At 66.4% G+C, this 112,179-nt stretch carries 113 protein-coding genes, 6 tRNA genes and 1 other RNA gene (2 of these 120 cut by a window edge); 42 read left to right on the forward strand and 78 right to left on the reverse strand.

Translation table 11 applies throughout. The features are described 5' to 3' along the window. Window positions 1-762 carry the 5' portion of a type I methionyl aminopeptidase gene (gene map, locus DM992_RS15830; protein ID WP_111017508.1) on the reverse strand. 45 nt of this gene lie to the left of the window's left edge, so only the first 762 of its 807 coding nucleotides appear in the window; it begins with the start codon at window positions 760-762; its stop codon lies off the left edge, out of view. Next, window positions 762-998, reverse strand: coding sequence for a ParD-like family protein (locus tag DM992_RS15835; RefSeq protein ID WP_111017509.1), 237 nt, complete (start codon window positions 996-998; stop codon window positions 762-764). The genes map and DM992_RS15835 overlap by 1 nt, the downstream gene beginning before the upstream one ends. Window positions 999-1,148: 150 nt before the next feature. Between DM992_RS15835 and DM992_RS15840 the strand changes: the two genes are divergently transcribed. Continuing rightward, window positions 1,149-1,769 (forward strand): helix-turn-helix domain-containing protein, encoded by a 621-nt coding sequence (locus DM992_RS15840; protein ID WP_111017510.1) that lies wholly within the window; start codon window positions 1,149-1,151, stop codon window positions 1,767-1,769. A 46-nt stretch (window positions 1,770-1,815) separates the two neighbouring features. Next, entirely contained in the window at window positions 1,816-2,364 is a 549-nt protein-coding gene (locus DM992_RS15845; protein ID WP_111017511.1) for a GNAT family N-acetyltransferase, read from the forward strand. Between the two features lie 93 nt (window positions 2,365-2,457). Here DM992_RS15845 and DM992_RS15850 read toward each other — a convergent pair whose 3' ends face one another. The 7 genes from DM992_RS15850 to uvrC form a co-directional block, all read right to left on the reverse strand. Continuing rightward, complete coding sequence (locus DM992_RS15850; RefSeq protein ID WP_111017512.1) at window positions 2,458-3,936, reverse strand: sensor domain-containing diguanylate cyclase; 1,479 nt, start codon at window positions 3,934-3,936, stop codon at window positions 2,458-2,460. 316 nt (window positions 3,937-4,252) lie between these two features. Continuing rightward, window positions 4,253-4,326, reverse strand: a tRNA-Cys gene (locus DM992_RS15855). Between the two features lie 100 nt (window positions 4,327-4,426). Next, window positions 4,427-4,502, reverse strand: a tRNA-Gly gene (locus DM992_RS15860). A gap of 51 nt (window positions 4,503-4,553) precedes the next feature. Next, window positions 4,554-4,629, reverse strand: a tRNA-Gly gene (locus tag DM992_RS15865). A 52-nt stretch (window positions 4,630-4,681) separates the two neighbouring features. Beyond that, a tRNA-Gly gene (locus DM992_RS15870) sits at window positions 4,682-4,757 on the reverse strand. Between the two features lie 143 nt (window positions 4,758-4,900). Then, window positions 4,901-5,488 (reverse strand): CDP-diacylglycerol--glycerol-3-phosphate 3-phosphatidyltransferase, encoded by a 588-nt coding sequence (gene pgsA, locus DM992_RS15875; protein ID WP_034183114.1) that lies wholly within the window; start codon window positions 5,486-5,488, stop codon window positions 4,901-4,903. A gap of 100 nt (window positions 5,489-5,588) precedes the next feature. Further along, window positions 5,589-7,640, reverse strand: a complete 2,052-nt coding sequence (uvrC, locus tag DM992_RS15880; protein ID WP_111017513.1) for an excinuclease ABC subunit UvrC — start codon at window positions 7,638-7,640, stop codon at window positions 5,589-5,591. A 76-nt stretch (window positions 7,641-7,716) separates the two neighbouring features. Here uvrC and earP point away from each other — a divergent pair, with 76 nt between their 5' ends. The 3 genes from earP to DM992_RS15895 all read left to right on the forward strand — a co-directional run bounded on the left by earP (window position 7,717) and on the right by DM992_RS15895 (window position 11,249). After that, entirely contained in the window at window positions 7,717-8,910 is a 1,194-nt protein-coding gene (gene earP / locus DM992_RS15885; RefSeq protein WP_111017514.1) for an elongation factor P maturation arginine rhamnosyltransferase EarP, read from the forward strand. A gap of 127 nt (window positions 8,911-9,037) precedes the next feature. Further along, the gene (gene efp / locus DM992_RS15890) at window positions 9,038-9,595 is read left to right on the forward strand and encodes an elongation factor P (protein ID WP_034183111.1); all 558 of its coding nucleotides are present in this window, start codon (window positions 9,038-9,040) and stop codon (window positions 9,593-9,595) included. Window positions 9,596-9,863: 268 nt separating this feature from the next. Continuing rightward, the gene (locus DM992_RS15895; protein ID WP_034183110.1) at window positions 9,864-11,249 is read left to right on the forward strand and encodes a sigma-54 dependent transcriptional regulator; all 1,386 of its coding nucleotides are present in this window, start codon (window positions 9,864-9,866) and stop codon (window positions 11,247-11,249) included. A gap of 189 nt (window positions 11,250-11,438) precedes the next feature. Here the strand turns inward: DM992_RS15895 and nagZ are convergent, their stop codons facing one another. From nagZ to DM992_RS16005, 22 genes are all read right to left on the reverse strand, one after another. Continuing rightward, window positions 11,439-12,467 (reverse strand): beta-N-acetylhexosaminidase, encoded by a 1,029-nt coding sequence (gene nagZ / locus DM992_RS15900; RefSeq protein WP_111017515.1) that lies wholly within the window; start codon window positions 12,465-12,467, stop codon window positions 11,439-11,441. A gap of 16 nt (window positions 12,468-12,483) precedes the next feature. Then, the gene (gene acpS, locus DM992_RS15905) at window positions 12,484-12,912 is read right to left on the reverse strand and encodes a holo-ACP synthase (protein WP_021159685.1); all 429 of its coding nucleotides are present in this window, start codon (window positions 12,910-12,912) and stop codon (window positions 12,484-12,486) included. 72 nt (window positions 12,913-12,984) lie between these two features. After that, the gene (pdxJ, locus tag DM992_RS15910; RefSeq protein ID WP_105390725.1) at window positions 12,985-13,761 is read right to left on the reverse strand and encodes a pyridoxine 5'-phosphate synthase; all 777 of its coding nucleotides are present in this window, start codon (window positions 13,759-13,761) and stop codon (window positions 12,985-12,987) included. Then, window positions 13,758-14,594 (reverse strand): DNA repair protein RecO, encoded by an 837-nt coding sequence (gene recO / locus DM992_RS15915; protein WP_105390724.1) that lies wholly within the window; start codon window positions 14,592-14,594, stop codon window positions 13,758-13,760. The genes pdxJ and recO overlap by 4 nt, the downstream gene beginning before the upstream one ends. Beyond that, window positions 14,581-15,480: a GTPase Era gene (era, locus tag DM992_RS15920; protein WP_111017516.1), complete on the reverse strand. Its 900-nt coding sequence runs from the start codon at window positions 15,478-15,480 to the stop codon at window positions 14,581-14,583. Before era ends, recO begins: the two co-directional genes overlap by 14 nt. A 60-nt stretch (window positions 15,481-15,540) precedes the next feature. Continuing rightward, on the reverse strand, window positions 15,541-16,767 hold the full coding sequence (gene rnc, locus DM992_RS15925) for a ribonuclease III (RefSeq protein WP_111017517.1): 1,227 nt from the start codon (window positions 16,765-16,767) through the stop codon (window positions 15,541-15,543). 153 nt (window positions 16,768-16,920) lie between these two features. Next, the gene (gene lepB / locus DM992_RS15930) at window positions 16,921-17,814 is read right to left on the reverse strand and encodes a signal peptidase I (RefSeq protein ID WP_072435995.1); all 894 of its coding nucleotides are present in this window, start codon (window positions 17,812-17,814) and stop codon (window positions 16,921-16,923) included. 16 nt (window positions 17,815-17,830) lie between these two features. Continuing rightward, complete coding sequence (gene lepA, locus DM992_RS15935) at window positions 17,831-19,624, reverse strand: translation elongation factor 4 (RefSeq protein WP_111017518.1); 1,794 nt, start codon at window positions 19,622-19,624, stop codon at window positions 17,831-17,833. A 198-nt stretch (window positions 19,625-19,822) separates the two neighbouring features. Then, window positions 19,823-20,059: a glutaredoxin family protein gene (locus DM992_RS15940; RefSeq protein WP_034183102.1), complete on the reverse strand. Its 237-nt coding sequence runs from the start codon at window positions 20,057-20,059 to the stop codon at window positions 19,823-19,825. Between the two features lie 7 nt (window positions 20,060-20,066). Continuing rightward, complete coding sequence (locus DM992_RS15945; protein ID WP_111017519.1) at window positions 20,067-21,563, reverse strand: DegQ family serine endoprotease; 1,497 nt, start codon at window positions 21,561-21,563, stop codon at window positions 20,067-20,069. Window positions 21,564-21,579: 16 nt separating this feature from the next. After that, window positions 21,580-22,632 (reverse strand): MucB/RseB C-terminal domain-containing protein, encoded by a 1,053-nt coding sequence (locus DM992_RS15950; protein WP_111017520.1) that lies wholly within the window; start codon window positions 22,630-22,632, stop codon window positions 21,580-21,582. Window positions 22,633-22,637: 5 nt separating this feature from the next. Beyond that, on the reverse strand, window positions 22,638-23,255 hold the full coding sequence (locus DM992_RS15955; RefSeq protein ID WP_111017521.1) for a sigma-E factor negative regulatory protein: 618 nt from the start codon (window positions 23,253-23,255) through the stop codon (window positions 22,638-22,640). An 86-nt stretch (window positions 23,256-23,341) separates the two neighbouring features. Continuing rightward, window positions 23,342-23,941, reverse strand: coding sequence for an RNA polymerase sigma factor RpoE (gene rpoE / locus DM992_RS15960; RefSeq protein WP_034183098.1), 600 nt, complete (start codon window positions 23,939-23,941; stop codon window positions 23,342-23,344). A gap of 91 nt (window positions 23,942-24,032) precedes the next feature. Further along, window positions 24,033-24,497, reverse strand: a complete 465-nt coding sequence (locus DM992_RS15965; RefSeq protein ID WP_111017522.1) for a hypothetical protein — start codon at window positions 24,495-24,497, stop codon at window positions 24,033-24,035. Between the two features lie 12 nt (window positions 24,498-24,509). Next, window positions 24,510-25,742, reverse strand: a complete 1,233-nt coding sequence (gene fabF / locus DM992_RS15970) for a beta-ketoacyl-ACP synthase II (protein ID WP_111017523.1) — start codon at window positions 25,740-25,742, stop codon at window positions 24,510-24,512. A gap of 164 nt (window positions 25,743-25,906) precedes the next feature. After that, complete coding sequence (acpP, locus tag DM992_RS15975; protein ID WP_004197638.1) at window positions 25,907-26,146, reverse strand: acyl carrier protein; 240 nt, start codon at window positions 26,144-26,146, stop codon at window positions 25,907-25,909. Between the two features lie 144 nt (window positions 26,147-26,290). After that, on the reverse strand, window positions 26,291-27,040 hold the full coding sequence (gene fabG, locus DM992_RS15980; protein WP_034183095.1) for a 3-oxoacyl-ACP reductase FabG: 750 nt from the start codon (window positions 27,038-27,040) through the stop codon (window positions 26,291-26,293). 36 nt (window positions 27,041-27,076) lie between these two features. Further along, window positions 27,077-28,009: an ACP S-malonyltransferase gene (fabD, locus tag DM992_RS15985; protein ID WP_111017524.1), complete on the reverse strand. Its 933-nt coding sequence runs from the start codon at window positions 28,007-28,009 to the stop codon at window positions 27,077-27,079. A gap of 83 nt (window positions 28,010-28,092) precedes the next feature. Continuing rightward, the gene (locus tag DM992_RS15990; RefSeq protein WP_111017525.1) at window positions 28,093-29,082 is read right to left on the reverse strand and encodes a beta-ketoacyl-ACP synthase III; all 990 of its coding nucleotides are present in this window, start codon (window positions 29,080-29,082) and stop codon (window positions 28,093-28,095) included. Beyond that, window positions 29,083-30,189: a phosphate acyltransferase PlsX gene (gene plsX / locus DM992_RS15995; protein ID WP_111017526.1), complete on the reverse strand. Its 1,107-nt coding sequence runs from the start codon at window positions 30,187-30,189 to the stop codon at window positions 29,083-29,085. 129 nt (window positions 30,190-30,318) lie between these two features. Further along, window positions 30,319-30,498 carry a 50S ribosomal protein L32 gene (gene rpmF / locus DM992_RS16000; RefSeq protein WP_006759765.1) on the reverse strand — a complete coding sequence of 60 codons (180 nt, stop codon included), beginning with the start codon at window positions 30,496-30,498 and terminating at the stop codon, window positions 30,319-30,321. A 98-nt stretch (window positions 30,499-30,596) separates the two neighbouring features. Beyond that, on the reverse strand, window positions 30,597-31,232 hold the full coding sequence (locus tag DM992_RS16005) for a DUF177 domain-containing protein (protein WP_111017527.1): 636 nt from the start codon (window positions 31,230-31,232) through the stop codon (window positions 30,597-30,599). 215 nt (window positions 31,233-31,447) lie between these two features. On the opposite strand from DM992_RS16005, the gene DM992_RS16010 reads away from it, so the two are divergent. Both DM992_RS16010 and DM992_RS16015 read left to right on the forward strand, forming a co-directional pair. After that, entirely contained in the window at window positions 31,448-32,080 is a 633-nt protein-coding gene (locus DM992_RS16010) for a Maf-like protein (RefSeq protein ID WP_111017528.1), read from the forward strand. Then, a complete protein-coding gene (locus tag DM992_RS16015) occupies window positions 32,077-32,799 on the forward strand; it encodes an SAM-dependent methyltransferase (protein ID WP_034183089.1) in 723 nt (240 codons plus the stop codon). Before DM992_RS16010 ends, DM992_RS16015 begins: the two co-directional genes overlap by 4 nt. Before the next feature lie 44 nt (window positions 32,800-32,843). Here DM992_RS16015 and DM992_RS16020 read toward each other — a convergent pair whose 3' ends face one another. From DM992_RS16020 to DM992_RS16035, 4 genes are read right to left on the reverse strand one after another with little or no spacing between them, the layout of a single operon-like run. After that, the gene (locus DM992_RS16020; RefSeq protein ID WP_111017529.1) at window positions 32,844-33,836 is read right to left on the reverse strand and encodes a S49 family peptidase; all 993 of its coding nucleotides are present in this window, start codon (window positions 33,834-33,836) and stop codon (window positions 32,844-32,846) included. A 12-nt stretch (window positions 33,837-33,848) separates the two neighbouring features. Then, window positions 33,849-34,250: a Rieske 2Fe-2S domain-containing protein gene (locus tag DM992_RS16025; protein WP_111017530.1), complete on the reverse strand. Its 402-nt coding sequence runs from the start codon at window positions 34,248-34,250 to the stop codon at window positions 33,849-33,851. Beyond that, complete coding sequence (locus DM992_RS16030) at window positions 34,247-34,906, reverse strand: HAD-IA family hydrolase (protein WP_047900168.1); 660 nt, start codon at window positions 34,904-34,906, stop codon at window positions 34,247-34,249. Before DM992_RS16030 ends, DM992_RS16025 begins: the two co-directional genes overlap by 4 nt. Window positions 34,907-34,911: 5 nt before the next feature. Then, the gene (locus DM992_RS16035; protein WP_111017531.1) at window positions 34,912-35,916 is read right to left on the reverse strand and encodes an RluA family pseudouridine synthase; all 1,005 of its coding nucleotides are present in this window, start codon (window positions 35,914-35,916) and stop codon (window positions 34,912-34,914) included. A 724-nt stretch (window positions 35,917-36,640) separates the two neighbouring features. Between DM992_RS16035 and DM992_RS16045 the strand changes: the two genes are divergently transcribed. The 6 genes from DM992_RS16045 to DM992_RS16070 all read left to right on the forward strand — a co-directional run bounded on the left by DM992_RS16045 (window position 36,641) and on the right by DM992_RS16070 (window position 43,876). Continuing rightward, the gene (locus DM992_RS16045; protein ID WP_111017532.1) at window positions 36,641-39,778 is read left to right on the forward strand and encodes an Rne/Rng family ribonuclease; all 3,138 of its coding nucleotides are present in this window, start codon (window positions 36,641-36,643) and stop codon (window positions 39,776-39,778) included. Between the two features lie 131 nt (window positions 39,779-39,909). Then, entirely contained in the window at window positions 39,910-41,022 is a 1,113-nt protein-coding gene (moaA, locus tag DM992_RS16050; protein ID WP_111017533.1) for a GTP 3',8-cyclase MoaA, read from the forward strand. A 28-nt stretch (window positions 41,023-41,050) separates the two neighbouring features. Then, the gene (gene mobA / locus DM992_RS16055; protein WP_111017534.1) at window positions 41,051-41,668 is read left to right on the forward strand and encodes a molybdenum cofactor guanylyltransferase MobA; all 618 of its coding nucleotides are present in this window, start codon (window positions 41,051-41,053) and stop codon (window positions 41,666-41,668) included. Between the two features lie 112 nt (window positions 41,669-41,780). After that, window positions 41,781-43,079, forward strand: a complete 1,299-nt coding sequence (gene glp, locus DM992_RS16060; protein ID WP_111017535.1) for a gephyrin-like molybdotransferase Glp — start codon at window positions 41,781-41,783, stop codon at window positions 43,077-43,079. A 39-nt stretch (window positions 43,080-43,118) separates the two neighbouring features. Then, a complete protein-coding gene (locus tag DM992_RS16065; RefSeq protein ID WP_006476519.1) occupies window positions 43,119-43,394 on the forward strand; it encodes a hypothetical protein in 276 nt (91 codons plus the stop codon). Continuing rightward, a complete protein-coding gene (locus tag DM992_RS16070) occupies window positions 43,391-43,876 on the forward strand; it encodes a GNAT family N-acetyltransferase (protein WP_111017536.1) in 486 nt (161 codons plus the stop codon). Before DM992_RS16065 ends, DM992_RS16070 begins: the two co-directional genes overlap by 4 nt. A gap of 104 nt (window positions 43,877-43,980) precedes the next feature. Here DM992_RS16070 and rmuC read toward each other — a convergent pair whose 3' ends face one another. The 5 genes from rmuC to pncB all read right to left on the reverse strand — a co-directional run bounded on the left by rmuC (window position 43,981) and on the right by pncB (window position 49,948). Further along, window positions 43,981-45,459 (reverse strand): DNA recombination protein RmuC, encoded by a 1,479-nt coding sequence (gene rmuC, locus DM992_RS16075; protein WP_111017537.1) that lies wholly within the window; start codon window positions 45,457-45,459, stop codon window positions 43,981-43,983. After that, window positions 45,456-46,445, reverse strand: coding sequence for a D-glycerate dehydrogenase (locus tag DM992_RS16080; protein WP_111017957.1), 990 nt, complete (start codon window positions 46,443-46,445; stop codon window positions 45,456-45,458). The genes rmuC and DM992_RS16080 overlap by 4 nt, the downstream gene beginning before the upstream one ends. Before the next feature lie 79 nt (window positions 46,446-46,524). Then, window positions 46,525-47,955 carry a sodium:proton antiporter gene (locus tag DM992_RS16085; RefSeq protein WP_111017538.1) on the reverse strand — a complete coding sequence of 477 codons (1,431 nt, stop codon included), beginning with the start codon at window positions 47,953-47,955 and terminating at the stop codon, window positions 46,525-46,527. A 43-nt stretch (window positions 47,956-47,998) separates the two neighbouring features. Further along, window positions 47,999-48,661 carry a lactate utilization protein C gene (locus DM992_RS16090; RefSeq protein WP_111017539.1) on the reverse strand — a complete coding sequence of 221 codons (663 nt, stop codon included), beginning with the start codon at window positions 48,659-48,661 and terminating at the stop codon, window positions 47,999-48,001. Window positions 48,662-48,748: 87 nt separating this feature from the next. Next, window positions 48,749-49,948, reverse strand: coding sequence for a nicotinate phosphoribosyltransferase (gene pncB, locus DM992_RS16095; RefSeq protein ID WP_034183077.1), 1,200 nt, complete (start codon window positions 49,946-49,948; stop codon window positions 48,749-48,751). 301 nt (window positions 49,949-50,249) lie between these two features. Between pncB and fdxA the strand changes: the two genes are divergently transcribed. From fdxA to DM992_RS16145, 8 genes are all read left to right on the forward strand, one after another. Next, the gene (gene fdxA / locus DM992_RS16110) at window positions 50,250-50,573 is read left to right on the forward strand and encodes a ferredoxin FdxA (RefSeq protein WP_034183076.1); all 324 of its coding nucleotides are present in this window, start codon (window positions 50,250-50,252) and stop codon (window positions 50,571-50,573) included. A gap of 96 nt (window positions 50,574-50,669) precedes the next feature. Beyond that, window positions 50,670-50,745: transfer RNA gene (locus DM992_RS16115), tRNA-Asn, on the forward strand. A gap of 71 nt (window positions 50,746-50,816) precedes the next feature. Next, window positions 50,817-50,892, forward strand: a tRNA-Asn gene (locus DM992_RS16120). A gap of 120 nt (window positions 50,893-51,012) precedes the next feature. Beyond that, a complete protein-coding gene (locus DM992_RS16125; protein ID WP_111017541.1) occupies window positions 51,013-51,498 on the forward strand; it encodes a CreA family protein in 486 nt (161 codons plus the stop codon). 62 nt (window positions 51,499-51,560) lie between these two features. Beyond that, window positions 51,561-52,490: an AraC family transcriptional regulator gene (locus tag DM992_RS16130; RefSeq protein ID WP_111017542.1), complete on the forward strand. Its 930-nt coding sequence runs from the start codon at window positions 51,561-51,563 to the stop codon at window positions 52,488-52,490. A gap of 124 nt (window positions 52,491-52,614) precedes the next feature. Further along, window positions 52,615-53,382, forward strand: a complete 768-nt coding sequence (locus DM992_RS16135; RefSeq protein ID WP_111017543.1) for an AzlC family ABC transporter permease — start codon at window positions 52,615-52,617, stop codon at window positions 53,380-53,382. Further along, window positions 53,379-53,717 (forward strand): AzlD domain-containing protein, encoded by a 339-nt coding sequence (locus tag DM992_RS16140; protein WP_034183072.1) that lies wholly within the window; start codon window positions 53,379-53,381, stop codon window positions 53,715-53,717. Before DM992_RS16135 ends, DM992_RS16140 begins: the two co-directional genes overlap by 4 nt. 161 nt (window positions 53,718-53,878) lie before the next feature. Beyond that, on the forward strand, window positions 53,879-54,655 hold the full coding sequence (locus DM992_RS16145) for a DUF4088 family protein (RefSeq protein WP_111017544.1): 777 nt from the start codon (window positions 53,879-53,881) through the stop codon (window positions 54,653-54,655). A 131-nt stretch (window positions 54,656-54,786) separates the two neighbouring features. On the opposite strand, the gene DM992_RS16150 is transcribed toward DM992_RS16145, so the two are convergent. Continuing rightward, window positions 54,787-55,188 carry a hypothetical protein gene (locus tag DM992_RS16150; RefSeq protein WP_111017545.1) on the reverse strand — a complete coding sequence of 134 codons (402 nt, stop codon included), beginning with the start codon at window positions 55,186-55,188 and terminating at the stop codon, window positions 54,787-54,789. 264 nt (window positions 55,189-55,452) lie between these two features. On the opposite strand from DM992_RS16150, the gene DM992_RS16155 reads away from it, so the two are divergent. The 3 genes from DM992_RS16155 to fumC all read left to right on the forward strand — a co-directional run bounded on the left by DM992_RS16155 (window position 55,453) and on the right by fumC (window position 58,737). Continuing rightward, complete coding sequence (locus DM992_RS16155; RefSeq protein WP_006486208.1) at window positions 55,453-55,671, forward strand: RNA-binding S4 domain-containing protein; 219 nt, start codon at window positions 55,453-55,455, stop codon at window positions 55,669-55,671. Between the two features lie 132 nt (window positions 55,672-55,803). Next, window positions 55,804-57,192 carry a multidrug efflux MATE transporter NorM gene (gene norM / locus DM992_RS16160; protein WP_111017546.1) on the forward strand — a complete coding sequence of 463 codons (1,389 nt, stop codon included), beginning with the start codon at window positions 55,804-55,806 and terminating at the stop codon, window positions 57,190-57,192. A 150-nt stretch (window positions 57,193-57,342) separates the two neighbouring features. Further along, window positions 57,343-58,737, forward strand: coding sequence for a class II fumarate hydratase (gene fumC / locus DM992_RS16165; protein ID WP_111017547.1), 1,395 nt, complete (start codon window positions 57,343-57,345; stop codon window positions 58,735-58,737). 46 nt (window positions 58,738-58,783) lie between these two features. Here the strand turns inward: fumC and DM992_RS16170 are convergent, their stop codons facing one another. Further along, window positions 58,784-59,296, reverse strand: a complete 513-nt coding sequence (locus DM992_RS16170) for an acyl-CoA thioesterase (protein ID WP_014897688.1) — start codon at window positions 59,294-59,296, stop codon at window positions 58,784-58,786. 130 nt (window positions 59,297-59,426) lie between these two features. Continuing rightward, complete coding sequence (locus DM992_RS42310) at window positions 59,427-59,567, reverse strand: hypothetical protein (protein WP_204356091.1); 141 nt, start codon at window positions 59,565-59,567, stop codon at window positions 59,427-59,429. A gap of 201 nt (window positions 59,568-59,768) precedes the next feature. Between DM992_RS42310 and DM992_RS16175 the strand changes: the two genes are divergently transcribed. Further along, complete coding sequence (locus tag DM992_RS16175; RefSeq protein WP_111017548.1) at window positions 59,769-60,476, forward strand: helix-turn-helix transcriptional regulator; 708 nt, start codon at window positions 59,769-59,771, stop codon at window positions 60,474-60,476. 162 nt (window positions 60,477-60,638) lie between these two features. Beyond that, window positions 60,639-63,188 carry a DUF6600 domain-containing protein gene (locus DM992_RS16180; protein WP_111017549.1) on the forward strand — a complete coding sequence of 850 codons (2,550 nt, stop codon included), beginning with the start codon at window positions 60,639-60,641 and terminating at the stop codon, window positions 63,186-63,188. A gap of 74 nt (window positions 63,189-63,262) precedes the next feature. Here DM992_RS16180 and DM992_RS16185 read toward each other — a convergent pair whose 3' ends face one another. Next, window positions 63,263-64,234 carry a thymidylate synthase gene (locus tag DM992_RS16185; protein WP_072436420.1) on the reverse strand — a complete coding sequence of 324 codons (972 nt, stop codon included), beginning with the start codon at window positions 64,232-64,234 and terminating at the stop codon, window positions 63,263-63,265. 41 nt (window positions 64,235-64,275) lie between these two features. After that, the gene (locus DM992_RS16190; RefSeq protein WP_111017550.1) at window positions 64,276-65,673 is read right to left on the reverse strand and encodes a sigma-54 dependent transcriptional regulator; all 1,398 of its coding nucleotides are present in this window, start codon (window positions 65,671-65,673) and stop codon (window positions 64,276-64,278) included. Window positions 65,674-66,172: 499 nt separating this feature from the next. Here DM992_RS16190 and DM992_RS16195 point away from each other — a divergent pair, with 499 nt between their 5' ends. After that, window positions 66,173-66,499, forward strand: coding sequence for a hypothetical protein (locus tag DM992_RS16195; RefSeq protein WP_111017551.1), 327 nt, complete (start codon window positions 66,173-66,175; stop codon window positions 66,497-66,499). 273 nt (window positions 66,500-66,772) lie between these two features. Then, complete coding sequence (locus DM992_RS16200) at window positions 66,773-67,273, forward strand: dihydrofolate reductase (protein ID WP_111017552.1); 501 nt, start codon at window positions 66,773-66,775, stop codon at window positions 67,271-67,273. A gap of 83 nt (window positions 67,274-67,356) precedes the next feature. On the opposite strand, the gene pmbA is transcribed toward DM992_RS16200, so the two are convergent. Then, window positions 67,357-68,727, reverse strand: a complete 1,371-nt coding sequence (pmbA, locus tag DM992_RS16205) for a metalloprotease PmbA (RefSeq protein ID WP_111017553.1) — start codon at window positions 68,725-68,727, stop codon at window positions 67,357-67,359. 127 nt (window positions 68,728-68,854) lie between these two features. Here pmbA and yjgA point away from each other — a divergent pair, with 127 nt between their 5' ends. Both yjgA and mog read left to right on the forward strand, forming a co-directional pair. After that, window positions 68,855-69,457, forward strand: a complete 603-nt coding sequence (gene yjgA / locus DM992_RS16210) for a ribosome biogenesis factor YjgA (RefSeq protein ID WP_275427571.1) — start codon at window positions 68,855-68,857, stop codon at window positions 69,455-69,457. After that, window positions 69,441-70,058, forward strand: a complete 618-nt coding sequence (gene mog / locus DM992_RS16215) for a molybdopterin adenylyltransferase (protein WP_111017555.1) — start codon at window positions 69,441-69,443, stop codon at window positions 70,056-70,058. Before yjgA ends, mog begins: the two co-directional genes overlap by 17 nt. Before the next feature lie 16 nt (window positions 70,059-70,074). Here the strand turns inward: mog and orn are convergent, their stop codons facing one another. Next, complete coding sequence (orn, locus tag DM992_RS16220; protein WP_111017556.1) at window positions 70,075-70,695, reverse strand: oligoribonuclease; 621 nt, start codon at window positions 70,693-70,695, stop codon at window positions 70,075-70,077. A gap of 117 nt (window positions 70,696-70,812) precedes the next feature. Between orn and DM992_RS16225 the strand changes: the two genes are divergently transcribed. The 3 genes from DM992_RS16225 to DM992_RS16235 all read left to right on the forward strand — a co-directional run bounded on the left by DM992_RS16225 (window position 70,813) and on the right by DM992_RS16235 (window position 73,390). Further along, window positions 70,813-72,072: a M48 family metallopeptidase gene (locus tag DM992_RS16225; RefSeq protein WP_111017557.1), complete on the forward strand. Its 1,260-nt coding sequence runs from the start codon at window positions 70,813-70,815 to the stop codon at window positions 72,070-72,072. Beyond that, window positions 72,069-73,010 carry a ribosome small subunit-dependent GTPase A gene (gene rsgA, locus DM992_RS16230; RefSeq protein WP_111017558.1) on the forward strand — a complete coding sequence of 314 codons (942 nt, stop codon included), beginning with the start codon at window positions 72,069-72,071 and terminating at the stop codon, window positions 73,008-73,010. The genes DM992_RS16225 and rsgA overlap by 4 nt, the downstream gene beginning before the upstream one ends. A gap of 62 nt (window positions 73,011-73,072) precedes the next feature. Next, complete coding sequence (locus DM992_RS16235) at window positions 73,073-73,390, forward strand: DUF2007 domain-containing protein (protein ID WP_111017559.1); 318 nt, start codon at window positions 73,073-73,075, stop codon at window positions 73,388-73,390. Window positions 73,391-73,453: 63 nt separating this feature from the next. On the opposite strand, the gene DM992_RS16240 is transcribed toward DM992_RS16235, so the two are convergent. From DM992_RS16240 to rpsP, 6 genes are all read right to left on the reverse strand, one after another. Continuing rightward, entirely contained in the window at window positions 73,454-74,392 is a 939-nt protein-coding gene (locus DM992_RS16240; RefSeq protein WP_111017560.1) for a CobD/CbiB family protein, read from the reverse strand. A 120-nt stretch (window positions 74,393-74,512) separates the two neighbouring features. After that, a complete protein-coding gene (locus DM992_RS16245; RefSeq protein ID WP_111017561.1) occupies window positions 74,513-75,199 on the reverse strand; it encodes a CoA pyrophosphatase in 687 nt (228 codons plus the stop codon). Between the two features lie 87 nt (window positions 75,200-75,286). Next, entirely contained in the window at window positions 75,287-75,679 is a 393-nt protein-coding gene (rplS, locus tag DM992_RS16250; RefSeq protein ID WP_011883860.1) for a 50S ribosomal protein L19, read from the reverse strand. A gap of 132 nt (window positions 75,680-75,811) precedes the next feature. Then, window positions 75,812-76,606, reverse strand: coding sequence for a tRNA (guanosine(37)-N1)-methyltransferase TrmD (gene trmD, locus DM992_RS16255; protein ID WP_034183054.1), 795 nt, complete (start codon window positions 76,604-76,606; stop codon window positions 75,812-75,814). 1 nt (window position 76,607) lies between these two features. Next, a complete protein-coding gene (rimM, locus tag DM992_RS16260) occupies window positions 76,608-77,285 on the reverse strand; it encodes a ribosome maturation factor RimM (protein WP_111017562.1) in 678 nt (225 codons plus the stop codon). Between the two features lie 42 nt (window positions 77,286-77,327). Next, the gene (gene rpsP / locus DM992_RS16265; RefSeq protein WP_006476550.1) at window positions 77,328-77,582 is read right to left on the reverse strand and encodes a 30S ribosomal protein S16; all 255 of its coding nucleotides are present in this window, start codon (window positions 77,580-77,582) and stop codon (window positions 77,328-77,330) included. A gap of 152 nt (window positions 77,583-77,734) precedes the next feature. Here rpsP and DM992_RS16270 point away from each other — a divergent pair, with 152 nt between their 5' ends. Together DM992_RS16270 and DM992_RS16275 are read left to right on the forward strand one after the other, a co-directional pair. Then, on the forward strand, window positions 77,735-78,874 hold the full coding sequence (locus tag DM992_RS16270; protein ID WP_111017563.1) for a PQQ-dependent sugar dehydrogenase: 1,140 nt from the start codon (window positions 77,735-77,737) through the stop codon (window positions 78,872-78,874). A gap of 109 nt (window positions 78,875-78,983) precedes the next feature. Continuing rightward, complete coding sequence (locus DM992_RS16275; RefSeq protein ID WP_111017958.1) at window positions 78,984-79,451, forward strand: TM2 domain-containing protein; 468 nt, start codon at window positions 78,984-78,986, stop codon at window positions 79,449-79,451. Window positions 79,452-79,502: 51 nt separating this feature from the next. Here DM992_RS16275 and DM992_RS16280 read toward each other — a convergent pair whose 3' ends face one another. Both DM992_RS16280 and DM992_RS16285 read right to left on the reverse strand, forming a co-directional pair. After that, window positions 79,503-80,669, reverse strand: a complete 1,167-nt coding sequence (locus DM992_RS16280) for a PA0069 family radical SAM protein (RefSeq protein ID WP_111017564.1) — start codon at window positions 80,667-80,669, stop codon at window positions 79,503-79,505. 90 nt (window positions 80,670-80,759) lie between these two features. Further along, the gene (locus DM992_RS16285; RefSeq protein WP_012492860.1) at window positions 80,760-81,248 is read right to left on the reverse strand and encodes an Lrp/AsnC ligand binding domain-containing protein; all 489 of its coding nucleotides are present in this window, start codon (window positions 81,246-81,248) and stop codon (window positions 80,760-80,762) included. Window positions 81,249-81,393: 145 nt separating this feature from the next. Between DM992_RS16285 and DM992_RS16290 the strand changes: the two genes are divergently transcribed. Beyond that, a complete protein-coding gene (locus tag DM992_RS16290) occupies window positions 81,394-82,680 on the forward strand; it encodes a D-amino acid dehydrogenase (RefSeq protein WP_065500480.1) in 1,287 nt (428 codons plus the stop codon). A 104-nt stretch (window positions 82,681-82,784) separates the two neighbouring features. Here DM992_RS16290 and DM992_RS16295 read toward each other — a convergent pair whose 3' ends face one another. From DM992_RS16295 to DM992_RS16315, 5 genes are all read right to left on the reverse strand, one after another. Further along, window positions 82,785-83,720 (reverse strand): FAD-binding protein, encoded by a 936-nt coding sequence (locus tag DM992_RS16295; protein ID WP_111017565.1) that lies wholly within the window; start codon window positions 83,718-83,720, stop codon window positions 82,785-82,787. Between the two features lie 16 nt (window positions 83,721-83,736). Then, on the reverse strand, window positions 83,737-84,486 hold the full coding sequence (locus tag DM992_RS16300) for an electron transfer flavoprotein subunit beta/FixA family protein (protein ID WP_047900131.1): 750 nt from the start codon (window positions 84,484-84,486) through the stop codon (window positions 83,737-83,739). A gap of 228 nt (window positions 84,487-84,714) precedes the next feature. Continuing rightward, window positions 84,715-85,509, reverse strand: coding sequence for a MetQ/NlpA family ABC transporter substrate-binding protein (locus DM992_RS16305; RefSeq protein ID WP_111017566.1), 795 nt, complete (start codon window positions 85,507-85,509; stop codon window positions 84,715-84,717). Window positions 85,510-85,538: 29 nt separating this feature from the next. Then, window positions 85,539-86,192 (reverse strand): methionine ABC transporter permease, encoded by a 654-nt coding sequence (locus tag DM992_RS16310; protein ID WP_006486982.1) that lies wholly within the window; start codon window positions 86,190-86,192, stop codon window positions 85,539-85,541. Further along, entirely contained in the window at window positions 86,182-87,216 is a 1,035-nt protein-coding gene (locus DM992_RS16315; RefSeq protein WP_034183046.1) for a methionine ABC transporter ATP-binding protein, read from the reverse strand. Before DM992_RS16315 ends, DM992_RS16310 begins: the two co-directional genes overlap by 11 nt. A gap of 218 nt (window positions 87,217-87,434) precedes the next feature. On the opposite strand from DM992_RS16315, the gene DM992_RS16320 reads away from it, so the two are divergent. Continuing rightward, entirely contained in the window at window positions 87,435-88,355 is a 921-nt protein-coding gene (locus DM992_RS16320) for an alpha/beta hydrolase (protein WP_111017959.1), read from the forward strand. A gap of 22 nt (window positions 88,356-88,377) precedes the next feature. On the opposite strand, the gene DM992_RS16325 is transcribed toward DM992_RS16320, so the two are convergent. Next, window positions 88,378-89,301, reverse strand: coding sequence for a histone deacetylase family protein (locus DM992_RS16325; RefSeq protein WP_111017567.1), 924 nt, complete (start codon window positions 89,299-89,301; stop codon window positions 88,378-88,380). A gap of 169 nt (window positions 89,302-89,470) precedes the next feature. Here DM992_RS16325 and mltB point away from each other — a divergent pair, with 169 nt between their 5' ends. Continuing rightward, window positions 89,471-90,688, forward strand: a complete 1,218-nt coding sequence (gene mltB, locus DM992_RS16330) for a lytic murein transglycosylase B (RefSeq protein ID WP_239511294.1) — start codon at window positions 89,471-89,473, stop codon at window positions 90,686-90,688. A gap of 74 nt (window positions 90,689-90,762) precedes the next feature. Here the strand turns inward: mltB and cysM are convergent, their stop codons facing one another. From cysM to gyrA, 16 genes are all read right to left on the reverse strand, one after another. Further along, a complete protein-coding gene (gene cysM / locus DM992_RS16335) occupies window positions 90,763-91,665 on the reverse strand; it encodes a cysteine synthase CysM (RefSeq protein ID WP_111017569.1) in 903 nt (300 codons plus the stop codon). A gap of 207 nt (window positions 91,666-91,872) precedes the next feature. Beyond that, window positions 91,873-92,220, reverse strand: coding sequence for a helix-hairpin-helix domain-containing protein (locus DM992_RS16340; protein WP_111017570.1), 348 nt, complete (start codon window positions 92,218-92,220; stop codon window positions 91,873-91,875). A 73-nt stretch (window positions 92,221-92,293) separates the two neighbouring features. Continuing rightward, a complete protein-coding gene (rfaD, locus tag DM992_RS16345; RefSeq protein WP_111017571.1) occupies window positions 92,294-93,286 on the reverse strand; it encodes an ADP-glyceromanno-heptose 6-epimerase in 993 nt (330 codons plus the stop codon). Window positions 93,287-93,349: 63 nt separating this feature from the next. Then, complete coding sequence (rfaE1, locus tag DM992_RS16350; RefSeq protein ID WP_051983784.1) at window positions 93,350-94,300, reverse strand: D-glycero-beta-D-manno-heptose-7-phosphate kinase; 951 nt, start codon at window positions 94,298-94,300, stop codon at window positions 93,350-93,352. A gap of 7 nt (window positions 94,301-94,307) precedes the next feature. Then, a complete protein-coding gene (locus DM992_RS16355; protein WP_111017572.1) occupies window positions 94,308-95,708 on the reverse strand; it encodes a UDP-glucose/GDP-mannose dehydrogenase family protein in 1,401 nt (466 codons plus the stop codon). 90 nt (window positions 95,709-95,798) lie between these two features. Continuing rightward, window positions 95,799-96,971 (reverse strand): lipopolysaccharide assembly protein LapB, encoded by a 1,173-nt coding sequence (lapB, locus tag DM992_RS16360; RefSeq protein WP_111017573.1) that lies wholly within the window; start codon window positions 96,969-96,971, stop codon window positions 95,799-95,801. Window positions 96,972-97,024: 53 nt separating this feature from the next. Further along, entirely contained in the window at window positions 97,025-97,318 is a 294-nt protein-coding gene (locus tag DM992_RS16365) for a LapA family protein (protein WP_034183038.1), read from the reverse strand. A 208-nt stretch (window positions 97,319-97,526) separates the two neighbouring features. Next, complete coding sequence (locus DM992_RS16370) at window positions 97,527-97,850, reverse strand: integration host factor subunit beta (protein ID WP_006486894.1); 324 nt, start codon at window positions 97,848-97,850, stop codon at window positions 97,527-97,529. A gap of 22 nt (window positions 97,851-97,872) precedes the next feature. After that, window positions 97,873-99,603 (reverse strand): 30S ribosomal protein S1, encoded by a 1,731-nt coding sequence (gene rpsA / locus DM992_RS16375; RefSeq protein WP_006750753.1) that lies wholly within the window; start codon window positions 99,601-99,603, stop codon window positions 97,873-97,875. Window positions 99,604-99,727: 124 nt separating this feature from the next. Next, window positions 99,728-100,414 carry a (d)CMP kinase gene (gene cmk, locus DM992_RS16380; protein ID WP_111017574.1) on the reverse strand — a complete coding sequence of 229 codons (687 nt, stop codon included), beginning with the start codon at window positions 100,412-100,414 and terminating at the stop codon, window positions 99,728-99,730. Between the two features lie 13 nt (window positions 100,415-100,427). Further along, entirely contained in the window at window positions 100,428-101,732 is a 1,305-nt protein-coding gene (gene aroA, locus DM992_RS16385) for a 3-phosphoshikimate 1-carboxyvinyltransferase (RefSeq protein ID WP_111017575.1), read from the reverse strand. Window positions 101,733-101,745: 13 nt separating this feature from the next. Continuing rightward, window positions 101,746-102,672, reverse strand: a complete 927-nt coding sequence (locus DM992_RS16390) for a prephenate dehydrogenase/arogenate dehydrogenase family protein (RefSeq protein ID WP_111017576.1) — start codon at window positions 102,670-102,672, stop codon at window positions 101,746-101,748. 186 nt (window positions 102,673-102,858) lie between these two features. After that, entirely contained in the window at window positions 102,859-103,941 is a 1,083-nt protein-coding gene (pheA, locus tag DM992_RS16395; protein ID WP_111017577.1) for a prephenate dehydratase, read from the reverse strand. A gap of 33 nt (window positions 103,942-103,974) precedes the next feature. Beyond that, on the reverse strand, window positions 103,975-105,057 hold the full coding sequence (serC, locus tag DM992_RS16400) for a 3-phosphoserine/phosphohydroxythreonine transaminase (RefSeq protein WP_034183033.1): 1,083 nt from the start codon (window positions 105,055-105,057) through the stop codon (window positions 103,975-103,977). Between the two features lie 172 nt (window positions 105,058-105,229). Then, window positions 105,230-105,829, reverse strand: coding sequence for a DUF2059 domain-containing protein (locus DM992_RS16405; RefSeq protein ID WP_021157463.1), 600 nt, complete (start codon window positions 105,827-105,829; stop codon window positions 105,230-105,232). 83 nt (window positions 105,830-105,912) lie between these two features. Beyond that, a complete protein-coding gene (gyrA, locus tag DM992_RS16410) occupies window positions 105,913-108,516 on the reverse strand; it encodes a DNA gyrase subunit A (protein WP_034183032.1) in 2,604 nt (867 codons plus the stop codon). 526 nt (window positions 108,517-109,042) lie between these two features. On the opposite strand from gyrA, the gene ompA reads away from it, so the two are divergent. The 4 genes from ompA to ssrA all read left to right on the forward strand — a co-directional run bounded on the left by ompA (window position 109,043) and on the right by ssrA (window position 111,679). After that, entirely contained in the window at window positions 109,043-109,711 is a 669-nt protein-coding gene (ompA, locus tag DM992_RS16415; RefSeq protein ID WP_006400736.1) for an outer membrane protein OmpA, read from the forward strand. 152 nt (window positions 109,712-109,863) lie between these two features. After that, window positions 109,864-110,562, forward strand: a complete 699-nt coding sequence (ubiG, locus tag DM992_RS16420; protein ID WP_111017578.1) for a bifunctional 2-polyprenyl-6-hydroxyphenol methylase/3-demethylubiquinol 3-O-methyltransferase UbiG — start codon at window positions 109,864-109,866, stop codon at window positions 110,560-110,562. A gap of 13 nt (window positions 110,563-110,575) precedes the next feature. After that, window positions 110,576-111,292, forward strand: a complete 717-nt coding sequence (gene gph, locus DM992_RS16425) for a phosphoglycolate phosphatase (protein ID WP_111017579.1) — start codon at window positions 110,576-110,578, stop codon at window positions 111,290-111,292. Window positions 111,293-111,309: 17 nt separating this feature from the next. Then, window positions 111,310-111,679: a transfer-messenger RNA gene (gene ssrA / locus DM992_RS16430) on the forward strand. 277 nt (window positions 111,680-111,956) lie between these two features. On the opposite strand, the gene DM992_RS16435 is transcribed toward ssrA, so the two are convergent. Further along, window positions 111,957-112,179, reverse strand: partial view of a DUF4148 domain-containing protein gene (locus tag DM992_RS16435; RefSeq protein WP_111017580.1) — the 3' portion only. It continues 131 nt past the right edge of the window; the window shows 223 of its 354 coding nt (coding positions 132-354); its start codon lies off the right edge, out of view — the gene reads right to left on this strand; its stop codon occupies window positions 111,957-111,959.

Consider the following 112,179-nt stretch of genomic DNA (forward strand, 5'->3'; position numbering starts at 1 on the left):
CGCATCGTCGGTCAGCACCTCGAAACCCGTTTCCGTCACCACGACCATGTGCTCCCATTGCGCGGACAGCGAATGGTCCTTCGTGACGACCGTCCATCCGTCCGGCAGCACGCGCGTGTCGCGCTTGCCCGCGTTGAGCATCGGCTCGATCGTGAAGATCATCCCCGGCCGCAGCGGCACGCCGGTGCCCGGACGGCCGTAGTGAAGCACCTGCGGCTCGTCGTGATAGACGTCGCCGATGCCGTGCCCGCAGTACTCGCGGACCACGCTGAACCCTTCGCGATGCGCGACCTGCTGGATCGCATAACCGACGTCGCCGAGCGTCGCGCCCGGACGCACCGCGCGGATACCCGCGTGCATCGCTTCGTAGGTTGCCGCGACGAGGCGCCGCGCGAGCTCGCCCGGTTCACCGACGAAATACATGCGGCTCGTATCGCCGTACCAGCCGTCCTTGATCACCGCGATGTCGAGGTTCACGATGTCGCCGTCGCGCATCGGGCGTGACGATGGAATGCCGTGACAGACCACGTGGTTGACCGACGCGCACAGGGTTTTCGGATAGCCGTGGTAGCCGATGTTCGCCGGTATCGCGCCAAGCACGTCGACGATGTATTCGCGGCAGCGCGCGTCCAGTTCGTCGGTGGAGACGCCAGGCTTCACATGCTCGGTGATCATCGTCAGCACCTGCGACGCAAGCGTCGCCGCCTCGCGCGACTTGGCGATTTCTGCGGTGCCGCGGATCGGGATTTCGCGCTTCGCCATTACGCCACCTGCTCGATGCCGTGCGCGACCGGCTCTGCCGGCGCCAAATCGCCGCCCCGTGCTTCGGCCTCGATCAGCATCCGGCAGATGTCGCCGTACGACAGCGCCGGATTGAGTTCCGCCAGCATCCCGACACGCAGCCAGTGTTCGGCCTGCGCGTTGATCGACCGGCTCAACGCCGTGCTCGTCGAGCGCAGCCGTTCATGCATGTGCTCGGAAATCTTGATGATACCCATATATCCCCAATTAAACGAAACGTAGTCGATTCGTATATTACGCTGCGCGTGACTGCCGGGCAAGGCATTCGGAGGCCGTCGCGCCATCGGTCGGCCGCTGCCAATGCGCCGTTGACATCGAATTCCAGTTTGCTGGAGAATAAATCCATCATGAAAGAATCAGTGACGACCGCTGCCGACGATACCGGCATCAACGAGCGCATCGCCCGGCGCGTGCGCGACCTGCGTACTGCTCGAGGCTACACGCTCGATGCGCTGGCCGCGCGCTCCGGCGTCAGCCGTTCGATGATCTCGCTCATCGAACGCGCGTCGGCCAGCCCGACGGCCGTCGTGCTCGACAAGCTCGCGGCAGGTCTCGGCGTGTCGCTGGCCGGGCTGTTCGGCGGCGACCGGGACGACACGCCCGTGCAGCCGCTGGCACGGCGCGCGCAGCAGGTCGAATGGCGCGATCCGGCGTCCGGCTATGTGCGGCGCAACCTGTCCCCGCCCGGCTGGCCGTCGCCGATCCAGCTCGTCGAGGTCGATTTCCCGCCCGGTGCGCGCGTCGCGTACGACAGCGGCGGACGCGAAAGCGCGCTGCATCAGCAGGTGTGGATCATCAGCGGCCGCGTCGACGTCACGTTCGGCGGCGAGCTTCACGAACTTCACGAAGGCGACTGTCTGGCCATGCGGCTCGATCGGCCGCTGATCTTCAGCAACCCGTCGTCGCGTGCCGCGCGCTATGTCGTCGTGATCTGCGACGCGTCCGCGGCCGGCGCGCGGAGCACGTGATGCGCGCGCCGTGTGCGCAACCCGTTCAAAACCAACCGGAGCCCGTATGAATTCCCCGAAACAGCGCGACGGCGTGCGCCTGATCGATTGCAGCGAGGCCGAGCACGCAGCGGCCATCCTCGAGATCCTGAACGACGCGATCGTGAATTCGACCGCGCTGTACGACTACCGGCCGCGCCCGCCGGAAGCGATGGCCACGTGGTTTGCAACGAAGCGAGCGGGCGGTTTTCCGGTCGTCGGCGCGGTGGACGCGTCGGGCACGCTGCTCGGCTTCGCGAGCTGGGGTACGTTCCGCGCGTTCCCCGCGTACAAGTACACGGTGGAACACAGCGTCTACGTGCACCGCGACCAGCGCGGCCGCGGGCTCGGCGAACTGCTGCTGCGCGAAGTGGTCCGGCGCGCGCGCGAAGCGCAGGTGCATGTGCTGGTCGGCTGTATCGACGCGACCAATGCCGGGAGCATCGCACTGCATACGAAACTGGGATTCGTGCACTCGGGCACGATCACGGAGGCGGGATTCAAGTTCGGCCGCTGGCTCGATGCGGCGTTCTATCAGTTGAAGCTCGAAACGCCGGCGCGGCCGGTGGATGGCTGATCGCCCGCACGCCGTTGCATCCGCAGCGGCCAAGCTGGGCTTTTGCGGTATCGAAGCCGCCAAACCATAGGTCACTGAGGAGGACGGTTTCCGTCAAGCCGTGGGCTGGAAGGTAGCGACCTTGTTCCGGCCGGTTGCCTTTGCATAGTACAGCGCCTCGTCGGCCGCCTTGATCACGGCACTCGGCTCACCCTCCTGATCCGGCGCCCAACTCGCCAGTCCGATACTGGCGGTGACGCGCCCGTATTCGCTTCCGGCGTGCTCGAGTGCCAGTTCGTCGATTGCCGCGCGAATCCGCTCGGCAATCTGGGCTGCCCCCGTCTGCGGGGTATCGGGGAGCAACACCACGAACTCCTCCCCGCCGTAGCGGGCCGCCGTATCCACTGGCCGGCGGATGTTTTCGCCGATGCAGCGTGCGACCGCAGTCAACGCGTCGTCGCCCGCCTGGTGGCCATAGATGTCGTTGTAGGCCTTGAAGCGGTCAACGTCGACGAACAGCAGCGAGAAAATGGAACTGGCCCGCCGTGCGCGACGCCATTCCCGGTCCAGCACTTCGCCAAAGCTGCGGCGATTGTTCAGGCCGGTGAGACCGTCGGTGCGCGCCAGCAGCACAAGCTCGGACTCCGCACGCATCCGGCGCCGCAGTTGCGCGCCGAGCATGACGGACAGCGCGATAAACGCGGCGCCGAACGTCGCCACAAGCGCACCGATCGTCACGGCTCGGTGCCACCACGCCGCATAGATGTCCTGCTCGGCTTCCGCAACCATGATGATCAACGGCAGCATCGGTAGATGCTTGAAGTAGTAGAGACGGCGCACGCCGTCGATCGACGCCGTTTCCGAGAACGAGCCCTCCGGGGCGGCTCCGAACCGTCGAAAGGTTGCTGCCTTGCTGATGTCGCGGCCGATGGTACGGACATCATATGGCTGGCGCATGACCATGACGCCATCCTTGCCGATCAGCGACATCGACCCATGCTGCCCCAGCGACAGCCCCGCGAACAGCTGATGGAAATATTCGAGGTTGACCGCGATCAGCGCAACGCCGGCAAACGAGCCGTCCGGGTTCGAGATTCGCCGCGACAGCGCAATGCTGAGCATGCCGCTGCGCAGGCGCGACGCGAACGGATCGCTGACATAGAGCCCCACGTCTGGATTGTCGCGGTGAACGGTGAAGTACTTGCGATCGGCGAAATTGCCCTTGCGCGGAACATGGTTGGCCGAATCCAGAATGATGTTGCCGTCGGCATCGAGCACCAGTTGCGAACCGAGAAATTGCGCGGTCATCGAGTGGTCGAACAGCACGCCCTGCCGCAGGGCCGGCGAAGCTGCCATCACGTCGGGCCGCTGCAGACCATGGATCAACGCCTGCAACGACAGGTCGTAGAGTTCGAAGTTGCGCTCGATGTCGCGCTCGGCCATCAGGCCGAGATTGCGCGAGGTCTCACTGGCGCGTTCCAGGGCGTCGTGGCGGCTCTGGAACAGTTGCAGCACGCACAGGCCCATCAGCGCGCAGGCGATCACGATGCCGACGGCCACAATGGAGTAAGGGGCTGCCGTCCGTGGGTGCATGGGTCTCCTCACTGCATGAGTGTGCGCCCGCGCCGGCGCATGGTTTTCCGCATACTAAATCGGATAGCCACATTTGCAAGCGCAGAGCGAAACTGATCGAAAGGCGAACCTCGCGCGACGGCGTCGGAGCCGCCGGCAAACCCGGGCAGCAACGTGACTTTATGTCCGATCCATGACAAGGCGTCACCCGAGTCGATCGACGCGAATCGACGGACCGAGCCCCGCCGACGATCGGACACCATCTCGATGTGAAACCCGCCGAAAGCGAGACAGAAAAAGAAAAGCCCCGCCGAAGCGGGGCTTTTCTCTTCCTACCTGGAGGCGCGAGCCGGAGTCGAACCGGCCTAAACGGCTTTGCAGGCCGCTGCATAACCGCTTTGCTATCGCGCCAAAAGCGGACTGTCCGGATGCCGTGAAGGCAAGCGACAGATTTTTATTCGAGGACCGTAAGTCCATCAAATAAAAAGGGAAGCGTGGCTTCCCCATTACTTGGAGCGGGAGACGAGTCTCGAACTCGCGACCTCAACCTTGGCAAGGTTGCGCTCTACCAACTGAGCTACTCCCGCATTGTCCTGCATGTGCAGCGCTTTGCCGACCAACACGCTGCCGAAAAATCCTGGAGCGGGAGACGAGTCTCGAACTCGCGACCTCAACCTTGGCAAGGTTGCGCTCTACCAACTGAGCTACTCCCGCATTTGTCCTGCATGTGCAGCGCTTTGCCGACCAACACGCTGCCAGAAAAATCTGGAGCGGGAGACGAGTCTCGAACTCGCGACCTCAACCTTGGCAAGGTTGCGCTCTACCAACTGAGCTACTCCCGCGTATTGCTGCGCTACTGCTTCCCCGTCGCACTTACTTCGCCGTGCAGCGGAGAAGCGAGATTATGTCGAAGGCACATTCGTGTGTCAAGGGCTTTTCCTGCCCTTTTTCCAAAAAACCTGCGCCGACGAGTACGTGGCGCAGGTCACGCGCCGCCGCGCTCGCGAATCTGCGGCCACGCGAGCTTCATGTAGTACAGCATCGACCAGATCGTCAGCACCGCCGCGAGATACATCAGCCACTCGCCCCACACGCGCGTGTCGATCGTCGCGACGCCGAGCGGCAGCGGCCCGTAGAACAGCAGCATCGGGATCGCGACCATCTGGCACGCGGTCTTGAACTTGCCGAGCTGGTTCACCGCGACACTCTTCGACGCGCCGATCTGCGCCATCCACTCGCGCAGCGCCGAGATCGCGATCTCGCGGCCGACGATCACGAGCGCGATCGCCGCGTCGACCCGCGAAATCTGCACGAGGATCAGCAGCGCGGCCGTCACCATCAGCTTGTCCGCCACCGGATCGAGAAACGCGCCGAACGACGACGTCTGGTTCCACTTGCGCGCGAGAAACCCGTCGAACCAGTCGGTCAGCGCGGCAAGGATGAAGATCGCCGCCGCCGCGAGATTGCGGTGCGCGCCGCCCATCACAGTGTCCGGCAGATAGAACACGCCGACGACGAGCGGAATCAGCACGATCCGCACCCACGTCAGGAAAATCGGGAAATTGAACGGCATGGCATCCGGGACAGTAAAGGATTCGCAATTGTGCCGTGTCGACCGGCCTGCCACAAGAACGCGAAAACGCGGGCAAGGGGCAGCCGGGCGCACGGGCACGTCAGTGAAGCTGCTTGTATATCTGCTCGGCGAGCGCGTGCGAGATGCCCTCGACGCTCGCGAGTTCCTCGACGCTCGCGGCAACGACGCCGCGCAACCCGCCGAAACGCGCGAGCAGCCGCTGCCGGCGCTTCGCGCCGACGCCTTCGAGTTCCTCGAGCCGCGACGTCTGGCGCGCCTTCGCCCGCTTCGCGCGCATGCCCGTGATCGCGAAGCGGTGCGCCTCATCGCGAATCTGAGCGACGAGCATCAGCGCCGCGCTCTCCTTGCCGAGTTCGAGCGGCGTGCGGCCGTCCGCGAACACGAGCGTCTCGAGGCCCACCTTGCGCCCCTCGCCTTTCGCGACGCCGACCAGCATCGACGTGTCGAGGCCGAGCTCGGTGAACACCTGGCGCGCGATTTCGACCTGCCCCTTGCCGCCGTCGATCAGCACGATGTTCGGCAGCAGGCTCGACGCCTCGGCCTGACGCGTCGACTCGCCGTCGATGCCGGCCGCAGCGTCGGCGGCGGCCGTCTGCGCGGCCTGCTCGACCATCTTCTCGTAGCGGCGCGTGAGCACCTGCCGCATCGCCGCGTAATCGTCTCCCGGCGTGATACCCGTGATGTTGTAGCGACGATACTCGCCCGACTGCATCTTGTGATGGTGATAGACGACGCACGACGCCTGCGTCGCCTCACCCATCGTATGGCTGATGTCGAAGCATTCGATCCGCAGCGTCGCGAGATCGTCGCATTCGTAGCCGAGCGTCTCCGCGAGCGCGCGCGTACGCGCCTGCTGCGAGCCCTGCTCGGACAGCAGCCGCGCGAGCGCGAGCCGCGCGTTCTGCTCGGCCATCGACAGCCACGCGCGCCGCTGCCCCTGCGGCTGCCGCACCAGCGACACCTTGTGACCGGCCTGCTCGGACAGCAGTTCGAGCAGGTCGCGGCTCGCGGGCGCATGACTCACGACGAGCACCGGCGGCACGCGGTTGCCGAGATAGTGCTGCGAGATGAACGCATCGAGCACCTCGGCCTCGACCGACGCCACCGCGTCGCCGCGCGCGCTGCCGCCGTCTTCCGCGGGCTGGTCGGGCAGTACGCCATTGGTCGCGTCGGTCGCGTCAGCCGTGTCGGCGACCTCCGCCACCTCCGCCTCGTCGCCGAGACCGCCCTCGGCGAGCGTCAGCGCGCTTTCGACGTGCGTCGGGAAATACGCCTTGTCGCCGAGATGGCGGCCGCCGCGCACCATCGCAAGGTTCACGCACACGCGCCCGCCCAGCGCGACGACCGCCAGGATGTCGACGTCGCTGTCGCCGCCGACCTCGATCGCCTGCTGATGCAGCACCGTCGCGAGCGAGCTCATCTGGTTGCGCACCGCAGCCGCCTGCTCGAATTTCAGCTCGGCCGCGAACGCGTGCATCTTCTGCTCGAGCTCCTTCATCACTTCGGACTGCCGGCCGAGCAGGAAACGCGCGGCGTTCGACACGTCGACCGCGTAGTCCTCGTCGGAAATCGCACCGACGCACGGCGCCGTGCAGCGCCCGATCTGGTGCAGCAGGCACGGCCGCGTGCGGTTGTTGAAGACCGAATCCTCGCAGGTCCGCAACTGGAACACGCGCTGCAGGATCTGGATGCTCTCGCGCACGGCCCACGCACTCGGGAACGGCCCGAAATACTGGTTCTGCTTGTCGACCGAGCCGCGGTAGTAGGCCATCCGCGGAAAACGGTGCGCGGTGAGCTTCAGGTACGGATACGACTTGTCGTCGCGAAACAGGATGTTGTAGCGCGGCGCGAGCGCCTTGATCAGATTGTTCTCGAGCAGCAGCGCCTCGGCTTCCGAGCGCGTGACGGTCGTCTCGACGCGTGCGATGCGCGTGACCATCATCGCGATGCGCGGCGACAGTTGCGTCTTCGTGAAATAGCTCGACACGCGCTTCTTCAGGTCGCGCGCCTTGCCGACGTAGAGGACGGCGCCCGCCGTGTCGTAATAGCGATAGACACCCGGCATGTGCGGCAACTGCGCAAGGATCTTCTTCGGTTCGAACGGAGTATCGGAGGCTTCTGGGGCTGTCATGCGTGATCCGGGCGCCTTGTAACGCGGGACGGGTCTATTAGAATCGCCAGTTTAGAGCATTCACCGGCCCACTTCGATGCCACGCACCACCGCTGCCCCCCAATCCGCTGCGCCGCTCGTGCCGGGCGAACCGATCGCCTGCGACCTCTTCTGCACGGTAATCGACAATTTCGGCGACATCGGCGTGTGCTGGCGCGTCGCGCGCCAGCTCGCGCACGAGCACGGCTGGCAGGTTCGCCTGTTCGTCGACGACCTGCGCACGTTCGCGCGCCTGCTGCCGGGGCTCGATCCCGACGCGGTACGGCAGGCGGTCGACGGCATCGCGATCGAGCACTGGCATGCGGAAGCCGGCGACGCGCTCGAGATCGCCGATGTCGTGATCGAGGCATTCGCATGCGAGCTGCCCGGTGCATATTTGGCGGCAATGGCACGCCGCGCGCGTCGCCCGGTGTGGATCAACCTCGAATACCTGAGCGCCGAGGACTGGGTCGCCGATTTCCATTTGCGGCCGTCGCCGCATCCGCGCTACCCGCTGCTGAAGACATTCTTCTTCCCTGGCCTGTCGGCCGGCACGGGCGGCGTCCTGAAGGAACACGACCTCGATGCACGCCGCACGGCGTTCGAAACCGACGCGGCCGCGCGCGCCGCGTGGTGGCAGCGCGCGACCGGCGGCGCGCCGCCGGCGCCCGGCACGACGGTCGTCAGCCTGTTCGCGTACGAGAATCCGGCCGTCGACGCGCTGCTCGCGCAGTGGCGCGACGGCCCGTCGCCGGTCGTCGCGCTCGTGCCGGCCGGCCGCGTGTCGCCTGCCGTCGCGCGCTTTTTCGGGGTCGAGTCGTTCGGCGCGGGCGCGCATGCGAGCTGCGGCAACCTGGTCGCTCACGGGCTCGCGTTCGTTCCGCAGGCCGACTACGACCCGCTGCTGTGGGTATCCGACATCAATTTCGTACGCGGCGAGGATTCGTTCGTCCGTGCGCAGTGGGCACGCAAGCCGTTCGTGTGGCACATCTACCCGCAGGCCGACGACGCGCACCTGCCGAAGCTCGACGCCGCACTCGCGCACCTGTCGGCCGGCCTCGCCGACGCGCCGCGCGCGGCGCTCGAGCGCTTCTGGCATGCGTGGAACGGTGCCGGCACGCCCGACTGGGCCGATTTCCTGCAACACCGGGCCGCACTGGACGCCAACGCGGCCCGCTGGGCCGATGCGCTCGCGGCCGTCGGCGATCTCGCCGGAAAGCTGGCCGAATACGCAAAATCTCAGTTAAAATAAGCGGTTATCCGACGGCTGACCATGCAAGCGCTCGCTTTTGGCGTCCACCGGAACGCACCGCTTGGCACCTCGGCTGTTGCGCAACGCTCAGGCACCTATTTATTTGATTTGATCAGGACAGTTTTTTATGAAGACCGCACAGGAACTCCGCGTAGGCAACGTCGTGCAGATCGGCAGCGACGCATGGGTCATCGCAAAGACGGAATACAACAAGTCGGGCCGTAACGCCGCCGTCGTCAAGATGAAGATGAAGAACCTGCTGTCGAACGCAGGCCAGGAATCGGTCTACAAGGCCGACGACAAGTTCGAAGTCGTCATGCTCGACCGCAAGGAAGTGACGTACTCGTACTTCGCCGACCCGATGTACGTGTTCATGGACGCCGACTACAACCAGTACGAAGTCGAAGCCGAAATGATGGGCGAAGCGCTGAACTACCTCGAAGACGGCATGGCGTGCGAAGTCGTGTTCTACAACGAGAAGGCGATCTCGGTCGAACTGCCGACGATCCTCGTTCGCGAGATCACCTACACCGAGCCGGCCGTCAAGGGCGACACGTCGTCGGGCAAGGTGCTGAAGAACGCCAAGCTCGCAACGGGCTTCGAACTGCAGGTTCCGCTCTTCTGCAACACCGGCGACAAGATCGAAATCGATACGCGCACGAACGAATACCGCAGCCGCGCGTAATCGCCAGCGATTCCCGCGTCGAACAAAGCGCCCTTCGGGGCGCTTTTTGTTTGCCTGTCGCCAACAGCGACGACAAACCAGTGCCATATCAAGCACAAAATCCACCGGTAAAGATATTCAATTTGTATCATCGGTAACTGTTTTATAGCGCCGGAGAAATAATGCGCGTTACGCGTTCGGCGGGGCATAAAATCAGTTTTTAATCTGACATGCGGCTGCGGTCCCGATGGCCGACAGCCCGCCTCTCTTGACTCGACCCGCGTCCACCATGCCACACGCCCTGATTGTCGAAGACGATCCCAACAGTCTCTCCGGCCTCACCGCGCTGCTCGCCGCAGACGGCTTCTCGGTCGACACGGCCACGTCGCTCGCCGAAGCGCGCACGGCGCTCGGCCGCTCGATTCCCGATGTCGTCCTCGTCGACCTGAACCTGCCGGACGGCAGCGGCTTCGACCTGCTCCAGCACCTGCCGCAGCAACAGCCGAACGGCTCGTTGCCCGTCATCGTGCTGACGGGCAACGCGACGGTCGAAAGCGCAATCGAGGGCCTGCGTCACGGTATTTGGGACTACCTGCTGAAGCCGATCAACATTCCGCGCCTGCGCAGCCTGCTCGCGCGAATCCCCCGCCCGTACGAACTGATCGACGAAGTGCAGTCGCTGCGCGCATCGCTGCGCCATCTCGGCCGCTTCGGCGCACTGGTCGGCCGCAGCGACGCGATGCAGCACGTGTACGACATGATCGAGCACAACGCGCGCACCGAAACGGCCGTGCTGTTCGCGGGCGAAGCCGGCACCGGCAAGAAGCTGGCCGCACGCACGCTGCATGAACTGAGCCGCCGCCGCAAAGGGCCGTTCGTGTCGTTCGACTGCCGGACGATCACGCAGGCCGGCCGGCACGGCGCATCGCTCGACAGCGTACTGTTCGGCCATGAGCGCGGCGCGTTCGACGGCGCCGAGCGCCGCGAATCGGGCCTGTTCGAACAGGCCGGCGGCGGCACGCTGTTCCTCGACGAGATCACCGCGCTGCCGCTGGTGCTGCAGGAAGCGCTGCTGCAAGCGCTCGATTCGCAGAACTTCATGCGGATCGGCGGCACGAGCGCGATCACGAGCGATTTCCGGCTGATCGCGACCACGCGCCGCCCGGCGCGCGAAGCGGTCGCGAACGGCACGCTGCGCGAGGATCTGTGGCTGCGCCTCGATGCGGCATCGGTCACGATGCCGCCGCTGCGCGAGCGCGACGGCGACGCACTCGCGATCGCGGACGCGCTGATCGACGAACTGAACCGCGAAGCGCGCGCGACCGGCCGCAGCACGACCGACAAGCGTGCGGCGCCGGGCTTCGTGCGCGAATGCGTGTCCTACGAATGGCCCGGCAACGTGCGCGAGCTGCAGGAGCGCGTGCGCTTCGCGTACGACGCATCGGGCGACTTCATCGAGACGCTGCGCGCGGGCGAGACCAGCTTCGCCGCCGGCGCCGCGCTGAACGGCAGCAGCGTGCAGATCAAGGTCGGCACGCCGCTGGCCGACGTCGAGGATCTGCTGATCCGTGCGACGCTCGACGCGGTCGGCGGCACGCGCCACCGCGCGGCGACGCTGCTCGGCATCAGCCCCAAGACGCTGTACAACAAACTGCAGCGGATGAAGGTGAACTGAGCGGTCGGCGATGCATGCGGGTGCTGGCAGGATTTGACCGTTAGTTGCGTCACGAGATCGCCGCGCCGGCATGCCCGATTTCCGCCGCAGATCTGTTCACGCCTGCCGCACCCCATGTAAAAAGCCGCGCTATAGCGCGGCTTTTTGTTTCAGCAACCGGAATGGCGCGTTACCGCGTCCCTTCCCCGCTTACACGAGTGCACTGCTCAACAGCGCCTGCGCCTGCAGATACTCGGGCTGCACGATCAGCTTGTCCCACTTGAGCGCCTTGCCGCGCGCGCGCATCCGCTTGAGGCGTCGCACCGACTCGGCCGATGCGTGCGCCTTCAGCTCGTTCAGCACGGCCTCGGCTGCGTCCGGCTGGTTGCAGACAAGCACCATGTCGCACCCGGCGGCGAGCGCCGCTTCGGCCGCCTGCGTGAGCGTGCCGCCTTCGCGGGCGGCCTCCATCGACAGGTCGTCACTGAAGATCGCGCCCGCGAAGCCGAGCCGGCCGCGCAGGATGTCCTGCAGCCACACGCGCGAGAAACCGGCCGGCCGCTGGTCGACCTGCGTGTAGATCACGTGCGCGGGAATCACCGCGGACAGCGACAAGCCGAGCCAGTCGTACGGCGCGACGTCCTGCTTGAGGATCGCGTCGAGCGTGCGATCGTCGGTCGGCAGCGCGACGTGCGAATCGGCCTCCGCGAAGCCGTGCCCCGGAAAATGCTTGCCGCAGTTCGCCATCCCGGCAAGCGACAGCCCGTGGTTCAGGCTCTTCGCGAGCAGCGTGACGACGCGCGGGTCGCGATGGAACGCGCGATCGCCGATCACTTTCGAGTGCCCGTAGTCGAGATCGAGCACGGGCGTGAAGCTCATGTCGATCCCGCACGCGCGCAGCTCGGCGGCCAGGATGTAGCCGACGGCGGTCGCGACCTTCGTCGCGAGCAGCACGTCGCGATCCCACAGCTCGCCGAGGCGGCGCATCGCGGGCAGCACCGTGAAGCCGTCGGTGCGGAAACGCTGCACGCGCCCGCCTTCGTGATCGACGGCGATCAGGATGTCTTCGCGCACCGCGCGGATCGAGTCGGTCAGCGCGGTCAGCTGCGCGCGATTCTGGAAGTGCCGCGCGAACAGGATCACGCCGCCGGTGTTCGGATGCGCGAGGCGCCGCGCATCGTCGCGCGACAGGGCCGTGCCGACGACGTCGAGCATGACCGGGCCGGGAGTCGTTTTCATCGAATCGGGAATTCCGTCAGGAGGAGGTTCGGGAAACAGGTGCAGGCGCGGCGTCCGTCTCGGCGATCACGAACGACACTGCATAGTCGCGTTCGTCGCTGACCGTCACGCGCGCCGTGATGCCGCGCGCGGCAAGCCAATCGGCCAGTTCGCCCGACGCGACCACGTACGGCTCGCCGCTCGGGTGGTTGAGAGTCTGCAATGCACGCCACGTCATCGGCCAGTGCATGCCGAGCCCGATCGCCTTCGAGAACGCTTCCTTCGCGGAAAAGCGCGTCGCGAGAAACGCGATGCCGCGCGCCTCGGAACGTGCGCGGCGCGCATGGAACACGCGCAGCTCATCGGGGCCCAGCACCTTCTCGGCAAACCGGCCGCCGGTGCGTTCGAGCACGGCCGCGACGCGGCTCACCTGGGCAATGTCGGTACCGATACCGTAGATCGCCATGTCAGTACGCGCCGGAGCGCCCCGGCGGGGCCGGGTTGCAAACGATGCACTCGGCGCGATGGAATGTCATCTTCAACGCGCGCCGCCATGCAGCGCTGCGACGCGTGCGGCAACCATGATCGCCTTCATCTCGCGCACCGCGTTGTCCCAGCCCGCGAAGATCGCGTGCGCGACGATCGCGTGGCCGATGTTCAGCTCGACGATGCCGTCGATCGCGGCGATCTGCTGCACGTTCGTGTAATGCAGGCCGTGACCCGCGTTGACCTTCAGGCCGAGCTTCGCGCCGGCCTGTACGCCCGCGACGATGCGCTCGTATTCGCGCTGCTGCTCGGCTTCGTCGTGCGCCTCGGCATAGCGGCCCGTATGCAGTTCGATCACCGGCGCGCCCGCTTCGTGCGCGGCGCGGATCTGCGTTTCGTCCGGATCGATGAACAGCGACACGCGCACGCCCACGTCGGCAAGCTGCTTGCACGCCGCGCGCACGGCCTCGAAGTGGCCGGCGACGTCGAGGCCGCCTTCGGTCGTCAGTTCCTCGCGCTTCTCGGGCACGAGGCACGCGTCGTGCGGACGCACTTCGCACGCGATGTCGAGCATCTCGGCCGTCACCGCGCATTCGAGATTCATGCGCGTCTTCAGCAGCGGGCGCAGCTTGCGCACGTCCGCGTCGACGATGTGACGGCGATCCTCGCGCAGGTGCAGCGTGATCGCGTCCGCACCGGCCTCTTCGGCGGCGAGCGCCGCGCGGATCGGGTCGGGATAGGCCGTGCCGCGCGCATTGCGCAGCGTCGCGACGTGGTCGATATTCACGCCGAGGTCGATGGCGGTGGGCGTTGTCAGGAAGAAGCTCATAGGTTTTGCAGGTCGATCAGGATCTGGCGCGTGGCAAGCGGCGTACCGCCGAGATAGGTGTTCAGCAGGAAGCGCATCAGCGTCTTGCTTTGCGCAACCGTCTGGGCTCGATGGTAATCGTCCTGCTCCATGTCGAGCAACGTCTGTCCGGTGATGACCGGCCAGTGCGACGGCACATCGTCATCCGCATTGCGCACGCCGCGCTCGGGATCGAACACGTACCGGCGCTCGGGTTCGACCGCACGACGCGCGACCGTGCGGTTCAGCGCCATCGCGTAGCCGGTCTCGCGCAGCAGCACGCGCTCGAACGAGCGCAGCACCTGCACCGCGGGTTCGCCGTGCGCGAGGCGCGTGAGGGTCAGCACGTAATGATTGAACAGCGGCGGCTGGGGATCTTCGCGCGCGCAGAATTTCACGAGCAGCTCGTTTGCGTAAAAGCCGCACAGCAGCCCGTCGCCGGCGAGCGGCAGCATCCCGCCGACCCACTCGGCGCCCGTCAGCGTGCGCACCTCGGATTTGCCCGACCAGGACAGCAGCAGCGGCTGGAATGTCTGCAGCACGCCGCGCAGCGCGGAGTGCGGGCGCTTCGCGCCCTTCGCGACGAGCGCGAGCCGGCCATGATCGCGCGTCAGCACGTCGACGATCAGGCTCGTTTCCCGGTACGGATAGCTGTGCAGCACGAACGCCGGCTGCTCGGCGACGCGGAAATCGGACGTGCGAGACGTCGCGCGCCGCGCCTTGCGCGGCGGTTCGGGCGGTGCCGGCAGCGGCGCGTCGTTCGCGCCGGCCGTTACCGCGTCTTCAGTCGACGTCAGCGCGTCATTCGTACCCATAGGCGCGCAGCCCCGCCTCGTTGTCGGCCCAGCCGCTCTTCACCTTCACGAAGGTCTCGAGGTACACGGGGCCGTCGAACAGCTTCTCCATGTCCATCCGCGCCTCGGTGCTGATCTGCTTGAGCTTCTCGCCCTTCTTGCCGATCACCATCGCCTTGTGCGAATCGCGCTCGACGAGGATCGTCGCGAAGATGCGCTTCAGGCGCCCCTCCTCCTCGAACTTGTCGATGATGACGGTGCTCGTATACGGCAGTTCGTCGCCGGTCCAGCGGAACACCTTCTCGCGCAGGATCTCGGCCGCGAGGAAGCGCGAGCTGCGATCGGTGAGTTCATCCTCGCCGTAGATCGGCTCGCCTTCCGGCAGGTACGGCTTGATCGTCTCCAGCAGGCGCTTGATGTCTTCCGGCCGCTGCGCCGACAGCGGCACGAGTTCGGTGAATTCGCGCAGCGCGCTCATCTGCTGCATGAACGGGAACAGCGACGCCTTGTCGGTCACGCGGTCGATCTTGTTCGCGATCAGCAGCGTCGGCATGCCGGGCGGGATCAGATCGAGCACCTTCTGGTCGTCGGGTCCGAAGCGGCCAGCCTCGATCACGAACAGGATCACGTCGACCGACGTCAGCGTCGACGTGACCGCGCGGTTCAGCGAACGGTTCAGCGCGGTGCTGTGACGGGTCTGGAAACCCGGCGTGTCGACGAACACGAACTGCGCGTCGTCGAACGTGTTGATGCCGGTGATGCGATGGCGGGTCGTCTGCGCCTTGCGCGACGTGATGCTGATCTTCTGGCCGACGAGTGCGTTCATCAACGTCGACTTGCCGACGTTCGGGCGGCCCACGATCGCGATCATGCCGCAACGGAAACCGGTAGGAGCGGGAGTGTTCATATCGTTTGGGAGACAGGTTCGGAAACGGCCGCGCGGCGCGCGGCACGATCGATGGGCAATTCAGTGGTCGGCATCGGCCACGCGCGCCTGCGTGGCAGCGAGGCTCGCGCCGCCCGTCGGCGTATCGGAATCGGGCGCCGCGGCATCGCGTGCGCGCACGGTCGCGCGCGAAGCGGGATCGGAGCCGGCGGAAGGCTTGTCGGCGGACGACGATGCCGGATCGGCTGCGTGGCCGGCCGGCTTGTCGGCTGCGCGCGGCGTGACCTCCGCGGACTTTTCCGCAACTTTGTCGGTGCGCTCGGCCGGCTTTTCAGCAAGCTTGTCGGTCGCCGGCTTCGCCGCCCGTTCACCCTTGTCCGCAGCCGACTCGACATGCGCCGCTCGAATCGCGGCCATCGGCGCCGCAGCCGACTCAGCGCCGGCGCCGGTCGCAGCGGTTGCCGCGGGCGCCGCACCGGCCACCTTGGCCTCGCGCGCAGCCGCCCGTTCCTTCCGCTCCGGCGAGCGCAGGTCGAGCGCTTCCTGCACGCCCTTCACGCCCGGCACGATTTCGGGTTCGACATGCTTCGACCCGCGCGCGTTTTTCGAGCGCTTCGGCTTCGCGGCCAGCATCGGCGCGGCCGCCATTACCTCGTCGAGCGCCTTCTTCGCTGCGGCCTGCTCGGCCGCGCGCCGGCTCGCACCGGAGCCCGACACCTTCACGTCCAGCTTCGGCACCGTGCATTCGACTTCGAATTGCTGATTGTGCGCCGCACCATGCGTCGCGACGACCGTGTAGGTCGGCAGCGCGATCTTGTGCCCCTGCAGGTATTCCTGCAGCAGCGTCTTCGCGTCCTTGCCGAGCGTGCGCGGATCGATGTGGTCGAGAATCGGGATGTAGAGGCGCTTGATGACCCCTTGGGCGGCTTCGAAGCCGCCATCGAGGAACACGGCCCCGATGATGGCTTCGAACGCGTCCGCGAGGATTGACGGGCGGCGGAAACCGCCGCTGCGCAGTTCGCCCTCGCCCAGCCGCAACCCGTCCGAAATATTCAGGGCCTGAGCAATTTCGTACAGCGACTGCTGTTTGACGAGGTTGGCGCGTACGCGCGACAGGTCACCTTCGTCCAGCTTGCTGAAACGCTGGAACAAAAGGGCGGCCACCGCGCAATTCAGAACGGAGTCGCCGAGAAACTCGAGCCGTTCGTTGTGCGTGGCGCTGTGACTGCGATGGGTCAAAGCCTGGCGCAACAATTCCGCATTGCGAAATTCGTAGCGCAGCCGGCTTTCCAACTGGGATAGGGGCATGTGCAGGAGTATAACGCGGGCGCCGGTCGGGCCGAAACGGCACGGCCGGACACGAAAAGGCGTGACGAGGCGGTGTTACCGCCGGTTCTTAAAGTAGTTCGGCAATACGCGACGCGGCCCGTGCGTCGCGTATTCCGTGTGAATCGAATGCGATCAGTTGAAGGAACCGATGCGCTTCAGGTCGCTGAAGTTCATCCAGATGAAGAACGCGCGACCGACGATGTTCCGGTCCGGCACGAAACCCCAGTAGCGGCTGTCCGCGCTGTTGTCGCGGTTGTCGCCCATCATGAAGTAGTGACCGGGCGGCACCTTGCAGATCACACCGCGGCTGTTGTACGTGCAGTTGTCGCGATACGGATAGTCGTATGCGCCCATCACGAACGGCGGCACCGCCGGGTTGTTGAGGATCGCATTCTTCTTGTTGCCGATCGTCTCCTCGAACTGCTTCGCGTAATTCTGGCGCTCGTCGTCGAAGAAATCGGGCAGCGGCGTTTCGGGCACCGGCTGGCCGTTGATCGTGAGCTGCTTGTCCTGGTACGCGACCGTGTCGCCCGGCAGGCCGATCACGCGCTTGATGTAGTCGACCGACTCGTCCTTCGGATAACGGAACACGACGACGTCGCCGCGCGACAGCGGGCTGCCCTGCGTGATCTTCGTGTTCGTGACCGGCAGGCGCAGCCCGTACTCGAACTTGTTGACGAGGATGAAGTCGCCGACGAGCAGCGTCGGCACCATCGAGCCCGACGGAATCTTGAACGGCTCGATGATGAACGAACGCACGACGAACACCGCCAGGATCACCGGGAAGAAGCTCGCGGTGTACTCGAGCCACCACGGCTGGCGCAGTTTCTCGTCGCGCAGCTTCGAACGCGTCTGCACGGCGTTTTCGTCCGCGAAACGCTTGTCGATGCGCGACTGCTGGCGATCGAACTCCTCGATCGCCGAGTCGGCCGCCATGCGTCGCCGCGGCAGGAACACCAGTTTGTCCAGCACCCACGCTACGCCCGTCACGGCGACGAGCACAAAAAGAATCAGCGCAAAATTCATAAAAGGAACAGTCCTGTTATTTGTCTTCGACGCGCAGGATTGCAAGGAACGCTTCCTGCGGGATCTCGACCGACCCCACCTGCTTCATGCGTTTCTTGCCTGCCTTCTGCTTTTCGAGCAGTTTTTTCTTGCGCGTGATGTCGCCGCCATAACACTTCGCCAGCACGTTCTTGCGCAGCGCCTTGATGTTCTCGCGGGCGATGATGTGCGCACCGATCGTGGCCTGGATCGCCACGTCGTACATCTGGCGCGGAATGATCTCGCGCATCTTCGCCGCCACTTCGCGGCCGCGATACTGCGATTGCGACCGGTGGACGATCACCGACAGCGCGTCGACCTTGTCGCCGTTGATCAGCATGTCGACCTTCACGACGTCCGCCGACCGGTATTCCTTGAACTCGTAGTCCATCGACGCGTAGCCGCGCGACACCGACTTCAGGCGGTCGAAGAAATCGAGCACGATCTCGGCCATCGGGATTTCGTAGGTCAACTGCACCTGGCGGCCGTGATACTGCATGTTGATCTGCGAGCCGCGCTTCTGCGTGCACAGCGTGATCACCGAGCCGACGTAGTCCTGCGGCATGTAGAGATTCACCGTGACGATCGGCTCGCGGATCTCCTCGATCTTCGGCGGTTCCGGCATCTTCGCGGGATTCTCGACCATCACGATCGAGCCGTCGCTCATCAGGACCTCGTAGACCACGGTCGGTGCCGTGGTAATGAGGTCCATGTCGAATTCGCGCTCCAGCCGCTCCTGCACGATCTCCATATGCAGGAGACCCAGGAAGCCGCACCGGAACCCGAAGCCGAGCGCCTGCGACACTTCCGGCTCGTACTGCAGCGACGCGTCGTTGAGCTTCAGCTTCTCGAGCGATTCGCGCAGCGCGTCGTACTGGTTCGCTTCCACCGGATACAGCCCTGCGAACACCTGCGGCTTCACTTCCTTGAAGCCCGGCAGCGCTTCCGCCGCCGGCTTGGCCGCATGCGTGACGGTATCGCCGACCTTCGCGGCCGTCAGTTCCTTGATGCCGGCGATGATGAAGCCCACCTGCCCCGCCGACAGCGAATCGAGATTGCGCGACTTCGGCGTGAACACGCCGATGTGCTCGACCGGATACTGTGCGCCGGTCGCCATCATCTTGATCTTGTCCTTCGGGCGCAGCGTGCCGTTGACGATGCGCACCAGCATCACGACGCCGACGTAGTTGTCGAACCACGAATCGATGATGAGCGCCTGCAGCGGTGCGTCCGGATCGCCCTTCGGCGGCGGCACCTTCGCGATCAGCGCTTCGAGCACGTCCTCGACGCCGAGGCCCGTCTTCGCGCTGCAGCGCGTCGCGTCGGTCGCGTCGATGCCGATCACGTCCTCGATCTCCTCGATCGCGTTCTCGGGGTTCGCGGCCGGCAGGTCGATCTTGTTCAGCACCGGCACGACCTCGACGCCGAGCTCGATCGCCGTGTAGCAGTTCGCGACCGTCTGCGCCTCGACGCCCTGGCTCGCGTCGACGACCAGCAGCGCGCCTTCGCACGCGGACAGCGAACGGCTGACTTCGTACGAGAAGTCGACGTGCCCCGGCGTGTCGATCAGGTTCAGGTTGTAGACCTTGCCGTCGCGCGCGCGATAGGACAGTGCGGCTGTCTGCGCCTTGATCGTGATGCCGCGCTCGCGCTCGATATCCATCGAGTCGAGCACCTGCGCTTCCATTTCACGGTCGGCGAGGCCGCCGCAGACCTGGATGATGCGATCCGCGAGCGTCGACTTGCCATGGTCGATGTGCGCGATGATCGAGAAATTGCGAATATGATCCATTCAGTGCCGATCAAGCGAAAAAGGCGCGCTCGACGACTGCGGAGCACGCCTTGTGTAAGTCGGTGAAAAAACAGCCTATTTTAGCCGAAAAGGGCTTCACCGGGCGGTATTTCGGACGCCTGGCCGCGCGGCGCCCGGCCGGGGCGCCTGCCGGGCCAAGTCCCGTGCGAAGCGACCCCGGCCGGCGACCGGCCAGGCTCAGCGCCGGGCCATGAGCGCGTCGCGCACCCTCGCGTCGTCGAACCGGTGGCGGCACACTTCCGCGCCGTCCAGCAGCAGCACCGGCACGTCCTCGTCGTAGCGGGCGACGAGCGCCGCATCGGTGTCGATGTCGACATAGTCGACCGCGACGCCGAATTCGGCCGCCACCGGCGCCAGTGCGTCGCGCATGTCGTCGCACAGGTGGCACCAGCCGCGGCCGTAGAGCGTGAACATCGGCGCGTTACTTCTGGCGCGGCCGCACCGGCACGAACTGCGTATTGTCGCCGCGCCGCACCAGCACCGCGACCGCCTTTTGCGGATCGAGCTGCGCGGTCACTTCGGCAAGCTGCTTCGCGCTCGTGATGTCGGTATCGCCGACGCGCAGCACGATGTCGCCGCGCTGCAGGCCCGCACGGGCAGCCGGGCCGTCGACGCCGTCGATCTGCACACCGTTCTTCAACTTCAGCGTCTTCAACTGATCCGCCGTCAGGTCGCTGACCGTCAGACCGAGCGAATTGGTCTGGCGCGGCTTCTGCGGCGCGTTCTTGCGCTGTTCCGCCTTGGCCGTCGACTCGACCGGCGTCTCCGCGATCGTGATCGGCAAATCGCGCGCCTGACCCTTGCGCCACACGCTGACGGCCGCCTTCGTGCCAGGTTTCGTGTCGCCGACCATGCGCGGCAGGTCCGACGCCGCGTCGACCGGACGGCCGTTGAACTTCAGGATAATGTCGCCCGGCTGGATGCCTGCCTTGTCGGCCGGGCCGCCCGGCTCGACGCTGCTGACGAGCGCGCCTTCGGCCTTCGGCAACCCGATCGAGTCGGCCACGTCCTTCGTCACCTCGCCGATCGCCACCGCGATCCGGCCGCGCGTGACCTTGCCCGTCGCCTTCAGCTGATCGGCCACGCGCATCGCCTCGTCGATCGGAATCGCGAACGAGATGCCCATGAAGCCGCCGGTACGGCTGTAGATCTGCGAGTTGATGCCGATCACCTCACCCTGCATGTTGATCAGCGGGCCGCCCGAGTTGCCAGGGTTCACGGCGACGTCGGTCTGGATGAACGGCAGATAGTCGCCCGTGTTGCGGCTCTTCGAGCTGACGATGCCGGCCGTCACCGTGTTGTCGAGACCGAACGGCGAACCGATCGCGACGACCCACTCGCCGACGCGCACCTTGTTCGAGTCGCCGATCGCGACGACAGGCAGGTTCGACGCCTGGATCTTGACGACCGCGACGTCCGTGCGATCGTCGACGCCGATCAGCTTCGCCTTGAATTCGCGCTTGTCGGTCAGCGTCACGTAAATGGTGTCCGCGTCGTCGACGACGTGCGCATTGGTCATCACGTAACCGTCGGCCGACACGATGAAGCCCGAGCCGACGCCGCGATTCTGCTCGGTGTCGGGCGGATTGTCCGGTGCCGGCGCGTTCTTCGGGTTGCCGTTGCCGCTACCGTTGCCGGGTGCCTGCGGCAGCGGAATGCCGAAGAAGCGCCGGAAGAATTCCGACATGTCGCCGTTGTCGAAGCCCGGCGGGAGCATCCCGCGCGGGCCGCTGCTCGTCGGCACGTTGGCGGTGGTCCTGATGTTCACGACGGCCGGCCCGACCCTTTCGACCAGATCGGCGAAGTCGGGCAGGCTGGCAGCGGGAGCCGTCACCGCGACCGCGGTATGCGGCACGAGCGGCAGGCAGGCAGACAGCGCCGCCGCCGCGAGCCATTTGCGCAGCGTGTGTTTCATCATGTCGGAAGCCGTAGCGTTACTTGGAAGCCTTGTATTCTATGGCAGACGCGAACTGCTGCAACGTTGCCGGCGGCACTTCGCCGAGCACGGTGATCCAGTAGTCGCCGCGACGCTTCACGAGAACGTGCGTCGCACCGGTGCTGCCCGCGCCTTCCTTGCGCGTATTCTTTTCGGCCGGCTCGATGAAAACGGAGATCGTCGCGAGACCGTCGGTGAAGACGGCCTGATCGACCGGAATCGGCGGATCACCCGCATCGCGCGCAGCCATCGGCCGGCGCACTTCGCGGATCTTCTTGAAACCGGCGACGCTCGGCGCGAACTGCCAGCCCTGCGCTTCCATGTCGACCGTCGCGACCGGCGGACGCACGACGGTCCAGCCGCTCAGGTTGCGCATGCCGGCCGCGATCGCGGCCTTGTCGCCGCTCGCACCGCCCGCCTGCAATTGCGAGAACGCAATCTGTTCGAGCACGCGATCGTTCGCATCCAGCGTCTGCGAACGCAGCAGCAGCCCGGTGCGCGCGTCGGCCCAAAGCTTGTACGTGAAACGGTAGGCATCCTTCGGTACGAGCTCGACGACCTGCGCGTCGATCCCGGCCACGCGGTCCTTGCCGAGCGACTTCGCGTCGTAGACGGACATCACGTGTTCGCCGCTCGCGCCGAGCAGCGCGGGGAACGAATCGCGCGTCTGACGGCGCTCGACCACGCACAGCTTGCGCTCCGGCACAAACGTGTACAGCTCGTCGTTATGCCGCAGCAGCTTGCGCGGCTTGCCGTCGAGCGTCTCGATCCGCTCGAACTCGCCGTCGCGGGACGCAACGTGCGCGATACGCGACGACTGGACATACCCGCCGCGCTGGTAGACGAACGTGCCCTCGTAGCTCTGCTGCTGCGCCGCCTGCTGGACGCGGTCGAGCCAGTCGGCGGCGCCCTTGCGGGTCGCGACGGGATCGTCCGGTTGCTGGGCGCTGGCAGGAAGGGATTGAACGGACAACAGGGCGGCTGCGCAAAGCAGGAGGGCCGGCAGCCGCTTCCATCCGGAGATGGCGTGATTCAACTGCAATGTCCGCATCGGGTTTATTGGCCTGGCGTGGTGGTCACGGCAGCGCGGATCAGCGGCATCGAACCCGTGACGACGGGCTGCTGCGCGAATTGCTGGTGCGCTTCAAGGTATTGGTCGAGACTGGCGTCGCGAATGATGTTGACGTCCTGCAGCCCCGGCTGGGCCGACGCCTGCGCGACCGTCACGCGCTGCAGGTTGCCGCTTTGCGGCGCACCGACCGACGCGACCTGGACGGCGCCCGGCGTGCCGGCCGTCTGCAGTTGCGGAACGACGATCCACGTCAGCGTGGCCGCCGCGGCGGCCACCGCGAACGCGGGCACGACGCGCCGGCGCAGCGACAGCAGCTTGCGCGCGACCGGCGCAGCCGCCGGCGCGAGCAGGTGCGGCTCGCTTTCGAGCGCGGCCGACATGCGCGCGGTGAACGCGACGCTCAGCGCGGGCGACAACGCGAGTTCGTCCGAGCGCAGCGCATCGCCAATCAGGTGGTAATGGGCCCACGCAGCGCGATCCGCGCGGTCGAGCTCAGCCAGAAACTGCCCGTGATCCGGGCCATCGAACATTTCGCCGTCGACCAGCGCGGAAAGGCGCTCGCCGCGTGAGCACGCCTGCGACTGCGTATTGACCGACCCCATGATGCTCCCCATCTTGCACACCCCGTCGTGACTTCACGACTCTATCCGTTACTAGACCCCGACCCGCGTCGTTCCGCCCGTCGCGCTTACCAGCGCTTGCCTTCGGGCGTATCGAGCAGCGGACGCAATTTGGCAGCGATTGCCTCGCGAGCACGGAAGATCCGCGACCGGACCGTCCCGATCGGACAGCCCATCATTTCCGCGATCTCTTCGTAGCTCAGGCCCTCGATCTCGCGCAGCGTAATCGCCTGGCGCAGTTCTTCGGGCAAGGCGGCCATTGCAGCGTTGACCGTCTCGGCAATCTGCTTGCTCATCAACATCGACTCAGGCGTGTTGATATCCCTTAGTTGGTCTGCGTCGGAGAAAGTTTCCGCTTCCTCCGCATCGGCCTCGGTCGAGGTCGGTGCGCGGCGGCCTTGCGTCGCAAGGTAGTTCTTCGCCGTATTGACGGCAATCCGGTACAACCACGTGTAGAACGCCGACTCGCCGCGAAATTGCGGCAGCGCACGATACGCCTTGATGAACGCGTCCTGGGCCACATCCTCGACCTCGGCGGGATCCCGCACGAGGCGCGAGATCAGCCGAATGATCTTGCGGTGGTATTTGGAGACCAGGAGTTCGAACGCTGCCTTGTCGCCCTTCTGTACGCGCTCGACCAGAACCTGATCAATTTCTTTTTCACTCACCTGACAAATCCATTAACTAGGGATGCAACGCGGAGCGCTATTGTATCGTTCCCGCGCCGGCCGCTGGTTACGGTCGGTAACCGCGCCGCCGTCATGCCCGCCCGGCAGCGCCCGCGGTTCTCGCCAGCACGGACAGCGCGCTGAACGACGCGGCGTCGAGCGCATCGGCCGGAATCAGCAGCGGCCGGGCCCGCCGGGCACCCTGCCCGACCGACAGCACGAGCAGCAGGCTGCTCCAGTGCGCATGGCCCGTCACGCGGCCGCGGGCCAGCAGCCGCCCGGTGCGGCCAAACGCCGCAACTTCCCCGAATGCATCGATCCGCAACTCGGCCGGCAGCCGGCGGGCGCAGGCTCGCGCGGCGCACACGGCCAGCAGCGCGGCCGTCGCGGCCGACACGCATGCGCCGGCGGCAGCGCCCGCGCGCGGCGCCCAGAACAGGTACGCCGACGCGGCAGCCGACGCGACGAACGCGGCCAGCACCACATACGACACGGCCGAGGCCCGCAACGCAAAGCGCTGCGGACGCCCGGCCGGAGCATCGAATGGACTCGTCAAGCGATTTCAGCGTCAGATGCGCTTGAACACCAGCGTGCCGTTGGTACCGCCGAAGCCGAAGTTGTTCTTCACGGCCACGTCGATCTTCATGTCACGCGCGGTGTTCGCACAGTAATCGAGATCGCACTCGGGATCCTGGTTGAAGATGTTGATGGTCGGCGGCGACACATTGTTGTGCAGCGCCAGCACCGTGAACACCGACTCGAGGCCGCCCGCGCCGCCCAGCAGGTGGCCCGTCATCGACTTCGTCGAGTTCACGACGAGCTTGTACGCATGCTCGCCGAAGGCCGCCTTCACCGCGTCGGACTCGTTCTTGTCGCCCAGCTGGGTCGACGTGCCGTGCGCGTTCAGGTACTGGGCCTCGTCCGGGTTCACGCCGGCGTCGCGCAGCGCTGCGACCATGCAGCGGCGCGGACCGTCCATGTTCGGCGCGGTCATGTGGTACGCGTCGCCGGTCATGCCGAAGCCCGCGACTTCCGCGTAGATCTTCGCACCACGCGCCTTCGCCGACTCGTACTCTTCCAGCACCATCACGCCTGCGCCCTCGCCCAGCACGAAGCCGTCGCGATCCTTGTCCCACGGACGGGACGCGGTCGCCGGATCATCGTTGCGGGTCGACAGCGCGCGCGCGGCCGCGAAGCCGCCGATGCCGAGCGGCGACACCGTCGACTCGGCGCCGCCCGCGACCATCACGTCCGCGTCGCCGGCCTGGATCAGGCGCGCGGCGAGACCGATGCTGTGCAGGCCGGTCGTACAGGCCGTCACGGTCGCGAGGTTCGGGCCCTTCAGGCCGAACATGATGCTCAGGTGGCCCGAGATCATGTTGATGATCGAACCCGGCACGAAGAACGGCGAAATCCGGCGCGGACCGCGATCGACGTAGGTCTGGTGCGTATCTTCGATCATCGGCAGGCCGCCGATGCCGGAACCGACCAGCACGCCGATGCGTTCCGCATTGGCGTCGGTCACTTCCAGACCACTGTCCTTGAGCGCCTGCACGCCGGCGGCGATGCCGTAATGGATGAAGGTATCCATGCTGCGGGCTTCCTTCGCCGGGATGTACTCCTCGGCGCTGAAACCCTTCACCTCGCCCGCGAAATGCACGGCGAGGTTCGACGGATCGAACTTCGTGACGGTGGCGATGCCGGACTTGCCGGCGACGAGATTGGCCCAGCCGTCGGCAACATTATTGCCAACAGGCGAAATCAGCCCCAGGCCTGTAACGACAACACGACGGCGGCTCACGGTAACCTCTTTTCCATTATTGGATGACAAAAACAAAAGCCACAGTGGCCACAGGAACCAGCCCTGCGAGCCCTGTGGCTGTTAGTCCGTCCGGCGCGAAGCCGGCAGGATGGCGCGTCAATCGCGAAGATCGCGGCGACGTGGCGAACAAGCGCGAAAGGCGCTTACGCCTTGACGTTTGCGCGAGCGTAGTCGATCGCTTGCTGAACGGTCGTGATCTTCTCTGCTTCTTCGTCCGGGATTTCCATGCCGAACTCGTCTTCGAGAGCCATCACCAGTTCGACCGTGTCGAGCGAGTCGGCGCCCAGATCGTTCACGAACGAAGCTTCGTTCTTGATCTCTGCTTCCGCGACGCCCAGTTGTTCAGCGACGATCTTCTTGACACGTTGTTCGATGTTGTCCATTACCCCTCCGAGGGAAAGTTCAGATTTACAAGTGCGCGCATTTTATCAGGTTTGCTGACGCCAAAACGCGCGTTGGCTTGATGGCCGATCAAGCGCCGATCCGCCTGAAAAACGGGATACGGCGCGGATAGTAAACGAAAATCGTTACGACATGTACATGCCGCCGTTCACGTGCAGCGTCGTGCCGGTGATATAACCGGCCTGCGGCGATGCGAGGAACGCGACGGCATGGGCGATGTCCTCCGGGCTGCCGAGGCGGCCGAGCGGAATCTGGGTCTTGAGCGCGGCCTGCTGTTCTTCCGGCAGCGTCTTCGTCATGTCGGTGTCGATGAAGCCCGGCGCGACGCAGTTCACGGTGATGCCGCGGCTGCCGATTTCGCGCGCGAGCGCACGCGTCATGCCCGCAACGCCGGCCTTCGCGGCCGCGTAGTTGACCTGACCCGGGTTGCCGGCCGAACCGACCACCGACGTGATGTTGATGATGCGTCCGCCGCGCGCCTTCATCATCGGGCGCAGTACCGCGCGCGACAGGCGGAACACCGACTTCAGGTTGGTGTCGATCACCGCGTCCCAGTCCTCGTCCTTCATCCGCATCGCGAGCTGGTCCTGCGTGATGCCCGCGTTGTTGACGAGCACGTTCAGCGCGCCGAATTCCTTCACGGTCGCGTCGATCAGCGCCTCGGCGGCCGCCGCGTCGTTGACGTTCAGCACCGCGCCGCGGCCCGTGACGCCCGCTTCCGCGAACGCCGCGGTGATCGCGGCAGCGCCCGATTCGCTCGTTGCGGTGCCGATCACCGTCGCGCCCAGGCGCGCGAGTTCGAGCGCGATCGACCGGCCGATGCCGCGCGACGCGCCGGTCACGATCGCAACCTGTTTATCGAGAGTCTTTTCCATGAATCGAATATCCGTCTCTTGAGAAAAGGCGCCGCGTCAGGCGGTCACCAGCTTGAGCGCTTCGTCGAGCGACACCGGATCGAACACCGACGCCCCCGTCAGGTTGCCGTCGATGCGCTTCGTCAGGCCGGCGAGCACCTTGCCCGGACCGCATTCGATCACGTGCGTGATGCCCGCGCCGGCGATGTGCCGCACGCACTCGACCCAGCGCACCGGGCCTGCCGCCTGGCGCACCAGCGCGTCCTTGATCGCGGCCGGATCGCTGACCACGGCGACGTCGATGTTGTTGACGACCGGAATCTGCGGCGCCTTCACGTCGACGTTCACGAGATAGTCGCGCAACTGGTCCGATGCCGGCTTGAGCAGCGACGAATGGAACGGTGCCGACACGGGCAGCGGCAGCGCGCGCTTCGCGCCCTTCGCCTTCGCGATCTCGCACGCCTTTTCGACGGCGGCCTTGTTGCCTGCAATCACGACCTGCGCGGGCGCATTGAAGTTCACCGCTTCGACGACGCCCGCTTCCGCGGCTTCAGCGCACACCGCGCGCACCGTGTCGTCGTCGAGGCCCAGGATCGCGGCCATGCCGCCCTGACCGACCGGCACGGCCGTCTGCATCGCTTGCGCGCGGAAGCGCACGAGCGGCACCGCGTCCTTGAACGCGAGCGCGCCCGCCGCGACGAGCGCCGTGTATTCACCGAGGCTGTGGCCGGCGACGATCGACGGCGCCGGGCCGCCGGCCTGCTGCCACGCGCGGTAGCACGCGTAAGCGGCGGTCAGCATCACGGGCTGCGTGTTGGTGGTCAGATTCAGCTCTTCGGCCGGGCCTTCGGCGATCAGCTTGCCGAGGTCCTGATTGAGTGCGTCAGACGCCTCCTGGAGCGTCTCGCGCACGACGGCCAGATCGGCGAATGCGTTGAGCATGCCGACTGCCTGCGAGCCCTGCCCCGGAAAAACGAATGCAAATTTCATATCGTCCCCAATTGAATCGATTCGGACGGCGCGCACGAACGGCGCGCCGATGGGATCCGCGCGCAGCAGTCGCGCGCCGCGGATCAGAAGCGGAAGACCGACGCGCCCCAGGTGAAGCCGCCGCCGACGCCTTCGATCAGCACGTGCTGGCCACGCTGGATGCGGCCGTCGCGCACCGCGGTGTCGAACGCCAGCGGGATCGACGCGGCCGACGTGTTGCCGTGCTGGTCGACCGTCACGACCATGCGTTCCTGCGGCAGGCCGAGCTTGCGGCAGGTGCTGGTCATGATGCGGATGTTGGCCTGGTGCGGAATCAGCCAGTCGATTTGTTCGGGCGCGAGATTCGCCTTTGCGAGCGCCTCGATTGCAACCTTCTCGAGCACGTTGACCGCGAGCTTGAACACAGCCTGCCCGTCCATGTACAGGAACGCGCTGCCCTCGATCACGCCGCGATTCACGTTGCCCGGCGTGCAGAGAATATGCGAATAGCTGCCGTCCGCGTGCAGTGCGCTGCCGAGCACGCCCGGCTCTTCCGACGCGGACAGGATCACCGCGCCCGCGCCGTCGCCGAACAACACGCAGGTCGTGCGGTCCTTGAAGTCGAGGATGCGCGAGAACGTCTCCGCGCCGACCACGAGCGCCGTGCGATGCTGGCCGCTGCGGATGAAGCTGTCGGCCGTCGCCATCGCGTACGCAAAGCCCGAACACACGGCCTGCACGTCGAATGCCGCGCCGCCGTTCTTGATGCCGAGCTTGTTCTGCAGCAGGCACGCGGTGCTCGGGAACACGAAATCGGGGGTCGAAGTCGCGACGATGATCAGGTCGATCGACTGCGGATCGATACCGGCCATTTCGATCGCACGACGCGACGCCTCGAGCGCGAGATCGCTCGTGGTGACGTCCGGTGCGGCGAAATGGCGCGCATGGATGCCCGTGCGCGCAACGATCCATTCATCGCTCGTCTCGATGCCATCCTTCGCGAGACGATCGGTCAACTGCTGGTTCGTGACGCGGTCGGGCGGCAGATAGCTGCCCGTGCCGAGCACGCGGGAATAGAGAGTCGATTGGGCCATTTATGCTTTAGAGGATTGCGCAGCGGAGGGTTCGGCGTGAGGGCCTGCGGCCGGGCTTGCATGGCCCGCGCCGCCCGCGTCGTGCTCGCCGTCGCCGAGCGACGCCGAATTGTCCGCCATCGCGCGCGCGAGGCGCTCCAGCACGCCGTTTTTGACCGCATCATACCCGCGTTTGATCGCCCACTCAAACGCGTAGGCATCGGCCGAACCGTGGCTCTTGATCACGAGGCTCTTCAGCCCCAGCAGCGCCGCGCCGTTGTACTGGCGGTGGTCGACGCGCTTCTTGAAACGCATCAGGACAGGCAGCGCGAGCAGCGCCATCAACCTCGACATCAGCGAACGGCCGAACTCCTCGCGGATGATGTTGGACAGCATCTGCGCAAGCCCCTCGGACGTCTTCAGCGCGACGTTGCCGACGAAGCCGTCGCACACGATCACGTCGACGGTGCCCTTGTAGATGTCGTTGCCTTCCACGTTACCGCGGAAATTCAGCGTGCTGGCGCGCAGCAACTCGCCTGCGCGCTTGATCGTGTCGTTGCCCTTGATGACCTCTTCGCCGATGTTCAGCAGGCCGATCGTCGGCCGCTCCTTGCCTTCGAGCGCGGCCACCAGCGCGTGCCCCATCTCCGCGAACTGCAGCAGGTGCTGCGGCTCGCAGTCGACGTTCGCGCCGAGGTCCAGCATCATCGTGTAGCCGGTCGGGTTCGGCAGCGCGGACGCGATCGCGGGCCGCTCGATGCCGGGCAGCGTCTTGAGTACGTAACGGGAAACGGCCATCAGCGCGCCCGTATTGCCGGCGGAGATGCAGGCCTGCGCCGCGCCTTCCTTGACGTGGTTGAGCGCGACGCGCATCGAAGAATCCTTCTTCTTGCGCAGCGCCACTTCGACAGGGTCGTCCATCGCCACGACTTCGGTGGCGGGCACGATGGTCAGCGAGGGATCGTCGAGAGCTTTCAGCTTCTTGAGCTGAGCGCGGATCGCGCTTTCGATGCCGACGAGCATCAGGTGCGCATCGGGATGCGCGCGGACGAACTTGACTGCCGCGGGAACGGTCACGGACGGGCCGTGGTCGCCTCCCATGCAATCGATTGTGAGCTTTACGGTCATGGAATGCGACGAATTTCAGGCACAAAAAAGCGGCAGTTGAATGCCGCCTTTTTGTTGAGCCAGGAAAGTGTCAAGCGAACCAGTTGTCACGCGAACGGCGAACGTAGCGCGCAACGCGTGACTTGACGCTTAGTCGTTCTTCGTCTTGACGACTTTCTTGCCGCGATAGTAGCCGTTCGGGCTGACGTGGTGACGCAGGTGCACTTCACCCGTGCTCGGCTCGACTGCCAGCGGCGTTGCCGTCAGGAAATCGTGCGAACGATGCATGCCGCGCTTCGACGGCGACTTCTTGTTTTGCTGGACTGCCATGACTAACTCCTAAATAATTTTCCGGATTCTAACACAGCCCGATCCGGCGCTTAACTACCCTGGCCCAAAGCCCTTACGCCTTCCCGCGCCACAACTGCTTAGTGTTTCTTGGTGCCGTCACCATCCTTCTTCAGCGCTTCCAGCGCTGCGAACGGATTCGGCCGTTTGCCTTCGTCCGCGGCTTCGCCGGACTCTTCGTCCGCCTCTTCCTCAGGACCGCTCGCACCCGACACGAGACTTTCGTGAACTGCCGGGCAAACCTCGTGCTTGGGCACGAGCGGCAACGAAAGCAGCAACTCCTCTTCGATCAAGTCGACGAGATCGAACTGGCGTGAGCCCACGATCACATCGGCTTCATCGTCGTCGAGCGGAAATTCTTCAGCTTCTTCTTCGGTCGCGACGACGCGATACACCATGTCGACGCCGAACGTCTGGTCGTACGGGGTCATGCAGCGCTGGCACGTGAGCCACGCCTGGCCATGCACCGCGAGGCGCAGATACGGCTGCTGCCCATCGGCGCCGTCGTCCTGCAATTCCTTCTGCGTGAACCCTTCCGCCTGCCACGTGAAGACCGTGTCGCGATCTGGCGCGTCCGCCGGCACTTCGTTTAACATGCGCGGCAGTTGCGAGAGGCGCACCGCCCCTGCTGCCTGTCGCCCGCTGCGGGCGAACTCGAACAGATCGACCGCGTGCGGATCAAGCGCCGCCGCAGGTTTGCCAGAAGAAGTGTTCATGTGCGCTCCTGCCTACAGGCTGACTTGCGGGATCCGGCTTGGCGCCGCTCACTCACGTACGGTACGGGTACGTACTTTACTTCCGAAGACCCGGCAGGCGCCACCACGGAAGCCTGCCGACGAAAAGCGGGAAAGCATACCTGTTTTACCTTTTGCGGTCAATCACTTAAGCTTGCGTCCGCACAACACCCGACGACCCACCTATCCAACCGACCATGCCGGATACCGTTTGCCGCCCGCCGCGGCTGATTCTTGCCTCCAGTTCCCGCTACCGCCGCACGCTTCTCGAGCGCCTCGGCGTGCCGTTCGACGTCGTGTCGCCCGACCTCGACGAAACCCCGCTCGACGGCGAAACTCCGGCCGCGACCGCTCTGCGCCTCGCCGGCGCGAAAGCGCGTGCCGTCGCCGCGACGATCGACGCGCCGGACGGCGTGCTCGTGATCGGGTCGGACCAGGTCGCGACCTTCGACGGGCTCCAGATCGGCAAGCCCGGCACGCACGAGCGCGCGCTCGCGCAGCTCATGTCGATGCAGGGCCGCGAAGTCGAATTCCACAGCGCGCTCTGCCTGTACGACAGCCGCACGGGCGAGGCGCAGGTCGAGGACATCGTCACGCGCGTACGCTTCCGCTCGCTGCCCGAGGCCGAACTCGACGCGTACCTGCGCGCGGAAACGCCGTACGACGTTGCCGGCAGCGCGAAATCCGAAGGGCTCGGCATCGCGCTGCTCGACGCGATCGACTCGGACGACCCGACCGCGCTCGTCGGCCTGCCGCTGATCGCGCTCACGCGGATGCTGCGCGCCGCCGAATATCCGCTGTTTGCAACCACTCGTGGAGACCGCGCATGACGGCCGGCACGCTTTATCTCGTCCCGAACACGCTTGGCGAAGGCGACGAATCGATGCTCGCCGCCGTGCTGCCCGCGGCCGTGCAGGCACGCGCCGGCACGCTCGGCTATTACATCGGCGAGAACGCGAAAACGACGCGCGTCTTTCTGAAGAAGATCGGCACGACGCGTCCGATCCAGGAAATCGAGATCCGCGAACTGAACGTCAATACGCCGGCCGGCGAAATCGACCGGCTGCTCGCGCCCGTGCTGGCCGGCGCGGACGCCGGCCTCGTGTCCGAGGCCGGCTGCCCGGCCGTCGCCGATCCCGGCGCATTGCTGGTACGCCGCGCACACGAGCGCGGCGTGAAGGTCGTGCCGCTCGTCGGACCGAGTTCGATCCTGCTCGCGCTGATGGCGTCGGGCCTGAACGGCCAGAGCTTCGCGTTCAACGGCTACCTGCCGGTCGACGCGGCCGCGCGCGCGAAACGCCTGCGCGAACTCGAGCAGCTGTCGCGCAAGGCGCGCCAGACGCAGATCTTCATCGAGACGCCGTACCGGAATCACGCGATGCTCGACACGCTGATCGCGACCTGCGCGCCGTCGACGCAGATCTGCGTCGCGGCCGACCTGACCCTCGCGACCGAGACGATTGCGAGCCGCACCGTGGCGGACTGGAAAAAGGCGCCTGCGCCGAATCTGCACAAGCGTCCTGCGATCTTCCTGCTGCTCGCGAACTGAAGCCGCGGCGCGCCAGCGGGCCATCATGGCCCGCCGGAGGCCCGTCAGCGCAGGCTGAACGACGCGCCGCCGGCCGTCAGCGCCTTCATCGCGGCGCCGCCGACGGCTGCGCCGAACTTGCGTGCGACGCGGTTCGTCAGGCTTTCCTTCACCGTATAGTCGACGAGATCGGGCGCCTTCAGCACGTCGCGCGCGACCGTGTCGGTCGTGCCGTAGCCGTCGGCAAGCCCGAGTTCGACGCTCTTCTCGCCGGTCCAGAACAGGCCGGAGAACATGTCGGGCGTCTCATGCAGCCGCTTGCCGCGGCCATCCTTCACGGCCTTGATGAACTGCGCGTGCACCTGGTCGAGCAGCACCTGCGCATGCGCATCCATCTTCGGCGTCTCCGGCGAGAACGGATCGTAGAAGCCCTTGTTTTCGCCCGACGTGTGCAGGCGCCGATCGACACCGAGCTTGCCCATCAGCCCGGTGAAGCCGAAACCGTCCATCAGCACGCCGATCGACCCGACGATGCTCGCCTTGTCGACGAAGATCTTGTCGGCCGCGGCCGCGATGTAATAGCCGCCCGATGCGCACATGTCGGTCACGACGACGTACAGCGGCTTGTCCGGATGCTTCGCGCGCAGCCGCCGGATCTCGTCGTAGACCATGCCGGCCTGCACGGGGCTGCCGCCCGGGCTGTTGATCCGCAGCACGACGCCGACCGTGCCGTCGTCGTCGAACGCGGAGCCGAGCGCCGTGTTGATGTCTTCGGCATTCGCATTGACGCCGGCCGCGATCTCGCCGTCGATCGTCACGAGCGCCGTATGCCGCCCGCTCGACGTTAATTTCGCATCGCTCGAGAAATCGATCAGCGCGAACGCGAGCAGCACGAACACGCCCAGGAACGCGAAGCGGAAGAAAATCTTCCAGCGCCGCGCCGCGCGCTGTTCCTTCACGGCCGCGAGCGCGATCCGCTCGAGCGCCGCGCGCTCCCAGTTCGGTTCACGGCTGTCGGGACGGGAGGTGGAATCGGGGGAATTCGGTTGGTCGGCCATGCAGTGTTGTCGTCAGTCGGTCGTGGCGATAGGAGCGGGACGCAGGTCGGCGTCGGGCACCCAGAATACCGCACGCCCGTCGGGCGTGTCGCGTTCGTCGACCTCGACCGACCGCAGGCGGCCGCCGCGGCACGGGCCGCCGACGCACTTGCCGGTATCCGGCGCGTAGATCGCGCCGTGTGTCGCGCACATCAGGTACAGGCCCGACGACTCGAAGAACTGCCCTTCGGACCAGTCGAGCTCCATCGGCACGTGTGCGCAACGATTCAGGTAACCGTATGCGCGACCGTCGTAGCGCACGAAGAACACGACGGCCTGCTCGCCGCGCAGGGTCGCGTCGACGCGCACGCCGGCACCGCCGTCGGCCAGCGCGTCCGATGCGCACACGCGCACGGCGTCCTGCGCCGCGCTCATGCGTGCTCCCGCAGCCACGCAGCCAGCGCGTCGACGTCCGGTGCGACGAAGCGCGGCGCGAGCGCAGCCAGCGCGTCGGCCGTGTGCGCGCCGTATGCGACACCGACGCCGGCCGCTCCGGCGCTCGCGGCCATCTGCAGGTCGTGCGTCGTGTCGCCGATCATCACGGTGCGCGCAAGATCCTGCCCCAATTCCCGGGACAACTCGTGCAGCATCGCCGGATGCGGCTTCGAGAACGTCTCGTCCGCGCAGCGCGTCGCGTCGAACAGGCTCGTCAGCTTCGACTGGTCAAGCACGCGGTTCAGCCCGACCCGCCCCTTGCCGGTCGCAACGGCGAGCAGGTAGCCCGTATCGCGCAACTCGGCGAGCAGTTCGCGCACGCCGGCGAACAGTTCGATGCGCTGATCGTCGAGCAGATAGTGATAACGGTAGCGCTCGGCCAGCCGCGGATAGTCGGACGGATCGAGGGTCGGAGCAGTAATCTGCAGCGCGTCGCGCAGGCCGAGGCCGATCACGTAGCGCGACGCCTCGTCGGACGGCGTGGGCAGGCCGAGATCGCGGCATGCGGCCTGGATGCTGTGCGCGATGTGCGCAGTCGAATCCATCAGCGTGCCGTCCCAGTCGAAGACGATCAGGTCAAATTGCTGTCGAGCCATGCGGTTCAGGCGGTATCGCGCAGTGCGCTGAGTTGGTCGAGGAAGCGCCGGCATTCGTCCGGCAGCGGCGCGTCGAACTGCAGCGCCTCGCCGGTCAGCGGATGGGCAAGCCGCAGCCGGTGCGCGTGCAGAAACATCCGTTTCAACGACGGCTGCGCGTTTGCGCGCGCCAGCGCCTTGTTCAGTGCGAAATCGCCGTACTTGGCGTCGCCGGCGATCGGCAGGCCGAGATGCGCGAGGTGCACGCGGATCTGATGGGTCCGACCCGTTTTGAGTTCCGCTTCGACGAGCGCGTAGTCGGGCCAGCGGTCGACGAGGTTGAACACCGTATGCGACGGCAGCCCGTCGTCCTGCACGCGCACGCGGCGCTCCCCTTCCGGGGTCGAATACTTGAACAGCGGCACCTTCACTGCCCGGCGGCGCCCCCAGTCGGGCTGCCATTCACCGTGGACGCATGCGAAGTAACGTTTGTCCATCCGGTTCTCGCGGATCTGTTCGTGCAGGCCCACGAGCGCCGTGCGTTTCTTCGCGAGCATCAGGATCCCGGACGTCTCGCGGTCGAGCCGGTGCACGAGTTCGAGGAATTTCGCGCGCGGGTGCGCCTGGCGCATCTGCTCGATCACGCCGAACGCGACGCCGCTGCCGCCGTGCACGGCGACCCCGGCCGGCTTGTCGATGACGAGCATCGCATCATCCTCGTACAGCACGTCGAAATTCGCAGGCGGCACGATGGGCGTGTCGGCGCGCGCCAGGTCCGCCGCGGCCACGCGCACGGGCGGCACGCGGACGACGTCGCCGAGTGCGAGGCGGTACTGTGCATCGATCCGGCCCTTGTTCACGCGCACTTCGCCGCTGCGGAGGATCCGGTAAATATGGCTTTTCGGCACGCCTTTACAGACGCGCAACAGGAAGTTGTCGATCCGCTGACCGGCCGAGTTTTCGTCGATCTCGATCATCGATACCTGGCCGCTTGCGACCGAATTCTGGGATATTTTGCCTAACTCATTCATACTGAATATAATTTTGCCCAGCCTGACGTTGAGGGTGGCCTGACCGGCCGGCCCCGACCGAGTCGGGCAAGGTGCAAGCGGAAACCATTATTTTACTTGCGCCGGGGGTCCGCTGCTCGCCCCTAATCAAAGAGATGCAGCAAGTTGCACGCACGGCGCCGCCCGTCGGCAAGGATCGCGCCCACAGGCGGATTCGGTCGGCAAGGCGCCGCGGTAACGGAAAGTTGGTTGAAAAGAATTTGATCGGCAGCCCGACGGCGCGAAGTGCGTCCGCAGGCTGCCGGTTGCGAAAATTACGGCGTTGCGCCCGATTTGGCCCCGCGAAGCGTGCGGGGCTTGGCGACGTCAAACCAGGGAAGTACACCCCAAGCGGGAAAGTCGGGCTGGATTCGATACTCCCCGCTGCGGCCCAAGCCGCAGCATCTGCCGCCCGTCGGCGCGCGCGACGCATTGCGCGCGCCCGTGGCAATGCCCGGACTCAGGCTTAGCGCGCTTTTTTGCAGCGTGCGGTGTGTGAACGCCGTGCTTTGAAGCCGTATTCGCAGGTGCCCTACGGCCGCCGGCCCCGTGTTTCGGGCCCAAGCGCCTCTTCAGGCAATTCTCCCCGCCATCGTTCCCGCTCCAGCGTGCTCGTGACAACACAACAAGGTGCGGCCTGCCGTCGTTCCCGCCCTCGCGACTGACAACCGCGAGGCGTCGGCTGCGGAGCCGCCTGGAGTCGTTCATGAAACGCATGCTGTTCAATGCGACGCAGCAGGAGGAGCTGCGCGTCGCCATCGTCGATGGGCAAAAGCTCATCGACATCGACATCGAGACAGCCGGGCGCGAACAGCGCAAAGGCAATATCTACAAAGGTGTCGTCACCCGCATCGAGCCGTCGCTCGAAGCGTGCTTCGTCAACTACGGCGAAGATCGCCACGGCTTCCTGCCGTTCAAGGAAGTCGCCCGCCAGTACTTCAAGGAAGGCATCGACATGCGCTCCGCGCGCATCCAGGATGCCCTGCGCGAAGGCCAGGAGCTGATCGTCCAGGTCGAGAAGGAAGAGCGTGGCAACAAGGGCGCCGCCCTCACGACCTTCATCTCGCTCGCCGGCCGCTACCTGGTGCTGATGCCGAACAATCCGCGCGGCGGTGGTGTGTCGCGCCGGATCGAGGGCGACGAGCGCCAGGAACTGCGCGAGACGATGTCGCAGCTGCAGATTCCGGACGGCATGAGCATGATCGCCCGTACCGCGGGCATCGGCCGCAGCGCCGAGGAACTGCAGTGGGACCTGAACTACCTGCTGCAGCTGTGGCGCGCGATCGAAGCGGCTTCGCAAAGCGGCAACTCCGGCCAGCCGATGCTGATCTACCTGGAATCGAGCCTCGTGATCCGCGCGATCCGGGACTATTTCCAGCCCGATATCGGCGAAATCCTGATCGACACGACCGAGATCTACGATCAGGCCCGTGCGTTCATGGACATCGTGATGCCGGACAACGTGTCGAAGGTGAAGCGCTACCACGACGACGTGCCGCTGTTCTCCCGCTTCCAGATCGAGCACCAGATCGAAACGGCCTACTCGCGCACGGTCCCGCTGCCGTCCGGCGGCGCGATCGTGATCGACCACACCGAAGCGCTCGTCGCGATCGACGTGAACTCGGCGCGCGCGACCAAGGGCGCGGACATCGAGGAAACGGCGACCCGCACGAACCTCGAAGCGGCCGACGAAGTCGCCCGCCAGCTCCGCCTGCGCGACCTCGGCGGCCTGATCGTGATCGATTTCATCGACATGGAATCGGCGAAGAGCCAGCGCGAAGTCGAGCAGCGCCTGAAAGACGCGCTCAAGCACGACCGTGCACGCGTGCAGATGGGCAAGATCTCCCGCTTCGGCCTGATGGAGCTGTCGCGCCAGCGCCTGCGCCCGGCCCTGTCGGAAGGCAGCCACGTGACCTGCCCGCGCTGTAACGGCACCGGCCACATCCGCGATACCGAATCGTCCGCGCTGCAGGTCCTGCGGATCATTCAGGAAGAAGCGATGAAGGAAAACACCGCGGCGATCCACTGCCAGGTGCCGGTCGAGGTGACCGCCTTCCTGCTCAACGAAAAGCGTCAGGAAATCAACAAGATCGAGTCGCGCTTCAAGGTCGGCATCGTGCTGATCCCGAACAAGCACCTCGATACGCCGCACTACAAGCTCGAGCGGCTGCGCCACGACGACGCGCGCCTCGACGATCCGCGCGCGTCCTGGAAGATGGCCGAGGAAGCTGCCCGCGAACTCGAGTCGGAAACCGGCTACAGCAAGCGCACCGCAGAAGTGAAGCCGAAGCAGGAAGCCGCGGTCAAGGGCATCACGCCCGAGCGCCCGGCCCCGAGCCCGGCGCCGCAACGCCCGGTCGAGCCCGTTCCGGCCCCCGCACCGGTCGCCGCGGCAAGCGGCGGCTTCATCGGCTGGCTGAAGGGCCTGTTCGGCATGTCGCCGGCTCCGGCGCCCGCGCCGGTTGCTCCGGCACCGGCGAAGGAACAGGCGGCCCGTCCGGCTCGCGAGCGTACCGAGAAGACCGAGCAGCGCGGCGGCGATCGCAACCGCAACCGTCGCGGCGGCGCCCAGCAGGCGCAAGGCGGCCGCGACCAGGCAGCAGCAGGCCGTGGTCAGCCGCAACGCCTGGAGCGCGAAGGCAAGGAAGCGCGCGAACCGCGTGAAGGCCGCGAGCCGCGCGAGGGTCGTGAGCCGCGTGAAGGTCGCGAAGGTCGCGAAGGTCGTGAGGGCCGCGAAGGTCGCGAAGGTCGCGAGGGCCGTGGCCAGCGCGAAGGTCGCGAACCGCGCGAGCCGCGTGACAGCCGTGAGCCGCGTGAACCGCGCGAGAACCGTGAACCGCGCGAGCGTGCCGAGCAGCCGGAAGGCGTCGACGCAGCAGGCCGTGGCGAGCGTCGCGAGCGCGGCGAACGTCGCAAGCCGACCCAGCATGCGGCCACGCTCGAGACCGTCACCCGTGGCGAAAACCATCCGGAACCGGAAGCCGACAAGGCCGTTGCAGAAGCCCTGCCCGGCGCCGAGCTGGCAACCGATGCGGAAGCCGGCGCGCGTGACGGCGAGGAACGTCGCCGCCGCCGTCGCGGCCGCCGCGGCGGTCGTCGCGAGCGCGACGAAGACGGCGCAGTCGTCGACCAGGCCGAGCAAGGCCCGAATGGCGAAGCCGCAGCACAAGCCGTGACGCCGGAAGCACCGGCCGCTGCCGAACCGGCCCACACGGCCGCACCGGCAGTCGTCGCGGCCGTGGCAGGCGCCGTCGTCGTCGAAGCAGCGGTCGAGCAGCATGCTGCGCCGGCCGTTGTCGAAGCTCAGCCGGCACCGGCACATGTCGAAGCGGCTCCGGCCGCTGCGGTCGAGCCCGCGATCGCCGTCGAGGCAGCAGAACCGGCACCGGTCGCACCGGCCGTTGACACGGAAGCCGGTCCGGCTCCGGTCGCGGTTTCGCCGACCGATGCGTTCGAAGTGCCGGCAGTACCGGCAGCAGCGCCGGCCGCTGTCGAGGCGCCGCAGTCCGCGCCCGTCGAGCAGGCCGCACCGGCCGTGACGACCGAAGCCGCTCCGGTGGCTGTCGAGCCGGCGCATGTCGAAGCGGCACCGGTCGAGGCCGTTGCAGCACCGGCACCGGCTCCTGCCCCCGCGCAACCGGCAGCCGCGCCCGCTTCGGCGAGCCTGGATGTCGTGCTGGAGCAGGCCGGTCTCGTCTGGGTGAACACGGACGCCGACAAGTTCGCCGCTGCGCAGGAAGCCGCATCGCGCCTCCCGCGTCCGGCCCGCGTGCCGCGCGAACGCAAGGTGCTGCCGCCGGTCGATACGGCCCCGATGCAGCAGGTCGAAACGACGCACCACTAATCGGCGCATCGCCCGACCAGGAAAAGCCCGCCTCCGGCGGGCTTTTTCACGTCCATGCTGCGGGTTTCCGCCCACCGGACCGGGCGGCCGCTTGCGGCTAAAATACAAGCCTGGCTCGCACTTCTTTCAACATGTCCCGACGCATCATTCCTCTCGCCGACGTCAGCGGGATGCCGGACGTCTCCGGCGCCGCGCATGCCCCCGACGGCACGCTGGCCGACACGTTCGCCAGGCCGCTGCGCGACCTGCGCATCTCGGTGACGGACCGCTGCAATTTCCGCTGCGTGTACTGCATGCCGCGCGCGGTCTTCGACAAGGACTACCCGTTCCTGCCGCACAGCGCGCTGCTCACGCACGAGGAAATCGAACGCGTGGCGCGACTCTTTGTCGCACACGGCGTCGAGAAGATCCGCATCACGGGCGGCGAGCCGCTGCTGCGCAAGAACCTCGAATTCCTGATCGAGCGCCTCGCTCGCCTGACAACGCATGACGGCCGCCCGCTCGACCTGACGCTGACGACCAACGGCTCGCTGCTCGCACGCAAGGCGCGCGCGCTGAAGGACGCCGGGCTCACGCGCGTGACGGTCAGCCTCGACGCGCTCGACGATACGCTGTTCAAGCGCATGAACGACGCCGAGTTCGCGAGCGCCGACGTGCTCGACGGCATCTTCGCGGCCCAGGCCGCCGGCCTCGCACCGGTCAAGGTCAACATGGTCGTGAAGCGCGGCACCAACGACGGCGAGATCCTGCCGATGGCCGAGCGCTTCCGCGGCACCGGCGTGATCCTGCGCTTCATCGAATACATGGACGTCGGCACGTCGAACGGCTGGAACATGACCGAGGTGCTGCCGTCGGCCGACGTCGTTGCGCGGATCGCCGAACATTTCCCGCTCGTGCCGCTCGACGCGCACACGGCGGCCGAAACCGCGCAGCGCTGGGGTTATGCGGACGGCAGCGGCGAGATCGGCGTGATCTCGAGCGTCACGCAGGCCTTCTGCGGCGACTGTACGCGCGCGCGGCTGTCGACTGAAGGCAAGCTGTACCTGTGCCTGTTCGCGTCGACGGGCCACGACCTGCGCGCGCTCGTGCGCGGTGGCGCAAGCGACGCCGAGATCGCGACCGCGATCGCCCGCATCTGGCAGGCGCGCACCGACCGCTATTCGCAACTGCGCGGCAGCGCTTCGGCCGAACCCGCGCCCGACGGCGCCGGCAAGCGCGTCGAAATGTCGTATATCGGCGGCTGACGCGCGCCGCCCTTTCCGCCTTCGCACGATGCCCGTTTCCGCCTCTCCCTCGATCGCCGGCCTGCTGCTCGCGGGCGGCCGCGCCACGCGCATGGACGGCGTCGACAAGGGCCTGCAACTGCTCGACGGTACGCCGCTCGCGCTGCACGTGCTGCGCCGGCTCTCGCCGCAGGTCGACGAGACGCTGATCAGCGCGAATCGCCATGCCGATCGTTATGCGGAGCTCGGTGCGCCGTTCGACGCGCGCATCGTCGCGGACGAAACACCCGATTTCCCCGGCCCGCTCGCGGGCCTGCTCGCCGGCATGCGGGCCGCGCGCGCGCCGCTCGTCGCGTGTTCGCCGTGCGATACGCCGTTTCTGCCCGCCGACCTCGTCGCGCGGCTGCATGCGGCGCTCGACGCGCAGCAGGCCGACATCGCGATGGCGGTAACTGTCGATGCGCAGCAGGCACGCTCGCCGCAGCCGACGTTCGCGCTGCTGCGCACGGCGCTGGCCGACGATCTCGCCGCGCGGCTTGCGGCCGGCGACCGCAAGGTGCGTGCGTGGTACGCACGCCACAAGACAGTCGAAGTCGAGTTTCGCGACGAGCGTGCGTTTTACAATGCCAACTCCTGGCAGGAACTCGCCGCGCTGGCTCGTCGCTGACGGCGCCGGCGCCATTCCCGCCCGGCGTCCACCGCACGCGAAACCCGCGCCCGGGCACCCTCCTCGCGCCACCGGCCACGAACCCGATACGCCTCGCGGCGCAGTCCGACTGATGATCACGCAACCCTCGCCCGCCTCCCGAACCGCACCCGATTCCGATGCCCCGCTGTCGCTTGCCGACGCGCAGGCGCTCGCGTGCCGCTTCGCGGTGCCCGTCGACGCGTGCGACACGGTGACGCTGCGCGACGCGCTCGACCGCGTGCTTGCGGCCGACGTGAACGCACCGTTCGACATTCCCGCGTACGACAACTCGGCGATGGACGGTTATGCGTTCGACGGCGGCGCCGGCGCGCACGCGGCGCCGACGGGGGACATCGCGCTGACGGTCGCCGGCACCGCGTTCGCGGGCCATCCGTTCGACGGCGCCGTGGCGGCCGGTTCATGCGTGCGCATCATGACGGGCGCGCCGATGCCGGCCGGATGCGATACGGTAATTCCGCAGGAACGCGTGCACGTCGACGGCGACACGATCCGCTTCGCCGCGCACGACGCCTTGCGCGGCGCGAACTGCCGCAAGGCCGGCGAGGATCTCGCGCGCGGCGCCTGCGCGCTCGCCGCGGGCCGCATCCTGCGGCCGTCCGATCTCGGCCTGCTCGCGTCGCTCGGCTTCACCGACGTCACGGTACGCCGGCGTGTGCGCGTCGCCGTGTTCTCGACCGGCGACGAACTGCACGAGCCCGGCGAACCGCTCGGCCGCGGCGCGCTGTATGACAGCAATCGCGGAATGCTGATCGCGATGCTCGAAAGGCTGCACGTCGACGCGATCGATCTCGGGATCGTCCGCGACGACCCGGCCGCGCTCGAAGCCGCGTTGCGCGACGCCGTCGCCGCGCAGGCCGATGCGGTAATCACGTCGGGCGGCGTATCGGTCGGCGAAGCCGACTTCACGCGCGACGTGATGGCGCGGCTCGGCGACGTGACCTTCGTGAGCCTCGCGCTGCGGCCCGGCCGACCGCTCGCGTGCGGCACGCTCGCACGTGCGCCCGGCGGCGCCGGTCACGCGCTGTTCTTCGGGCTGCCCGGCAATCCGGTCGCGTCCGCCGTGACGTTCTACGCGATCGTGCGCCCCGCGCTGCTCACGCTGGCCGGCGCGCAGACGCCGCCGCCGGCGATGTACACGGCGCTCAGCACGCATGCGCTGAAAACGCGTCCGGGCCGCACCGAATACCTGCGCGGCATCGCGACGCGCGCCGCCGACGGCCGCTGGCACGTCGCGCCGGCCGGTTCGCAAAGTTCCGCGTCGCTGAGCGGCCTCGCGGCCGCCAACTGTTTCATCGTCCTGGGCCACGATACCGCGGCAGTCGACGCGGGCACCCCGGTCGACATCCTGCCGCTCGACGGCCTGATCTGAATTCCACTATCGATATATCTATACGGGGGCAATCCGCACATGAAGAAACAAATTTCGTCGATCGCCGCGGGGCAGACCGCGAAGGCGCTGATCCTCGTCTACCTGACGTTCAGCGTGCCGATCGTGCTGCTCGGCATTCTCGTCGCGTACATCCGCTACGGGATGGTCGAGCTGAGCACGATCCTGAGCGCGCTGCTGCTGAACGCCATCCTCGGCTTCGTGCTGCTGTGGATCGCATGCCACGCATACAACTGGGTCGCATCGCGCTTCGGCGGCATCGAGATCGTGTTGTCCGATCCGCCGGAGGAAGCGTGAGCGACGCGCCGCTGATCCGCGCGGCCGAAGCGCGCGACGCCGGCGCGATCCTCGCGCTGATGCGCGAGCTGGCCGAATTCGAAAAGCTCACGCACCTGTTCGTTGCGACCGAAGCGGATCTCGCCGACGCACTGTTCGGCGAGCGGCCTGCCGCCGAAGCGCTCGTGGGCGAGCGCAACGGCGCGATCGTCGCGTATGCGCTGTTCTTCCACAACTATTCGACTTTCCTCGGCCGTCGCGGCCTCTATCTCGAGGATCTGTACGTGCAGCCGTCGCAGCGCGGCACCGGCCTCGGCACCGCGATGCTGCGCCACCTCGCGGCACTGGCCGTCGAGCGTCGTTGCGGGCGTTTCGAATGGTCGGTCCTCGACTGGAACCAGCCCGCGATCGATTTCTACGAAAAGATGGGCGCGACCGTGCTGCCCGAATGGCGCATCGTTCGCGTAACGGGTGACGCACTGGACACGCTCGCCGGACGCTGAGCGTCGGCCTGCGCGAGCCGCGACCGAACTACCCTGCCGCAAAAGGAAACGGGCGCCGACGGCGCCCGTTTTCATTGCGATCCGCACTCGAGCGGCTGAAGCCGTCAAGCGTCGTCTGCATCGGCGCCGTCCGCGCCGTCCGAACCGAGCAAGCCGGCCGCCGTATCGCCCGGCAATGCCTCGACCTGCTTCAGCTTGCGGCTCATCACGCGCGTACGCTGCTCCGCGGACTCGATCGAGCGCGTGACCGTTTCGAGCTGCGCCTTCGTGCGCGCGAGCACGTCGCCGAACTTGCCGAACTCCGTCTTCACTGCGCCGAGCACCTGCCAGACCTCGCTCGAACGCTGCTCGATCGCGAGCGTACGGAACCCCATCTGCAGGCTGTTCAGCAACGCGGTGAGCGTCGTCGGCCCCGCGACCGTCACACGGTAGTCGCGCTGCAGCAGGTCGGTCAGCCCCGGGCGGCGCAGGATTTCCGCATAAAGCCCTTCGGTCGGCAGGAACAGCAGCGCGAAATCGGTCGTGTGCGGCGGCGCGACGTACTTCTCGGCGATCGTGCGCGCCTCCAGCCGCACGCGCGCTTCGAGTGCGCGGGCTGCCTCCTCGACCGCCGCCGCATCGGCGCGCTCCTGTGCGTCGATCAGCCGCTCGTAGTCTTCGCGCGGAAATTTCGCGTCGATCGGCAGCCACACCGGCGGCGCGTCTCGCGTGCCCGCATCGCGGCCCGGTAGCCGGATCGCGAACTCGACGCGCTCGGTGCTCTTCGGCACCGTCGCGACGTTCTTCGCGTACTGCTCGGGTGTCAGCATCTGTTCGAGCAGCGCCTCGAGCTGCACTTCGCCCCAGGTGCCGCGCGTCTTCACGTTGGTCAGCACCTTTTTCAGATCGCCGACACCCGCCGCGAGCGTCTGCATCTCGCCGAGCCCGCGATGGACCTGCTCGAGCCGGTCCGACACGAGCTTGAACGATTCGCCGAGCCGCTGCTCGAGCGTCGCGTGCAGTTTCTCGTCGACGGTGCGGCGCATCTCCTCGAGCTTCGCCGCGTTGTTCGTCTCGATTTCCTTCAGCCGCTGTTCGAGCGTCGCGCGCACTTCGCCGATCCGGCGATCGTTCGCTTCGGTCAGTTGCGTGAGCTGTCGGTTCAACGTATCGCCGAACAGCCTGAGCGCGGCCGTCTGCTCGTCGCGCGCCTGCTGTGCCTGGCGCTGCACGCTCTCGCGCATCGCGTCGAACTGCTGCGCATTGCCGGCGACGAGCTTGCCGAGCTGCTGCGCGAAACCCTCGATCTGGTTGTTCTGCACGGTCGCCACGCTCGTCAACTGCGCGGCGAGCGTCTGCTGAAGCTGCGAGAAGTTGCCGGCCAGCTCGGTGCGCGAACCGCGCGCGTTCTCGACGATCTCGCCGCGCAATTCGCGTTCGAGCCGCTCGACCGCGCGCGCCTGCGCATGCGCGGCATCCTCGATCTGGTCGCCGAGCACCGCCGCATCGTCGTGGCGGCCGCCGCCGCGCACGAGCGCGACGATCGCCACCGCGAGCGCGACGGCCAGCACGAGGACCGCCGCAAGCAACAACGTCATCGTCATGCGCGCGGCTTCCCGATCACGTCCGGGTTGATCGGATTCGGCGGCTGTCCGGCGCGCGGCCCCTCGCCCAGTGCGGCGATCAGGTTGTCGGCGGCGAGGTTCGCCATCGCACGACGCGTCTTTTCAGTCGCGCTCGCGATATGGGGTGTCAGCACGACGTTCGGCACCTCGAGCAGCGCCGGATGCACGGCCGGTTCGCCTTCGTACACGTCGAGGCCGGCCGCGGCGATCGTCCCGTCGCGCAGTGCTGCGGCCAGCGCCGCGTCGTCGACGATCCCGCCGCGCGCGATGTTGGTCAGCGTCGCGGTGGGTTTCATCTTCGCGAGTTCGGCCGCGCCGATCGTGTGATGGTTTTCCTTCGTGTACGGCAGCACGAGCACGACGTGATCGGCGCGCGCGAGCAGCGCATCCTTCGACACGTATTCGGCGTTCAGCTCGGCCTCGATCTCGGGCGCGACCCGCGACCGGTTGTGATAGATCACCTGCATCCCGAAACCGCGCGCGCGGCGCGCAAGCGCCTGGCCGATGCGGCCCATCCCGATGACGCCGAGCGTGGAGCCGTAAATGTCGGTGCCGAGAAAACCGTCGTACGCCCACTTCCGCCAGTGACCGGCGCGCAGCCAGTGCTCGGATTCGGCGATCCGGCGCGCGGCGGCCATCATCAGCGCCCAGCCGAAATCGGCGGTCGACTCGTTCAGCACGTCCGGCGTGTTGGTGCCGAGCACGTTCGCCGCGTTGAACGCGGCCATGTCGAAGTTGTTGTAGCCGACCGCCATGTTCGACACGACGCGCAAGCGCGGCGCCGCCGCGAGCGCCGCCGCGCCGACCGGATCGCCGGCCGTCAGCGCGCCGTCCTTGTCGGCCAGACGTGCGGCGAGCGCATCGGGTGCGAGCGCGTCGCCGTCGTTCCAGTCGACTTCGAAATACTGCTTGAGGCGTTCGATCACGTCCGGGAAGATCGGACGTGCGACCAGAATCTTCTGCATCGCCATCTCCGTATGCCGCGGGCCGATCGCGGCGCATCGCGCCGCCGGGACTGCCCGCGCTTGGTTGAAAGTTGTCAGGTTACGCCGGGAAGAAAATCAGCGACGTCAGCAGGAACACGGGCACCAGGATGACGAGCGCCCAGCCGAGGTACGCGAAGAAGCTCGGCATCTTCACGCCGCGCGACTCCGCGATCGCCTTCACCATGAAGTTCGGCGCGTTGCCGATATAGCTGTTCGCGCCCATGAACACCGCGCCCGCGGAGATCGCGGCGAGCGTCGACGCGCCCGTCGTCATCAGCGTCTGCGCATCGCCGCCCGCGAGGTTGAAGAACACCAGATAGGTCGGCGCATTGTCGAGGAACGACGAAAGCAGGCCCGTCGCCCAGAAATACATCGCGTCGATCGGCTTGCCGTCCGGCCCCGTGACGAGATGGACGATCTGCGCGAACGCGCCGTCCGCGCCCGCGCGCAGGATCACGATCACCGGCGCGATCGTCACGAAGATCCCCGCGAACAGCTTCGCGACCTCCTCGATCGGCGCCCAGTTGAACGCGTTGCCTTCACGCGCGGAACGCGGCGTCAGCGCGAGCGACGCGAGCGTCACGACCACGAGCGCGACGTCGCGCGCGAGGTTCTGCAGCGCGACGTGCGTGCCCCACACGTCGAACGCGATGCCCGGCTTCCAGATGCCGCTCATCAGCACGAGCGCGACCACGGCCGCGAGCAGCACGAAGTTGATCTTGCCGTCGATCGACAGCGCCGCGCCGTCGGGCGTCGGATCGAGCGCGGCCGGCCGCTCCTCGCCGCCCTTCCGGTAGAAATACGTGTCGAGCACGAAGAACAGCGCGAGCAGTACGACGCAGATGAACAGCATCGGCAGCGCGAGATGGGTCGTCGTCCAGAAAAAGCTCACGCCGTTCAGGAAACCGAGGAACAGCGGCGGATCGCCGAGCGGCGACAGCGAGCCGCCCGCATTCGCGACGAGGAAGATGAAGAAAATCACGACGTGCACGACATGCTTGCGGTTGTCGTTCGCGCGCAGCAGCGGCCGGATCAGCAGCATCGCGGCGCCCGTCGTGCCCATCACGCTCGCGAGCAGCGTGCCGAGCGCGAGGATCGCGGTATTCAGCTTCGGCGATCCGTGCAGATTGCCGTTCACGCAGATGCCGCCTGCCACCGTATAGAGCGCGGTGAGCAGCACGATGAACGGAATGTATTCCTCGAGCAGCGCATGCACGAGCGTGCCGAACGCGGTGCCCGCGCCGAACGCGAACGCGAACGGGATCAGGAATACGACCGCCCACCCGGCCGCAATCTTGCCGAAGTGGTGATGCCAGAACACCGGGGCAACGAGCGGGAACAGTGCGATGGATAGCAGGATCCCGGCAAACGGGATGCCCCAGAGTGCGGACAGCGTGGCGCCGTCGAGCGTTGCGGCCGATGCAAGCGTGGGAACGGCGCCAAGCGCGACTCCCGACGCCATGCCCGCCCAGGCGGCATGTCGTTTCATGCAAAACTTCCTTGTTCGAGTGATTGTGGATGCGGCGGGCGCGTCATGCGCCCCTGACGACGATCGCATGCACGCGGTACGGGCCGTGCGCGCCCAGTACGATGGTCTGCTCGATGTCGCCCGTGCGCGACGGGCCCGACACGAAATTGACCGCACGCGGCAACTCGCCGCGCTCCGCACGGATCAGCGCGAACGCGTCTTCATGACCGGCGACGATCCGCGATGCGGGCACGATCGCGATGTGCGTCTCCGGCAGCAGGCCGGCCGACGCATAGGTATCGGGACCGGACAGCAGCACCAGCGAACCCGTTTCGGCGGTCGCGCAAAAGCAGCCGGTGAGGCCGACGAGATCGCCGTCGCGCGGCTTGCGGCACTCGACCGACAGGCCTGCGCCGGCCCAGTCGAGATCGGCCAGCGTGCGCCATGCGACGGCCTGCGTCGGCAGGCCGTGAGCGGAAAGATAGCGGGCGGCAGCGGCCGGTGCGTCGGCGAGCGCCGCGACTTCGTCGACCGTCGTCGACAGGCGTGCCGCTTCGTCGACGAATGCGGCGACGAGATCGGCCGGCATCGGCGGACGCGGGCCCTGCGGATGGCGGGCGAGATAATCGGCGACGCCGTCGCGCTCCGCTGCATCGGGCTCGGCCGCGCGCCCCTGCGCCGCGCGAATGCGCGCGAGGATCTGGCGACGGGCAGCAGAAGTGTCCATGAACGGTCCTCGTGACGTTGGCGTGCAATACGTCCGATTATACCGGCCGCCCCTGCCGCCACGCACCTTCGACCGAACGGCCGACGCTCACTTCGACGCGTCTTCCTCGACCGGCTGCGCGATGCCGAACACCTGGCGCAGGTAGGCGAGATAGGCCTTGTCGTCGCACATGCTCTTGCCCGGCGAATCCGACAGCTTCGCGACCGGCTGGCCATTGCAGCGCACCATCTTGATCACGATCTGCAGCGGCACGTAGCCGAGATCGTTGGTGAGGTTCGTGCCGACGCCGAATGCGAGCTTGCAGCGGCCGCGGAACCGTTCGTACAACTGCATGACCTTCGGAATGTCGAGCGCGTCCGAGAACACGAGCACCTTCGTGCGCGGGTCGCACCGGTTCGCCTCGTAATGGCGCAGCATCCGCTCGCCCCAGTCGAACGGATCGCCCGAATCGTGGCGCGCGCCGTCGAACAGCTTGCAGAAGTACATGTCGAAGTCGTTCAGGAACGCATCCATTCCGTAGACGTCCGACAGCGCGATCCCGAGGTCGCCGCGGTATTCCTTCGCCCACATCTCGAAGCCGTAGATCTGCGAGTCGCGCAGCCTCGGGCCGAGCGCCTGGCACGCCTGCAGGTACTCGTGAGCCATCGTGCCGAGCGGCGTGATGTCGTGCTTCATCGCGTACAGCACGTTGCTCGTGCCCGCGAACTGCGGGCCGAGGCCGTCGCGCAGCGTGAGTGCGACCTCCTCGTGCCAGACCTTCGAAAAGCGCCGGCGCGTGCCGTAGTCGGCGATCTTGCAGTCGGCAAACTCGGGCTTCGCGCCGAGCAGCTTGATCTTCTCGCGCAGCCGCTCGCGGCCTTCGCGATAGTCTGGCTCGCGCTGCGTGTTGCGGAAATAGACTTCGTTGACGATCGCGAGCACCGGGATCTCGAACAGGATCGTGTGCAGCCACGGCCCCTTGATCTCGATGTCGATCTCGCCGTTGCCCTTCGGCGAAGGCGTGATCGAGATGTACTTCTCGTTCAGGTGGAACAGCGCGAGGAAGTCGACGAAATCGCTCTTGATGAAGCGCATCCGCCGCAGGTAGTCGAGTTCGACGTCGGAAAAACGCAGCGAGCACAGGCCGCGCACCTCGTCGCGGATCTCGTCGATGTACGGCACGAGATCGACGCCTTGCGTGCGGCACTTGAAACGGTATTCGACGTTTGCCGCCGGGAAGTGATGCAGGACGACCTGCATCATCGTGAACTTGTAGAGATCCGTGTCGAGCAGCGAAGTGATGATCATGATTTGCGGCACCGCCAATATCGTGACAGGGCCCCGGCGCACAGCGCGCCGCCCGGTCTGTCGGCCATGTTACCCGAATGCGGGCCCGACCATCGTGAAACCGCCTGCCGCCCCGCTCCGTCGCGCCGACGCCCCGTATCCGGGTTCCTTTTTGCGCGCCCCTCGGCAGGCCCCCATAAACTAATCACGAAACGATATAAGCCGGAAAGCCGACCACGCCATGCGGGTTTTGCGCTTCAGTTACAATGCCGCTTTTGGCGCAAACGCCACCCCATATATACCGCCAAGCAGGAGCGTTTTAATGACTCACGTTGTGACCGAAGGCTGCATCAAGTGCAAATACACGGATTGCGTGGATGTGTGCCCGGTGGATTGCTTCCGTGAAGGTCCCAACTTTCTCGCCATCGATCCGGACGAGTGCATCGACTGCGCCGTGTGCGTCGCCGAGTGCCCGACCAATGCGATCTATGCCGAAGAAGACGTTCCGGGCGACCAGCAGCAGTTCACCGAGCTGAATGCCGAACTGGCAAAGGGCTGGCCGTCGATCACGAAGACCAAGCCGGCACCGGCCGACGCGGACGAGTGGAAGGACGTGCAGGACAAGCTGCACCTGCTCGAGCGCTGATCGCGCGGCGGCCGCAGAATTTTTTTGTGTGCCGCGGCCCAAAAGTATTGACAGGCTAGCCGACACTCCATACAATCTCGTTTCTCTGCTGTTTGTTCCCCGATAGCTCAGTCGGTAGAGCGCCGGACTGTTAATCCGTAGGTCCCTGGTTCGAGCCCAGGTCGGGGAGCCAAAAACGCATAGGCCCGTTGAAAGTGGACGGGCTTTTTGCTGGTAACCGAACATGCAGATGTACCGATTTATTCCCCGATAGCTCAGTCGGTAGAGCGCCGGACTGTTAATCCGTAGGTCCCTGGTTCGAGCCCAGGTCGGGGAGCCAGACAGCGAAAGGCCCGTCATTCGACGGGCCTTTTGTTTTTCCGGCCGCCCTTTCGCATTTTCGTGGCCCGGTCCCGCGCATGCTAGAGTCTCTGTCTCGCATTCGCATCCGGTTCCATCGATGAAGCACCGTCTCCTGCGCGCCGCACCCTTCGCCCTCCTGCTCTCCGCATTCGCCGCCGCGCCGCTCGCGCACGCGGAGGAAGTCGGCAGCGTCAACACCCACTTCCGCGTAACGGGCTCCGACCGCGTCGTCGTCGAGGCGTACGACGATCCGGTCGTGAACGGCGTGACCTGCTACGTGTCGCGCGCACGCACGGGCGGCATCAAGGGCACGCTCGGCGTCGCCGAGGATCCGAGCGAGGCGTCGATCGCGTGCCGGCAGGTCGGCCCGATCACTTTCAAGGAACCGCTCAAGCAGCAGACCGACGTGTTCAGCGAGCGCATGTCGTTCATCTTCAAGACGCTGCACGTCGTGCGCGTGGTCGACAAGAAGCGCAACACGATCGTCTACCTGACCTACAGCGACCGCATCGTCAGCGGCAGCCCGAAGAACGCCGTCACCGCGGTGCCGATGCCGGCGGGCACGACGATTCCGGTCAAGTAAGGCCCGCACCCGCCGGACGCGCGAGCGATACACTGTCGGTTCGACCGCTCCCGCGCCCGATCATGTCCGCCACCCGCCTTCCAGACTCCGCACGCTACTGGCGCACGCCGCTGCTGCCGGAGGCAGATCTGGTCACGGCCACCTATCGCGACCACACGTTCGCGCCCCACTGGCACGACGCGTACACGATCCCCGTGATTCTCGAAGGCGCGGAACGCTTCACCTATCGCGGCAGCGGCCATGTCGCCGAAGCGGGCACCGTGCCCGTGATCAATCCCGGCGAAGTGCATACGGGCTCGCGCGCGGCGGACGAAGGCTGGTGCTATCGCGTCAGCTACATGCCGGTCGAATTCATCCGCGAACTCACGAGCGCGATTGCCGGCCGCCCGCAGGACGCACCGTGGTTTGCCCCCGACGTGATTCGCGACGCCGACCTCGCGGCCCGGCTCGCGCTGGCGCACCGGATGATGGAAGCCGGCAGCGAGCGCGCACTGTCCTCCCACGCGCACGGGCAGCCGGCCGGCGATGCGGCGGCCGGCGATCCGGCGGCCGGCGATCCGGCCTCCCGCGCACCGCGCATCTATGATCCGCTCGCCGCCGAAACGGCCATGCTCGACGCGCTGTCGACGCTGATCGTGCGCCATGCCGACGCGCAGCCGCGACCTGCGCCGCTCGCGGCGGACGAACCGCGCGTCGAGGCGATGCGCGAGCGGCTCGCCGCCGATCTCACGTGCACGGTGACGCTCGACGAAGTCGCGCAGGCGGCCGGCCTGTCGCCGTTCCACGCGGCGCGCCTGTTCACGCGCACGACCGGCATGCCGCCGCATGCCTGGCGCAACCAGCTGCGATTGCAGCGCGCGCTGGCGCCGCTGCGCGCGGGCGTGCCCGTCGCCGACGTCGCGGCGGCCAGCGGCTTCGTCGACCAGAGCCACTTCACGCGGCATTTCAAACGGATGTTCGGCGTGCCGCCCGGGCGCTGGCAGGCGAGCTGACGCGCGGTTTCCCGCATCCGGCCGTCCGCTTGCCGCCGCGCCGGCAAACGCCCGGGTAGCCACCCCGCCCGCAACCGCAAGAACATACAAGCCCGAAAACCACCGGACCGCTATCCTCCACCGCATGGAGGAGCACGCTTTGAACCCGACACCCGCATCGCCCCCTCGCCGCCCGCTCAACGAATGGCTCGACGGCGCGCGCGACACGATCCCGATGATGATCGGCGCGGCGCCGTTCGGCGTGATTTTCGGCACGCTCGTCGGCGGCGGCCCGCTTGCCGCGTGGCACGGCGTGCTGATGTCGCTCGCCGTGTTCGCGGGCTCCGCGCAGTTCATCGCGCTCGGCCTGATCGCGGGCAGCGCGAGCTTCGTCGTCGTACTCGCGACGACGCTGATCGTGAACCTGCGCCACCTGCTGTACAGCGCGACGCTCGCGCCCTATGTCGCGCACCTGCCGCTGCGCTGGCGCGCCACGCTCGGCGCGCTGATGACCGACGAAGTATTCGCGGTCGCCTATGCGCACTACCGGCACTTCCCGCCCGGCACGATCGGCCCCCACTACTTCTTCGGCTCCGGGCTCGCGATGTACCTGAACTGGCAGGTCTGGACGCTCGCGGGCATCGGCTTCGGCGCGGCATTCCCGGGCCTGCAGTCGCTCGGCCTCGATTTCGCGATGGCGGCGACCTTCATCGCGATCGTCGTCCCGCAGCTCGGCACGCTGCGCTATTTCGCGGCGGCCGCGACGGCCGGCACGCTCGCGTACTTCTGGCAGGGCTGGCCATACAAGCTCGGGCTGCTCGGCGCGGTCGCCGCCGGCGTCGCGATCGGCGTCGCGCTCACGCTGCTGCACGAACGCGCGCGCGCCGGTTCGCGCACGGAGGCCGCATCGTGAGCTACGCACTGCTGATCCTCGGGATGGCCGTCATCACGTACGCAATCCGCACGACGCTGTTCCTGTTCGGCGAGCGGCTGACCTTCCCGCCGCTCGTACGGACCGCGCTCGGCTTCGTGCCCGTCACCGTGCTGACCGCGATCATCGTGCCGATGACCGTCTCGCCGCATGGCGGCACGGCCGAACTGACCTGGCGCAATCCGCAGCTCGTCGGCGCGCTCGCCGCCGTGCTCGTGTCGGCGGCAACCCGCCGCCCGCTCGTGACGATCGCGGCGGGGCTTGCGGTGTTCTTTTTCTGGCAAGGGATCGTGCTGCCGCACTGGCTGCCCGCCTGAGCGGACACTCCACCACGCGCGCTCAAGTTTCCGCGCGGCACGCCGATATAGCAGATGAAGACCCGCCACCGGCCTCTGCGCGCACCGGTCAGTCGACGCTGCGCCCGCACCGGTGCGCCGTGCCGGCCGCCGGCTTGCGCGGGCCGCCATCGAGACGATTCATGGGCCAGATCACCCTTTCCCTCAAGGACGACACGCTCGAGTCCCTGCGCAAGGACTACGACGCGTTCGTTCGCGTGTCGCTGAAACTCGACCCGCAGTTCGCGACGCCGTCGTTCGAGGATTTCCTGCGCGCGAAGCTGCTCGACAACATGGTTCCGCTGACCGAGCACGCGGTGCAGCGGATGCTGCAGGGCGGCCAGTACGCGTGGGCAAAGCGCACGCTCGACAAGGAATTTCCGGACGTCGTCGCGATCCTGATGCGGCAGGCCGGCGAATTCGGCTTCGGCTTCGCGTCGCGCTCCGAATGGACGCCCGACGAACTCGCGAAGGCGTGCCGCGACTGGGCGAAGGCGATCGTCGCCGAGGCGCAGGGCGACCCGGCGCAGATCGACCCGCTCGCGTCGCAGATCAAGGGCGCGGCTCAGGACATCCAGGCGCTCGAAGAACTGATGCAGACGCCCGCGTGGCGGCTCGCGGAATCGCTTCGGCAACGGATTTACGAGGCCAAGCTCGCATGCGAGATGAGCGTCGGCAGCACCGCGCGCGACAAGCTCGGCGAACTGCGCGGGCTGTTGCGGCTCGGGCTCGCACACGGCTCGTTCCAGAAACAGGAAGCGCAGCAGATCATGGAATACCTGCGGCTGCTGAAACCGGAGATCTTCGTCGAAGAGCCGTACGACGTCTTCACGCGGCTCGCTGCGTGGCTGCGCAGCGTATTCACGCCGGCTGCCGCGCGCCCCGCGCAGGGACAAGGCCAAGGACAGCGCCGGCCGTGACCGCGCGCCCGCGCGGCTGAAAGCATGAACACATGAAAACGGCCCGGTTCGCGCGAAGCGAACCGGGCCGCCGGACGGCCGCCGTCGCGACGTGCCGTCCAGGGCGAGCGTCGCGCGGCGCCAGGCACCGCTTACTGCGTGGCGCCCTGGGCCGATGCACCGCCCTCCGCGCCGACCGATGCACCGCCTTCGGTCGCTTCGCCGGCCTTCGCCTTGGCCGAACCAACATGGCTCTTGGCCGACTTCGCGGTGTGCTTCGCATGCTTCTTGGCCGAGTGTACGGCCGACGACGCCGTATCCTTCGCACCGTCGGCTGCCGCGCCGACCGCATCGGTCGCGCCGCCGACCGCATTGCCCGACGCATTCGCGCCGGCGCTGCCCTGCACGCCCGCGCCGACACCCGCTGCCGGGGTCTGCGCCTGCACGCCGGCACCTGCCGCGCCCTGCGCCGCCGTGCCCGTCTGGGCAAACGCGGCCGAAGTGGCGAACGCCGTCAGCGCGGCACCGATCAGCATCGTACGAATCTTGGACATGACAATCCTCCTCAAGAAGTTGTGGGCGCGAACCACAGCGATGCGGTCCGTCGCGTCCCCCGCCGCAACACGCAGCAGGTACGACAAAAGACCCGCGGCCCGCACGGCAGGTTCTCGAATCTCTCAGACTGTTACCCACCGTTTCATTTGCTGACGAATCGCTCACAGTCCTTAACAACTGCGCGCCGCCCACGCTCGCGCGCCGGCCCGCGGTGCCGTATGATGCGAGGCGATTCCTTCCGCGCATTGCGCACCTTCTTCGTCATGCCCAACCTGGATTTCACGCTGACCGGCGAATACGTCGAGCTGCACAACCTTCTGAAGATCACCGGCCTCGCGGACAGCGGCGGCACCGCGAAGCTGATCGTCGCGTCCGGCGCGGTGAAAGTCGACGGCGCGGTCGAGCTTCGCAAGACCTGCAAGATCCGCGCGGGCCAGGTAGTGCTGCTCGGCGACACGCGCATCGCGGTGCGCGAAGCCTAGCGCCTGTTCCCCCTGTCCGCGACATGGCCATCGGCGCGCGCGTTCGACACGGTACGAATAAAGCCGTAAGCTAGCCGTCTCTCAAAATAACTACAGACAGCGCGGGCCCGCACCCGCGCGAGCGCCCATTCCATGTCGCATTCCGGTCTCACGCGGACGGCCGCCGCGCCGCCGTCCCTGTCCAGTCACGCCGCCGATACCGCGCGCCTCGCCGCACCGCTCGCGATCGCGCAACTTTCACAGATGGCAATGAGCGTCACGGACACAGTGCTGCTCGGTTCGCTCGGCCCCGATTCGCTCGCGGCCGGCGGTCTCGGCGCGAACTTCTTCTTCGTCATCGTCACCATTCTGCAAGGCGTGCTGTCGTCGGTCAGCGTGAGCGTCGCGCATGCGCGCGGCGCCCAGGCCGAGGACCGCGTGCCGCACATCTACTGGACCGGGTTCGCGCTGTCCGTGCTGCTTGCGATTCCGGCGATCGTCGCGCTGTCGCTGGCCGAACCGATCCTGCTGATGTTCCACGAGCCGCCGCTGCTCGCGCATCACGTCGGCGAATACACGGGCATCCTGCGCTTCGCGGCACTCGGCAGCCTGATCGGCGTCGGGCTGATGCGCGCGTTCCTGCCGGCGATCGGCGCCGCGCGGCGGCTGCTGTGGGTGTCGATCGGCGGTGTCGGCGTCAACGGCGTGCTGAACTACGGGCTGATCCACGGTGCATTCGGGCTGCCGCGCCTCGGCTTTCTCGGGTCGGCGGTCGCGACGACGATCACGATCTGGCTCACCGCGCTCGCGCTGATCTGGCTGCTGCACGGCCGGCAGCGCTTCCGCCATTTCGTGACCGCGGCGCGCCCGAAGCTGCCCATGATGGGCGAGTTGATCGGCATCGGCTGGCCCGTTGCGATCACGTACGGGGTCGAATCGACGCTGTTCCTCGGCACCGGCCTCACGGTCGGCGTGCTCGGCGCGACGTCGCTTGCCGCACACCAGATCGCGCTGAACGTCGCGTCGGTGTCGTTCATGGTGCCGCTCGCGATCGGCCAGGCCGCCAACGTCCGGGTCGGCTACTGGGTCGGCGCAGGCTCGCCCGTCGCCGCGCGGCATGCGGGCTTCGTCGCGCTCGCGCTCGGCGTCGCGTTCATGTCGCTGTCGGGCGTCGTGATGATCGTCGCGCCGCACACGATCGTCGGCCTGTACCTTCACCTCGACGACCCGGCCAATGCGGCCACGGTGTCGCTCGCGGCGTCGCTGCTCGGCATCGCCGCGGTGTTCCAGATCGTCGACGGGATGCAGACCGTCGCGTCGGGCGCGCTGCGCGGCCTGAAGGACACCCGCATCCCGATGCTCGCCGCGACCTTCGGCTACTGGGGCATCGGCTTCCCGACCGGCTACTGGTTCGCGTTCCATGCGGGCCTCGGCGCGCGCGGCCTGTGGTGGGGGCTCGCAGCCGGCCTCGCGAGCGTCGCGGCGCTGATGGCATGGCGCTTTCATCTGAAGACCGCGTCGCTCATCGCGGCGCGGCATTGAGCGCGACACGACACGAAATCGCGGCCGACGCTATGCTTGTCGGCTGAAGGCCCGAAGTCCCGATGACGCCGCGCGAGCGGCGCGAGTGCCTCACGATACGCCCGACGCCGCGCATTGCGCGGCCTTTCCCCTTTCCAAGAGGAGTGCATCATGAACGAAGCAGTTCGGATGGAACGCGACACGTTCGGCGAGATCGCCGTGCCGGCCGACCGGCTCTGGGGCGCGCAGACCGAGCGCTCGCTGCAGAATTTCCGGATCTCGACGGAGAAGCAGTCGCCCGAGCTGATCCACGCGCTGGCGATCGTCAAGCGCGCCGCGGCGGCCGTGAACCAGTCGCTCGGCGTGCTGGCCGACGACAAGGCGCGCGCGATCATCGACGCGGCCGACGAGATCATCGCCGGCAAGCATCCGCGCGAATTCCCGCTCGCGGTCTGGCAGACGGGCTCCGGCACGCAGACCAACATGAACCTCAACGAGGTGATTGCCAATCGCGCGAGCGAGCTGATGGGCGGCGAGCGCGGCGAAGCGCGCAAGGTTCATCCGAACGACGACGTGAACCGCGGCCAGTCGTCGAACGACGTGTTCCCGACCGCGATGCACGTCGCGGCCGCGTACGCGATCGTCAACCACCTGCTGCCGGCGCTGCGCACGCTGCGCACGACGCTCGATGCGAAATCGAAGGCGTTTGCCGACATCGTGAAGATCGGCCGCACGCACCTGCAGGACGCGACACCGCTCACGCTCGGCCAGGAGTTTTCCGGCTATGTCGCGCAGCTCGACCAGGGCATCCGTCACGTCGAATCGGCGCTGCCGCACCTGTACGAGCTCGCGCTCGGCGGCACCGCGGTCGGCACGGGGCTGAACGCGCATCCGGAGTTCGCGGTGCGCGTCGCCGACGAAATCGGCCGGCTGGCGAAGCTGCCGTTCGTGACGGCGCCGAGCAAGTTCGAGGTGATGGCGGCGGCTGACGCGCTGGTGTTCGCGCACGGCGCGCTGAAGACCGTCGCGGCCGGCCTGATGAAGATCGCGAACGACGTCCGCTGGCTCGCGAGCGGGCCGCGCTGCGGGCTCGGCGAGCTGTCGATTCCGGAGAACGAGCCGGGCAGCTCGATCATGCCGGGCAAGGTGAACCCGACGCAGTCGGAGGCCGTGACGATGCTGTGCTGCCAGGTATTCGGCAACGACGTCGCGGTCAACGTCGGCGGAGCGAGCGGCAATTTCGAGCTGAACGTGTTCCGGCCGATGATCGCGCACAACGTACTGCAATCGGTGCGGCTGCTCGCGGACGGCGCGCGGAGCTTCAACGACCACTGCGCGGTGGGCATCGAGCCGAATCGCGCACGCATCGACCTGCTGCTGAACGAATCGCTGATGCTCGTGACGGCGCTCAATCCGCATATCGGCTACGACAAATCCGCGCAGATCGCGAAGAAGGCGCACAAGGAAGGCACGACGCTGAAGGCCGCCGCGCTCGCGCTCGGCTACCTGACCGAGGCGGAATTCGATGCGTGGGTGCGCCCCGAGCAGATGATCGGGACGCGGTAACGGCGGAACGACGGGCGCGGCGCAAACAGCGCGGCGCCCGCGACGCTCATACCGTGCCTTTCGCGACCTCTTCCGGCTTCATCTCGACGATCTTGTCGAGCGCGGCCCGCACGTCGGCCGCATATTTCGCAAGCACCTTCTGCTCGTCGGTCTCGGGCACGAACGGCGGCACCGGCACCGGGTTGCCGTTCTCGTCGACCGCGACGAACACGACCAGGCAATCGGTGGTCTGGCGCAGCACGCCGCCCTTCGGATCGCCGGCGTGCACGGATACATGGATGTGCATGCTGGTGCGCCCCGTCGCGACGACGCGCGCCTTCAGCTCGACGAGATTGCCGACCAGGATCGGGCGCTGGAAACGGATGTTGCCGACGCTGACCGTCACGCAATAGCGGCTCGACCAGACGGCCGCGCACGCATACGCGACCTCGTCGATCCACTTCATCAGCGCGCCGCCATGCACCTTGCCGCCGAAGTTCACGGACGAAGGCTCGGCGAGGAAGCGGAATACGGTTTCGGTGCGGTCGAGGGCGGCCGGTACGGGGGACGGTTGGGACATCTTGTTGGCTCCGGGCGACAGGGGCGCTGTAATCGGGCCATTATACGTTGCACTGCGGCAACGCGTCGCGGGGCGCCCCGTGTGGCGCGGCGGCGCCGACGCGCCTGAAACGCACACGGATCCGCGCCCGTCAGCGGCGTATCGTGATGCCCTGGTCGATCGTCCCGTACATCTCGAGGCTGCCGCCCCGCTCGCCGGCAGCGCCCGCGCCGCCCTGCGCACAGGCCGCGCAGACGAGCGCGGCCGCCAACAGGCTGAAAATCGTCTTCATCATTGCATCGTGTCACGGGCGTCGGCCCGCTGCCGCCGCGTCCGGCCATTCTACGCGTGCCCTGCACGGGGCCGCAGTCCGGTCCTCCGCATGGTCAGTGCCCGCGCCAGTACCGCCGCATTCGACATTTCAGCCGGATCCGAAGCATCGAATGCCCGCCCCCACTACACTGCAAGTCATCCCGCCTGACGAGACACGACGATGACCGATCACGACGACCACCACTTTCCGGGCCTGAGCCGCATCGGCGCGCTGATCGCCGACCCGGGGCGCGCCGCGATGCTGTGGGTGCTGATGGACGGCAGCGCACGACCGGCCGGCGAACTGACGATGATCGCGGGGCTGTCGCCGTCCGCGGCAAGCGCGCATCTCGCGCGGCTGACCGAAGGCGGCCTGCTCGCGCTCGACGTACGGGGCCGGCACCGCTACTACCGGATCGCATCGTCCGACATCGCGGCATCGCTCGAGGCGCTCGCGAACGTCGCCCGCGCGGCCGCGCCGCACCGCCCGGTTCCGCCGCCGTCGCGCACGGTGCCGGCCGAACTGCGCTACGCACGCACCTGCTACGACCACATGGCCGGCGAACTCGCAGTGCGCATCTTCGACGGGCTCACTGCACGCGGCTGGCTGCTCGCCAACGGCGATGAGATCGAGACCACCGAACTCGGCACCCGGGCGCTCGCGCAATGGGGCATCGACGTCGCCCAGCAGCGCGCGCGCCGGCGCCGCTTCGCGTGCGGCTGTCTCGACTGGAGCGAGCGGCGCTCGCATCTCGGCGGCGCGCTCGGCGCCGCGCTGCTCGAGAGCTTCTGTGCGCATGGCTGGATCGAGCGCTCCGCACGACCTCGCGTGCTGCGCATCACCGTGCCCGGACAGCAGGTTTTCGACGGGTGGCTTACGTCTGCTTGACGCCAGCATTGCGGCTGCACGACAACGGCTCGCGATGGACAGGTTTTGTTACATCGCGTGCCATCCGGCTTACAAAACACCGAGCACTGAAACAGACCGAGCGGATATTGTGAACTCAACGGCACGAATCGACGCGCCGCGATAACGACGAAGACGCTCACCATGGCCCCCCTGTTCACGCTCAAGCGATCCGCCCGCTATACGCTGCTCGCGTTCGTCGCGCTTGCGACGCTGCCCCCCGCATTCGCACAATCGGCCAATGCCCCGCCGTATGCGGCCGCGGCACGGCAACCGGGCGGCGATCCGCCGGGCCGCGTCGCGCGGCTCAATTACCTGTCTGGTGCCGTGACGACCGAACCGGCCGGCACCGATACGTGGTCGTACGCCGCCGTGAACCGGCCGCTGACGACCGGCGACCAGCTCTGGAACGATGCCGGCGCGCGCTCGGAACTGCATATCGGCTCGACCGCGGTGCGGCTCGGCAATTCGACGAGCCTGTCGGTGCTGAACCTCGACGACACGACGACGCAACTGAAGGTCGGCCTCGGCACCTTGTCGACGCACGTGCGCGAGTTGCCGGCCGGCGGGTCGTACGAAATCGACACGCCGAACCTCGCGCTCGGCATCACGGGCCCCGGCGACTATCGCGTCGATGTCGCGCCGAACGGCGCGAGCACGACGGTCACGCTGCGCAGCGGCAGCGCGACCGTGTACGGCAGCAACGGACAATACCCGCTGTCGCCCGGACAGCAGGTCGTGTTCACGGGCACCGACCTGCAGGTTGCGCAGCAATCGCCTGCACCGGGCCCCGATGCGCTCGACCAGTGGGCCGCCAGCCGCGATGCAGCCGAGGAGCGCTCGGTGTCGGCCCGCTACGTGTCCCGCGACGTTCCCGGCTACCAGGATCTCGACGCGAACGGCACGTGGCGCGAAACCCCGAATTACGGCTCGGTATGGGTGCCGAACGACACGCCGGCCGACTGGGCGCCGTATCACGACGGCCACTGGATCTGGCAGGCACCGTGGGGCTGGACGTGGGTCGACGATGCACCGTGGGGCTTCGCGCCGTATCACTACGGCCGCTGGGCGTACGTGGACGATAGCTGGGCATGGGTGCCCGGCCCGATGGTCGTCAGCCAGCCGCCCGTCTATGCACCGGCGCTGGTCGCGTTCGTCGGTGGCGGCGGCGGTCCCGACTGGAGCGTCGCGCTCACCGTCGGCGGCGTCGCCGCGGCCGGCTGCGCATGGTTCGCGCTCGGCCCGGGTGAGCCGTGGCACCCCGGCTGGGGCGGCTGGAGCCCGCACTACTACGACCGCGTGAACCGCAACATCGTGGTGAACAACGTCAACGTGAACAAGACCGTGAACGTGACGAACATCACCAATATCACCAACATCAACAAGACGTACGTGAACTTCCACGCGCCGCACGCGATCACGGCCGTGCCGGCCTCCGCGTTCGTGCACGGTCAGCCTGTTGCGCACTTCTCGCAGCACGTCGACCCGCAGCAATGGCGCAATGCGCATGTGACCCCGGGTACGCCCGGTATCGCGCCGGTGCGCCAGAGCTTTACCGGCGGGCTGCGCAATGCCGGCTACCGTCCTCCGGAGGCGATCGCGCAGCACCCGTACGTCGCCACGCGCAATCCCGCCGTGCCGGCCGCGTATCGCGACCAGGCCGCCGCCCACCTCGCGCAGCAAGGCGGACGCGTACCGGGCGCCGGCGCCCCCGTCGTGAAGACGAACGTGCCGGCCGACTACACGGCTCGCCCGGTTCGCGTTCCGGGCAACCCGAACGGCGGCGCATGGGCAATGCACAACGTGCAGCTCGTGAATCCGCACGGCCCCGTCGTGCAACCTTCACGCGCGCCGCACGAAGGCCAGCCGCCCGCCGCGCAGGCCGGACGTCCGGGTGCGACGGTGCCGGGCGCGCCGACTATCGCGCGGCCGGCGAACGGCGAGAACCCCAATGCGCCGCGCTTCGCCAACGGCGGCATGCCGCAGGCACCGGGCAACCCGGCGCCGCACCAGGCGTTCGGGCCCGGAAACGGCGTCCCGCATCCGCCGGTGGCCGGCAATTTCCCGTCGGGCAACGGCAACGCGCACGCAGCCGAGGCGCCGTCACCTGCGTGGATGCAGCCGCACACGCCGATGGAGCGTCAGCGCCCCACCTCGCCGACCGCACGGCACGCGGCAGGACAGAATGCGCTGCCGCCCGTGCGCAGCGCGATGCCGGTGCCGCATCCGGACGGCGCGCCGGCTCCGCAGGGCGCGCAGCCCGGCGGCCGGAACGAAGCGCCGCGTGCGCTGCCGCAGCCGAGGTTCGACAATACGGCGCAAATCCCGCAGCCGCGTCCGCGCCCCGAATTCCCGACGCCGGCCCAGCATGGGCAGCCGCAACCGGAACGGGCCGCCCCCGCGCCGCAACCGCGCCCCGAATTCGCGCAACCGGCGCCACACCGCGAAGTCGCACCGCCGCGCGTGAACGAGTACCGTCCGCCGGCCCCCGCCGCACACGAAATGCCGCGTCCGCAGCCGCAGGCGCCGCGCATGGAGCCACGGCCGTCGATGCCCGCACCGCACATGGAACCGCGCCCGTCGATGCCCGCGCCCCGGATGGAACCCCGGCCGCAACCGGCGCCGCACGTCGAGGCGCCGCGCCCGAGCAACCCGCCGCCGCAAGGCGCTCACGAAGAGCGGCACCGCCAGTAAGTGCCGCGAACGTGAAGCAAAAAGGCCCGACCGGCTGATGCCGGTCAGGCCTTCTTTCTGCGGGGGCCGCGCGATCAGACCGCCATCGGCGCGGTCAGCGGCTCATGGTGGCGATAGCCGACGAGCGAAAAATCGGACGGCTCGATCTGCTCGAGCCACTCGGGCGCATAGACACCCGTCTTCGCGTATTCGGGCACGCGCTCGGCAATCTCGAGCCGCGGGCTTTCGTACGGCTCGCGTGTGAGCTGCTGCTGCAGCATGTCGAGCTGGTTCTCGTAGATGTGCGCGTCGCCGATGAAATACGTGAACCAGCGCGGCGTATAGCCCGTCAGCCTGCCGACGAGCGACAGCAGTGCGGCCCCTTCCGTCAGGTTGAACGGCGTGCCGAGCCCGACGTCGTTGCTGCGGATGTACAGGCACAGCGAGATCTCGCGCTTCGTCGCATTCGGCAGGAACTGGTACAGCAGATGGCATGCCGGCAGCGCGATCTGGTCGAGCACGGCCGGATTCCACGCGTGAAACAGGATACGACGGTCGGCCGGATTCTCCATGATCGTGTCCAGGCACTGGCGCAACTGGTCGATCGCCTTGTACAGCAGCACCTTCGGTGCGCCGTCCTCGTCGAAGCGGGTGACGATCCGGAAGCCGCGGCGCGTCGCGTCGGCGATCTGCGCATCGGCGCCCGCATCGAGCACCTTGTAGCCCGGCCACTGGCGCCATTGCACGCCGTACACGTCGCCGAGATCGTCGACGCCCTGGCGATACGGGTTCGCGAGCCACTGCGCGTTCTCGTTCGCGTTCGCGTCCCACACCTTGCAGCCGAGCGCGCGGAAATCGGCCGCGCTGCGCGACGCGCGCAGGAAGCCGACCAGTTCGCCGACCGCGGACTTGAACGCGAGCTTCTTGGTCGTGACGGCCGGGAAGCCTTGCTGCAGGTCGAAGCGCAGCATCGCGCCCGGCATGCTGATGGTGCGGATCCCCGTGCGGTTCTCCTGCCAGGTGCCGGTATCGAGAATGGTACGAACGAGGTCGAGATACTGTTTCATGCGGGTTCCTTCGGCCGCGAGGGCGGCCGTACCCGCCAATTTTAGCAAGCGTGATGCGGAAGCTCCGGCAACGACGCAGGAAACCCTGCCAGCGCGTCGCCGCGATCGCGCATTCCGTGCGCGCACATCAGCCGGTAGAGCGTGACGCGCGACACGCCGAGTTCGCGCGCGGCATCCGCAAAACGGCCGCGATGGCGCAGCAGCGCCTGCTCGATCGCCTGCCGTTCGGCCGCCTCGCGCGCCTCCAGCAGCGACACGGGCGCGAGCGTCGCGTAGTCGTTCAGTTCGAGATCGGCCGCGGTGATCATCCGGCCCTCCGACATCACGATCGCGCGGCGCACGCGATTGATCAGCTCACGCACATTGCCCGGCCACGAATAGCCGTACAGCGAGGCCACCGCATCAGGGGAAAAACCGCGCAGGCGGCGATGCGCATCGCCCTTGAAACGCTCGAGCATGTGGCGCGCGAGCACCTCGATGTCCTTGCCCCGCGCGCGCAGCGGCGGCTCCTCGATCTTCAGCACGCACAGGCGATGGAACAAGTCCTCGCGGAACCGCCCTTCGCGCAACGCCGCTTCCATGTCCACGTGCGTCGCACAGATCACGCGCACATCGACCGGCACCGACACGTGCGCACCGAGCCGCTCGATCTTGCCTTCCTGCAGGAAACGCAGCAGGCTCGCCTGGCTTTCGAGCGGCAGGTCGCCGATCTCGTCGAGAAACAGCGTGCCGCTGTTGGCGGCCTCGACGCGGCCGATCTTGCGCTGGTTCGCACCGGTGAACGCGCCGCGCTCATAGCCGAACAGTTCGGCCTGCAGCAGCGTCGACGGGATCGCACCGCAATTGATCGCGATGAACGGCGCCTGCGCACGCGACGAGCGCTCGTGAATCGCAACCGCCGTCAATTCCTTGCCCGTGCCCGATTCGCCGGAGATGAACACCGGCGCATCGGTCGACGCGACGCGGCGGATTGTCCTGAAGAGTCCGAGCATCGCATCGCAGGTGCCGACCATCTCGCCTTCGCTGCGGCCCGCACCGGCGAGCGCCGCAACGGGCTCGGTCAGCGCGACCATGCCATGTGCATGACCGACGGTCTCGACGATCCGCGACATCTCGTACGGCATCGTCACGTAGTCGAAGCAATAGTCGCGAATGAGATGGCGCAGCGTGGCGTCCTGCAACTGACCGCGCCGCGTCGCCGCGATCCAGCCGATGTGCTGGATGCTCAGGCAGGATTCGAGTTCGCGCAGGTCCGAGGGCTTGAAGCCCGGAGAGAAATCGAGCAGGCCGGCCGTTGCAACGCCGTGCTGCACGACGCGTCGTACGTCGCGTACGGTCTCCGCGAGATCCACGCGCCAACCGCATTCGTCGAAATGCCCGCGCAACGCATCGTTCGGTTCGCGCGAGTAATAGATCACGTGCCGCTGATCGGCTCCCATATGCCCACCCCGTTCATCAACCATCTAACGATTGCCGCGCACGCGAAGCCGCGTGCGAAAGGATCGAATCGGGTCAGCCCAAGGTGGCTCGATTCGCCATGCCGATGCGCGGCAACGACAAAGCCTCGCATGATGGCGCTTATCTCGCGTCCGTTTTTTTTGATCAAGATAGCTTAGTTATAGGCACTGAATGCGACAAACCCATTTCAGCGCCTCGGGCGATGCGGTCGAATCGCTCGGAAGTCGACGCATGTCAATCATCTGCACATAGCACCTGCACAGCGACGTGCTCTTTCATCGACACACGCATCGATTTTCATCCTTGAAGCGTATCGATTGAATCCGCAGTATTCCCAAGCCCCCTCGTTTCAGGCCTGAAACATTTTCAGGCGTTTTTCGCCGCACTGGTCAACGCGGGTGCGCGAATCGCAGTCATGACAAGGGTCCCGGCTCGATGGCATGTATTTCGCTGAATAGGAATACATCGGAGACAGCGACCATGCGAAAACATCTGTTACTTTCTTTTGTGCCGATGGCGATTTCGCTCTCGGCAGCCGGCCCGCCCGCGCCGGCGCACGCGGATGAAAACGTGAAACTGGATCGCGCAATGCTGCTTGCGGAAAACACGCCAGGCATGCAGCCCGGCAACGGGTTCGGCATCGTGACCGTGTCGGCACCGCAACCGCTGCCGGCCGGCAAGGCTTCGGTGACGCTGTGGGACGAGATCCCGCCTCCGCCCCAGTTGCCGACACCGCTCCCGGTACCGCAGCCACGCGGCGTACAGCACGCGATGGAAAAGAACACACAAGGCACCACGCACCAGTGAGCATGCACCAATCCATTCGATGAGGATTCCGTAGTTATCCGAATCGGCCGGACAGCATCGATCGCGACCACCCTCACCGACCCCGCGACACGAAACGGTTTTGTGCTCCGTCCCCCGGCGGGCACTCTTTTTACTCAGTCCGTCGCCGCGACGCATTGCATCGCGCATCGCGGCGCGCAACACCGGAAAGCCGATGCACGTGCGAGGAATCCGGCATGCACCGCCGTTCCGGTAGAATCGGCGCCATTCCGGCTTTCCTCTTTCCCGACCTTCATGACGACGTTGACCCTGATCGTCGCGCGTGCCCGCAACGGCATCATCGGCCGCGACAACCAGTTGCCCTGGAAACTTCCCGAGGATCTCGCGTTCTTCAAGCGCACGACGATGGGCGCGCCGATCGTGATGGGCCGCAAGACCCACGAGTCGATCGGCCGGCCGCTGCCGGGCCGCCGCAACATCGTCGTCACGCGCGATGCAACGCGCCGCTTCGATGGCTGCGACACGGTCACGTCGCTCGCCGACGCGCTGGCCCTCGTCGCACGCGACGGCGTGCCCGAAGCATTCCTGATCGGCGGTGCGCAACTCTATGCGGAAGGCCTCGTGCTCGCGGATAAACTGATCGTCACCGAGATCGATGCCGACTTCGACGGCGACGCATCGTTCCCTGCGCCCGACGCCGCGCACTGGCAGGAAGTCTCGCGCGATGCACACCAGGCTGCCGCGCCGAACACGTTCGGTTATGCATTCGTCGTCTACGAACGCAAGCGCGTCTGACGCGTCGCGCACAATGAGCAAAGCCCGACCGGCTCGCGCCGGTCGGGCTTTTTCGTTTCGTGGCGGCCTGCGCCGCGCGCGGCTTACTGCCCTGCGATCGTCATCTGCTCGATCAGCACCGAGCCCGTTTCCTTCGTACCGCGGACGATCGAATCCGCGCCAATCGCGACGATATGGCGGAACATCTCCTGCAGCGTGCTCGCGACGGTGATTTCCTCGACCGGGTACTGGATCACGCCGTTCTCAACCCAGAAACCTGCCGCGCCGCGCGAATAGTCGCCCGTCACATAGTTCACGCCCTGCCCCATCAGTTCGGTCAGCAGCAGGCCCGTACCGAGCTTCTTCAGCATCGCGTCGAAATCGTCGCCCGGCCGCGTGTTCGAGCTGCGCAGCGCGAGATTGTGCGAGCCGCCCGCGTTGCCGGTGGTCTGCGTGCCGAGCTTGCGCGCCGAATAGGTCGACAGGAAGTAGCCTTCGACGACGCCGTCCTTGACGACGCTGCGCGCGCGCGTACGTACGCCTTCCTCGTCGAACGGCGCGCTGCCCATCGCGCGCGGCACGTGCGGATCCTCGACGACCTGGATATGCGGCGCAAACACCGGCTTGCCGAGGCTGTCGACGAGGAATGACGTCTTGCGGTACAGCGCGCCGCCGCTCACGGCCTGCACGAACGCGCCGAGCAGGCCGGCCGCGAGCGGCGCCTCGAACAGCACGGGCACCTTGCGGGTGTCGAGGCGGCGTGCGCCCATCCGCGCGAGCGCACGCTCGGCCGCGTAACGGCCCACCGCTTCGGGCGCCGCGAGATCGATCGCGCTGCGCTTCGACGAATACCAGTCGTCGCGCTGCATGTGACGGCCGCTGCCCGCGATCGGCGCGCATGCGATGTAGTGGCGCGAGTACGGATAGCCGGACAGGAAGCCGCGCGACGTCGCGAGCACGAACTGCGAATGCTGCGCCGACACGCTCGCGCCTTCCGAATTGCGGATCTGCGGGCTGACCGCGAATGCGGCGTCTTCCGCGCGGCGGGCGAGCTCGACGGCCTCGTCGGCCGTCAGCGCCCACGGATGATAGAGATCGAGGTCGCGCGGGTCGGTTTCGAGCAGCTCGGCCTCGGCAAGGCCGGCCGCTTCGTCCTCGGCCGTGAAACGTGCGATGTTATAGGCGGCAGCGACGGTATCCTTGATCGCGGCCGGTGAAAAATCGGACGTGCTCGCGTTGCCGCGCTTCTTGCCGATGAACACCGTCACGCCGACCATCTTGTCGCGATTGTGCTCGATCGTTTCGACTTCGCCGCGGCGCACCGACACCGACAGGCCGTCGCCCTCGGAGATTTCGGTCGCGGCGTCCGTCGCGCCGAGTGCCTTCGCATGGCGAAGGATGTCCGACGCGATTTCTTTGAGCTGGTCCTGCGTGTGCGGGAAATAGCGCGCTTGTACGTCGAGATTGGCTGCCATCGTCTTGGTATCCGGTGGCGGGCGGGCGCCCGCATGTTCAAAATGTTGCGTATCCCGCGATCATAGCAAGGTCCGGGGACGGACACAGACAAGCTTGGGGTGTCCGCGCCGCGATACAATGCCGCCCATGACACGCAAAACCCGAATTCAGCCGATCGAGCATGCCGTCGAAGACGACGACAACGGTTACGATCGCCCCAGCAAATCCCAGTTGAAGCGCGAGATGCACGCGCTGCAGGAGCTCGGCCAGGCGCTCGTCGACCTGCCGAAGGACGCGCTCAAGCGCATGCCGATGCCGGAGGCCCTCGCGGACGCCGTTCGCGAGGCGCGCCGGATCACCGATCACGAAGGCAAGCGCCGCCAGCTCCAGTACGTCGGCCGCGTGATGCGCTCGCTGACCGACGACGAGACGGCCGCGCTGCGGACCGCACTCGACGCGCAGCGCGGCGTGAACAAGGCCGCGACGGCCCGCCTGCACTGGATCGAGCGCACGCGCGAACAGCTGCTCGCCAGCGACGACGCACTGACCGAATTCCTGCGCCAGCACCCGGAAGCCGACATCCAGGAAGGCCGCACGCTGATCCGCAACGCGCGCAAGGAAGCGCAGCAAGGCAAGCCGCCGCGCTATTTCCGCGAACTGTTCCAGTGGGTCAAGACCGCGAGCGGCACCCCCGGCGGGGATGACGAAGCGGCCGACGACGCCGGAGACGACCATGACGACGAAGCCTGACCACCCGGACGAGCTCGTCGTCGGCCTCGTGTCGATCAGCGACCGTGCCAGCACGGGTGTCTACGAAGACAAAGGCATTCCGGCGCTGCAGGAGTGGCTCGCCGGCGCGCTGGTCTCGCCGTGGCGCGCCGAAACCCGGCTGATCCAGGACGACGCGCAGACGATCTCCGCGACCCTCGCCGAGCTCGTCGACGTCGCCGGCTGCGATCTCGTGCTGACGACGGGCGGCACCGGCCCTGCGCGCCGCGACGTGACGCCCGAGGCCACGCTGGCCGTGGCGACGAAGGAAATGCCGGGATTCGGCGAACAGATGCGGCAGATCAGCCTGAATTTCGTGCCGACCGCGATCCTGTCGCGGCAGGTCGCGGTGATCCGCGAGACGGCCGACCATGCGGCGCTGATCATCAACCTGCCCGGCCAGCCGAAGTCGATCCGGGAAACGCTCGAAGGGCTGCGCGACGCCGACGGCAAGTCGACCGTGCCCGGCATCTTCGCAGCGGTGCCCTACTGCATCGACCTGATCGGCGGCCCGTACATCGAGACCGACGCCGCGGTGGTCGCGGCGTTCCGGCCGAAAAGCGCGCAGCGCGCGCCGCGCTGAGCGCGCGCCGGCCCGCTCAGGCGGCCGGCGCGGACTCGCCTGTCGACGGCGACGCGGCCGGAATCAGGAAATGCTCGCGGTAGTACTTCAGCTCGTCGATCGACTCGTGGATGTCCGCGAGCGCCGTGTGCATCGCGCGTTTCTGGAAGCCCTTGTAGATCGCGGGCTGCCAGCGGCGGCACAGCTCCTTCAACGTGCTGACGTCGAGATTGCGGTAGTGGAAGAATTTCTCGAATTCGGGCATCCAGCGCGCCATGAAACGGCGGTCCTGGCAGATCGAGTTGCCGCACATCGGCGACTTGCCCGGCGACACGTACTGCGCGAGGAACGCCTGCAGTTGCGCGGCGGCGTCCGCCTCGGTCACGGTCGACGCGCGCACGCGGTCGATCAGGCCCGAGCGGCCGTGCGTCGACTTGTTCCAGTCGTCCATCTTCGCGAGCGTTTCGTCGCTCTGGTGGATCGCGAACACGGGGCCTTCGACGGCGATGTCGAGCGTGGAATTGGTCACGACGACCGCGATCTCGATGATGCGGTCGTTATCCGGGTCGAGGCCCGTCATCTCCATGTCGAGCCAGACGAGGTTCAACTCGTTGCGCACGAGCGCGGGCTGGCTGGCGGAAGCGGCGGTATCGGTCATGAGTCATCCTGGAAAATGGCGGACGGCGCGCAGCGCCGCCCAGGCGGCCGGCAGCGCATCAGCGGGCCCGGTCCGCAAGAACATATAATTCTCGCATAGAACCCTTTGGCGCCTTCGATGTCACCCTTTTCGTTCACCCTGCTGTTCGCGCTCGCCGTGCTCGCGATGGTCGTCACCAAGCTGTGGCTCGCGTCGCGGCAGATCCGCTTCGTCGCCGCGCACCGCAACGGCGTGCCCGCGCAGTTCAGCGCAACCATCCCGCTGACCGCTCACCAGCGCGCGGCCGACTATACGGTCGAGCGCACCCGGCTGACCATGCTCGAGATCGTCGTCAGCGCGGCCGTGCTGGTCGGCCTCACGCTGCTCGGCGGCGTCGGCGCGCTCGACACGCTGCTGACCGGCTGGCTCGGCCGCGGTTACGGGCAGCAGGTCGCGCTCGTCGCCGCGGTGCTCGTGATCACGAGCGTGATTGACGTCCCGTTCGAGTATTACCGCCAGTTCGGCATCGAGCAGCGTTTCGGCTTCAACCGGATGACGAAGCGGCTGTTCTTCACCGACATGCTGAAAAACTCGCTGCTCGGCGCCGCGCTCGGCCTGCCGCTGCTGTTCGTCGTGCTGTGGCTGATGAATCAGGCCGGCAGCCTGTGGTGGCTGTGGACCTGGATCGTCTGGGTCGCGTTCCAGATGCTCGTGCTGCTGATCTACCCGACCTTCATCGCACCGCTCTTCAACAAGTTCGAACCGCTGAAGGACGACGCGCTGCGCTCGCGCATCGAGTCGCTGATGAAGCGCTGCGGCTTCGCAGCGAAGGGGCTGTTCGTGATGGACGGCAGCCGCCGCTCCGCGCACGGCAACGCGTACTTCACGGGCTTTGGCGCATCGAAGCGGATCGTGTTCTTCGACACGCTGCTCGCGCGCCTGTCCGGCCAGGAAATCGAAGCCGTACTCGCGCACGAACTCGGCCATTTCAAGCGCCGCCACGTGATGAAGCGGATGCTCGTGTCGTTCGTGCTGAGCCTCGTGCTGCTCGCGCTGCTCGGCTGGCTTGCGCAACGCACCTGGTTCTATACGGGGCTCGGCGTCACGCCGTCGCTCGACACGAGCAACGCGGGCGCCGCGCTCGTGCTGTTCTTCCTCGCGATTCCGGTGTTTCTGTTCTTCGCGACGCCGTTCAGCAGCCTCACGTCGCGCAAGCACGAATTCGAGGCCGACGCGTTCGCGGCCAGCCAGACTGACGCGCAGGATCTCGTCAGCGCGCTCGTGAAGCTCTACGAGGACAACGCGTCTACGCTGACGCCCGACCCCGTCTACACGGCCTTCTATTACTCGCATCCGCCCGCATCGCAGCGGATCGACCGCCTGCTGCAGCTCGCATGAGCCGGCCGCCTTCCCGCAAGCCGGCCCCGCGCGCGTCGGGCGCGCAACGTGTCGAAGGCCGCGTGATCGCGGCGCACGGCCGCCACTACATCGTCGCGCCCGACGACGGCGGCCCGATGCTGCAGTGCTTCCCGCGCGGCAAGAAGAGCGACATCGCGGTCGGCGACCGCGTCGTGTACGAACACGCGTCGGCCGACCAGGGCGTGATCGTCGAGATCGGCGAACGGCGCAACCTGCTGTATCGTTCCGACCAGTTCAAGTCGAAGCTCTTCGCGGCCAACCTCGACCAGTTGCTGATCGTGCTCGCTACCGAGCCCTATTTCAGCGAGGACCTGCTCGGCCGCGCACTGATCGCGGCCGAAGCGAACGAGCTGAAGCCGCTCGTCGTGCTGAACAAGATCGACGTCGAAGCCGCTCTGCCGGTCGCGCGCGAGCGCCTCGCGCCGTACCGCGCACTCGGCTACGACGTGCTCGAGCTGTCGGTGAAGGGCTCGCCCGACGACGCGCGCGCGCAACTGATGCCGCGCCTGGCCGGCCATTCGACGATCCTGCTCGGCCAGTCCGGGATGGGCAAGTCGACGCTCGTGAACCTGCTCGTTCCCGATGCCGAAGCCGCGACGCGCGAGATCTCGGCCGCGCTCAACAGCGGCCGCCACACGACGACGTTCACGCGCCTCTACCCGCTGGAGGGCGGCGGCGCGCTGATCGATTCGCCGGGCTTCCAGGAATTCGGCCTCTACCATCTGACGGAAGGCCGTCTCGAGCGCGCGTTTCCGGAGTTCCGGCCGTTGCTCGCCGACTGCCGTTTCTATAATTGTCATCATCTGCACGAGCCCGGCTGCGCGATTCTCGAAGCGGTCGCCGACGGCCGTATCGCGCCGTCGCGGCACGCGCTGTACGCGCAGCTCGTGCACGAGGCAAGCCAGATCGTCCGCTGACCGCGCGACAGGCGTGCGGCGGCCGATGCCGTTCAGGCCGGCCTTCATCGACAGGAGCCGCCATGCGTTTCAAGGCACCCAATCTTGCGACGGCGCAGCATTGGGCCAACGTGCTTCAGGTGGCCGGCATCGGTTGCGAACTGCATAACTGCTACGCGACCGGCGCACTCGGCGGCCTGCCCGCCGACGCGTGCACGCCCGAGCTGTGGCTCGACGACGAACGCGACGACGCGCTCGCTCGCCGGCTCCTCGATGCCGCGTCGCACGGCCCGTCGGCCGGCGCCGCGCCGTGGCGCTGCCGACAGTGCGGCGAAGCGCTCGAGGCCCAGTTCACGGCGTGCTGGCAATGCGGCGCCGTGCGCGATCCGCTCGACGACTGACCCACAGCAAAAAGGCCGGCATCAAGCCGGCCTTTGCTTTTCATCGGGCACTGCGCGGCCCCGTCACGACACCCAGACGGCGAGCGTCAGCATCAGCAGCAGGATCATCCACAGGATCACCGCTCGCCAGACGAGGCCGACCGCCGACTGCAGCGTACGCGGCGTGCAATCGTCACCGACCGTCAACGGACCGCTGTCGCCGACTGCCAGCGCGTCGAGGCTCGACGGTTCCGCGAGCGGCCCCGCGAGACGCGCACCGAGCGCCCCGCTGCCAGCGGCCAGCAGCACACCGTCGTTCGGGTCGGGCCACTGGCGTGTGTGATTGCGCCACGCGTAGATCGCATCCTCGAAATTGCCGACGATCGCGAAGCCGAGTGCCGTCAGTCGCGCGGGAATCCAGTCGATCACGAAGAACGCGCGTTGCGCGAACGTCGAGAAGGCGGCCGTGCGGTCGTCGCCCGGCGTCGACCAGCTGCGTGCGAGGTATTCGGAAATCCGGTACAGCACGGCACCGGCCGGACCGATCGGCAGCACATACCAGAAGAACACGCCGAACACGTGGCGATGCGATGCGACAACCGCGTGAATCAGCGTATGGCGGACGATTTCGCCGACCGGCATGTCGACCGTGTCGATGCCCGTCCACTCGCGCAGGATTTCGCGCGCGCGCGGCACGTCGTCATTGTTGAGCGCGAGATGGATGTCGGTGAAGTAATGGCTGAACTGGCGGAAGCCAAGCGTGAAATACACGACGACCACGTTCCACAGGAACGCGAGCACGAAGCTCACCTTGTACAGCAGGAAATAGATCAGTGCGACGACCAGTACCCACGGCAGCACGACCGCGAGCCAGGCGAGGATACCGTGCTTCTGCTTGCCGGCGTCGAGGCCATGCGCGACGGTTTCCGCATGAAACTGAAACAGCGCGAACACCGGATTGTTCGGCGACAACGCGCGGACCTGTTCGATGATGAGGGCTAGGAGAACCGAAAAGAAAGTCATGCGTGGCGCCGTCTTCGGAGTTATGTCATTTTTTGCATAACGATAGCACAGCGTAAGCCGAGCATGGCTGCAGGCGCAGCCGCCCGGCGGCCAGCCGCGCGCGTGAACCGGTGTGCGCGCCTATGCAGCGGCCAAGAAGCGGTACAGATTGCGAAACATGGCGGCAGTTGCGCCCCAGATGAAGTAATGCCCGCCTGGTCTGCCGTTCGGATAGGGCATCGCAAAAAAACGACGCTCGCCGCCTTCCCAGCGGAACACGCGGACTTCATGGTTCGCGGGATTCATCAGGAACGCGAGCGGCACCTCGAAGATCTCGGCGACCTCGAACGTGTCGGCCTGCACGGTGAACGGCGGATGCACGAGGCCGACCACCGGTGCCACACAGAAGCCGGTGCCGGTCAGGTAGTCGGGCAGCGCGCCGAGGATCTCGACACGTTCGGCGGCCAGCCCGATCTCTTCCTTCGCCTCGCGCAGTGCGGTGGCGATCGCGTCGCGATCGAACGGTTCGCGACGACCGCCGGGAAAGCTGATCTGCCCGGCATGGTCGTTCAGGTGGTCGGCGCGCTGGGTCAGCAGCACGGTGAGACCCGCCTCGCGGGCGACGAGCGGCACGAGGACGGCCGCGCTGCGCGGGTCGACGCCCTCCTGCAGTCTCGCCTCTCCGGGCTCGACGCTCCAGTCGAGCGTGCGCGCGAAACGGTCGCGCAAACCGGACGGCGTCATCAGGCGGGGATCGATGGCGGGCAGTCCAGCGCCGGTGCCTTCGACCGGCAATACTTCGGGATCGATGATGGGGCGGCGATTCAATGGGGCTCTCGGGTTCGTGTCGTATAGAGCATATTGTCGCGCCAGAATGAAAAAAGCACCCGGTCGGGTGCTTTTTCCTTACAGCTCTTACTCTTGGGAAGCTGCTGCGGTGCGATCCTTCGACACCAGCTTTTCCTTGATTCGAGCCGACTTGCCCGAACGCTCGCGCAGGTAGTACAGCTTCGCGCGACGCACATCGCCGCGGCGCTTCACAACGATGCTCGCCAGCAGCGGCGAGTACGTCTGGAACGTACGCTCGACGCCTTCGCCCGACGAGATCTTGCGGACGATGAAGTTCGAGTTCAGGCCACGGTTGCGAATCGCGATCACGACGCCTTCGTAAGCCTGAACGCGCTTGCGGTTACCTTCAACCACGTTCACGTTCACGATCACCGTGTCGCCCGGGGCGAATTCGGGGATCGTCTTGCCGGCGAGCGCGCGCTCGATTTCTTCCTGCTCAAGTTTTGCGATGAGGTTCATCACTGACTCCTATTGCCATCGTGTCGGCGTTTGCACCTGCCTGCTCCCAGGCCGGCCCCGATAGAGGATGGATTCACATCAGGCACCGCGCACGCATGCGCGGCACCGCCAATTCCCGCCCGCGACGCCGCCTCAGGAGGCGTCCTTCGCTTCGCGTGCGAGGTTCGCGAGCCATGCCTCGTCGGCACGGCTCAACAACTTTTCGCGACGCGCCCGGACGATCAGGTCCGGCCGCTTCCGCAACGTATTCCGCAATGCTTCCTGGCGCCGCCACCGCTCGATCTCGGCATGATGCCCGCCGAGCAGCACGTCCGGCACGCGCACGCCGTCGTATTCCTCGGGGCGCGTGTAGTGCGGACAATCGAGCAGGCCGTCGACGAAACTGTCCTGCACGGCCGACTGCGAATCGTTCAGCACACCGGGCAGCAGCCTCACGACCGCATCCATCATCGCCATCGCCGGCAGTTCCCCGCCGGACAACACGAAATCGCCGAGGCTGATTTCCTCGTCGACGCAACGGTCGAGCAGGCGCTGGTCGATCGCTTCATAGCGGCCGCACAGCACGACGACACCCGGTTCCTGCGCCATCCGCACCGCACGCTCGTGCGTGAGCGGCGCACCCTGCGGCGACATCATCACCACGCGCGTGCTCGCGATGCCCTGCTCCGCCTGCGCTGCTTTCGCGGCGCCGATCGCGGCTTCGAGCGGCCTGGCCAGCATCACCATGCCCGGACCGCCGCCGTACGGACGATCGTCGACCGTGCGGTAGTTGTCCGTCGTGAAATCACGCGGGTTCCAGGTGCGCAGCCCGAAGCGCCCCTGCTTGACGGCCCGGCTGGTGATTCCCCAGTCGGTCAGTGCGCGGAACATCTCGGGAAAGAGCGTGACGACGTCGAACTGCACCGCGCTCTCGGTAACCTGGTTCATTTCAGTAATCGGCTTCCCAGTCGACGACGATGCGACGCGCCGCCTGGTCCACCGTTTTGACGTATACGCCGACAAACGGTATCAACCGTTCGTCGGTGGTCGGCTGACCGTCTTTGCCGGTCGCCGGATACTCGACACGCATGATCGAATGCACGCCGTTGTCGATCATCCCGCTCACTTTCCCGAGCGCCACCGATTGCTCGTTGACGACATCGAGGCCGATCAGGTCGACCCAATAGAATTCGTCCGCGGCCAATGCCGGAAAATCTTCCCGGCGCACGAACACGCGAAAGCCGCGCATGGCCAGTGCGGCATCGCGGTCGCTGACGCCCGCGGGTTGCGCAACGACGGTGTCGCTGTGCGTCTTCGACTGCATGATGCGGACGGAAAGCCGCTCCGCACCGCGCTCCAGCCACCAGCGGCGCGCGTTGAGCAACGCGTCGCCGCCGCGACCGGCATCGGCATGCGCCGCCACCTTGACCCAGCCCTTCAGGCCATAGGCGTCGACCACCGCCCCGACCTCGACGGCATCGTCTGGCCAGGCCTGCGTCGCTTCGAGGCTACCCTGTTCGGCAGCCTGACCGGCGTTCGCGACAACGTCGCGCTCGACCGGCTTGCGGACGAATGCGCCGAATGACGCACGCCCGCGCCTTACATTACCGGAATCGTGACCCGCCATCAATGCACCTCACAGCCGGCACGACCGGCACACCGTGCCATGTTAGGCAGCCGGTTGCGCCTTTTGCGCTTCCTTCACGAGACGCTGGACGGTCGGCGACAGTTGCGCGCCAACACCTTGCCAGTACGTCAGGCGGTCCTGAGCGATACGCAGCGATTCGCCCTTCGTAGCGACCGGGTTGTAGAAACCGACGCGCTCGATGAAGCGGCCGTCACGACGGTTGCGCGAATCGGTAGCAACGATGTTGTAGAACGGGCGCTTCTTCGAGCCGCCACGAGCCAGACGGATGATAACCATATGATGTCCTTCGGAAAACCGGGTTCGAAACTACTGAAACACGCGATTATAGCCGGAAACCAGAGGTACAACAAACACTTACGCGTAAAAAATCCGCGGACGGCCTGTCCGCCGGGCATACAATCGTCGTGTCCAGGACGCTCCCGACCGTCATGCCGCTCCTTCGCGCCGCCCCGACGCGCCGCGCGCAGCACCGTTTCATCGCGCTGCTTGCCGGCCTTGCCTGCCTCGCGTCCGCAACGGCGTTCGCCGCAACGTTGCCGGTCTATGAACTCGTCGTGCCGCCCGGCTTCCACGTGGAAGTGCTGACCGACGCGGTACCGACCGCACGCGAAATGGCGTGGTCGCCGCGCGGCATCCTGTATGTCGGCACTCGGGAAGGCCGCGTGCATGCGTTCGAGATGCACGAGGGTCGGATCCGCGCGCGCCACGTGATCGCGTCCGGACTCGACATGCCCGTCGGCGTAGCCTACCGCGACGGTGCGCTCTATATATCAGCCGTGTCGCGCATCCTGCGCCTCGATCGCATCGACGACCGGCTCGCCAAGCCACCGCCCCCTGCCGTCGTGACCGACGCGCTGCCGACCGACCACCATCACGGCTGGAAATTCATCGCGTTCGGCCCCGACGGCAAGCTTTACGTGCCGACCGGCGCACCGTGCAATGTCTGTCTCGCCGATCGCAGCCGCTACGCGATCATTGCGCGCATGAAGGCCGACGGCAGCGGAAGCGAGGTCGTCGCCCGCGGCGTGCGCAATACCGTCGGCTTCGCGTGGCACCCCGATTCGGGCGAGCTGTGGTTTACCGACAACGGGCGCGACATGCTGGGCGACGACGTGCCCGACGACAAGCTGAACCGCGCGCCGCGCGCCGGCCTCGACTTCGGTTTTCCGTACTGCCATGGCGGCGATACGCCCGACCCCGAATTCGGCAGCGCCGACGTATGCCGCCGTTACATGCCGCCCGTATTGAAACTCGGCGCACACGTCGCGGCGCTCGGCATGCGCTTCTATACCGGGCCGATGTTTCCGGCGTCGTATCGCAATAACGTGTTCATCGCCGAACACGGTTCGTGGAACCGCAGCACGAAGGTCGGCTACCGCGTGATGCGAGTCGTCGTATCGGCGGACGGCAGCCAGGCGCGCCAGACCCCGTTCGTCCAGGGCTGGCTCCGCCCCGACGGCACAGTGTGGGGACGCCCGGCCGACGTGCTGCCGCTGCCGGACGGTTCGCTGCTCGTGAGCGACGACTACGCAGGCGCAATCTACCGCGTGACCTATGCGGCACCTTGACGCAGGCCGGGGGTGACCGGTCCCGACCGGGCATCGTAGAATGCGTGCCGGGCCGCGCGCCCGCGCCGGCCCGCCGGCCGCCCACGCCAACGACAATACGCCGCCATCCATGTCCAGCAGCACCGCACCGTCCCGCCGTTTCCGTTCCAAGACGCTCACCGCCGCCCTCGCATTCCTGTTCGGTTCGCTCGGCGCGCACCGCTTCTATCTGTACGGCTTTCGCGACGTGTACGGCTGGGCACACCTGCTCGCGACGATCGTCGGCATCCCGGGCTTCCTCCTGCTCGCGGCGACCCAGCGCAGCGCCGGCCTCGGCTGGTGGCTCGCGGTACCCGGCGCGATCTCGCTGCTGGCGGCATTCCTTGCCGCACTCGTGTACGGGCTGCGCCCCGACGAAAAGTGGGACGCGCAATTCAACGCGGAGACGGGCAGGCACAGCCGGTCGGGCTGGACTGTGATCTTTGTCGTGATCTTCTCGCTGCTGATCGGTGCGTTCCTGCTGATGACCGCGCTCGCGCTGTCGTTCCAGACGTATTTCGAATCGCAGGTCGAAGCGGCGAAGCAGATTTCGCAGTAAGCGCAACGAGCGCGATGCCCGGCGCCGACGGACACCGGGATTGCGCGCCGCTTAGAACAGGTTCAACTGCATATCGTCGCGCGACTTCGCGCCGGCAGCGCGCGGCGCCGGCACCACGGCGGCCGGCGCGCCGCGAAACTGCGACAGATCGAGGATGCCGTTTGTGCGCTCGTTCAGCCCGAGCCGCTTGACGGCCTGGCGAAAACGCTGCCGCAACAGGTCGGCCCAGATCCCCTCGCCCTTCATCCGCTTCGAAAAATCCGAGTCGTAGTCTTTCCCGCCGCGCATGTCGCGCACGCGGTTCATCACGCGCTCCGCACGATCGGGAAAATGCGCGGCGAGCCAGCTCTTGAACAGCGGCGCGACCTCCCACGGCAACCGCAGGATGATGTAGCTCGCGTGCGTCGCGCCCGCTTCCGCGCACGCTTCGAGCACGCGCTCCATGTCGGGCTCGGTGACGAACGGAATCACCGGCGCAATGCTCACGCCGACCGGCACGCCCGCATCGCGCAGCGCGCGAATCGTGCGCAACCGGCGCGCCGGCGTCGCCGCCCGCGGCTCGAGCGTGCGCGAGAGATCGGCATCGAGCGTCGTGATCGTGACTGCCGCCATCACCTGCCCGCGCTCTGCCATCGGTGCAAGCAGGTCGAGATCGCGCTCGATCAGCGACGACTTCGTGATCGCGGCGAACGGCAACCCTCGATCGTGCATCACCTGGATCACGCTGCGCGTGATGCGCAGGTCGCGCTCGACCGGCTGATAGGCGTCGGTGTTGACGCCGAGCGCGATCGGCTCAGGCACGTAGCGCTTGCGCGAAATCTCGCGCTCGAGCAGTTCGGCCGCATTGACCTTCGCGTAGATGCGGCTTTCGAAATCGAGCCCCGGCGACAGGCCGAGATAGCTGTGCGTCGGCCGCGCGAAGCAGTAGATGCAGCCGTGCTCGCAACCGCGATACGGATTGAGCGATACGCCAAACGGAATATCGGGCGACTGGTTGTGCGTCAGGATGCTCTTCGCACGCTCCTCGAACACCTGCGTGCGCAGCGGCGCGGGGAAGTCGGCATCGTCCGACTCGTGGGTCCAGCCGTCGTCGACCGCTTCACGCTGCGCGATCTCGTACCGCCCCTGCAGGTTGTCGACCGCACCGCGCCCCTTGCGGGGCACGGGCGGCGCTACCGGAAATTCGTTGTCGGACCGATCGTCCATGTGCCCACCCATTCGCCTGCGCCCAATACTGTACATTTATACAGTATTGGGCGCAGCATGCCAAGGGCGGGATAAGGGGCCCGGTAACGGGCCGCCGGTGCGTCACTCGCCGACTGCAATCGTCAGCGTTTCCTTGATTTCCTCCATCACGACATAGCTCTTCGACTGCACGGCGCCGGGCAACTGCAGCAGGATGTCGCCGAGCAGCTTCCGGTAGTCGGCCATCTCGCCGATCCGCGCCTTGATCAGGTAGTCGAAATCGCCGGATACGAGGTGGCATTCGAGCACCTCGTCGATCTTCATCACTTCCCGACGGAATTGCTCGAACATGTTGCCGCCCTTGTGGCCGAGCGTGATCTCGACGAACACCAGCAGCGCGGCACCCAGCTGGCCCGGGTCGACCCGCGCGTGATAACCGGTGATTACGCCGTCCCGCTCCATGCGCCGCACGCGCTCGATGCACGGCGTGACAGTCAGGCCGACCTGTTCCGCGAGGTCTTTCATCGCCATCCGGCCGTCGTCCTGGAGCAGTTTGAGGATGCGCCGGTCGAGCTTGTCGAGCGAGCGTACGGGCTGACGTTGCGTTCTCATTTGTTTATGCTGAAAACCTAAAAAATACGATAACAAAACCTGCACATTCGACAATACCATAGCTCAAAAAACTAGATCAGCTAGAGGTTACACGGAGCCGCGGGTGCGTCCGGCCTCGATCTGGTCCCTTCCATCTGGAGCAGCTATGCGAGTCGTCATTCTGGGCAGCGGTGTGGTGGGCGTGGCAAGCGCGTATTACCTCGCGCGCGCCGGTCATGAAGTTACGGTGATCGACCGGGAAGCCGGCCCTGCGCTCGAGACGAGCTTCGCGAACGCGGGCCAGATCTCCCCCGGCTATGCCGCGCCGTGGGCCGCGCCGGGCGTGCCGCTGAAGGCCGTCAAGTGGATGTTCGAAAAGCATGCGCCACTCGCGATCCGTCTTGACGGCACGCGCTTCCAGCTCCAGTGGATGTGGCAGATGCTGCGCAACTGCACGACCGAGCGCTATGCGGTCAACAAGGGCCGCATGGTGCGCCTCGCCGAATACAGCCGCGACTGCCTGCAGGCGTTGCGCGCCGACACCGGCATCCAGTACGAAGGCCGCACCGGCGGCACGCTGCAACTGTTTCGCACGCAGCAGCAACTCGACGGCGCGGCGAAGGACATCGCCGTGCTGCAGGAAGCGAACGTGCCGTTCGAACTGCTGTCGCCGGCCGACCTGAAGAATGCCGAACCGGCGCTCGCCGCCGTATCGCACAAGCTGACGGGCGGCCTGCGCCTGCCGGGCGACGAAACGGGCGATTGCCAGCTGTTCACGACGCGCCTCGCGGCGCTCGCCGAATCGCTCGGCGTCAAGTTCCGCTACAACACGCCGATCGATGCGCTCGCGATTGCCGGCGGCAAGATCGCCGGCGTGCAATGCGGCAGCGAGACGGTGCGCGCGGACGCGTACGTCGTCGCCCTCGGCTCGTATTCGACCAGCTTCATCTCGAACCTGATGAAGATTCCGGTCTACCCGTTGAAGGGCTATTCGATCACCGCGCCGATCGTCAACGAAGCGGCCGCGCCCGTGTCGACCGTGCTCGACGAGACCTACAAGATCGCGATCACGCGTTTCGACCAGCGCATCCGCGTCGGCGGCATGGCGGAAATCGTCGGCTTCGACAAGAACCTGCGCGCCGCGCGCCGCGAAACGCTCGAGATGTGCGTGAACGACCTGTTCCCGGGCGGCGGCGACACATCGAAGGCGACGTTCTGGACAGGCCTGCGCCCGATGACGCCGGACGGCACGCCGATCGTCGGCCGCACGCCGGTGTCGAACCTGTTCCTGAACACCGGCCACGGCACGCTCGGCTGGACGATGTCGTGCGGTTCGGGCCAACTGCTCGCGGACCTGATCTCGGGCAAGAAGCCGGCGATCCAGGCCGACGACCTGTCGGTGCACCGCTACCTGAAGGAAGTGGCCGGCCAGACGCGCCCGGCATACGCATAAGCCGCGGCTGCCCGCGGCAATGCGGGCCGGCCGGCATCGAAAAAAAAAGGGGCGCTCGCAGCGCCCCTTTTTCCTTGTGCTTACCGCTGAAGCGTCACGCCACGTCAGCCGAGCTCGGCCACGAGCTCCGGCACGAGCGTGAACAGATCGCCGACGAGGCCGTAGTCGGCCACGCTGAAGATCGGCGCTTCCGGATCCTTGTTGATCGCGACGATCACCTTCGAATCCTTCATGCCTGCCAGATGCTGGATCGCACCCGAGATGCCGACCGCGATGTACAGCTGCGGCGCGACGATCTTGCCGGTCTGGCCAACCTGGTAGTCGTTCGGCACGTAGCCGGCGTCGACTGCCGCACGCGATGCACCCAGTGCCGCGCTCAGCTTGTCGGCCAGCGGCTCGAGCACCTTCGTGTAGTTCTCGCCGCTGCCCAGGCCGCGGCCGCCCGACACGATGATGCTCGCGCTGGTCAGTTCCGGACGGTCCAGCTTCGTCACTTCACGGCTCACGAACTGCGACTTGCCGGCATCGGCTGCTGCTTCGATCTTCTCGATCGCTGCGCTACCGCCTTCGGCCGCTACCGGATCGAAACCCGTCGCACGCACCGTGATGACCTTGATCGGGTCGCTCGACTGCACCGTTGCGATCGCGTTGCCTGCGTAAATCGGGCGCTCGAACGTGTCGGCCGAATCGACCGCCGTGATGTCCGAGATCTGCGCGACGTCCAGCTTCGCGGCGATACGCGGCGCGATGTTCTTGCCGTAGGCCGTGGCCGGCGCGAGGATGTGCGAGTAGTCCTTCGCGATGTTCAGCGCGGTCGCTTCGACGTTTTCCGCGAGGCCCGCTTCGAGCTGCGGCGCGTCGGCCAGCAGCACCTTCGAAACACCTGCGATCTTCGCTGCCGCGTCTGCCGCCGCTTGGGCGTTGTGGCCCGCGACCAGCACGTGAATGTCGCCGCCGATCTTCGCAGCAGCCGCCACCGTGTTCAGCGTCGCGGCCTTGATCGACGCGTTGTCGTGTTCTGCAATCACCAGAATCGTCATTTCTTTGCGCTCCCTCTTACAGCACCTTGGCTTCGGTCTTCAGCTTCTCGACCAGCGTCTTCACGTCCGGCACCTTCACGCCGGCCGCGCGCTTCGGCGGCTCGACCACCTTCAGCGTCTTCAGACGCGGCGCGACGTCCACGCCCAGGTCTTCCGGCTTCACGGTTTCCAGCGGCTTCTTCTTCGCCTTCATGATGTTCGGCAGCGTCACGTAGCGCGGCTCGTTCAGGCGCAGGTCGGTCGTGATCACCGCCGGCAGCGTCAGCGACAGCGTTTCCGCGCCGCCGTCGACTTCGCGCGCAACGGTTGCCTTGCCGTCGGCAACCGTCACCTTCGACGCGAACGTCGCTTGCGGCAGGCCGGCCAGCGCGGCCAGCATCTGGCCCGTCTGGTTCGAATCGTCGTCGATTGCCTGCTTGCCGAGGATCACCAACTGCGGCTGTTCCTTGTCGACCAGCGCCTTCAGGATCTTCGCGACGGCCAGCGGCTCGACGCTGTCGGTCGACTCGACCAGGATCGCGCGGTCCGCACCGATCGCCAGCGCCGTGCGCAGCGTTTCCTGCGCCTGCGTCACGCCCACCGATACGGCGATCACTTCGGTCGCGACGCCCGCTTCCTTCAGGCGCACCGCTTCTTCAACGGCGATTTCGTCGAACGGGTTCATCGACATCTTCACGTTCGCGATGTCGACACCCGTGTTGTCCGACTTCACGCGGACCTTCACGTTGTAATCGACCACTCTTTTCACTGGCACCAGGATTTTCATGCACACGCTCCAAAGTTACGAATACGACCAGAGGCCATTCTATAGCGAGGCCTCATGACTGCGCGGCCAAGCGGACCCATCCATCGTGGCTGTCGAGGATACCGCTTCTTGGCGACGCGCCAATGATAGCGAACGGTCGTTCTATTTTAAAAGAGAAAAAACCCGGACGCAAAGCCCGGGGTTTCGATCATCGACTCTAATCCCGCCGGGCGTCCCGTGCTCTGCCCGTTACCAGGCGGCAATAACCGCGCCGCCGAACTTGCCTTCGATGAACTGCTTCACGTCGGCCGAATGATAGGCCGCGATCAGTTTCGCGACCCACGGCTTGTCCCGGTCCGCGTCGCGAATCGCGAGGATGTTCGCGTACGGGCCGTTCGGACCCTCGATCGCGATCGCGTCCTGTTTCGGTTTCAACCCTGCTTCCATCGCGTAGTTGGTATTGATCGCGGCCGCGTCGACGTCGCCGAGCGAGCGCGGAATCTGCGCCGCATCGAGTTCGACGATCTTCAGCTTGCGCGGATTGTCGACGATATCGAGCGGCGTCGCCTTCAGCCCCGCATCCGCGCGCAGCTTCAGGAGCCCCTGCTTTTGCAGCAACAGCAGCGCACGGCCGCCGTTGGTCGGGTCGTTCGGGACCGCGATGCGCGCGCCGGGCTTCAGTTCAGCCAGCGACTTCACGCGCTTCGAATAGATGCCCATCGGGAACGTGACGGTATCCGCGACCTTGATCAGCTTGTAGCCGCGATCCTTCACCTGCGCCTGCAGATACGGATCGTGCTGGTAGCTGTTCGCGTCGAGGTCGCCCGACGCGAGCGCCGCGTTCGGCTGCACGTAATCGGAGAATTCGACGATGCGGATCTCGAGGCCGCTCTTCGCCGCGACCTTCTTCACCGCTTCCATGATCTGCGCGTGCGGCCCGCCCGTCACGCCCACCTTGATGGTTTCGGCCTGTGCGTGCGCACCCGCGAACAGCGCGGCTGCGCCGAGTGCCGCCGCGAATTTCAGCATAAAGCGTCGTTGCATCGTCTCTCCCCTAATGGATCAATTTCGTCTTATTTGTGGCTCAGCCGGCGGACGAGCCAGTCGCCGAACGACTGCACGATCTGCACGAACACGATCAGGATCGCGACGACCGTCCACATCACTTCCGGCAGATAGCGCTGGTAGCCGTAGCGAATCCCGAGATCGCCGAGCCCGCCGCCTCCGATCGCGCCCGCCATCGCCGAATAGCCGACCAGCGACACGAACGTGATCGTCAGGCCCGCCACGACGCCCGGCAGCGATTCGGGCAACAGCACCTTGAATACGATCTGCGACGTGGTCGCGCCCATCGATTGCGCGGCCTCGATCAACCCTCGATCGACTTCGCGCAACGCCGTCTCGACGAGACGCGCGATGAACGGCGCGGCCGCCAGCGTCAGCGGCACGACCGCCGCGGCCGTGCCGATCGACGAACCCGTGACGAGCCGCGTAAACGGAATCACCGCGACCAGCAGGATGATGAACGGCGTCGAGCGGACCGCGTTCACGATGCCGCCGAGCACACGATTCACCGCGAGGTTCTGCAGCACGCCCTGGCGATCGGTCAGGTAGAGCAGCACGCCGAGCGGCAGACCGACAAGCGCGCCGACCGCCCCGGAAATGCCGACCATGATCAGCGTCTCCCAGAACGACTGCACGAACATATCGAACATCTCACTCAACATACGAAAGCTCCTCTACCACCACACCTTGCTCGCGCAGGAACGCGAGCGCCTGCCCGACCTTGCCCGGCTCGCCGCCCGCGAGCACCGCGAGCGAACCGAATGCCTGCCCCTGGATCTCGTCGATCTGGCCGTGCAGGATGTTGAAATCGAGTTCGTAACGGCGGATCGTCTCCGACAGGATCGGCTGATCGACACCCGAGCCCGTGAACGCGAGCCGCAGCAGATGCCCGCTGCCCGTCTTCAGCCGCTCGGCCACGCGCACCTTCAGCGCGGGCGGCAGTTCCTGCGCGATCACGTCGCCGATCAGCGCGCGCGTCACTTCGTGATGCGGCTGCAGGAACACGTCGATCACGCGGCCCTCCTCGACCACCCGCCCCGCATCGAGCACCGCGACGCGATCGCACACCTGCTTGATCACTTCCATCTGGTGCGTGATCAGCACGATCGTCAGGCCGAGTTCGCGGTTGATGCGCTTCAGCAGGTCGAGGATCGAACGTGTGGTTTCGGGATCGAGCGCGGACGTCGCTTCGTCCGACAACAGCACCTTCGGCTGGCTCGCGAGCGCGCGTGCGATGCCGACACGCTGCTTCTGTCCGCCGCTGATCTGCGCCGGGTAACGATCCTTCTGCGCGGACAGCCCGACGAGGTCGAGCAGTGGCAGCACGGCGGCCTCGATGTCGGCACGGCTTGCGCCGGCCAGCTCCAGCGGCAGTGCGACGTTGTCGAACACCGTGCGCGACGACAGCAGGTTGAAGTGCTGGAAGATCATGCCGATCTCGCGGCGCGCCTCGCGCAGCGCGCCGGCCGGCAGCAGCGTGAGATCGCGCCCGCCGACGACGACATTGCCTTCGGTCGGCCGCGTGAGCAGGTTGATGGTGCGCACGAGCGTGCTCTTGCCGGCGCCGCTTCGGCCGATGATGCCGAACACCTCGCCCTGCGGGATCGTCAGGTTGACGTTGTGCAGCGCCTCGACCCAGCCGCTCGGCCCGGGAAAACGCTGCGAAAGATTGCGTAATTCGATCATGTAAACAAAACGGCGGCCGGCTGGCGAGCAGGCCCGCCAGTCGGCCACCGATGCATCTGGAATAGCCGGCGATTTTACCGCAAACCCCTCATTCCACTTAATAATCGATTTCGATCTTTTCATAACCTCACGAAATTAGAGGGACACCGCTGGCCCGCCGCGACAATGCCGCGACTATGATCCGGAACACGCATGCCAACGAACAGGGGACACGCCAGATGACCGCCACCACCACGCCGGCCACCGCACCTGCCACCGCCGGATCGGCGCCTGCGTCGCCGCCGGCGCCGAAAATGGGCCGGCTGCGCACCGCGGATGGGCTCGAACTGGCGTCGTACCGCTGGTCGGCCGGCAGCGACACCGCGCCGCCGTGCGCGACGCTCGCGCTCGTACACGGCCTCGCCGAACACGCTGGCCGTTATGCCGCGCTCGCCGGCCGGCTGAATGCGGCGGGCATCGACGTGCTCGCGATCGATCTGCGCGGGCACGGCCAGTCGCCCGGCAAGCGAGCCTGGGTCGAGCGTTTCGACGATTACCTGAACGATGCGGATGCGCTGGTCGCCGAAGCAGCGCGCGGCGATACGCCGCTGTTCCTGATGGGACACAGCATGGGCGGCGCGGTCGCCGCGCTGTACGCGATCGAACGTGCGCCGGCCTGCGGCCATGCGCTGACGGGCCTCGTGCTTTCGAGCCCGGCACTCGCACCGGGGCGCGACGTGCCGCGGTGGATGCTCGCGGTGAGCCGCGTCATCAGCCGCGCGTGGCCAACCTTCCCCGCGATCCGGATCGATGCGGCGCTGCTGTCGCGCGATCCGGCCATCGTCGCGGCCAATCGTGCCGATCCGCTCGTGCATCACGGCGCGGTGCCCGCGCGCACCGGCGCGGAGATTCTCGACGCGATGGCGCGCATCGAACGCGGCCGCGGCGCGCTGCGCGTCCCGGTGCTCGTCTATCACGGCACCGAGGACAAGCTGACCGAACCCGACGGCAGCCGCGCGTTCGGCGCGCACGTCGGCTCGCCCGATCGCACGCTGACGCTATACGATGGCGGTTTCCACGAAACGATGAACGATCTCGAACGCGACCGCGTGATCGACGCGCTGATCGCGTGGATTCACGCGCGCGTGCCGGCGCGCTAAGCGCGTCGGCACGACCGGCCGGTCAGATGCCGGCCAGCACGCGCAGGTGCGCGACGACGCTGCGCCCGAGTGCGGACAGGTTGTAGCCGCCTTCGAGACAACTCACGATGCGGCCCTGCGCATGACGACGCGCCACGTCGACGATCTGCGCGGTCAGCCATTCGAAGTCGGCCTCGACGAGGCCGAGGTTGCCGATGTCGTCCTCGCGATGCGCATCGAAGCCCGCCGACACGAACAGCATCTGCGGCTTGAACGCATCGAGACGCGGCAGCCAGAACATGTCGACGGCTTCGCGGATCGCCATCCCGTTGCTGCGCGCGGGCATCGGCAGGTTGACCATGTTCGGCGCCTGGTGGTCGATACCCGAGAACGGGTACAGCGGATGCTGGAAGAAACTGCACATCAGCACGCGCTCGTCGTTTGCAAACGCAGCCTCGGTGCCGTTGCCGTGGTGCACGTCGAAATCGACGATCGCCACACGCTCGATGCCGTGTACGTCGAGCGCATGCCGTGCGGCGATCGCGACGTTGTTGAAGAAGCAAAAACCCATCGCGCGCGCGGGCTCCGCATGGTGGCCGGGCGGCCGGACGCTGCAGAACGCATTCGCGTAGCGGCCTTCGATCACCGCGTCGGTCGCCGCGATCGCGGCACCGGCTGCGCGCAGCGCCGCGCGCCACGTGCCGCGGTTCATCAGCGTATCGGGATCGATCTCGACGTAGCCGTCGACCGGCGTCATGCTCCGGATGTAGTCGATGTGCGCCTGCGTATGCACACGGCCCAGCGCCACCTCGCTCGCGAACGGCGCGGTTTCGTGCACGATCAGGTCGTCGATGCGGCTCGCAATCAGTTGATCCTGGATCGCCGATAATCGGGCCGGGCATTCCGGATGCCATTCCCCCATCTCGTGCAGCATGCAGTCGGGGTGCGTATAGAAAGCGGTTGCCATAAGCTGTCATCCGCAGCGCGCGGTGCGCCGCAGGTCTCCATCAATGATGTCCATCGTCTGCCGCGAATTCGCCGCTAACTTACCACAACGGGGCCCCGTTTCGCCCCGGCGCGCCGGATGCGTCGGGTATACTGCGCCGTACCCAATCGCCCCGCCCGCCCGCTTCGACATGAATTCCAGCAAGCCTGCCGCCCTTCTCTCCGCGTTGCTCCGTGTTCGCGCTCCGCTCGTCGTCGCCACCGTCGCCGCGGCCCTCGGCGCGGCGCCTGCCGGCGCGCAGACGCAGCCTGCGAAACCTGCCGGCACGCGCGTCGCACAGGCCCAGCCCCAGCAGCCGACGCCGCAAGGCCAGACCTTCGAAGAGGAAATCGTTCCGCAGCGTTACGCGAGCAACGCGAAGGTCGACGCGTTCATCGACGAGATGGTGAGCCGCAACGGCTTCGACTCCGCGAGCCTGCATGCGCTGTTCTCGCGCATCAGCTATTCGGCGACGGCGGTCAAGCTCGTGAAGCCCGCCGCGTCGCCGACGGTCAAGAACTGGCGCGTCTATCGCTCGCGCTTCATCGAGCCGATCCGCATTAATGCGGGCGTGAAGTTCTGGAAAGCCAACCAGGCGACGCTGGAGCGCGCATCCCGGGAGTTCGGCGTGCCGCCCGAGGTGATCGTCGGCATCATCGGCGTCGAGACGATCTATGGCCGCTACATGGGCAATTTCCGCGTGCTCGACGCGCTGACGACGCTCACGTTCGACTATCCGGACACGCCGAATCGCGACAGCCGCCAGGCAACGTTCCGCAAGAACCTCGAGGATTTCCTGGTCTGGACCCGCGACAACCAGCTCGATCCGACCACCGTGCTCGGCTCTTATACAGGTGCGATCGGGATTCCGCAGTTTCTGCCGAGCAGCATCCGCGAATATGCGGTTGACTTCGACGGCACGGGCCACGTCGATCTGCGCAGCAGTCCTGTCGACGCGATCGGCAGCGTTGCGAACTACCTGAAGCAGCACGGCTGGGAAACCGACCGCCCGGTGGTCTGGCAGATCACGCCCGATACGGGCAGCCTGGGGATCGCACAGGCCGCCGCCGACGGCCAGCCCGAACCGCACTGGGCACTGTCGCAACTGATGCGCGCGGGCATGACGCTGAACGAACCGGCGGTCAACATCACCACCGAAGCCGCCACGCCGGTGACCGTGGTCGACCTGCCGTCGCCGGGGCGCGCGACCGAATACATGCTCGGGCTGAAGAATTTCTACGTGCTGACGCGCTACAACCGCAGCTTCTTCTACGCACTCTCCGTGTATCAGCTCGGCGAGGCCGTGAAGGCGCAGATGGAAGCGAGCGGCGCGCTGAAGCCGGCCGACGCTGACGAGCAAGCGCAGTAAGCAACGCACCCACCCAAACAAAAAGCGCCGCAACTAAACCTGCGGCGCTTTTTTTTATCGCGTGCGGACCGGGCTCAGGCCGGGAACACGCCCGTGGACAGATAGCGGTCGCCGCGATCGCAAACGATGAACACGATCGTCGCGTTCTCGACCTGACGCGCGATGCGCATCGCGACTTCGCACGCGCCGCCCGACGAAATGCCCGCGAAGATGCCTTCGACAGCCGCCAGCCGGCGTGCCATCGTTTCGGAGGCGGCCTGGCTCACGCTCTCGACGCGGTCGACACGGCTGCGATCGAAGATCGTCGGCAGATAGGCTTCCGGCCACTTGCGGATGCCCGGAATGCGCGAACCTTCTTCCGGCTGCGCACCGACGATCTCGATCGCGGAATTCTGTTCCTTCAGATACTGCGACACGCCCATGATCGTGCCGGTCGTGCCCATCGCCGACACGAAGTGCGTCACCCGCCCGTCGGTATCGCGCCAGATCTCCGGGCCGGTCGCTTCGTAGTGCGCGACCGGGTTGTCGGGGTTGGCGAACTGGTCGAGGATCACGCCCTTGCCTTCGCGCTGCATCTGGTCAGCGAGATCGCGCGCCAGTTCCATTCCGCCCTTCACGGGCGTCAGGATGATTTCGGCACCGTAAGCGGCCATGCTCTGGCGACGCTCGACCGACAGGTCCTCCGGCATGATCAGTACCATCTTGTAGCCGCGGATCGCCGCTGCCATCGCGAGCGCGATGCCCGTGTTGCCGCTCGTCGCCTCGATCAGCGTATCGCCCGGCTTGATGCGCCCGCGCGCCTCGGCCTTGCTGATCATCGACAGCGCCGGGCGATCCTTCACGGAACCGGCCGGATTGTTGCCTTCGAGCTTCGCGAGCACCACGTTGTTGCGCGCGCGAATCTCGTCGTCCGGCAAGCGGACCAGTTGCACGAGCGGCGTATTGCCGATCGTGTCTTCGATAGTTTTGTAAGCCATGGATATACCGTGAGTACGAGGCCGATCAATCAATCGATCGATTGTAAACCAGCACCGCCGCTCGCGCCGGCAACCCCTTTGCGACGATGGAATACGCATGCCGTGCGATTCGCGATCGCCGCGCACGCAAAAAACCCGCGGCATGCCGCGGGAAGCCGTCGCAATGACGGCGACTGAAGGAGCTCTTTGTCGGTCGCGCGCGACGCGTTACTTCTGCGCGGTGCGGGCAGGCGCGGCGGCGGCCTTTGCTGCTGCCGGCTTGCCCGCGACCGGCGCGGCTGCGGTACCCGAGCCCGCCGCACCTATCGTCAGCCCTTCCTGCTGAAGTCGCTCGACGGTATGGCCACCCATGCCTTTTACGCGTGACGCGAGATCTTCCGCATTCCTGAACGGACCGCGCGCGCCGCGTTCGTCGAGAATCGCCTTCGCCCGCGCCGGGCCGATGCCCTTGATGCCGACGAGCGCATCCTCGTTCGCGGTGTTGACGTCGACGGCCGCCCAGGCCGACGCGACTGCGCCGAGCATGACCGCTGCGGCAAACCATTTCCTGATCATGTGCTGGATCTCCGATGAAAACGGCCGGCGGCTGCCGACCGTGAGACCCAGTCTATCGATGCAACGCTTCCGTTTAAACCTGGCCGGACAGCCAACGAACGTAGCGGTCGACGCCTTCCTGCACCGTCAGGAACGGCGCGTCGAAGCCGGCCGCGCGCAGTTTCGTCTGGTCGGCCTGCGTGAAGCACTGGTACTTGCCGCGCAGCGCATCGGGGAACGGCACGTATTCGATCAGTCCCTGCTCGACCTGCTGCGCGAGCGTCAGCGGCGGCAGGTTGTCGAGTGCACGCAGCGTATTCACGACCGTCGACGCGATATCGTTGAACGGCTGCGCACGGCCCGTGCCGAGGTTGAAGATGCCCGACTTCTCCGGATGATCGAAGAAGAACAGGTTCACCTTCGCGACGTCCTCGACCGACACGAAGTCACGCGTCTGCTCGCCCGGCGCATAGCCGTTGTACTCGCCGAACAGCTTCACCTTGCCTTCCGCGCGGAACTGGTTGAAGTTGTGGAACGCCACCGACGCCATGCGGCCCTTGTGCGTTTCGCGCGCGCCGTACACGTTGAAATAGCGGAAGCCTGCGATCTGGCTCTTCGCGGTCGGCAGCACGCGACGGATCACCTGGTCGAACAGGAACTTCGAATAGCCGTACACGTTCAGCGGCGCCTCGACCTCGCGCTCCTCGACGAAACGCGTCGAACCGCCGTAGATCGCGGCCGAAGACGCGTACAGGAACTGTGCGCCCTGTGCGAGGCACGCGTCGAGCACCGCGCGGCTGTAGCGGAAGTTGTTGTCCATCATGTAGCGGCCGTCGGTTTCCATCGTGTCCGAACAGGCGCCTTCGTGGAACACCGCGCGCACCTTGCCGAAATCGCCGCGCGCGAAGCGTTCGACGAATTCCGTCTTGTCGAGATAATCGTCGATCTCGCAATCGACAAGATTGCGGAACTTGTCCGCGCGCGTCAGGTTGTCGACCGCGATGATGCGCGTCTCGCCGCGCTCGTTGAGCGCCTTGACGATATTCGCGCCGATAAAACCGGCCGCGCCGGTGACGATGAGGGTCATGATCGTCCTGCCTGAAAAGTGCGAGCCACTCGTGCGGCGCGCTCGTCGCGCCGCCGAATGCGCTCAGTGAAACAGTTCGTCGTAGTCCACCGTGGCCGTGCCGAGCTTGCCGACCACGATGCCTGCCGCGCGATTCGCGAGCACGACCGCGTCGACGAGCGGCACGCCTGCGCCGAGCATCGTCGCGACCGTCGCGATCACGGTATCGCCCGCGCCCGACACGTCGTACACCTCGCGCGCGAGCGCCGGTGCGTGCAGTTCGCCGGTGGCGGAAAAGAGCGTCATGCCCTCTTCCGAACGCGTGAGCAGCAACGCGTCGATGCCGAGTTCCGCACGCAGATTCGCGACACGCGCGCGCAGATCGTCTTCCGATTTCCACTGCCCGACCACTTCGCGCAACTCCGCGCGATTCGGCGTGATCAGCGAGGCGCCGCGATAGCGCGCCCAGTCGTCGCCCTTCGGGTCGACGAGGACGGCCTTGCCGGCCGCACGCGCTTTCTCGATCATCGTCGTGACGTGCGTCAGGCCGCCCTTCGCGTAATCCGACATCAGCACGACGTCGTGCTGCGGCAGCAGCGCGTCGAAGCGCGCGAGCCCCGCGAGCAGCACCTCGTGCGTCGGCATCGCCTCGAAGTCGACGCGCAGCAGTTGCTGCTGGCGTGCGAGCACGCGCAGCTTGATCGTGGTCGGCAGCGTCGGGTCGCGCTCGAGATACGGCGTCACGCCGCTGCTGCCGAGCAGCTCGACGATCCGCTCGCCGGGTTCGTCGCAACCGACGACGCACAGCAACCCGGCCTGGCCGCCGAGCGTCACGGCATTGCGCGCGACGTTGGCCGCACCGCCGAGCCGCTCTTCCTGACGCTGCACGTGCACGACCGGCACGGGTGCTTCAGGCGAAATGCGATCGACGTTGCCGAACCAGTAACGGTCGAGCATCACGTCGCCGACGACAAGCACACGCGAGCGCGCGAGCTGCGCGCGCGGCACCGGAACGACTTCGCGGAGAGTATTCATCGTGTGATCAGCCACGGGAGAACGACTGGGGATCGACATACGGCCGGCCGATCGCGTAGTAGTCGATGCCCAGTTCGGCCATCGCGTCCGGCTCGTACAGGTTGCGCCCGTCGAAGATCACCGGCGCCTTCAGTTCGGCCTTCAGGCGCGTGAAATCGGGGCTCCGGAATTCCTTCCATTCGGTCACGATCACGAGCGCATCCGCCCCCGTCACGGCAACGTCCTGCGTATCGACGAGCTGCAGCCGCGCGAGCGCGTCCGCATCGTCGCCGAAATCCAGCGCGAATACGCGCCGCGCCTCGTCGACCGCAACCGGATCGTACGCGCGCACGATCGCACCGCGCTCGAGCAGCGCGGCGATCAGGCGCCGGCTCGGCGCCTCGCGCATGTCGTCGGTGTTCGGCTTGAACGCCAGCCCCCAGACCGCGAACTCGCGACCGGTCAGGTCGGCGCCGAAGCGCTGCTCGATCTTGCCGATCAACACGTCCTTCTGCGCATGGTTGGCCGCCTCGACGGCTTCCAGGATGCGCAGCGGCTGGCCGTTCTCGCCCGCGGTGCGAATCAGCGCCTGGACGTCCTTCGGGAAGCACGAGCCGCCGTAGCCGACGCCCGCGTACAGGAAGTGATACCCGATACGCGGATCGGAGCCGATCCCGCGGCGCACGGCCTCGATGTCGGCACCGACCTTGTCGGCGAGATTCGACATTTCGTTCATGAACGAGATACGCGTCGCGAGCATCGCATTCGCCGCATATTTCGCGAATTCGGCCGAACGAACGTCCATGTAGATCGTCCGCTCGTGGTTGCGGTTGAACGGCGCGTAAAGCTTCTTCATCTTCTCGCGCGCGATCGTGCCCGTCTCGTCCCCGTCGACGCCGATGATGATCCGGTCAGGGCGCATGAAGTCCTCGACCGCGGCGCCTTCCTTCAGGAATTCCGGGTTCGACACGACCGAGAAGCGATGCGCGACGCTGCCCCCGAGCCCGCGTGCGGCAAGCGCCTCGTCGACCACGCCGCGCACGCGCTGCGCGGTACCGACCGGCACCGTCGACTTGTCGACGATCACCTTGAAGCCCGTCATGTGGCGGCCGATGTTGCGCGCGGCCTCGAGCACGTATTGCAGGTCGGCCGAGCCGTCCTCGTCGGGCGGCGTGCCCACCGCAATGAACTGGATCTCGCCGTGCGCAACGCTCGCCTCGAGGTCGGTCGAGAAGCGCAGGCGCCCCGCCGCGCGGTTGCGCGCGATGATGTCCAGCAGCCCCGGTTCGTGAATCGGCATCCCGCCGTTATTCAGGATGTCGATCTTGCGCGGATCGACGTCGAGACAGAAGACGTCGTGACCGATCTCCGCGAGGCATGCGCCCGTGACGAGGCCGACATAGCCGGTGCCGATGATGGTGATTTTCATAGATGTTCCGGTACTTCCCGGTAATTGACTAACTTGGCCTCCGGGCCGAGCCCGGCGACAACCGCTGCGCGTTGGCTCCGCATGCCGGGATCAGCTCGACATCGCAGGTTCGACGCGGCGCGGCGCATAGGTTTCCCAGCCGCTGCATCCGGGGCACTGCCAATAGAAGAGCCGCGCCCGGAAACCGCAATTCTGGCACGTATACCGTGGCAGATTTTTCGTGCGCTGCTTGATCAGCGCACGCATCATTTCAAGTTCCTTACGACGAGGTTCGTCGGCCGCCGTGATCTGCGCATCGAGCAGGTGCAGCATCCCCGACAGGTTCGGCGACTTCTCCATCTGCGCGCGCGCGAGCGTGTGCGCCGCGTCCTGGCCGCGCAACCCCGCGATGTGCTGATAGGCGATGTCGAGCAGGTCGTTCGACGGATAGCGGTCGACATACCCCATCAGCAGCTCCGCGCCGTCGACGTTCTTGCCGAGCGCGACATAGGCCTTCATCAGCTTGTCGGCGACGAGCGGCAGATACGCCGGGTTCTGCGCTTCGACACGCTTCCAGTGCTCGATCGCAGCCGCGTGATTGCCCTCCGCCTCCGCGGCATCGCCGGACAGGATCGTCGCGCGAACGTTCTGCGGGTTCACGGTCAGTGCGAGCCGCAGTTGCTCTGCTGCCGCGGCCGCGTTCTTGCGCTGCAGTGCGTCCTGCGCGAGTTCGCAGTGAAACTGCGCGATTTCGGTGCCGAGCGGTTTGTCGCTCATCGACTCGATGCGCTTCGCGGTATCGATCGACTTGTTCCAGTCCTTCTCGATCTCGTAGATCGTCAGCAGCGCCCGCTGTGCGCCGAGCGCGTAATCGCCGTCGGCGAGCTTGTGGAACGCCTCCTCGGCGCGATCGAGCAGGCCGGCCTTGAGGAAATCCTGGCCGAGCTCGTACAGCGCGTGGTCGCGCTCGTTGACCGGCAGGTCCGTACGGCTCAGCAGGTTCTGGTGCACGCGGATTGCGCGATCGGTTTCGCCACGACGGCGGAACAGGTTGCCGAGTGCGAAGTGCAGCTCGACCGTCTCGGGGTCGAGCTTGGCGACCTCGATGAACGCGTCGATCGCCTTGTCGGGTTGTTCGTTCAACAGAAAATTCAGGCCGCGAAAATACGATCGCGGCAGATTGGCACTCTCCGACAGAAGATTCTTCAGGTCATAACGTGACGCCGCCCAACCGAGCGCGAACGCAACCGGAATCGCGAGCAACCACCAGAAATCCAGATCCATGCGAAATATCGAAGCAGAGACGAAAACCGCGCGATTGTCGCGCGGTGTCCGTGTTAAATGACGGGCGGCATCGGCGGCTGGTCGATGACGGCAGGCGTTTCGCGCGCCGCGCGCAGATCGCGCTTCAGGCGCCCGTTCTCGAGACGCAGACGGAAGATCGAAGGCAGCGCGGACAGCAGGCCGGCCAGCAGCCCCACGACGAAGAACGCGAGGCCGATCAGGATCAACGGCGCTTGCCATGCGTAGCCGGCAACAAAATTCAGCGTCGCGGTTTGCGTATTGGCCAGCGCGAGCACCAGCAGCAGTACGAACACCAATACCCGGATCAGCCAGACGATAAACTTCATGAAGCCCTCTCTTTGTTGAGGTTTGCCGCGGCGCGCGACTCCCCTTCGTCGCACCGAATCGACCCGTATTGTAAAGGAAGCGTTTCCGCGGCTGCGCAGATCCTGCGCGCCCCATTGCGCCGCGATCGCCGGAAATGAAAAAAGCGCCCGCAAGGGGCGCTTTTTTCTTCAGCCTTCGCCGGCAGGTTCCGGGCAAACCGAACGACGCTCAACGCTCGTCGTCCGGATCGTCAGCCTTCAGCGGCTCACCGGCGCGACCGTCGACGCGTTCACGCAATTCCTTGCCAGGCTTGAAGTGCGGCACGAACTTCTCGGGCACCTGCACTTTCTCCCCCGACTTCGGGTTGCGTCCGACACGCGCCGGGCGACGGTTGAGGCCGAAGCTGCCGAAACCCCGAATTTCGATGCGATGCCCTTTCGCCAGGGCATCGGACATCGCATCGAGCATCGTTTTCACCGCGAAATCCGCATCCTTGAGGACAAGTTGCGGAAATCGCGATGCCAGCTGCGCGACCAACTCGGATTTGGTCATACTTCAGCAGACCTCGTGAGGCTTACTGGTTCTGGCCGTCGAGCTTCGCCTTCAGCAGCGCGCCGAGGTTGGTCGTACCGGTCGCAGCAGCGCTCGAGTCCGATTGCAGGCCGCGGATCGCTTCCTGTTGCTCGGCCGAATCCTTCGCCTTGATCGACAGGTTGATGCCGCGCGACTTGCGATCGATGTTGATCACCATCGCGTTGACCTTGTCGCCTTCCTTCAGCACGTTGCGTGCGTCTTCGACGCGATCCTGCGAGATTTCCGACGCGCGCAGGTAGCCTTCGATGTCGCCCGTCAGCGTGATGACCGCACCCTTCGCATCGACCGTCTTCACGACGCCGTCGACGATCGAGCCCTTGTCGTTCATTGCAACGTAGTTGCTGAACGGGTCGCCTTCGAGTTGCTTGATGCCGAGCGAAATACGCTCCTTCTCGACGTCGATACCGAGCACGATTGCTTCGACTTCGTCGCCCTTCTTGTACTTGCGAACGGCTTCTTCGCCGGCTTCGCTCCACGACAGGTCCGACAGGTGGACCAGGCCGTCGATGCCGCCCGGCAGACCGATGAACACGCCGAAGTCGGTGATCGACTTGATTGCGCCCGTGATCTTGTCGCCCTTCTTGAAGTTGCGGCTGAAGTCATCCCACGGATTCGGCTTGCACTGCTTCATGCCGAGGCTGATACGACGGCGGTCTTCGTCGATCTCGAGGACCATGACTTCGACTTCGTCGCCGAGCTGGACAACCTTCGACGGAGCAACGTTCTTGTTGGTCCAGTCCATTTCCGACACGTGGACGAGGCCTTCGATGCCCGATTCCACTTCGACGAATGCGCCGTAGTCGGTGATGTTCGTGACCTTGCCGAACAGGCGCGTGCCCGACGGGTAACGGCGCGAGATGCCTTCCCACGGATCGTCGCCCAGTTGCTTGATGCCCAGCGAGACGCGGTTCTTCTCTTGGTCGAACTTGAGGATCTTCGCGGTGACTTCCTGGCCAACCGACAGGACTTCGCTCGGGTGACGCACACGACGCCATGCGATGTCGGTGATGTGCAGCAGGCCGTCGATGCCGCCGAGGTCGACGAACGCGCCGTAGTCGGTGATGTTCTTGACCACGCCGTTGACGATCGCGCCTTCCTTCAGCGTCTCGAGCAGCTTCGCGCGCTCTTCGCCTTGGGTCGCTTCGATCACTGCACGACGCGACAGCACGACGTTGTTACGCTTGCGATCGAGCTTGATCACGCGGAACTCGAGCGTCTTGCCTTCGTACGGGGTCGTGTCCTTGACCGGACGCGTGTCGACCAGCGAACCCGGCAGGAACGCGCGGATGCCGTTGACCATCACGGTCATGCCGCCCTTCACCTTGCCGGTGATCGTGCCGGTGACGAGTTCGTTGTTGTCGAGGGCCTTTTCCAGCGACAGCCACGATGCAAGGCGCTTCGCCTTGTCGCGCGACAGGATCGTGTCGCCGTAGCCGTTTTCGAGTGCGTCGATCGCGACGGACACGAAATCGCCCGACTGCACCTCAACCTCGCCCTGATCGTTCAGGAATTCCTCGATCGGAATGTAAGCCTCGGACTTCAGGCCTGCATTGACGACCACGAAGTTGTGGTCGACGCGCACGACTTCGGCGGAAATGACTTCGCCGGCGCGCATGTCTTGGCGGGTCAGCGACTCTTCGAACAGAGCCGCAAAGGATTCGGTATTCGGGGTGGAGGTTTGCAGGTCGGACATAAAAATCTGATTGTGCATGGATCGCTGAGCCACGCCGGCCGGAATGGCAGGCTGAAAGGGCCAGATCGAAGACCACACGGGGTTAAGGGTTCGAAACACGCTCCGCGCTTGCGACGCGGGGCACCTACCGCTGCCCGCCTTCTCAGGCGGGCTGGCCGAGCGCCCGGTACCACTGCAGCACCTGGTCGACTGCTTCATCGACCGAAAGTGCCGACGTATCGAGCAGCTCGGCATCTGCCGCGGGCTTCAGCGGTGCGGCCGCGCGATTGCTGTCGCGCGCGTCACGTTCACGAAGATCCCGGAGCAAGTTATCTATATTAGCAGAAAAACCTTTTTGCATCAATTGCTTATGCCGTCTGGCCGCGCGCGCCTCGGCGCTGGCCGTCAGGAACACCTTCAGCACGGCGTCCGGGAAGATCACCGTACCCATGTCGCGGCCGTCGGCAACGAGGCCCGGCGTCTTGCGGAACGCGCGCTGACGCGCGACCAGCGCGGTGCGCACGGGCCCGTGCACGGCAATGGCCGACGCGCGATTGCCGACCGCTTCGGCGCGGATGTCGTTCGACACGTCGACGCCGTCGAGCTGCGCGCAGCCTTCGCGGAACGTGATGTGGAGATCGTCGATCAGTTTCACCAGTGCGTCGACGTCCTCCGCCGCGATGCCGTAGCGCACGCTTGCGAGCGCCGCGAGACGGTACAGCGCACCGCTGTCGAGCAGGTGGAAGCCAAGATGCGCGGCGACGAGCGCCGCGACGGTGCCCTTGCCGGAAGCGGTCGGGCCGTCGATCGTGATGACGGGAGTCGGGTGAAAGGGTCGGGTCGATTTCATCGGAACAGTCGGGTCAGGCTTTGGCGAGCGCGGCGAAGCGGTCAAAATAGTCAGGGAACGTCTTGCCGACGCACTTCGGATCGTTGATCCGCACGGGCACGCCGCCCAGGCTGACGAGCGAGAAGCACATCGCCATCCGGTGATCGTCGTACGTGTCGATCGCCGCGTTCGGCGTGAGCTTTTCCGGCGGCGTGACGACGAGATAGTCGGGACCTTCCTCGACGATCGCGCCGACCTTGCGCAGTTCGGTCGCCATCGCGGCGATGCGGTCGGTCTCCTTCACGCGCCAGCTCGCGATGTTGCGCAGCGTGCTCGTGCCGCTCGCGAACAGCGCCGCGACCGCAATGGTCATCGCCGCATCGGGGATCAGGTTGAAGTCCATGTCGATCGGCTCGAGCTTGCCGTGGTCGTGGCCGATGCCGCGCACGTCGATCCAGTCGTCGCCCATCGTCACGTTCGCGCCCATCTGCATCAGCGCGTTCGCGAAGCCGACGTCGCCCTGGATGCTCGCACGTCCCACGCCCTCGACGCGCAGCGGGCCGCCGCCAAGCGCGCCGGCCGCGAGGAAGTACGATGCGGACGACGCATCGCCTTCGACCATGATCCGCCCCGGCGAGCGGTAGCGGACGCCGGCCGGCACGACGAAGCGCTGCCAGCCGTCGCGCTCGACGACCACGCCGAAACGCTCCATCAGCCGGATCGTGATGTCGATGTACGGCTTCGAGATCAGTTCGCCGTCGACCTCGACGACGATCTTGCCGTCCTTCGCCTTCACGAGCGGCAGCGTCATCAGCAGTGCCGTGAGGAACTGGCTCGACACGTCGCCGCGCACGCGGATCGGCGCATCGACCGAAATCGTCGCGGGCCTGATCCGCAGCGGCGGGTAGCCTTCGTTCAGTTCGTAATCGATCCGCGCGCCGATCTGCCGCAGGCCGTCGACGAGATCGCCGATCGGCCGCTCGTGCATGCGCGGCACGCCGTGCACGCGATAGTCGCCGCCGTTCACCGCGAGCGCCGCGGTCAGCGGCCGCACGGCCGTGCCCGCATTGCCGAGGAACAGGTCGGCCGTCTTCGCGGTAAACGCGCCGCGCGTGCCCGTGACGACGCAGGTGTCGCCGTCGCGCGCGAGCTTCACGCCGAGCTTGCCCAGTGCATCGAGCATCACGCGCGTGTCGTCGGAGTCGAGCAAATTGGTGATCGTCGTATCGCCTTCGGCAAGCGCCGCGAGCAGCAGCACGCGGTTCGAGATGCTCTTCGAGCCGGGCAGGCGCACGGTGCCCGATGCGCTGGAGTACGGGCCGAGATCGAGATAGTCCATGAGAATCGTCCTGTTATTTCTTGACCGGTTCGGCAGCGGGCGTGCCGCCACGCTCCTGCCATGCCTTGCGTGCGGCGCGCGAGCGCGTGAACACGGCTTCGAGCGCCGCGCCGTCGCCGGCGTCGATCGCCTCGCGCAGCCGCGCGAGCACGCGCGTGTAGCCGTCGAGTTCGTCGAGCAGCGCCGCGCGGTTCGCGACGCACACGTCGCGCCACATCTCCGGGCTCGACGCCGCGATGCGCGTGAAATCGCGGAAGCCGCCCGCCGCGTACGAGAATTTGAGTTCCGCGTCCGTCTCGCCGAGGATCTGCTCGACAAGCGCAAACGACAGCACGTGCGGCAGATGGCTGATCGACGCAAACACGCGATCGTGCTGCCCGGTGCTCATCGTGCGCACGTCGGCGCCGGTCGCACGCCACATCGCGTCGATCCGCGCGACCGATTCGGGCGCGTTCTCCGGCAGCGGGCACAGCACGACGTTGCGGCCGACGTACAGGTCCGGCAACGCGGCCTCGACGCCGCTCGACTCGCGGCCGGCGATCGGATGCCCCGGCACGAACTGTGCGATCCGCGCGCCGAGCGCTTCGCGCGCGGCCGCGACGACGTCGGACTTGGTGCTGCCCGCATCGGTGACAATCGTCGCATCGGCGAGCCACGGCGCGATGCGCGCAAGCAGCGGGCCCGTCTGCGCGACGGGCGCGGCCAGCAGCACGAGATCGGCGCCCGCCAGCGCGTCGCGCAACTGCGCGTCGTCGTCGAGCGCCGCTGCGCGGTCGATCACGCCGAGCGACAACGCACGCTCGACCGATGCGCGCGAACGGCCCACGCCGACGATCTCGCCCGCGCCGCCCGGCGCGCGCTCGCGCAGCGCGCGGGCCAGCGATCCGCCGATCAGGCCGACACCGAAAATGACCAGTTTGTTGAATGCAAAGCCTGACACGACAAGAGCCAAGTTACGCGCGCGGAACGACGCCCCGCACACGGAATTCCAGATTCCGGGCAACGGGCCCGCACCCGGCGCGACCTGCTCCGGATGCCGCCCGAACCCGCCTTCGGCAGCGCCGATCGGCCTGCCCTGCCCGCCTGGCCGCCACGCCTGCGCAAGCAGGCGACAGGCCGCCGCGCGTCAGCGTGCGCGCGGATACGAACCGAGTATCTTCAGAAACGCGGCCTTCTGGCCGAGTTCCGCGAGCGCGGCCGCGACCGACGCATCGTCACGGTGCCCTTCGATGTCGATGTAGAAGTAGTACTCCCACGTGCCGACGCGTGCCGGACGCGACTCGAAGCGCGTCATCGACACGCCGTGCCGCGCGAGCGGTTCGAGCAGCTTGAACACGGCGCCCGGCTCGTTCTTCACCGACACGATCAGCGACGTCTGGTCATGACCGCTTTGCCCGGCCGGCTGCTTGCCGACGATCACGAAGCGCGTGCGGTTGTGCGGATCGTCCTGGATCAACGAGAACGCGATCTGCAAGCCGTAATGCGCGGCCGCGCGGTCGCCCGCGATCGCCGCGACGGTCGGATCGGCCGCCGCGAGACGCGCGGCCTCCGCGTTGCTCGCCACGGCCTGCCGCTCGAGCTGCGGCGCATTCGCCGCGAGCCACTGCTGGCATTGCGCAAGCGCCTGCGCATGCGCGCAGACGCGCTTCACGCCGTCGAGCGTGCCGCTCTGCGTGAGCAGGTTGTGGTGAATGGGCAGCGCGAGCTCGCCGCTGATCAGCAGTTGCGTCTGCAGCAGCAGGTCGAGCGTGCGCGACACGGCCCCTTCGGTCGAATTCTCGACCGGCGCGATGCCGAACGCGGACGCACCGGCCTCGACCGAGCGGAACACCTCGTCGATCGACGGGCACGGCAGCCCTTCGATCGACTGGCCGAAATACTCGAGCATCGCCTGTTCGCTGTACGTGCCGACCGGCCCGAGGAACGCGACATGGATCGTCTGCTCGAGCGCACGGCTCGCCGCCATGATCTCGCGCCAGATTGCGCCGATGTGCTCGCTCTCGAGCGGCCCCTCACTCATGTCCTGCAGCCGCGCGATCACCTGCAGCTCGCGTTCCGGCCGGAACACCGGCGCGTTGAAATGCTTCTTGACCTCGCCCACCTCCAGCGCCACCGCGGCGCGCTGGTTCAGGAGCGCGATCAGCTGCGCGTCGATCGCGTCGATGCGATCGCGCAGCGGTTTCAGGCGGGAATTCAGTTCGTCGTCCATGCGTTTTGCCGTGCTGTTTGAACAGCGTCGCCGTCAGGCGCCGCGCTGCTCGAAGTCCTTCATGTACTCGACGAGCGCCTTCACGCCCTCGAGCGGCACCGCGTTGTAGATCGACGCCCGCATGCCGCCGACGGACTTGTGGCCCTTCAGCTGCAGCAACCCGCGCGCCTTTGCGCCGGCAAGGAAGTCTTCGTTGCGCGTTTCGTCGGCCAGGAAAAACGGCACGTTCATCCGCGAACGCGCCGCCGGCTCGACCTTGTTCAGATAGAAGCCGCTCGCATCGATCGTGTCGTAGAGCAGCTTCGATTTTTCGATATTGCGGGCCTCGATCGCTTCGAGGCCGCCCTGCCGCTTCAGCCACTGGAACACGAGGCCCGCGATGTAGATCGCATAGGTGGGCGGCGTGTTGTACAGCGAGTTGTTCTCGGCGACAGTCTTCCATTCGAACGCGGACGGGCAGATCGACAGCGCGCGATCGAGCAGATCCTCGCGCACGATCACGACCGTCACGCCGGCCATCCCGATATTCTTCTGCGCGCCGCCAAACAGCACGCCGTATTTCGCGACGTCCATCGGGCGCGACAGGATGTGCGACGAGACATCCGCGACCAGCGGCACGTCGCCGAGATCGGGAATCTCGAACGTCTCGACGCCGTCGATCGTCTCGTTGGTGCACAGATGCACGTAGGCCGGATCGTCCGACAGTTGCCATTCGGCGCGCGCCGGCGCGCGCGTGAAGCCGTCTTCCGTCTTGCCGGTTGCGGCGAGATGCGGCGTGCAGAACTTCTTCGCCTCGCCGAACGATTTCTGCGACCACGAGCCCGTCACGACGAAGTCGGCGGTGTTGCGCGACCCGAGCAGGTTCATCGGCACGATCGCGTTTTCCGCGATGCCGCCGCCCTGCAGGAACAGGATCCGGTGGCTTGCCGGCACGCCGAGCAGGTCGCGCAGGTCGGTCAGCGCGGCCTCGTGAATGGACATGAATTCCTTGCCGCGATGGCTCATCTCCATCACGCTCATGCCGCTGCCGTGCCAGTCGAGCATTTCGTCGGCGGCTTGCCGCAGCACTTCCTCGGGCATCGCCGCAGGACCGGCGGAGAAATTAAAGACGCGCATCGTGAAAACCTCGGAAGGGACGCGACCGGCGGCTTGCCGCCGCATGTCAGTTGCAAATGAGCCGCGCCAGAAAAGGAATGGCCGCTTGCGCTCACGCGCAAACGGCCATTATCGCACTGTCGTCAGGCTCCCGCCAAACCCGGCCGAACGGCCGAGGGCGTGCCCGATCGGCTTACTTGCCCGGCTTGACTGCTGCGACTTCCTTGTCAGCCTGCGTGCGCGTTGCCTGGATCGCTTGCGGCATGTACTTCTGCATCAGGCCGTTGACCACGTCGCGACCGACCTGATCCTGAACCTGGATGAACTTGCGGCCCGTCGGGCTCTTGTAGAACGTCGTCAGATCCTTGATCTCCGACGTGCTGTAGTACTTCGCGTATGCATCGTACTGAGCCGACATTGCGTCGTTCTGGAACTGCTGCGTGCCGAACACCTTGCCCGCGCCGTCGACCAGCTTCGGCACCGCGTTCTTCTGCAGCGTCGGAACGGCAGCCTGCTTCTGCTTGTCGTTCAACGTCTTGTTTTCCGACAGCGCGTCCGACAGGATCGCCGGCACGAGCTGCTTGGCCTGCATTTCGGCGCTGTTGCCGATTGCCGACACGAGCTTCGGCGCGTCGATCGCGTCGAGCAGATCCTTGATCGCGGCCTTCTTGTCGGCGTCGATCGGCGCAGCTGCCGCAGCGGGCGCCGGTGCGGAATTCGACAGCGCTTGCGCCATCGCGAACGTCGGCACCAGTGCAGCCAGCAGGACCAGTTGCTTGAATTGCTTTTGCATCATCACTCCCTTTTGGAAATATGAATGGTTGCTCGCCGGCCGCGGCGCTTCACGCCCGCGGCGGCCAGAATCTCATCCGTTCTTCAGGCTTCGCCGTCCGACGCCTCGTCGGCCTCGCCATCGCCCTCCTCGGCCTCCGCAATCTGCTGCAGGCCAGAGAGCTTGGTACCCTCATCGAGACTGATGAGTGTAACACCTTGCGTGGCGCGCCCCATCTCGCGAATCTCGGAAACACGGGTGCGAATCAACACGCCGGCGGTCGTGATCAGCATGATCTGATCCTCGGCGTCGACGAGCGTCGCTGCCACGACCTTGCCGTTGCGCTCGGACGTCTGGATCGCGATCATGCCCTTCGTGCCGCGGCCGTGACGCGTGTATTCGGTGATCGGCGTGCGCTTGCCGTAGCCGTTCTCGGTCGCGGTGAGCACGGTCTGCTCCTCGCTGCCGGCAACCAGCATCGCGATGACCTGCTGCCCGTCCTCGAGTTGCATGCCGCGCACGCCGCGCGCCTCGCGCCCCATCGGACGCACGTCGTTCTCGTCGAAGCGCACGGCCTTGCCGGCGTCGGAGAACAGCATCACGTCGTGCGCGCCGTCGGTGATCGACGCACCGATCAGGAAGTCGCCGTCGTCGAGGCCGACCGCGATGATGCCCTTCTTCATCGGACGGCTGAACGCTTCGAGCGGCGTCTTCTTCACGGTGCCGAGCGACGTCGCCATGAAGATGAACTTGTCGGCCGAGAATTCCTTGACCGGCAGCACGACGTTGATCTTCTCGCCTTCCTGCAGCGGGAACATGTTGACGATCGGGCGGCCGCGCGAGTTGCGCGAGCCCTGCGGCACTTCATAGACCTTGACCCAGTACACGCGGCCGCGGTTCGAGAAGCACAGGATGTAATCGTGCGTGTTCGCGATGAACAGCGTCTCGATCCAGTCGTCTTCCTTCATCTGCGTCGCCTGCTTGCCGCGACCGCCGCGCTTCTGCGCGCGGTACTCGGACAGCGGCTGCGACTTCACGTAGCCCGCGTGCGACATCGTGACGACCATGTCCTGCGGCGTGATCAGATCCTCGGTGTTCAGCTCGGTCGCGTTCAGCTCGATCTTCGAGCGGCGCGCATCGCCGAATTCGGCCTTCACCGACGTGAGTTCCTCGCCGATCATCGTCGTGATCCGCTCGGGGCGCGCGAGGATGTCCAGCAGGTCGGCGATCTGCGCCATCACTTCGCGGTACTCGCCGATGATCTTGTCCTGCTCGAGGCCGGTCAGGCGCTGCAGGCGCATCTGCAGGATTTCCTGGGCCTGCGTGTCGGACAGACGGTACAGCCCGTCGACCTGCATGCCGAACGCCGGGTTCAGGCCTTCCGGGCGGTACGCGGAGCGGCCGCCGGCCGCCGCGTTCTCGCTCTCGGCGCGCGTCAGCATCTCGCGCACGAGCGACGAATCCCACGGCTTCGCCATCAGTTCCTGCTTCGCGATCGGCGGCGTAGGCGCGGCCTTGATGATCGCGATGAACTCGTCGATGTTCGCGAGCGCGACCGCGAGACCTTCGAGCACGTGGCCGCGTTCGCGGGCCTTGCGCAGTTCGTAGATCGTGCGGCGCGTCAGCACTTCGCGTCGATGCGACAGGAAGCACTGCAGGATTTCCTTCAGGTTCAGCAGCTTCGGCTGGCCGTCGACGAGCGCGACCATGTTCATGCCGAACGTGTCCTGGAGCTGCGTCGCCTTGTACAGGTTGTTCAGCACCACTTCGGGCACTTCGCCGCGCTTGAGCTCGATCACGACACGCATGCCGCTCTTGTCGGACTCGTCGCGGATGTCGGAGATGCCTTCGAGCTTCTTCTCGTTGACAAGCTCGGCGATCCGCTCGAGCAGCGAGCGCTTGTTCACCTGGTACGGCAGCTCGTCGACGATGATCGCCATCCGCTGGCCGCGGTCGATCTCCTCGAAGTGCGTGGCCGCGCGCATCACGACGCGGCCGCGCCCGGTGCGGTAGCCGTCGCGCACGCCGGCGACGCCGTAGATGATGCCGGCGGTCGGGAAGTCCGGCGCCGGGATGATCTCGATCAACTCGTCGATCGTCGCTTCCGGGGTGTTCAGCAGGTGCTGGCACGCGTCGACGACTTCGTTCAGGTTGTGCGGCGGGATGTTGGTCGCCATGCCGACCGCGATGCCCGACGAGCCATTGATCAGCAGGTTCGGGATGCGCGACGGCAGGACCGACGGCTGCATTTCGTTGCCGTCGTAGTTCGGCTCGAAATCGACCGTTTCCTTGTCGATGTCGGCGAGCAGCTCGTGACCGATCTTCGCCATGCGAATTTCGGTGTAACGCATCGCCGCGGCATTGTCGCCGTCGATCGAGCCGAAGTTGCCCTGCCCGTCGATCAGCATGTAGCGCAGCGAGAAGTCCTGCGCCATCCGCACGATCGTGTCGTAGACCGCGGTGTCGCCGTGAGGGTGGTACTTACCGATCACGTCACCGACGATACGCGCCGACTTCTTGTACGCGCGGTTCCAGTCGTTGTTCAGTTCGTGCATCGCGAACAACACGCGCCGGTGCACGGGCTTCAGGCCATCGCGGACATCCGGGAGGGCACGTCCGACGATCACGCTCATCGCGTAATCGAGATACGAACGGCGCATTTCCTCCTCGAGGGAGGTGGGCAGGGTCTCTTTGGCGAATTGATCCATGTATCCGTATCGTTTCGGAGCGAAGACGGCGAACGCCTTTCGCGTGGGCGCTGCATGCGCAACGCAACGCGAGATTCTAACATGCACCCATCAGCCGCAAATTCGCCTCCCCTCTATATATAAATAGCAAAAATCGCGGCGGCTGCGAACCGGCCCGAATCGCCCGCGGCTCGACGTCACCGTTGATCGCGCCCCGTTCGTTTCACGCGCCCGAGTAAACAGTTGCCCGCATCCGCGCAATTTCGCCGGCGCACTCTTGACAATCTCTAAAAGTTGCGGCAGGCCGGTGTTGCGCATGCACCACAAAGTTGAGGGGATCTTAGGGTGGGGAGGATTTTTTTTCGTAGGAAGGGAACGATATGGCAAAATGCCAACGCACTGAAAGTTAGACGCTGCTCGAAGTCTACACAGAGCGGTGCCGCGTTTTTTGTGCCGCACCAATGTTATACTTCGAGCAATGTATGACTTGTCACCGTCAACAGGCTCGCAGTAAACCTGCGGTAATCTCAATTTCGAGAGGAGAAATATGAATAAACTTTCAAAGCTCGCGTTCATTGCAGCTACCGCAGTTATGGCTGCATCCGCTTCGGCACAGTCGGTGCCGGCGTCGCGTCAAGCCGTCAATGACAACTGGGTGAACGGCACGGGCGAATGGGTGTGGATGAACGGCACGAACGAGCTCTGCTGGCGCGATGCGTTCTGGACGCCGGCCACCGCCAACGCGAAGTGCGATGGCGCACTGGTCGCCCAGGCACCGCAGCCGCCGGTCGCTCCGGTCGCTCCGGCCATCACGAGCCAGAAGATCACGTATCAAGCTGACGCGCTGTTCGACTTCGACAAGGCAACGCTCAAGCCGCTGGGCAAGCAGAAGCTGGACGAACTGGCTTCGAAGATCCAAGGCATGAACACGGAAGTGGTCGTCGCAACGGGCTACACGGACCGCATCGGTTCGGACAAGTACAACGACCGTCTGTCGCTGCGCCGTGCGCAAGCCGTGAAGTCGTACCTGGTCAGCAAGGGTGTGCCGGCCAACAAGATCTACACGGAAGGCAAGGGCAAGCGCAACCCGGTTACGACTGGCTGCAACCAGAAGAACCGCAAGCAACTGATCGCCTGCCTCGCACCGGACCGCCGCGTGGAAGTCGAAGTGGTTGGTACGCAAGAAGTCCAGAAGACGACCGTTCCGGCGCAGTAAGCCGCGGTTTTCGACTGCTTCAAAGCCCCGCTCCGGCGGGGCTTTTTCATTGACGCCCGTCCAGGCGCTCGCTGGCCTCGTCGTCCGCCCGCTTATATACTCGGGGCTGACGAACCGCAGCACCGCCCTCCTTCCGTAGCCCGTTTGCCGCCATGACCAACGCCGATCCGCACGAACTCCAGAAATTCAGCGACCTCGCCCACCGGTGGTGGGATCCGAATGCCGAATTCAAGCCGCTGCACGACCTGAACCCGGTCCGGCTCGGCTGGATCGACGCGCATGCGCACCTGGCCGGCAAGCGTGCACTCGACATCGGCTGCGGCGGTGGCATCCTGTCCGAATCGATGGCCGGGCTCGGCGCCCAGGTGAAAGGCGTCGACCTGTCGACCGAAGCGCTTGGCGTCGCCGACCTGCACAGCCTCGAAAGCGGCATCGCGGTCGACTACGAGGCGATTGCCGCCGAAGCGATCGCCGCGCGCGAGCCAGGCACCTACGACGTCGTCACGTGCATGGAGATGCTCGAGCACGTGCCGTCGCCCGGCGATGTCGTCGCCGCATGCGCGACGCTCGTGAAGCCGGGCGGCTGGGTGTTCTTCTCGACGCTGAACCGGAATCTGAAGTCCTACCTGTTCGCGGTGATCGGCGCCGAGTACATCGCGCAAATGCTCCCGAAGGGTACGCACGACTACGCGCGCTTCATCCGCCCGTCGGAACTGGCCGGCTTCGTGCGTGCGACGGATCTGCACATCGTGGAGATCAAGGGCATCACGTATCACCCGATCGGCAAGCGGTTCGCGCTGTCGAACGACACCGACATCAACTACCTCGTCGCGTGCCGCCGCGGCGCGTGACCCTCCGACCGGCATGACGACTCCCCTTTCGACCGCGCGGGCCGCACTCGACGAACCGCGCCTGCTGCACTGCGCTGCCGTGCTGTTCGACCTGGACGGCACGCTTGCCGACACGGCGCCCGATCTCGCGGCCGCCGTCAACAAGATGCAGCGCGCGCGCGGCCTGCCCGAAACGCCGCTCGACGTGCTGCGGCCGCTGGCCTCGGCCGGCGCGCGCGGCCTGCTCGGCGGCGCGTTCGGCATCGATCCGCACACGCCCGGCTACGAAGCAATGCGCGATGAGTTCCTGGCCAACTACGCGACGGATATCTGCGTGCATACGACGCTGTTCCCCGGCATCGGCGACGTGCTCGACGAACTCGATACGCGCGGCGTGCGCTGGGGCATCGTCACGAACAAGGCGATGCGGCTCACGGCGCCGCTCGTCGACCTGCTCGGCCTTGCACCGCGCGCTGCCTGCGTCGTCGGGGGCGACACAACGCCGCACCCGAAGCCGCACCCCGCTCCACTGCTGCACGCGGCCGACCAGCTGACGCTCGTGCCGGCGCGCATCGTCTACGTCGGCGACGATCTGCGCGACATTCAGGCCGGCAGCGCCGCCGGCATGGCGACGGTTGCGGCCGCGTACGGCTACTGCGGCGACGGCGCCGCGCCGGCCGACTGGCAGGCTCAGCATCTCGTCGACACGACGCAGGAACTGCGCGAACTGCTGCGCGATGTTGGGATATAATGGTTGATCTGATCCGCGGGGGCGACCTGGTTTCGACAGGGGTTGTGAAGCGGCTAGGGCATGTCGAGGACCCGTCACCTCGTTAATCAATGGGAAAATCGTAACTGCAAACGACGATACGTTCGCACTGGCAGCCTAACGGCCGCCGTCCTCTGCCTAGTTCACTGACGGGCTAGTGTCGCAAGACCGGTAGCAATACCGCCAGAGGTCATTTACGTCAGTTAAGCCCTGTCGGCGTCGCGACGCCAGGGTCGAAAACCTAGCGAATCGCCGTAGTGCAGCGTGTTCGTCCGCGTCGCTGCGGTTAAATCAAATGACTGAACTAAACATGTAGAACTAGTCGTGGAGCGCTTCTGGACGCGGGTTCGATTCCCGCCGCCTCCACCAAATTCCGCGTTCGCCGCACGAACCCCGCATGACGCAAGTCTGCGGGGTTTTTTGTTGCTGGCGAAACGCATGCGTCCCCCTTCCTTCCGAAAAAGCGCCCAGCCACGAACGGGCCGGGCGGAATGCCGCCGGTATTCCAGCGACAGGAGGTGACGGATATTCCGCGGTGGCCGCGCAAGCGTCGGTTGCAACGGGTTGCGGCCAGCCCGGTTGCCGCTGCGCAGGGCGCGACGTTTCCGCCGCACCCTGCGCTCGAGCACACCGGGCAATACAAGACTTAGCTGCCGCGATACAGCGACTTCATTTCTTCAGCGCTGGCCGGGCGCACGCCCATGGCACGCGAACCCGATGCCGATGCGCCCTGTGCCTGCGCACCGTACCCGCTGGCGTCGGCGCCTTGCGCTTGCGCCAGTGCGCTGCGCTGCTGCTCGGCAACACGCGCCGTGGCGGCCTGGACCGCTTCCGGATAGTGCGGATCTTCGCCGCGGGCGGAGTTGTAA

Source organism: Burkholderia sp. JP2-270, assembly GCF_003233675.1.
GTDB lineage: Bacteria > Pseudomonadota > Gammaproteobacteria > Burkholderiales > Burkholderiaceae > Burkholderia > Burkholderia pyrrocinia_C.

Coding starts and splice junctions, on each gene's coding strand:
- DM992_RS16355 (WP_111017572.1), bottom strand. CDS start 95,708: ATGAAAATCACCATCATCGGCACCGGCTATGTCGGCCTCGTCACGGGC.
- DM992_RS16225 (WP_111017557.1), top strand. CDS start 70,813: ATGTCACCCTTTTCGTTCACCCTGCTGTTCGCGCTCGCCGTGCTCGCG.
- DM992_RS16310 (WP_006486982.1), bottom strand. CDS start 86,192: ATGTTGAGTGAGATGTTCGATATGTTCGTGCAGTCGTTCTGGGAGACG.
- DM992_RS16135 (WP_111017543.1), top strand. CDS start 52,615: ATGGAGGAGCACGCTTTGAACCCGACACCCGCATCGCCCCCTCGCCGC.
- rpsP (WP_006476550.1), bottom strand. CDS start 77,582: ATGGTTATCATCCGTCTGGCTCGTGGCGGCTCGAAGAAGCGCCCGTTC.
- DM992_RS42310 (WP_204356091.1), bottom strand. CDS start 59,567: ATGAAGACGATTTTCAGCCTGTTGGCGGCCGCGCTCGTCTGCGCGGCC.
- DM992_RS16285 (WP_012492860.1), bottom strand. CDS start 81,248: ATGAGAACGCAACGTCAGCCCGTACGCTCGCTCGACAAGCTCGACCGG.
- rsgA (WP_111017558.1), top strand. CDS start 72,069: ATGAGCCGGCCGCCTTCCCGCAAGCCGGCCCCGCGCGCGTCGGGCGCG.
- DM992_RS16180 (WP_111017549.1), top strand. CDS start 60,639: ATGGCCCCCCTGTTCACGCTCAAGCGATCCGCCCGCTATACGCTGCTC.
- DM992_RS16155 (WP_006486208.1), top strand. CDS start 55,453: ATGCCCAACCTGGATTTCACGCTGACCGGCGAATACGTCGAGCTGCAC.
- DM992_RS16300 (WP_047900131.1), bottom strand. CDS start 84,486: ATGAAAATCCTGGTGCCAGTGAAAAGAGTGGTCGATTACAACGTGAAG.
- fumC (WP_111017547.1), top strand. CDS start 57,343: ATGAACGAAGCAGTTCGGATGGAACGCGACACGTTCGGCGAGATCGCC.
- DM992_RS16090 (WP_111017539.1), bottom strand. CDS start 48,661: ATGGACACTTCTGCTGCCCGTCGCCAGATCCTCGCGCGCATTCGCGCG.
- DM992_RS16195 (WP_111017551.1), top strand. CDS start 66,173: ATGCGAAAACATCTGTTACTTTCTTTTGTGCCGATGGCGATTTCGCTC.
- DM992_RS16270 (WP_111017563.1), top strand. CDS start 77,735: ATGCCGCTCCTTCGCGCCGCCCCGACGCGCCGCGCGCAGCACCGTTTC.
- ompA (WP_006400736.1), top strand. CDS start 109,043: ATGAATAAACTTTCAAAGCTCGCGTTCATTGCAGCTACCGCAGTTATG.
- mobA (WP_111017534.1), top strand. CDS start 41,051: ATGCCCGTTTCCGCCTCTCCCTCGATCGCCGGCCTGCTGCTCGCGGGC.
- DM992_RS16370 (WP_006486894.1), bottom strand. CDS start 97,850: ATGACCAAATCCGAGTTGGTCGCGCAGCTGGCATCGCGATTTCCGCAA.
- acpP (WP_004197638.1), bottom strand. CDS start 26,146: ATGGACAACATCGAACAACGTGTCAAGAAGATCGTCGCTGAACAACTG.
- lepA (WP_111017518.1), bottom strand. CDS start 19,624: ATGGATCATATTCGCAATTTCTCGATCATCGCGCACATCGACCATGGC.
- efp (WP_034183111.1), top strand. CDS start 9,038: ATGAAGACCGCACAGGAACTCCGCGTAGGCAACGTCGTGCAGATCGGC.
- DM992_RS16290 (WP_065500480.1), top strand. CDS start 81,394: ATGCGAGTCGTCATTCTGGGCAGCGGTGTGGTGGGCGTGGCAAGCGCG.
- pheA (WP_111017577.1), bottom strand. CDS start 103,941: ATGGACGACGAACTGAATTCCCGCCTGAAACCGCTGCGCGATCGCATC.
- DM992_RS16305 (WP_111017566.1), bottom strand. CDS start 85,509: ATGCAACGACGCTTTATGCTGAAATTCGCGGCGGCACTCGGCGCAGCC.
- DM992_RS15950 (WP_111017520.1), bottom strand. CDS start 22,632: ATGCGGACATTGCAGTTGAATCACGCCATCTCCGGATGGAAGCGGCTG.
- DM992_RS15840 (WP_111017510.1), top strand. CDS start 1,149: ATGAAAGAATCAGTGACGACCGCTGCCGACGATACCGGCATCAACGAG.
- gyrA (WP_034183032.1), bottom strand. CDS start 108,516: ATGGATCAATTCGCCAAAGAGACCCTGCCCACCTCCCTCGAGGAGGAA.
- norM (WP_111017546.1), top strand. CDS start 55,804: ATGTCGCATTCCGGTCTCACGCGGACGGCCGCCGCGCCGCCGTCCCTG.
- serC (WP_034183033.1), bottom strand. CDS start 105,057: ATGCGCGTCTTTAATTTCTCCGCCGGTCCTGCGGCGATGCCCGAGGAA.
- DM992_RS16145 (WP_111017544.1), top strand. CDS start 53,879: ATGGGCCAGATCACCCTTTCCCTCAAGGACGACACGCTCGAGTCCCTG.
- DM992_RS16280 (WP_111017564.1), bottom strand. CDS start 80,669: ATGGGTGGGCACATGGACGATCGGTCCGACAACGAATTTCCGGTAGCG.
- rplS (WP_011883860.1), bottom strand. CDS start 75,679: ATGAACCTCATCGCAAAACTTGAGCAGGAAGAAATCGAGCGCGCGCTC.
- rnc (WP_111017517.1), bottom strand. CDS start 16,767: ATGCCCCTATCCCAGTTGGAAAGCCGGCTGCGCTACGAATTTCGCAAT.
- glp (WP_111017535.1), top strand. CDS start 41,781: ATGATCACGCAACCCTCGCCCGCCTCCCGAACCGCACCCGATTCCGAT.
- DM992_RS16175 (WP_111017548.1), top strand. CDS start 59,769: ATGACCGATCACGACGACCACCACTTTCCGGGCCTGAGCCGCATCGGC.
- trmD (WP_034183054.1), bottom strand. CDS start 76,606: ATGAACCAGGTTACCGAGAGCGCGGTGCAGTTCGACGTCGTCACGCTC.
- mltB (WP_239511294.1), top strand. CDS start 89,471: ATGAATTCCAGCAAGCCTGCCGCCCTTCTCTCCGCGTTGCTCCGTGTT.
- DM992_RS16340 (WP_111017570.1), bottom strand. CDS start 92,220: ATGATCAGGAAATGGTTTGCCGCAGCGGTCATGCTCGGCGCAGTCGCG.
- lepB (WP_072435995.1), bottom strand. CDS start 17,814: ATGAATTTTGCGCTGATTCTTTTTGTGCTCGTCGCCGTGACGGGCGTA.
- DM992_RS16190 (WP_111017550.1), bottom strand. CDS start 65,673: ATGGGAGCCGATCAGCGGCACGTGATCTATTACTCGCGCGAACCGAAC.
- rfaE1 (WP_051983784.1), bottom strand. CDS start 94,300: ATGAATACTCTCCGCGAAGTCGTTCCGGTGCCGCGCGCGCAGCTCGCG.
- DM992_RS16025 (WP_111017530.1), bottom strand. CDS start 34,250: ATGAGCGCGGCGCAGGACGCCGTGCGCGTGTGCGCATCGGACGCGCTG.
- DM992_RS16185 (WP_072436420.1), bottom strand. CDS start 64,234: ATGAAACAGTATCTCGACCTCGTTCGTACCATTCTCGATACCGGCACC.
- DM992_RS15945 (WP_111017519.1), bottom strand. CDS start 21,563: ATGATGAAACACACGCTGCGCAAATGGCTCGCGGCGGCGGCGCTGTCT.
- plsX (WP_111017526.1), bottom strand. CDS start 30,189: ATGACCGTAAAGCTCACAATCGATTGCATGGGAGGCGACCACGGCCCG.
- DM992_RS16085 (WP_111017538.1), bottom strand. CDS start 47,955: ATGAAACGACATGCCGCCTGGGCGGGCATGGCGTCGGGAGTCGCGCTT.
- DM992_RS16005 (WP_111017527.1), bottom strand. CDS start 31,232: ATGAACACTTCTTCTGGCAAACCTGCGGCGGCGCTTGATCCGCACGCG.
- DM992_RS16315 (WP_034183046.1), bottom strand. CDS start 87,216: ATGATCGAATTACGCAATCTTTCGCAGCGTTTTCCCGGGCCGAGCGGC.
- fabD (WP_111017524.1), bottom strand. CDS start 28,009: ATGAAATTTGCATTCGTTTTTCCGGGGCAGGGCTCGCAGGCAGTCGGC.
- recO (WP_105390724.1), bottom strand. CDS start 14,594: ATGGGTACGAATGACGCGCTGACGTCGACTGAAGACGCGGTAACGGCC.
- pncB (WP_034183077.1), bottom strand. CDS start 49,948: ATGATCATCACTTCGCTGCTCGACACGGATCTCTACAAGTTCACGATG.
- fdxA (WP_034183076.1), top strand. CDS start 50,250: ATGACTCACGTTGTGACCGAAGGCTGCATCAAGTGCAAATACACGGAT.
- rimM (WP_111017562.1), bottom strand. CDS start 77,285: ATGGCGGGTCACGATTCCGGTAATGTAAGGCGCGGGCGTGCGTCATTC.
- DM992_RS15940 (WP_034183102.1), bottom strand. CDS start 20,059: ATGTTCACGCTCTACGGCCGCGGCTGGTGCCACCTGTGCGACGACATG.
- rmuC (WP_111017537.1), bottom strand. CDS start 45,459: ATGACGATGACGTTGTTGCTTGCGGCGGTCCTCGTGCTGGCCGTCGCG.
- DM992_RS15845 (WP_111017511.1), top strand. CDS start 1,816: ATGAATTCCCCGAAACAGCGCGACGGCGTGCGCCTGATCGATTGCAGC.
- DM992_RS15955 (WP_111017521.1), bottom strand. CDS start 23,255: ATGGGGTCGGTCAATACGCAGTCGCAGGCGTGCTCACGCGGCGAGCGC.
- DM992_RS16125 (WP_111017541.1), top strand. CDS start 51,013: ATGAAGCACCGTCTCCTGCGCGCCGCACCCTTCGCCCTCCTGCTCTCC.
- DM992_RS16065 (WP_006476519.1), top strand. CDS start 43,119: ATGAAGAAACAAATTTCGTCGATCGCCGCGGGGCAGACCGCGAAGGCG.
- DM992_RS16320 (WP_111017959.1), top strand. CDS start 87,435: ATGACCGCCACCACCACGCCGGCCACCGCACCTGCCACCGCCGGATCG.
- DM992_RS15990 (WP_111017525.1), bottom strand. CDS start 29,082: ATGGCCCAATCGACTCTCTATTCCCGCGTGCTCGGCACGGGCAGCTAT.
- DM992_RS16295 (WP_111017565.1), bottom strand. CDS start 83,720: ATGACGATTCTGGTGATTGCAGAACACGACAACGCGTCGATCAAGGCC.
- rfaD (WP_111017571.1), bottom strand. CDS start 93,286: ATGACCCTCATCGTCACCGGCGCGGCCGGTTTTATCGGCGCGAATATC.
- gph (WP_111017579.1), top strand. CDS start 110,576: ATGACGACTCCCCTTTCGACCGCGCGGGCCGCACTCGACGAACCGCGC.
- DM992_RS16030 (WP_047900168.1), bottom strand. CDS start 34,906: ATGGCTCGACAGCAATTTGACCTGATCGTCTTCGACTGGGACGGCACG.
- DM992_RS16045 (WP_111017532.1), top strand. CDS start 36,641: ATGAAACGCATGCTGTTCAATGCGACGCAGCAGGAGGAGCTGCGCGTC.
- DM992_RS16365 (WP_034183038.1), bottom strand. CDS start 97,318: ATGAAGTTTATCGTCTGGCTGATCCGGGTATTGGTGTTCGTACTGCTG.
- rpsA (WP_006750753.1), bottom strand. CDS start 99,603: ATGCACAATCAGATTTTTATGTCCGACCTGCAAACCTCCACCCCGAAT.
- DM992_RS16130 (WP_111017542.1), top strand. CDS start 51,561: ATGTCCGCCACCCGCCTTCCAGACTCCGCACGCTACTGGCGCACGCCG.
- nagZ (WP_111017515.1), bottom strand. CDS start 12,467: ATGAAAACGACTCCCGGCCCGGTCATGCTCGACGTCGTCGGCACGGCC.
- acpS (WP_021159685.1), bottom strand. CDS start 12,912: ATGGCGATCTACGGTATCGGTACCGACATTGCCCAGGTGAGCCGCGTC.
- DM992_RS16325 (WP_111017567.1), bottom strand. CDS start 89,301: ATGGCAACCGCTTTCTATACGCACCCCGACTGCATGCTGCACGAGATG.
- era (WP_111017516.1), bottom strand. CDS start 15,480: ATGAACACTCCCGCTCCTACCGGTTTCCGTTGCGGCATGATCGCGATC.
- DM992_RS16240 (WP_111017560.1), bottom strand. CDS start 74,392: ATGACTTTCTTTTCGGTTCTCCTAGCCCTCATCATCGAACAGGTCCGC.
- DM992_RS16020 (WP_111017529.1), bottom strand. CDS start 33,836: ATGGCCGACCAACCGAATTCCCCCGATTCCACCTCCCGTCCCGACAGC.
- DM992_RS16035 (WP_111017531.1), bottom strand. CDS start 35,916: ATGAATGAGTTAGGCAAAATATCCCAGAATTCGGTCGCAAGCGGCCAG.
- orn (WP_111017556.1), bottom strand. CDS start 70,695: ATGACCGATACCGCCGCTTCCGCCAGCCAGCCCGCGCTCGTGCGCAAC.
- DM992_RS16015 (WP_034183089.1), top strand. CDS start 32,077: ATGACGGCCGGCACGCTTTATCTCGTCCCGAACACGCTTGGCGAAGGC.
- fabG (WP_034183095.1), bottom strand. CDS start 27,040: ATGGAAAAGACTCTCGATAAACAGGTTGCGATCGTGACCGGCGCGTCG.
- DM992_RS16275 (WP_111017958.1), top strand. CDS start 78,984: ATGTCCAGCAGCACCGCACCGTCCCGCCGTTTCCGTTCCAAGACGCTC.
- DM992_RS16200 (WP_111017552.1), top strand. CDS start 66,773: ATGACGACGTTGACCCTGATCGTCGCGCGTGCCCGCAACGGCATCATC.
- DM992_RS16405 (WP_021157463.1), bottom strand. CDS start 105,829: ATGCAAAAGCAATTCAAGCAACTGGTCCTGCTGGCTGCACTGGTGCCG.
- DM992_RS16010 (WP_111017528.1), top strand. CDS start 31,448: ATGCCGGATACCGTTTGCCGCCCGCCGCGGCTGATTCTTGCCTCCAGT.
- ubiG (WP_111017578.1), top strand. CDS start 109,864: ATGACCAACGCCGATCCGCACGAACTCCAGAAATTCAGCGACCTCGCC.
- rpmF (WP_006759765.1), bottom strand. CDS start 30,498: ATGGCAGTCCAGCAAAACAAGAAGTCGCCGTCGAAGCGCGGCATGCAT.
- yjgA (WP_275427571.1), top strand. CDS start 68,855: ATGACACGCAAAACCCGAATTCAGCCGATCGAGCATGCCGTCGAAGAC.
- moaA (WP_111017533.1), top strand. CDS start 39,910: ATGTCCCGACGCATCATTCCTCTCGCCGACGTCAGCGGGATGCCGGAC.
- DM992_RS16080 (WP_111017957.1), bottom strand. CDS start 46,445: ATGCAGAAGATTCTGGTCGCACGTCCGATCTTCCCGGACGTGATCGAA.
- DM992_RS16150 (WP_111017545.1), bottom strand. CDS start 55,188: ATGTCCAAGATTCGTACGATGCTGATCGGTGCCGCGCTGACGGCGTTC.
- pgsA (WP_034183114.1), bottom strand. CDS start 5,488: ATGCCGTTCAATTTCCCGATTTTCCTGACGTGGGTGCGGATCGTGCTG.
- cysM (WP_111017569.1), bottom strand. CDS start 91,665: ATGGCTTACAAAACTATCGAAGACACGATCGGCAATACGCCGCTCGTG.
- DM992_RS15835 (WP_111017509.1), bottom strand. CDS start 998: ATGGGTATCATCAAGATTTCCGAGCACATGCATGAACGGCTGCGCTCG.
- DM992_RS16170 (WP_014897688.1), bottom strand. CDS start 59,296: ATGTCCCAACCGTCCCCCGTACCGGCCGCCCTCGACCGCACCGAAACC.
- cmk (WP_111017574.1), bottom strand. CDS start 100,414: ATGAAATCGACCCGACCCTTTCACCCGACTCCCGTCATCACGATCGAC.
- aroA (WP_111017575.1), bottom strand. CDS start 101,732: ATGGACTATCTCGATCTCGGCCCGTACTCCAGCGCATCGGGCACCGTG.
- pmbA (WP_111017553.1), bottom strand. CDS start 68,727: ATGGCAGCCAATCTCGACGTACAAGCGCGCTATTTCCCGCACACGCAG.
- DM992_RS15850 (WP_111017512.1), bottom strand. CDS start 3,936: ATGCACCCACGGACGGCAGCCCCTTACTCCATTGTGGCCGTCGGCATC.
- pdxJ (WP_105390725.1), bottom strand. CDS start 13,761: ATGAGCTTCTTCCTGACAACGCCCACCGCCATCGACCTCGGCGTGAAT.
- DM992_RS16235 (WP_111017559.1), top strand. CDS start 73,073: ATGCGTTTCAAGGCACCCAATCTTGCGACGGCGCAGCATTGGGCCAAC.
- lapB (WP_111017573.1), bottom strand. CDS start 96,971: ATGGATCTGGATTTCTGGTGGTTGCTCGCGATTCCGGTTGCGTTCGCG.
- earP (WP_111017514.1), top strand. CDS start 7,717: ATGCCACGCACCACCGCTGCCCCCCAATCCGCTGCGCCGCTCGTGCCG.
- DM992_RS15895 (WP_034183110.1), top strand. CDS start 9,864: ATGCCACACGCCCTGATTGTCGAAGACGATCCCAACAGTCTCTCCGGC.
- uvrC (WP_111017513.1), bottom strand. CDS start 7,640: ATGACAGCCCCAGAAGCCTCCGATACTCCGTTCGAACCGAAGAAGATC.
- mog (WP_111017555.1), top strand. CDS start 69,441: ATGACGACGAAGCCTGACCACCCGGACGAGCTCGTCGTCGGCCTCGTG.